The sequence below is a fragment of the Plastoroseomonas hellenica genome (assembly GCF_018129085.1).
Lineage (GTDB): Bacteria > Pseudomonadota > Alphaproteobacteria > Acetobacterales > Acetobacteraceae > Plastoroseomonas > Plastoroseomonas hellenica.
Genome location: NZ_JAAGBB010000001.1, coordinates 1 through 115,343, shown reverse-complemented (window position 1 = coordinate 115,343; position 115,343 = coordinate 1). Strand labels below are relative to the sequence as shown.

The 115,343-nt window shown below is 69.5% G+C and carries 88 protein-coding genes (1 of these 88 running past the window's edge); 49 read left to right on the top strand and 39 right to left on the bottom strand.

Annotated elements, in window-relative coordinates; all coding sequences use genetic code 11:
- The 4 genes in view from GXW71_RS00440 to GXW71_RS00425 are tightly spaced (each overlapping or abutting the next) and all read left to right on the top strand, a layout consistent with a single transcriptional unit that may run on beyond the window.
- Window positions 1-180: the final stretch of an ABC transporter substrate-binding protein gene (locus GXW71_RS00440; protein ID WP_246526164.1), read on the top strand. Its footprint begins 1,380 nt before the window's first position; the window shows 180 of its 1,560 coding nt (coding positions 1,381-1,560); the start codon falls outside the window, past its left edge; its stop codon occupies window positions 178-180.
- On the top strand, window positions 177-1,028 hold the full coding sequence (locus GXW71_RS00435; protein ID WP_211850300.1) for an ABC transporter permease: 852 nt from the start codon (window positions 177-179) through the stop codon (window positions 1,026-1,028). The genes GXW71_RS00440 and GXW71_RS00435 overlap by 4 nt, the downstream gene beginning before the upstream one ends.
- Window positions 1,025-1,936, top strand: coding sequence for an ABC transporter permease (locus GXW71_RS00430; protein WP_211850299.1), 912 nt, complete (start codon window positions 1,025-1,027; stop codon window positions 1,934-1,936). Before GXW71_RS00435 ends, GXW71_RS00430 begins: the two co-directional genes overlap by 4 nt.
- The gene (locus GXW71_RS00425; RefSeq protein WP_211850298.1) at window positions 1,933-3,552 is read left to right on the top strand and encodes a dipeptide ABC transporter ATP-binding protein; all 1,620 of its coding nucleotides are present in this window, start codon (window positions 1,933-1,935) and stop codon (window positions 3,550-3,552) included. Before GXW71_RS00430 ends, GXW71_RS00425 begins: the two co-directional genes overlap by 4 nt.
- A gap of 4 nt (window positions 3,553-3,556) precedes the next feature.
- On the opposite strand, the gene GXW71_RS00420 is transcribed toward GXW71_RS00425, so the two are convergent.
- From GXW71_RS00420 to GXW71_RS00400, 5 genes are all read right to left on the bottom strand, one after another.
- Window positions 3,557-4,777, bottom strand: a complete 1,221-nt coding sequence (locus tag GXW71_RS00420; RefSeq protein WP_211850297.1) for a hydantoinase/carbamoylase family amidase — start codon at window positions 4,775-4,777, stop codon at window positions 3,557-3,559.
- A 2-nt stretch (window positions 4,778-4,779) separates the two neighbouring features.
- On the bottom strand, window positions 4,780-5,661 hold the full coding sequence (locus tag GXW71_RS00415) for an alpha/beta fold hydrolase (RefSeq protein ID WP_211850296.1): 882 nt from the start codon (window positions 5,659-5,661) through the stop codon (window positions 4,780-4,782).
- A 12-nt stretch (window positions 5,662-5,673) separates the two neighbouring features.
- Window positions 5,674-6,792 carry a pyridoxal phosphate-dependent aminotransferase gene (locus GXW71_RS00410; protein WP_211850295.1) on the bottom strand — a complete coding sequence of 373 codons (1,119 nt, stop codon included), beginning with the start codon at window positions 6,790-6,792 and terminating at the stop codon, window positions 5,674-5,676.
- Between the two features lie 74 nt (window positions 6,793-6,866).
- Window positions 6,867-7,646 carry an SDR family oxidoreductase gene (locus GXW71_RS00405; protein ID WP_246526163.1) on the bottom strand — a complete coding sequence of 260 codons (780 nt, stop codon included), beginning with the start codon at window positions 7,644-7,646 and terminating at the stop codon, window positions 6,867-6,869.
- Window positions 7,647-7,705: 59 nt separating this feature from the next.
- Complete coding sequence (locus GXW71_RS00400) at window positions 7,706-8,416, bottom strand: GntR family transcriptional regulator (RefSeq protein ID WP_211850293.1); 711 nt, start codon at window positions 8,414-8,416, stop codon at window positions 7,706-7,708.
- A gap of 272 nt (window positions 8,417-8,688) precedes the next feature.
- On the opposite strand from GXW71_RS00400, the gene GXW71_RS00395 reads away from it, so the two are divergent.
- From GXW71_RS00395 to GXW71_RS00325, 15 genes are all read left to right on the top strand, one after another.
- Window positions 8,689-9,450 carry an ABC transporter ATP-binding protein gene (locus GXW71_RS00395; protein ID WP_456315978.1) on the top strand — a complete coding sequence of 254 codons (762 nt, stop codon included), beginning with the start codon at window positions 8,689-8,691 and terminating at the stop codon, window positions 9,448-9,450.
- Between the two features lie 64 nt (window positions 9,451-9,514).
- A complete protein-coding gene (locus GXW71_RS00390) occupies window positions 9,515-10,522 on the top strand; it encodes an ABC transporter substrate-binding protein (protein WP_211850291.1) in 1,008 nt (335 codons plus the stop codon).
- Window positions 10,519-11,295: an ABC transporter permease gene (locus GXW71_RS34650; protein WP_211850290.1), complete on the top strand. Its 777-nt coding sequence runs from the start codon at window positions 10,519-10,521 to the stop codon at window positions 11,293-11,295. The genes GXW71_RS00390 and GXW71_RS34650 overlap by 4 nt, the downstream gene beginning before the upstream one ends.
- Complete coding sequence (locus GXW71_RS00380) at window positions 11,292-12,029, top strand: ABC transporter permease (RefSeq protein ID WP_211850289.1); 738 nt, start codon at window positions 11,292-11,294, stop codon at window positions 12,027-12,029. Before GXW71_RS34650 ends, GXW71_RS00380 begins: the two co-directional genes overlap by 4 nt.
- An 8-nt stretch (window positions 12,030-12,037) precedes the next feature.
- Window positions 12,038-13,333, top strand: coding sequence for an LLM class flavin-dependent oxidoreductase (locus GXW71_RS00375; protein WP_211850288.1), 1,296 nt, complete (start codon window positions 12,038-12,040; stop codon window positions 13,331-13,333).
- 277 nt (window positions 13,334-13,610) lie between these two features.
- Window positions 13,611-14,627, top strand: a complete 1,017-nt coding sequence (locus GXW71_RS00370; protein ID WP_211850287.1) for a transporter substrate-binding domain-containing protein — start codon at window positions 13,611-13,613, stop codon at window positions 14,625-14,627.
- A gap of 15 nt (window positions 14,628-14,642) precedes the next feature.
- Entirely contained in the window at window positions 14,643-15,308 is a 666-nt protein-coding gene (locus GXW71_RS00365) for an amino acid ABC transporter permease (RefSeq protein ID WP_211850286.1), read from the top strand.
- A gap of 6 nt (window positions 15,309-15,314) precedes the next feature.
- Window positions 15,315-15,977, top strand: coding sequence for an amino acid ABC transporter permease (locus GXW71_RS00360; protein ID WP_211850285.1), 663 nt, complete (start codon window positions 15,315-15,317; stop codon window positions 15,975-15,977).
- A complete protein-coding gene (locus GXW71_RS00355; RefSeq protein WP_211850284.1) occupies window positions 15,970-16,803 on the top strand; it encodes an amino acid ABC transporter ATP-binding protein in 834 nt (277 codons plus the stop codon). The genes GXW71_RS00360 and GXW71_RS00355 overlap by 8 nt, the downstream gene beginning before the upstream one ends.
- Window positions 16,803-17,966: an NAD(P)/FAD-dependent oxidoreductase gene (locus GXW71_RS00350; protein WP_211850283.1), complete on the top strand. Its 1,164-nt coding sequence runs from the start codon at window positions 16,803-16,805 to the stop codon at window positions 17,964-17,966. The genes GXW71_RS00355 and GXW71_RS00350 overlap by 1 nt, the downstream gene beginning before the upstream one ends.
- Window positions 17,963-19,249 (top strand): NAD(P)/FAD-dependent oxidoreductase, encoded by a 1,287-nt coding sequence (locus GXW71_RS00345; RefSeq protein WP_211850282.1) that lies wholly within the window; start codon window positions 17,963-17,965, stop codon window positions 19,247-19,249. The genes GXW71_RS00350 and GXW71_RS00345 overlap by 4 nt, the downstream gene beginning before the upstream one ends.
- Before the next feature lie 103 nt (window positions 19,250-19,352).
- Entirely contained in the window at window positions 19,353-20,336 is a 984-nt protein-coding gene (locus GXW71_RS00340) for a Bug family tripartite tricarboxylate transporter substrate binding protein (protein WP_211850281.1), read from the top strand.
- Window positions 20,337-20,356: 20 nt separating this feature from the next.
- Complete coding sequence (locus tag GXW71_RS00335) at window positions 20,357-21,367, top strand: Ldh family oxidoreductase (RefSeq protein ID WP_211850280.1); 1,011 nt, start codon at window positions 20,357-20,359, stop codon at window positions 21,365-21,367.
- Window positions 21,368-21,370: 3 nt separating this feature from the next.
- Window positions 21,371-23,689, top strand: coding sequence for a xanthine dehydrogenase family protein molybdopterin-binding subunit (locus tag GXW71_RS00330; protein WP_211850279.1), 2,319 nt, complete (start codon window positions 21,371-21,373; stop codon window positions 23,687-23,689).
- A gap of 95 nt (window positions 23,690-23,784) precedes the next feature.
- Window positions 23,785-24,123 carry a hypothetical protein gene (locus GXW71_RS00325; protein WP_211850278.1) on the top strand — a complete coding sequence of 113 codons (339 nt, stop codon included), beginning with the start codon at window positions 23,785-23,787 and terminating at the stop codon, window positions 24,121-24,123.
- 54 nt (window positions 24,124-24,177) lie between these two features.
- Here GXW71_RS00325 and GXW71_RS00320 read toward each other — a convergent pair whose 3' ends face one another.
- From GXW71_RS00320 to GXW71_RS00305, 4 genes are read right to left on the bottom strand one after another with little or no spacing between them, the layout of a single operon-like run.
- The gene (locus GXW71_RS00320) at window positions 24,178-25,482 is read right to left on the bottom strand and encodes an NAD(P)/FAD-dependent oxidoreductase (protein ID WP_211850277.1); all 1,305 of its coding nucleotides are present in this window, start codon (window positions 25,480-25,482) and stop codon (window positions 24,178-24,180) included.
- A 10-nt stretch (window positions 25,483-25,492) separates the two neighbouring features.
- A complete protein-coding gene (locus tag GXW71_RS00315) occupies window positions 25,493-27,595 on the bottom strand; it encodes a hydantoinase/oxoprolinase family protein (protein ID WP_211850276.1) in 2,103 nt (700 codons plus the stop codon).
- 5 nt (window positions 27,596-27,600) lie between these two features.
- Window positions 27,601-29,244: a hydantoinase B/oxoprolinase family protein gene (locus tag GXW71_RS00310; protein ID WP_211850275.1), complete on the bottom strand. Its 1,644-nt coding sequence runs from the start codon at window positions 29,242-29,244 to the stop codon at window positions 27,601-27,603.
- Between the two features lie 11 nt (window positions 29,245-29,255).
- Window positions 29,256-30,458, bottom strand: coding sequence for a pyridoxal phosphate-dependent aminotransferase (locus GXW71_RS00305; RefSeq protein ID WP_211850274.1), 1,203 nt, complete (start codon window positions 30,456-30,458; stop codon window positions 29,256-29,258).
- Window positions 30,459-30,570: 112 nt separating this feature from the next.
- Between GXW71_RS00305 and GXW71_RS00300 the strand changes: the two genes are divergently transcribed.
- The 3 genes from GXW71_RS00300 (at window position 30,571) to GXW71_RS00290 (ending at window position 32,889) form a co-directional block, all read left to right on the top strand.
- Window positions 30,571-31,506, top strand: a complete 936-nt coding sequence (locus GXW71_RS00300) for a LysR substrate-binding domain-containing protein (protein WP_211850273.1) — start codon at window positions 30,571-30,573, stop codon at window positions 31,504-31,506.
- 11 nt (window positions 31,507-31,517) lie between these two features.
- Entirely contained in the window at window positions 31,518-32,438 is a 921-nt protein-coding gene (locus GXW71_RS00295) for a LysR substrate-binding domain-containing protein (protein WP_211850272.1), read from the top strand.
- Window positions 32,439-32,571: 133 nt separating this feature from the next.
- Entirely contained in the window at window positions 32,572-32,889 is a 318-nt protein-coding gene (locus tag GXW71_RS00290) for a hypothetical protein (RefSeq protein WP_211850271.1), read from the top strand.
- Between the two features lie 258 nt (window positions 32,890-33,147).
- On the opposite strand, the gene GXW71_RS00285 is transcribed toward GXW71_RS00290, so the two are convergent.
- Together GXW71_RS00285 and GXW71_RS00280 are read right to left on the bottom strand one after the other, a co-directional pair.
- Window positions 33,148-35,514, bottom strand: coding sequence for a putative bifunctional diguanylate cyclase/phosphodiesterase (locus GXW71_RS00285; protein ID WP_211850270.1), 2,367 nt, complete (start codon window positions 35,512-35,514; stop codon window positions 33,148-33,150).
- Between the two features lie 308 nt (window positions 35,515-35,822).
- Entirely contained in the window at window positions 35,823-37,247 is a 1,425-nt protein-coding gene (locus GXW71_RS00280; RefSeq protein ID WP_211850269.1) for a M20/M25/M40 family metallo-hydrolase, read from the bottom strand.
- Window positions 37,248-37,361: 114 nt separating this feature from the next.
- Between GXW71_RS00280 and GXW71_RS00275 the strand changes: the two genes are divergently transcribed.
- Genes GXW71_RS00275 through GXW71_RS00250 form a run of 6 tightly spaced genes read left to right on the top strand, consistent with a single transcriptional unit; the run spans window position 37,362 to window position 43,885 of the window.
- Window positions 37,362-38,885 (top strand): ABC transporter substrate-binding protein, encoded by a 1,524-nt coding sequence (locus tag GXW71_RS00275; protein ID WP_211850268.1) that lies wholly within the window; start codon window positions 37,362-37,364, stop codon window positions 38,883-38,885.
- 12 nt (window positions 38,886-38,897) lie between these two features.
- On the top strand, window positions 38,898-39,815 hold the full coding sequence (locus tag GXW71_RS00270; protein WP_211850267.1) for an ABC transporter permease: 918 nt from the start codon (window positions 38,898-38,900) through the stop codon (window positions 39,813-39,815).
- 9 nt (window positions 39,816-39,824) lie between these two features.
- Window positions 39,825-40,751 (top strand): ABC transporter permease, encoded by a 927-nt coding sequence (locus tag GXW71_RS00265; protein WP_211850266.1) that lies wholly within the window; start codon window positions 39,825-39,827, stop codon window positions 40,749-40,751.
- Window positions 40,748-41,746, top strand: coding sequence for an ABC transporter ATP-binding protein (locus tag GXW71_RS00260; RefSeq protein ID WP_211850265.1), 999 nt, complete (start codon window positions 40,748-40,750; stop codon window positions 41,744-41,746). Before GXW71_RS00265 ends, GXW71_RS00260 begins: the two co-directional genes overlap by 4 nt.
- Window positions 41,743-42,726, top strand: a complete 984-nt coding sequence (locus GXW71_RS00255; RefSeq protein WP_211850264.1) for an ABC transporter ATP-binding protein — start codon at window positions 41,743-41,745, stop codon at window positions 42,724-42,726. Before GXW71_RS00260 ends, GXW71_RS00255 begins: the two co-directional genes overlap by 4 nt.
- A gap of 10 nt (window positions 42,727-42,736) precedes the next feature.
- A complete protein-coding gene (locus GXW71_RS00250) occupies window positions 42,737-43,885 on the top strand; it encodes a M20 family metallopeptidase (RefSeq protein WP_211850263.1) in 1,149 nt (382 codons plus the stop codon).
- A 117-nt stretch (window positions 43,886-44,002) separates the two neighbouring features.
- Here GXW71_RS00250 and GXW71_RS00245 read toward each other — a convergent pair whose 3' ends face one another.
- From GXW71_RS00245 to GXW71_RS00215, 7 genes are all read right to left on the bottom strand, one after another.
- Window positions 44,003-44,803 carry an ABC transporter permease gene (locus tag GXW71_RS00245; RefSeq protein ID WP_211850262.1) on the bottom strand — a complete coding sequence of 267 codons (801 nt, stop codon included), beginning with the start codon at window positions 44,801-44,803 and terminating at the stop codon, window positions 44,003-44,005.
- A gap of 4 nt (window positions 44,804-44,807) precedes the next feature.
- The gene (locus GXW71_RS00240; RefSeq protein ID WP_246526162.1) at window positions 44,808-45,656 is read right to left on the bottom strand and encodes an ABC transporter permease; all 849 of its coding nucleotides are present in this window, start codon (window positions 45,654-45,656) and stop codon (window positions 44,808-44,810) included.
- The gene (locus GXW71_RS00235) at window positions 45,656-46,942 is read right to left on the bottom strand and encodes an ABC transporter substrate-binding protein (RefSeq protein WP_211850260.1); all 1,287 of its coding nucleotides are present in this window, start codon (window positions 46,940-46,942) and stop codon (window positions 45,656-45,658) included. Before GXW71_RS00235 ends, GXW71_RS00240 begins: the two co-directional genes overlap by 1 nt.
- 60 nt (window positions 46,943-47,002) lie before the next feature.
- Window positions 47,003-47,980, bottom strand: coding sequence for an ABC transporter ATP-binding protein (locus GXW71_RS00230; RefSeq protein WP_211850259.1), 978 nt, complete (start codon window positions 47,978-47,980; stop codon window positions 47,003-47,005).
- A 221-nt stretch (window positions 47,981-48,201) separates the two neighbouring features.
- Window positions 48,202-49,773 carry an MDR family MFS transporter gene (locus tag GXW71_RS00225; RefSeq protein WP_211850258.1) on the bottom strand — a complete coding sequence of 524 codons (1,572 nt, stop codon included), beginning with the start codon at window positions 49,771-49,773 and terminating at the stop codon, window positions 48,202-48,204.
- A 224-nt stretch (window positions 49,774-49,997) separates the two neighbouring features.
- Window positions 49,998-50,237 carry a hypothetical protein gene (locus tag GXW71_RS00220; protein ID WP_211850257.1) on the bottom strand — a complete coding sequence of 80 codons (240 nt, stop codon included), beginning with the start codon at window positions 50,235-50,237 and terminating at the stop codon, window positions 49,998-50,000.
- An 89-nt stretch (window positions 50,238-50,326) separates the two neighbouring features.
- A complete protein-coding gene (locus GXW71_RS00215; protein ID WP_211850256.1) occupies window positions 50,327-51,517 on the bottom strand; it encodes a mandelate racemase/muconate lactonizing enzyme family protein in 1,191 nt (396 codons plus the stop codon).
- Window positions 51,518-51,721: 204 nt separating this feature from the next.
- On the opposite strand from GXW71_RS00215, the gene GXW71_RS00210 reads away from it, so the two are divergent.
- Window positions 51,722-52,699 (top strand): tripartite tricarboxylate transporter substrate binding protein, encoded by a 978-nt coding sequence (locus GXW71_RS00210; RefSeq protein ID WP_211850255.1) that lies wholly within the window; start codon window positions 51,722-51,724, stop codon window positions 52,697-52,699.
- 22 nt (window positions 52,700-52,721) lie between these two features.
- Here the strand turns inward: GXW71_RS00210 and GXW71_RS00205 are convergent, their stop codons facing one another.
- A complete protein-coding gene (locus GXW71_RS00205; protein ID WP_211850254.1) occupies window positions 52,722-53,696 on the bottom strand; it encodes a Bug family tripartite tricarboxylate transporter substrate binding protein in 975 nt (324 codons plus the stop codon).
- A 37-nt stretch (window positions 53,697-53,733) separates the two neighbouring features.
- Window positions 53,734-54,870 (bottom strand): mandelate racemase/muconate lactonizing enzyme family protein, encoded by a 1,137-nt coding sequence (locus GXW71_RS00200; RefSeq protein WP_211850253.1) that lies wholly within the window; start codon window positions 54,868-54,870, stop codon window positions 53,734-53,736.
- Between the two features lie 114 nt (window positions 54,871-54,984).
- Between GXW71_RS00200 and GXW71_RS00195 the strand changes: the two genes are divergently transcribed.
- From GXW71_RS00195 to GXW71_RS00160, 8 genes are all read left to right on the top strand, one after another.
- Window positions 54,985-56,016, top strand: coding sequence for a LacI family DNA-binding transcriptional regulator (locus tag GXW71_RS00195; RefSeq protein ID WP_211850252.1), 1,032 nt, complete (start codon window positions 54,985-54,987; stop codon window positions 56,014-56,016).
- A gap of 60 nt (window positions 56,017-56,076) precedes the next feature.
- Window positions 56,077-57,228: a pyrimidine utilization protein A gene (gene rutA, locus GXW71_RS00190; protein WP_246526161.1), complete on the top strand. Its 1,152-nt coding sequence runs from the start codon at window positions 56,077-56,079 to the stop codon at window positions 57,226-57,228.
- An 11-nt stretch (window positions 57,229-57,239) separates the two neighbouring features.
- Complete coding sequence (locus GXW71_RS00185) at window positions 57,240-58,289, top strand: ABC transporter substrate-binding protein (RefSeq protein WP_211850251.1); 1,050 nt, start codon at window positions 57,240-57,242, stop codon at window positions 58,287-58,289.
- Window positions 58,286-59,335 carry an ABC transporter substrate-binding protein gene (locus GXW71_RS00180; protein ID WP_211850250.1) on the top strand — a complete coding sequence of 350 codons (1,050 nt, stop codon included), beginning with the start codon at window positions 58,286-58,288 and terminating at the stop codon, window positions 59,333-59,335. The genes GXW71_RS00185 and GXW71_RS00180 overlap by 4 nt, the downstream gene beginning before the upstream one ends.
- On the top strand, window positions 59,332-60,132 hold the full coding sequence (locus GXW71_RS00175) for an ABC transporter permease (RefSeq protein ID WP_211850249.1): 801 nt from the start codon (window positions 59,332-59,334) through the stop codon (window positions 60,130-60,132). The genes GXW71_RS00180 and GXW71_RS00175 overlap by 4 nt, the downstream gene beginning before the upstream one ends.
- A 4-nt stretch (window positions 60,133-60,136) precedes the next feature.
- The gene (locus GXW71_RS00170) at window positions 60,137-60,940 is read left to right on the top strand and encodes an ABC transporter ATP-binding protein (protein ID WP_211850248.1); all 804 of its coding nucleotides are present in this window, start codon (window positions 60,137-60,139) and stop codon (window positions 60,938-60,940) included.
- A gap of 115 nt (window positions 60,941-61,055) precedes the next feature.
- Window positions 61,056-61,628 carry a polysaccharide biosynthesis/export family protein gene (locus GXW71_RS00165; protein ID WP_211850247.1) on the top strand — a complete coding sequence of 191 codons (573 nt, stop codon included), beginning with the start codon at window positions 61,056-61,058 and terminating at the stop codon, window positions 61,626-61,628.
- A 179-nt stretch (window positions 61,629-61,807) separates the two neighbouring features.
- Window positions 61,808-62,107: a chorismate mutase gene (locus tag GXW71_RS00160; protein WP_211850246.1), complete on the top strand. Its 300-nt coding sequence runs from the start codon at window positions 61,808-61,810 to the stop codon at window positions 62,105-62,107.
- Window positions 62,108-62,126: 19 nt separating this feature from the next.
- Here GXW71_RS00160 and GXW71_RS35365 read toward each other — a convergent pair whose 3' ends face one another.
- Entirely contained in the window at window positions 62,127-63,236 is a 1,110-nt protein-coding gene (locus GXW71_RS35365; RefSeq protein WP_211850245.1) for a glycosyltransferase family 4 protein, read from the bottom strand.
- Window positions 63,233-64,153: a glycosyltransferase family 2 protein gene (locus tag GXW71_RS00150; protein ID WP_211850244.1), complete on the bottom strand. Its 921-nt coding sequence runs from the start codon at window positions 64,151-64,153 to the stop codon at window positions 63,233-63,235. Before GXW71_RS00150 ends, GXW71_RS35365 begins: the two co-directional genes overlap by 4 nt.
- Window positions 64,154-64,419: 266 nt before the next feature.
- On the opposite strand from GXW71_RS00150, the gene GXW71_RS00145 reads away from it, so the two are divergent.
- The 4 genes from GXW71_RS00145 (at window position 64,420) to GXW71_RS00130 (ending at window position 70,303) form a co-directional block, all read left to right on the top strand.
- Complete coding sequence (locus GXW71_RS00145) at window positions 64,420-66,579, top strand: GumC family protein (RefSeq protein WP_211850243.1); 2,160 nt, start codon at window positions 64,420-64,422, stop codon at window positions 66,577-66,579.
- 67 nt (window positions 66,580-66,646) lie between these two features.
- On the top strand, window positions 66,647-68,071 hold the full coding sequence (locus GXW71_RS00140) for a hypothetical protein (RefSeq protein ID WP_211850242.1): 1,425 nt from the start codon (window positions 66,647-66,649) through the stop codon (window positions 68,069-68,071).
- Entirely contained in the window at window positions 68,068-69,186 is a 1,119-nt protein-coding gene (locus tag GXW71_RS00135; RefSeq protein WP_211850241.1) for a glycosyltransferase family 4 protein, read from the top strand. The genes GXW71_RS00140 and GXW71_RS00135 overlap by 4 nt, the downstream gene beginning before the upstream one ends.
- A complete protein-coding gene (locus tag GXW71_RS00130) occupies window positions 69,164-70,303 on the top strand; it encodes a glycosyltransferase (RefSeq protein WP_211850240.1) in 1,140 nt (379 codons plus the stop codon). The genes GXW71_RS00135 and GXW71_RS00130 overlap by 23 nt, the downstream gene beginning before the upstream one ends.
- On the opposite strand, the gene GXW71_RS00125 is transcribed toward GXW71_RS00130, so the two are convergent.
- Window positions 70,300-71,415, bottom strand: a complete 1,116-nt coding sequence (locus tag GXW71_RS00125) for a hypothetical protein (protein WP_211850239.1) — start codon at window positions 71,413-71,415, stop codon at window positions 70,300-70,302. The two genes, GXW71_RS00130 and GXW71_RS00125, sit on opposite strands and share 4 nt — an antisense overlap.
- Window positions 71,416-71,635: 220 nt before the next feature.
- On the opposite strand from GXW71_RS00125, the gene GXW71_RS00120 reads away from it, so the two are divergent.
- The gene (locus GXW71_RS00120) at window positions 71,636-72,358 is read left to right on the top strand and encodes a 4'-phosphopantetheinyl transferase family protein (protein ID WP_211850238.1); all 723 of its coding nucleotides are present in this window, start codon (window positions 71,636-71,638) and stop codon (window positions 72,356-72,358) included.
- An 11-nt stretch (window positions 72,359-72,369) separates the two neighbouring features.
- On the opposite strand, the gene GXW71_RS00115 is transcribed toward GXW71_RS00120, so the two are convergent.
- From GXW71_RS00115 to GXW71_RS00090, 6 genes are all read right to left on the bottom strand, one after another.
- Window positions 72,370-73,851, bottom strand: a complete 1,482-nt coding sequence (locus GXW71_RS00115; protein WP_211850237.1) for an oligosaccharide flippase family protein — start codon at window positions 73,849-73,851, stop codon at window positions 72,370-72,372.
- Window positions 73,852-74,020: 169 nt separating this feature from the next.
- Window positions 74,021-75,205 (bottom strand): alpha/beta hydrolase family protein, encoded by a 1,185-nt coding sequence (locus GXW71_RS00110; protein WP_211850236.1) that lies wholly within the window; start codon window positions 75,203-75,205, stop codon window positions 74,021-74,023.
- Window positions 75,206-75,210: 5 nt separating this feature from the next.
- Complete coding sequence (locus GXW71_RS00105) at window positions 75,211-77,760, bottom strand: condensation domain-containing protein (RefSeq protein ID WP_211850235.1); 2,550 nt, start codon at window positions 77,758-77,760, stop codon at window positions 75,211-75,213.
- A complete protein-coding gene (locus tag GXW71_RS00100) occupies window positions 77,760-85,640 on the bottom strand; it encodes a non-ribosomal peptide synthetase/type I polyketide synthase (protein WP_211850234.1) in 7,881 nt (2,626 codons plus the stop codon). The genes GXW71_RS00105 and GXW71_RS00100 overlap by 1 nt, the downstream gene beginning before the upstream one ends.
- Window positions 85,637-87,604 carry a non-ribosomal peptide synthetase gene (locus tag GXW71_RS00095; protein ID WP_211850233.1) on the bottom strand — a complete coding sequence of 656 codons (1,968 nt, stop codon included), beginning with the start codon at window positions 87,602-87,604 and terminating at the stop codon, window positions 85,637-85,639. The genes GXW71_RS00100 and GXW71_RS00095 overlap by 4 nt, the downstream gene beginning before the upstream one ends.
- 3 nt (window positions 87,605-87,607) lie before the next feature.
- Entirely contained in the window at window positions 87,608-88,309 is a 702-nt protein-coding gene (locus GXW71_RS00090) for a sugar transferase (protein ID WP_211850232.1), read from the bottom strand.
- Window positions 88,310-88,993: 684 nt separating this feature from the next.
- Here GXW71_RS00090 and GXW71_RS00085 point away from each other — a divergent pair.
- On the top strand, window positions 88,994-89,134 hold the full coding sequence (locus GXW71_RS00085) for a hypothetical protein (protein WP_211850231.1): 141 nt from the start codon (window positions 88,994-88,996) through the stop codon (window positions 89,132-89,134).
- 58 nt (window positions 89,135-89,192) lie between these two features.
- Here GXW71_RS00085 and GXW71_RS00080 read toward each other — a convergent pair whose 3' ends face one another.
- The 5 genes from GXW71_RS00080 to GXW71_RS00060 all read right to left on the bottom strand — a co-directional run bounded on the left by GXW71_RS00080 (window position 89,193) and on the right by GXW71_RS00060 (window position 97,094).
- Entirely contained in the window at window positions 89,193-90,341 is a 1,149-nt protein-coding gene (locus GXW71_RS00080; protein WP_211850230.1) for an outer membrane beta-barrel protein, read from the bottom strand.
- 294 nt (window positions 90,342-90,635) lie between these two features.
- A complete protein-coding gene (locus tag GXW71_RS00075; RefSeq protein WP_211850229.1) occupies window positions 90,636-91,283 on the bottom strand; it encodes a TetR/AcrR family transcriptional regulator in 648 nt (215 codons plus the stop codon).
- Window positions 91,280-92,758 carry an efflux transporter outer membrane subunit gene (locus GXW71_RS00070; RefSeq protein WP_211850228.1) on the bottom strand — a complete coding sequence of 493 codons (1,479 nt, stop codon included), beginning with the start codon at window positions 92,756-92,758 and terminating at the stop codon, window positions 91,280-91,282. The genes GXW71_RS00075 and GXW71_RS00070 overlap by 4 nt, the downstream gene beginning before the upstream one ends.
- Before the next feature lie 5 nt (window positions 92,759-92,763).
- Complete coding sequence (locus GXW71_RS00065) at window positions 92,764-95,919, bottom strand: efflux RND transporter permease subunit (RefSeq protein WP_211850227.1); 3,156 nt, start codon at window positions 95,917-95,919, stop codon at window positions 92,764-92,766.
- 11 nt (window positions 95,920-95,930) lie between these two features.
- On the bottom strand, window positions 95,931-97,094 hold the full coding sequence (locus GXW71_RS00060; protein ID WP_367617229.1) for an efflux RND transporter periplasmic adaptor subunit: 1,164 nt from the start codon (window positions 97,092-97,094) through the stop codon (window positions 95,931-95,933).
- 546 nt (window positions 97,095-97,640) lie between these two features.
- On the opposite strand from GXW71_RS00060, the gene GXW71_RS00055 reads away from it, so the two are divergent.
- Together GXW71_RS00055 and GXW71_RS00050 are read left to right on the top strand one after the other, a co-directional pair.
- A complete protein-coding gene (locus GXW71_RS00055; RefSeq protein WP_211850225.1) occupies window positions 97,641-98,807 on the top strand; it encodes an NAD(P)/FAD-dependent oxidoreductase in 1,167 nt (388 codons plus the stop codon).
- Window positions 98,808-98,834: 27 nt separating this feature from the next.
- Window positions 98,835-99,872, top strand: coding sequence for an aldo/keto reductase (locus tag GXW71_RS00050; protein ID WP_211850224.1), 1,038 nt, complete (start codon window positions 98,835-98,837; stop codon window positions 99,870-99,872).
- Window positions 99,873-99,893: 21 nt separating this feature from the next.
- Here the strand turns inward: GXW71_RS00050 and putA are convergent, their stop codons facing one another.
- Window positions 99,894-103,778 (bottom strand): trifunctional transcriptional regulator/proline dehydrogenase/L-glutamate gamma-semialdehyde dehydrogenase, encoded by a 3,885-nt coding sequence (gene putA, locus GXW71_RS00045; protein WP_211850223.1) that lies wholly within the window; start codon window positions 103,776-103,778, stop codon window positions 99,894-99,896.
- A gap of 131 nt (window positions 103,779-103,909) precedes the next feature.
- Here putA and GXW71_RS00040 point away from each other — a divergent pair, with 131 nt between their 5' ends.
- Entirely contained in the window at window positions 103,910-105,283 is a 1,374-nt protein-coding gene (locus GXW71_RS00040; protein ID WP_211850222.1) for an NAD(P)/FAD-dependent oxidoreductase, read from the top strand.
- 33 nt (window positions 105,284-105,316) lie between these two features.
- Window positions 105,317-106,339 (top strand): amino acid ABC transporter substrate-binding protein, encoded by a 1,023-nt coding sequence (locus tag GXW71_RS00035; RefSeq protein WP_211850221.1) that lies wholly within the window; start codon window positions 105,317-105,319, stop codon window positions 106,337-106,339.
- A gap of 60 nt (window positions 106,340-106,399) precedes the next feature.
- Here the strand turns inward: GXW71_RS00035 and GXW71_RS00030 are convergent, their stop codons facing one another.
- From GXW71_RS00030 to GXW71_RS00015, 4 genes are all read right to left on the bottom strand, one after another.
- Window positions 106,400-106,732, bottom strand: a complete 333-nt coding sequence (locus GXW71_RS00030; RefSeq protein ID WP_211850220.1) for an NIPSNAP family protein — start codon at window positions 106,730-106,732, stop codon at window positions 106,400-106,402.
- A 58-nt stretch (window positions 106,733-106,790) separates the two neighbouring features.
- Window positions 106,791-108,410 (bottom strand): ABC transporter substrate-binding protein, encoded by a 1,620-nt coding sequence (locus tag GXW71_RS00025; RefSeq protein ID WP_211850219.1) that lies wholly within the window; start codon window positions 108,408-108,410, stop codon window positions 106,791-106,793.
- Window positions 108,411-108,512: 102 nt separating this feature from the next.
- Window positions 108,513-110,120 (bottom strand): ABC transporter substrate-binding protein, encoded by a 1,608-nt coding sequence (locus GXW71_RS00020; RefSeq protein WP_211850218.1) that lies wholly within the window; start codon window positions 110,118-110,120, stop codon window positions 108,513-108,515.
- A gap of 325 nt (window positions 110,121-110,445) precedes the next feature.
- Window positions 110,446-111,417 (bottom strand): Bug family tripartite tricarboxylate transporter substrate binding protein, encoded by a 972-nt coding sequence (locus GXW71_RS00015; protein ID WP_211850217.1) that lies wholly within the window; start codon window positions 111,415-111,417, stop codon window positions 110,446-110,448.
- Window positions 111,418-111,600: 183 nt separating this feature from the next.
- Between GXW71_RS00015 and GXW71_RS00010 the strand changes: the two genes are divergently transcribed.
- On the top strand, window positions 111,601-113,217 hold the full coding sequence (locus tag GXW71_RS00010; protein ID WP_211850216.1) for an ABC transporter substrate-binding protein: 1,617 nt from the start codon (window positions 111,601-111,603) through the stop codon (window positions 113,215-113,217).
- Between the two features lie 158 nt (window positions 113,218-113,375).
- Window positions 113,376-115,343: DUF6600 domain-containing protein (locus tag GXW71_RS00005; protein ID WP_211850215.1), on the top strand; the 1,968-nt coding region annotated here is incomplete at its 3' end.

Sequence of the window (115,343 nt, the reverse complement as noted above, 5' to 3'; positions counted from 1 at the left end):
GCGTGGCAGCGGGTGCTGGACCGCTACTACACGGTCGTGCTCGGCCATAGCCAGAACGTCATCGCCAATCGCAGCGAGGTGCAGGGCTGGGATCCCGGCTTCACCTGGGCCTGCCATTGGGCGAGCGGCGGCGTGGCGCAAGCCTGGCTGGCGCCACGCAACCCCGCTCCCCGGGGATGAGCGCGACGCTGCTTCCGGCGGACCGCGTGGTCCGGGGCCGGCGCCTGCCGGAGATGCTGGCGGGCATCGTCGTCGTGCTGACGGTGCTGCTCGCGCTGGTGGGGCCGATGCTGGTGCCGCAGGACCCGCTGGCGCAGGACCTGCTGGCACTGAATGAGGCGCCTGACGCCGCGCATTGGCTCGGCACCGACCATCTCGGGCGCGACGTGCTGGCGCGCCTCGCCTCCGGAGCGCGGCTGACCTTGCTGGTCGGCGCCGGCGGCGCGGCATTGGCCTTCCTGCTCGGCGCCGGGGTCGGGTTGCTGGCGCTGGCCTTCGGGGGCCCGGCACGGGTGCTGGTCTTCGCTGCCTTCGACCTGCTGCGCGCCCTGCCCGGCATCCTGTTGGCGATGCTGCTGGTCGCCGCACTCTCGCCCGGGCCGCTTTCCGTCATGCTCGCCCTCGGCCTGACCTATGCCCCGATGGTGGCCGAAGTCGCGCGCGCCACCCATGCGCGGGAGAGCGCCGCCGACTACATCGCCGCGGCGCGGAGCTTCGGCCTGTCGCGGCTCGCGGTGCTCGGCCGGCACCTGCTGCCCAACCTCACCGGCGTGCTGCTGACCTTCGCGGCGATCATCCTGCCGCGCTGCATCGTGACCGAATCGGTGCTGTCCTTCCTCGGCCTCGGCGGCACGCCGGAGCTGCCGAGCTGGGGCCGCATGATCGCCGATGCCGGCGGCTTCGCGGAAGAAGCGCCGCATGCCGTGCTGGCGCCGGTGCTGGCGCTCTCCGTTTTCACCCTGGCGCTGTCGATCCTGGGCGAACGGCTGCGCGCTGCATCGGACCCGCTGCGCGATGGTGCGCCATGACCCGCGCCATCGGCTGGGCCGCGCCGCCGCTTCGCGCGCTGGCGCTCATCCTCGCGATCTCGATGATCGCCTTCTTCTGCATCCGCGCGGTGCCGGGCGATGTGGTCGACGTGCTGGCTGCGCAGGGCGACCTCACCGCCGCGCAGCAGGCGGAGATGCGGCAGGCAATGGGGCTCAACGCTTCCCCCATCGTGCAGTTCCTCACCTGGGGTGGCCGGGCGCTGCACGGCGAATTCGGGAATTCGCTGCGCTTCGGCAAGCCGGTCGGCGAGCTGTTCCTGAACGCCTTGCCGGCGACGCTGCATCTCGGCCTGCTCGCCTTCGCGATCGGCCTCGGGCTGGCGCTGACCCTCGCATTGGGGGCGCTGGCGGCGCCGCGCTCGCCCTTGCCGCTGCTGGTGCAGGCGGTGAACATCTGGTCCATCGCGGTGCCCACCTTCTGCATCGGCATCGCCGGCATCCTGATCTTCTCGATCTGGCTCGGCTGGCTGCCGGCAATCGGGCATCTCGGCCTGCCGGCGGCGATTCTCGGGATCGATATCGCGGGACAGCTCGTGAAGCCGCTCCATGACGAGCTGCGCCAGGCGCAGGCGGCGCCGCATGTGCGCACCGCCCGCGCCAAGGGGCTGCACCCGCTGCGCATCGGGCTGTTCCATCTGTTGCCCACCGCCATGCCGGTGCTGCTGGCACTCTCCTCCGTGGTGCTTGCGGGTGTGCTGGGCGGCACCCTGACCCTGGAGGTGCTGTTCGGCCTGCCCGGCGTCGGCAGCCTCGCGCTGAACGCGATGCATGGGCGCGACTGGCCGCTCCTGCAGGCGACCATTGTCTTCCTCGCCGCCGGCGTCGTGCTGATCAACGCCGCGGCCGAGCTGCTGCACCGCCTGCTGGACCCGAGGCCACGCCGATGAGGGACGCCGCGTTGCTCGAAATCCGCGACCTCTCTCTCGCCTTCGCCGGACGGGCGGTGGTGCGCGGCGTCTCCTTCGGCATCCGCCCCGGCGAGACGCTGGGGCTGGTGGGCGAATCCGGCAGCGGCAAGTCGCTCACCGCGCTCTCGATCCTGCGCCTGCTGCCGGAGGGTGCGGTGATCGCACCCGGCAGCAGCATCCGCTTCGAAGGGCAGGAGCTGACCGGCCTCGGGGAACCAGCCATCCGCCGGCTGCGCGGCGGGCGCATCGCCATGGTGTTCCAGGATCCCATGGCCTGCCTGAACCCCTTCATGGCCGCCGGTGCCCAGGTGGCGGAGGCGGTGCGGCAGCATCGCGGCCTCTCCGGCGATGCCTTGCGGGGCGCGGTCGCGGCACTCTTCGCCGAGGTCGGACTGGAGGCGCCGCTGGCAGGGCGGCTTCCGCACGCGCTTTCCGGCGGCCAACAGCAGCGGGTGATGATCGCCATGGCGTTGGCGGGCGACCCGGTGCTGCTCCTGGCGGACGAGCCGACCACCGCCCTCGATACCACCGTACAGGCGCAGGTCATGGCGCTGCTGCGGCGACTGGCGGCGGATCGTGGCCTCGCCATGTTGTTCGTCTCGCATGACCTGGCGGTGGTCGCAGCCATGGCGGACCGCGTCGGCGTGATGAGCCAAGGCGCGCTGGTTGAGATCGGGCCGGTCGCCACCGTGCTGGAGACCCCGCGATCGGACGAGGCCCGGGCCCTGCTCGCAGCACGCCGCGGCCAGGCCACGCCGCCGCTGCAAGCCTTCCGGCGCGCACGCGCACCGGTGCTGGAAGTGGACGGGCTGGCGGTGGGTTATCCTGGCCACGGCCTCTTCGCGCGCCCGGTCCAGGTGGTGCGCGATGTGGGCTTCGCCCTGGCACCTGGGCAGGTGCTGGGACTGGTCGGCGGCTCGGGCAGCGGCAAGAGCAGCGTGGCCCGCGCCCTGGTGGGTCTCGCGGACCGTACCGCCGGGCGGGTGATGCTGAACGGCCGGCCGCTGCCGCCGGGACTTGCCGCCCGGCGCGACCCCGCCGCGCAGCGGATCCAGATGGTGTTCCAGAACCCCTATGGCTCGCTGAACCCGCGCCGCCGGATCCTGGCCGCGCTGGAGGAGCCGCTGCGCGCGCTGGGGCTCGCCGATGCCAGGGAGCGTCGCCGGTGCGCCGCCGCCATGCTGGCCGAGGTGGGCCTGCCGGAAGAGCACCTGGAGCGCTTCCCGCATGCGCTCTCCGGCGGCCAGCGCCAGCGTATCGCGATCGCCCGCGCGCTGCTCGCGGAGCCCTCCGTGCTGGTCTGCGACGAGGTGATCTCGGCCCTCGACGTGACGGTGCAGCGGCAGGTGCTGGAACTGCTGCGGGATCTGCAGGCGCGGCGGGACCTGGCGCTGCTCTTCATCAGCCACGACCTCGAGGCGGTGGCGCATATCGCCGACCGGGTGATGGTGATGGAAGGCGGGCGGATCATCGAGGACGGCGCGACCGCGGAGGTGCTCGGCGCACCGCGCGCGGCAGGCACCCGCGCATTGGTCGATGCGATGCCGGGCCTGCGGCCTGTCCTGGCCCAGGACGCCGCGCTCGTGCAGGGCTGAAGCCTCAGGCGAGCTCCGAGATCACCTCGGCCAGCACGGCGGCGCCGGCCGCCACATGGGCAGGCTCCGCCCATTCCTGCGGGGCGTGGCTGATGCCGCCGCGGCAGGGGATGAAGATCATGGCCGCGGGGCAGAGCGGCGCCATGTGCCGCGCGTCATGCCCGGCGGCCGAGAGGACCGGCATCACCGCGTGACCGAGCCGGGCGGCGGCTGCGGCGATCCGCGCGCGCAGCCCGGCGTCGAAGTCGTTGGAGGGTGCTTCGCCCAGCCGCGTGACGCTCACGCCGCATGGCGCCGCATAGGTCTCTGCAAGCGCTTCCAGCCGACGGCCGAATCCCGCGAGCGCGGCATTGTCCGGATGCCGCAGGTCGATGCGGAACAGGACGCGCGACGGCACGACGGACGGTGCGTTGGGCTGCACCTCGACGCGGCCGATGGTGAACTTCACCACCGGATCGGCGAGACCGACCTCCGCCTGCATCGCGGCCGCCATGCGCGCGAAGGCGACCAGCGCGTCGCGACGCAAGGCCATGTCGAGCGTGCCGGCATGGCCCTCCTCGCCCTTGATCACGATCTCCCAGGTCGTTTTGCCCTGGATGCCCGTGACGATCCCGATCGGGATCCCCGCCTGCTCCAGCAGCGGCCCCTGCTCGATATGCGGCTCCAGATAATATCCCACCGGGAAGCCGAGCGGCCGGCGCGGCAGCTCGGGGAAGGCGGCGTGCAGCGTATCGAGTGCATCGCCCGCGCTGATCCCTTCGGCATCCCGCGCGGCGCGGATGGCGGCGAGGTCGCGCACGCCCGCGAAAGCCTCCGAGCCCATCATGCCCGGCGCGAAGCGGCTGCCTTCCTCGTTCATCCAGGCGACGATGGTGATGTCGCGCGCCGGGGCCACGCCACGTTCCGCCAGGAAAGTCGCGGCTTCGAGCGCAGCGAGCACGCCGAAGGCGCCATCGAACTTGCCGCCGGTCGGCTGGCTGTCGATATGGCTGCCGGCGAGCAGCGGCGGCAGGGCGCGGTCGCGGCCCGGCAGGGTCAGGAACAGGTTGCCGGCGGCATCCGTCGCCGCTTCCATCCCGACCTCCGCCGCCCAGCCGATCAGCAGGCGCCACGCCGCGATCTCGCCCTCGGTCAGCGCCTGGCGATCGACGCCGCCATCCGGCCGGCCTCCGATCTCGGCCAGCCGCATCAGCCTTTGCCAGAGGCGGTCGGGATCGATCCGCATCCTCACCTGGTCCGCATGATCTGGCCGGGCAGCGCGCGCGGGTCGCGCGGCGTCCAGGCGCCGGCTTCCACCTGCGCGATGAATTCGGCGAGCAGGCCGTTGAACCAGGCTGGCTCCTCCAGGTTCAACGTATGCCCGGTCTTGGGGAAGACCGAGAGGCCGCAGGCCGGGATGGTCTTCTTGAGGAAGATCCCCGGCAGCAGGCAATGATCATCCTCGTCGCCGACCACGACCAGCGTCGGCACCGGCATCTGCTTCAGCTCCTCCTCGAGGTCCCAGAAGGAGGGGCGGCGCGCCTGCACGCCACGCATGGTGAACGCAGCACCGGTGTCGGAATGGGTGGCGAGGCGATCGGCGAATTCGCGCCAGCCGCGCGGGTCCTTGTTCTGGAACTGTACCCGGCTCGCGCCCTCGGCATAGACCGGCGCGAAGGCGCGCGCGCCTTCGGTCGCGAAGCGCTCCGCCACTTCCAGGGACACGCCGCGGAAATAGTCTTCGTACTGCTTCTCGCAGCCATAGCCGGCGCCGGCGACGGTCAGCGACAGGGCCCGGTCGGGATGGCGCAGGCCGAAATGCACGGTCGCGAAGCCGCCCATCGACAGGCCGACGACATGCGCCCTGGCAATGCCGAGCCCATCCAGCACCGCGACCGCATCGGCGACGGCGATGGCCTGGGAGTATTGCTCCACATCCTCCGGCACGTCGGAGGGCGGGTAGCCGCGCGCGGCATAGGTGATGCAGCGATGACGGCGGCTGAAGAAGCGGAGCTGCGGCTCCCAGCTTTCATGATTGCCGCCGAATTCATGGATGAAGAGGATCGGCGTGCCGGCGCCGGCTTCCTCGTAATGCAGGGCGATGCCGTCCGGGGTTGTGACACGGGGCATAGGTGCGATCCTTCAGAACTGGGGCGGCAGGTCGTTCAGGCTGCGGGCTTCCTCGACCATTCCCGGCAGCAGGGTGCAGAGTTTCTCCGCCCATTCGCCGGGGACGGAGGTGCTGACCTTCACGAAGCGATCACCGAAGCGGGCGGTGTGGTAGGTGCCCTGGCGGATCATGATGCCGCGACGGCGCGCGGCCTCGACCAACGCTTCCGGCCGGATGCCGGCGCCGGTGGTCTCGATGACCAGGAAATTGCCATGGCTCGGCCAGACCGGGATGGCGAAGCCCGGCAGCGCCAGGAAGGCTTCCCGGATCATCGCCTTGTTGGCGCCGTCGATGCGGCGGACGTTGGCCATCCATTCGGGCTTCACCGCGAGCCCGGCCGCCGCCGCCCTTTGCGCGATCACGCTGGCGCCGAGCACGCTAGTCGCCTGCCCCGCGAATTCCTCGAACAGCGCGCGCGGCGTGACCAGCGCGCCGATGCGCATGCCGGCCAGGCCCAACCATTTCGAGAAGCTGAGCGAGACCACGACATTCTCGGGCGCCACCTTCAGCGCCGGATGATGGCCCTCCGCGAAATCGCGATAGGTGCAGTCATGCACCAGCAGCGCACCCGCCTCCTGCGCGATGGCGGCGAAACCGGTGATCTCCTCCGCCGTGTAGCGGATGCCGAGCGGGTTGTTCGGGTCGACCAGGTAGATGATCGCGGTGCGGTCATCGACATGGGCCCGCAGCGCCTTCGGCGTCAGGCGGTAGTCGCAATCGGAATCGTAGATCGGAATCTCGATGACCTCCGCCCCCGCCTGGCGAGCGAAGAGGCAGGGCCATTTCCAGGTCGGGTCGGTGGTGACGAAGGTGGTGCCCGGACGGCAGCGGGCGCGGCAAACCATGGCGAGCGCATTGACGCCGCCTTCGGTCACCAGCGCCTCGGCCTCCGGCACGCCGAGATCGGCGGTGATCGCGGCGCGCAGCGCCTCGAAGCCGAGCGGGGGGGCATAGGCGTTGAACTCGCCCGCCTCGATCGCGCGGATCATGGCCGTGGTGACGGCGGGATGGGCGGGGATGTGGTTGGTGTTCTGCCCCATCCAGGCGAGGCCGGGCGTCGCGCTCAGCGCATCGAAGTAGCGGTTGCGCATGAGCGTCCGGTGATCGGAGGGCCGAATGGCCCGGAGGTCTGAATCGGACGCTTCGCTTATACGAGCGTCGGACATCAGATGACCGAGCCCCGCGCCGCGATGCCGCCATCGATGGTGACGACGGTGCCGGTGATGTAGCCGGCGCGCGGCGAGGCCATGAAGGCGACCAGATCGGCGCATTCCCGCGCCGTCGCGGGGCGCTTGCCGGGATATTTGTCGAACAGCTCCTCCCACCGCGCCTCGTCGCCCAGCATGTCGATCGCCTTGCGCTTCATGATCTTCAGCATGCGGTCGGTCGCGACCGGGCCGGGGTTGATGCCGACAACGCGGATGCCGTCATCGAGGCTGCGGCCGCCGATCGCCTTGGTGAAGGACATCAGCGCGGCATTGCCGGTGGAGCCGGCGAAGTAGCTGGCGTCCCAGTTCTCCCCGGAATTGCCGATGATATTGATGATGACGCCATCCCTGCCCTTCATGCGCGGGTAGTAGAGGCGGGAGAGGGTGATGTAGCCGAAGACCTTCAGGTCGAAGCCGCGCCGGATCGCCTCATCGGTCACGATGGCGAGCGAGCCGGCCGGGATGTCGCCGGCATTGTTGACCAGGATGTCCACGTCACCGGCCGCGGCGGCGAGCTGCTCCATGGCCTCGGTGGTCGAGAGGTCGAGCTCATGGACCGTGACTTTGACCCCATGCTCGGCCCGCAGCCGCGCGGCGGCTGCCTCCATGGCGGCGCCGTTCCGGGCCGCGAGGTGCAGATGGCAGCCCTCCGCGGCCAGAACCTCGGCGCAGGCGAGGCCGATGCCCTTGGAGGCACCGGTGATGAGAGCGGTCTTATGGGTCAGGTCGAGCTGCAAGGGAGCACTCCAGATTCTGGGTATGCAATCTCCAGCAATTTGCATACCAGGAGCCCAGGTCACTCGAAGGCGGCGATGAAATCCAGGAGGTTCTCGCCGAGCAGGGTCAGATGCGCCCGCATGGCGCGGTGTGCCGCCTCGGCATCATGGGCGAAGATGGCGTTCATCACCTCCTCATGCTCGCGCAGCGTGTCCACGATACGGTTCGGCATCCGGGTGACGCGGCGGCGATAGGCGGCCACCCGGTTGCGCAGGCGCCGCGTCTCATCCGCCAGGAAAGCGTTGCAAGCGGCCTCATAGATGGCTTCGTGGAATTCCTGGTTGATGTCGTAGAAGACGTCGACCCCAGCTTCCGCGGCTGCCACCAGGCGGGCATGGATGGCCCTGAGCCCTTCGCATTGGGCAGGGCTGATCCGACGGGCGGCGAGGCGGGCGCAAAGCCCCTCCAGCTCGCCCATCACCTGGAACATCTCGATCAGCGTCTGCACGCCGATGCTGCGCACCACCGCGCCCTGTCGGCCGCGGATCTCCACCAGCCGGTCGGCGGCGAGCAGGCGGAAGGCCTCCCGCACCGGGGTGCGGGAAACGCCATGGCGCTCGGCGATCTCCTGCTCGTCGAGGCGGCTGCCGGGGGCGATATGGCCGGCCGCGATCTCCGCCTCCAGCCGCCGGTGCAGGGTGCTGGCCAGGGTGGCCGAGGCCCTTGCCTCCCCCTCATCTCGCTCGTTTTCCGACCATTCTGCCCGCCGGGCTGCACTCTTCTTGCTCATATGTGGACAATCATATGCCTCTTTGTGTGCACAGACCGACCTCCTGCATCCAGGACGCCGGACCCGCGGGCCGGCCTCGTGCATATCCCGGGCCAACGCGGCGCCATGGCACAGCGATTGCTGAGCCTAAGCACCACCGCCGCCGATTGTATGCGCGGTTGTGGCCTGACCATACATGAAAGGCAGCCCCGTCCTTGTCGATTGAGACCGCTAGCCGCCCGCAGCCACAGGCCGTCCTTCCAGGCACGGCTCCGCTGCTTGAGATGCGCGAGGTGTCCAAGAGCTTCGGGACCGTCCAGGCGCTGCGCGGCTTCGCGCTCTCGGTCCAAGGCGGGGAATTCGTCACCGTGGTCGGCCCCAGCGGCTGCGGCAAGAGCACGCTCTTCAACATCGTCGCCGGCCTCGACGAGCCGGATGACGGGGGCATCCTGCGTTTCAAGGATCGCGGCTGCCACGCGCGGGAGCTGCTTGGCCGGGTCTCCTTCATGCCGCAGCGCGACCTGCTGCTGCCCTGGCGCAACGTGATCGACAACGCCATCCTCGCCAATGAGATCGAAGGCGCGAGCCGGCGGGATGCCCGCGCCCGGGCGCTCGCCATGCTGCCGGAATTCGGCCTGGCCGGTTTCGAGAAGCAGTATCCGCACCAGCTCTCGGGCGGCATGCGCCAGCGCGTGGCGCTGATGCGCACCTTCCTCTTCGAGCGCGAGCTGATGCTGCTGGACGAGCCCTTCGGCGCCCTCGATGCACTGACGCGGACGATGATGCAGCGCTGGCTGCTCGATGTCTGGCAGCGCCACCGACGCACCATCCTCTTCATCACCCACGACGTGGACGAGGCGATCTTCCTCGGCGACCGCGTGCTGGTGATGACCGCCAGGCCCGGTGCCGTGAAGCTCGCGCGACAGGTCGACCTGCCGCGGCCGCGCACGCCGGACCTGGTGACCGCACCCGAATTCGTGGCGCTGAAACGCGAGATCCTGGATGCGATCGAGGAGGAGGCGATGAAGTCCTTCATCGCGAGCACCGGCGCATGAGCGCCCGGCCGCCTCGCCATGGCGACCACCCCTACCGAAGCTGATCAACCCGGAGACACCGACCATGCACAGGCGTCATCTGCTGGCGACACTCGGCACCGCCGCTGCCTTTCCCGCAATCCGCCGCGCCGGCGCGCAGACGCTGACGCGCGCCACGCTGCGCCTGAAGTGGCTGGCGCAGACCCAGTTTGCCGGCTTCTACCTGGCCCTGTCGCGCGGCTACTACCGGGAAGCCGGGATCGACCTGACGATCAATCCCGGCGGCCCGAATCTGCTGACCGAGAATCTGGTCGCCTCCGGCGCAGATACCTTCGGCCTCTCGGGCGGCACCGACAGCGTCTTCGCCGCGCGGGAGAAGAACCTGCCGATCGTCTGCGTCGGCGTCGCGCATCAGCAGACGCCTTTCGTCTTCGTCACACGCGCCAATGGGCCGATCCGGGCGCTGACCGATTTCCGCGGCAGGACCGTCACCACCTGGTTCACCGGTGCGAATTACGTGCTGCTCGGCATGCTCGCCCAGGCGGGGCTGCGGCAGGGCGACTTCACCATGCAGCCGCAACAGGTGAGCGTGACGCCCTTCGTGGACGGCCAGATCGATGTCGTCACCGCCACCCGCTACAATGAGTTCTACACGCTGATGACCCGCATGGGCCGCGAGAACCTCCGCACCTTCGTGCCGGAGGATTTCGGCGTCACCTTCCCGCGCGACACCGTCATCACCAGCGAACAGACGGCGCGCGACAAGCCGGAGCTGGTGCAGGGCTTCCTCCGCGCTTCCATGCGCGGTTGGCGCGAAGCGCTGCGCGATCCGAAGGCGGGCGTCGACGCCGTGATGGCGGTGGCGCCGACGCTGAACCGCCCGCATCAGGAATTCATGCTGGAGGAAGCCGGGAAGTTGATGGTCGCCGGGCAGGCCGCGCAACAGGGCCTGTTCTGGATCGACCGCGACGCCGTGAAGTCCGCGCATGATTTCCTTCTGCGCTACGAGGTCATCAAGCAGCCGGTCGACCTCGCCGCCGCCTATGATCGCCGCTTCCTGGATGCCATCCCGGTCGCGGACCGCGTGGCGTGACGGCGGCGCGCGCCCGCTTCACCGCACCGATCCGGGCCGGCTCGCGCTTTCTCCTCGGCCTGCTGCTCGCGGCCGCAGTGTGGGAGGGTGCAGTCATCCTCCTCGGCATCCGCCCGCATATCCTGCCGCGGCTGAGCGAGGTGCTTTCCGCCATCGCGCTGACGCCCGGCGCCTATCGCGACGGCTTCCTGCGCACCCTGGCGGAGACGCTGATCGGCTTCGTGGCGGGGGCCGGCATCGGCGTGCTGAACGGCGTCGCCTTCTTTCGCGCGCCGGTGCTGCGCGACATGCTGTTCCCGATCTTCGTCGTCTCCCAGACCATCCCGGTCATCGCCTTCGGCGCGCTGGTCGTGCTGTGGTTCGGCAATACCCTGATGGCAAAGGCGGTCATCGCCTTCTATCTCACCTTTTTCCCGGTCACGGTGAACACGCTGCTCGGGCTGAATGCCGTCGATCCACGGCAAGTGGCGCTGCTGCGCAGCTTTGGCGCCTCCGGCCGCCAGGTCCTGCTGCGCCTGCAACTGCCGATGGCGTTGCCGCAGATCTTCGTGGCGCTCCGCCTGGCGGCCTCTCTCAGCCTGGTCGGCGCCATCGTCGGCGAATGGTTCGGCGATACCACCGGCATCGGCGTGCTGCTGCTGCAGGCGATGTACAACGAGAATGTCGTGGCGCTCTGGGCCGCCATCCTCTGCTCGGCGCTGCTCGGCACCGGCTTCTATGCGCTGGTTGCCCTCGCCGAGCGCCGCATCGTGTTCTGGGGGGCGGAGCAATGAGCCGCAGCGCGGCCCGCGGCATTGCCGGCGGCGTGCTGCTGCTCCTGATCTGGGAAGTGCTGGCGCGCGGCCTCTCGCTCCCCGCCTATACGCTGCCGGCGGTGAGCGACATCCTCGGCGCGGTCTGGACCCATCGGGTGCCGCTGTTCTCCGCTGGCTGGCTGACAGCGGCGGAGGCGCTCGCCGGCTACGCGATCGGCTGCGTCGCTGGCATCGGCATCGCGGTGCTGCTGGTGCTGCTGCCACCGCTGCGCGGGGGGCTGCTGCCGGTGATGATGGCCATCAATTCGGTGCCGGTCGCCGCTTACTCGCCCCTGGTGCTACTCTGGTTCGGAATCGGCGTCGCGTCGAAAGTGGTGATGGTCGCCCTCGCGGTCGGCTTCACCATCTTCTTGAGCGCGCTCGCCGGCTTCGACCGGGTCGACCGGCGCTCCGCCGACCTGATGCGGAGTTTTGGGGCCGGGCATCTCGCCATCCTCTGGCGCCTGCGCCTGCCGGCGGCGATGCCGCTGATCGCGGCGGGGATGCGCGTCTCCACGGTGCGCAGCCTGATCGTCGCCATCGTGACCGAGATGCTCGGCGCCTATGGCGGGCTCGGCTGGATCATCTACCAGGCGGTGGTGCAGATCGACTTCGTGCAGGTCTGGTCGGCGATCGTCGTGGCCTCCGCGCTCAGCCTCTCCTTCTTCGGGTTGGTCGGCGCGGTCGAACGCCGGGTGATCTTCTGGAAGTGAATAGTCCCATGCCCCGTCATATGCGTCTCGGGCTCTTCCTGCTCGGCACCGGCAGCCATGTCGCGGGCTGGCGGTATCCCGGCGCCTTCGACAGTTTCCAGGATATCGACGCGGTGCGCGAGATCGCCCGGGTCGCGGAGCGCGGCTGCTTCGACCTGATCTTCATGGGCGACAACCTCTATGCCGACCCGGCCGCCCACCCCTCCTACACGCTGCGGCTGGAGCCGCTGACCATGCTGGCGGCGCTGGCCTCCAGCACCACCCATATCGGGCTCGGCGCCACGGTCGCGACGACCTACAGCGATCCCTTCACCACGGCGCGTGCCTTCGCCTCCCTCGATCACATCAGCAAGGGGCGCGCGGCCTGGAACGCGGTGACCGGCGCCAGCCCGCAGGCGGCGCCGAATTTCGGCCGGCTGCACCCCAACCATGCCGAACGCTACGCCATCGCCGGCGAATATGTGGATGTGGTGAAGGGCCTCTGGGATTGCTGGGCGGCGGACGCGCTGGTCGCCGACCGCGTCACCGGCCGCTATCTCGATCCCGCGAAGATCCGCGCCCTGGATCACGTGGGGCCACATTTCAGCGTCAAAGGCCCGCTCAACATCGGCCGCGCACCGCAGGGCCATCCCATCGTGCTGCAGGCCGGCGGCTCCGGCCCCGGTCAGGTGCTGGCCGCGCGCACCGCGGATGTCGTCTTCTCCGTTGTGCAGGATTTCTCCGAAGCCCAGGCGCAATACGCCGCGCTGAAGGCGCTACTGCCGAAGTTCGGCCGCGCCGCCGGCGCGGTCACGGTATTGCCCGGCGTCATGCCTGTCGTCGGCCGCACCGATCGTGAGGCCTTCGAGAAACTGGCGCTGCTGCAGGGCTACATCGATGGCTCGAATGCACTCCAACTGCTGTCGGACCGGTTCGGAACGGATATGAGTCCCTACGATCTCGACGGCCCCATCCCGGATCTGCCGCTGCCCGACACCTATCACAGCTTCTCCCGTGCCATGCTGAGCAAGGCGCGGCGGGAGGCCATGTCGCTCCGCGACGTCTACAACCTGATCGCCGCCGCACGCGGGCATTGGGTGCTGTGCGGCTCGGCGGAGAGCGTCGCCGATACGCTGGAAGCCTGGTTCACCGGCATGGCCGCGGACGGCTTCAACATCATGCCCTCGCATTTTCCGGGTGGGCTCGTGGATTTCGTCGGCCTGGTGGTGCCAATCCTGCAGGAACGCGGGCTGTTCCGGAGCGGCTATGCCGGGCGCACGCTCCGCGAGCATCTCGGCCTGCCGGTGCCCGACCGGCGGGAATAGAGCACCCGACGCGGCTTCGGCGCCGGTATGAGGCCCGATCATATCATCGCGTCCGGAATCACCGCTTCCCTCGCGGCGCTCCGACCCGGAACCTGACCACAGGACGCAACCTGCTCGCGCTGAACTGCGAGAGCAGATCAGCCTGCCGGTTGCGATCCAGGGAACGCCGTCTACGCCAGGATCGGGTCGAACGAGCCTGCTCCGGATGTCCGTTGTGCCGCGTGCCGTCGTTGCCGCGCCCCATGGGCATGCCACCAGGGTCAGACAGCGAGGTTCCATGACGCAGGCAGGTTTGGGTGTGGTGGCGTTGAAGGTCTTCCGGGAGCCGAACGCTGTCGCCCGCCCCGGCGACCCTGCCGCGCTGCCCCAGGCTCTCACCGATCCGCATCCCGTGCAGGAGCCGACCGCCATGAACCCCGTCATTTCCCGCCGCCTGCTTCCAGGGCTCGCCGCCGGCCTGGCGACGCTCGGCACGCTGGCCGCCCCGCGCCTGGTGCGCGCCCAGGCCGCGGCCTCGACCTGGGACACCATTATGCAGGGCCGCAAGCTGCGCGTCGGCGCGGCGTTGTCGGAGCCCTGGTACTACAAGGACACCGCCAACAGCGACGCCCCCGGCGCCGTGCGGGTCGGCGACGTCACCTGGCGCGGCATCGGCCCGCGCATCGGGGAACTGATCGCGCGCGCGATGAACGTGCAGCTCGAGATGGTGGAGGTGACCTGGGGCACCGCGGTCGCGGCGCTTCAGGCCGGCCAGATCGACACCATGTTCATCCTGGACCCGACGCCGGAACGGGCGCTGGCGGTTGACTTCGTACCCTCCCCCATCCTCTGGTACCCGATCGCCGGCCTGGCGCGGGAGAGCGTGACGGCCACCACCTGGACCGACCTCAACAATCCTTCGGCGCGGGTCGGCGTCGCGCTCGGCAGCTCGACCGACCAGACCCTGACCCGGCTCGCGCCACGCGCCGCCATCCAGCGCTACCCGACCACCGGCGAGCTGATGGCGTCCTGGCAGTCGAACCGCATCGACATCGCCGTCACCACCGGCCCGACCGTCGACCTCACCATCGCGCGCATGCGCCGCGGCAAGAGCCTGGTGCCCCGCCCGATCGTCGCCGTCCCCGCCGGCGCCGGGGTACGCAAGGAGACGGACACGCGCTGGGCCAACTACCTGAACACCTGCGTCGGCTATTTCTACAATGGCGGCATTACCCAGCAGATCTATGACGAGTTCATGGTCTTCCGCGGCCTGGAAGCCGGGAAGGCAACGCCGATCCAGCGGGAGCTCTGGTAGGCGGGGATCGGGCGGATGGCCTATGAATGGGATTTCGCCGCGGTCTTCCGCCATTCCGACCTGTTGCTGGAAGGCGCCGCCAACACCTTTCGGCTGGCTGGCTCGGCATTGCTGATCGCGCTGCCGCTCGGCCTCGCGGTCGCGATGCTGCGGCTGGCGCGGATTCCGGTGCTGTCCTGGCTGCTGGCGATCACCACCGACATCTTCCGCACGGCACCGTCGATCGTGCTGATCTACTGGTTCTTCTTCGCCTTCCCGATCCTGGCTGGCGTCGACTTCGCCGGTCACACGGCAGTCACGCTGGCGCTCGGGCTGCAAACCGGCGCCTATATGGCGGAGGTGTTCCGCGGTGGCATTATCTCGGTCGATCGCGGGCAGTGGCAGGCGGCGACCGCACTCGGCATGGGAAGCGCCACGCGCATGCGCACCATCATCTTGCCGCAGGCGGTGCGGCGAATGATCCCGATCTTCTTCACCCGTATCACGGAACTCTACAAGGCGACCTCGCTCGCCGCAGCGATTTCCTATGCCGAGATCGTGCAGATGGCGAACCGCGCCGCCTCCGAGACCTTTCGCCCGATGGAGACCTTCACCATCGTGGCGCTGTTCTTCTTCACCACCATCTTCTGCGTGAGCCGGCTCGTGCGCGCCATTGAGCGGCGCGTCGCGGTGCCGGAGTGACCGCCGATGCATGAGTGGGATTTCGCCTTCCTGATCGACCAGCGCCACTTCATCCTGCAGGGCCTGCTCGGCACCTTGCGGCTTGCGGTGGTGAGCCTGGTTGCCGGCACGGTGATCGGCCTCGTCGGCGCCACGGCGCGGCTGTCCGGCAGCGCGATCCTGCGCGCCGTCGGCACCGGGTATGTCGAGTTCTTCCGCAACATCCCGGTGCTGGTGCAGATCTTCTGGCTCTATTTCTCGATCCCCATCCTGACCGGTGTGCAACCGAACGCCTATGCCGCGGCCGCCATCGCGACCTCTCTCTATGCCGGCGCCTATCTGACGGAGGTGTTTCGCAGCGGCATTGCCTCGATCGAGAAGGGGCAATGGGATGGCGCGCGCGCGGTCGGCTTCGGCCATGGCATGACGATGCGCTATGTGGTGCTGCCGCAGGCCTTCCGACGGGTGCTGCCGGCCTTCACCAACCAGGTGCTGGAGATCGTGAAGACCACCTCGGTCGCCTCCACCATCGCCTATGCCGAATTGCTCTACTCGGCCAAGCTGCTCAGCGAACAGGAATTCCGCCCGATCGAGGCCTATACCGCAGTCGGCGCCGCCTTCATCCTGGTGCTGCTGCCCACCAGCGCGATCGCGGGCATGATGGAGCGGAGGCTCGCGCGCCATGGCTGATGAGGTCCTGCGCGTCGAAGGCCTGCACAAGCATTACGGTCCGCTGCACGTCCTGCGCGGCATCGACCTGACGGTGCGGCGCGGTGAAGCTGTCGTGATCCTGGGCGCCAGCGGCTCCGGCAAGAGCACGCTGCTGCGCTGCCTCAACTTCCTGGAGATGCCGGGTGCAGGGCGTATCCACCTGGAAGGCCGCCTGGTTGGGCGGGAAGCCCGAGACGGCCGCATCCGCTACCCCAACCGGGAACTCTCGGCGCTCCGGATGCGCGTTGGCATGGTCTTCCAGCAGTTCAACCTGTTTCCGCACATGACCGCCGAGCGCAACGTCATGATCGGGCCGATGAAGCTGCGCGGCCTGTCGGAGGCCGAGGCGCGCCGCGTCGCCGCGGCCAATCTCGAGAAGGTCGGCATCCTCGAGAAGGCGCGGAGCTATCCCGCGCAGCTCTCCGGTGGACAGCAGCAGCGCGTCGCGATCGCGCGCGCGCTCGCCATGGAGCCTTCCATGATGCTGTTCGACGAGGTGACCTCCGCCCTCGATCCGGAACTCGTGGGCGAGGTGCTGCTGGCCATGCGGCAGCTCCGGGAGGATGGCATGACGATGCTGATCGTCACCCATGAGCTCGGCTTCGCCTACAATGTGGCCGACCGCGTGGTGTTCATGGAGCACGGCGTCATCCATGAGGAAGGCACCCCGCAGCAGGTGCTGCTGAACCCGCAGCGCCCGCGCACCCGCGACTTCCTGCGCAGCCATACCCTGTTTCGCCTGCCGGAGCAGATGCACGACGATCCACCAGGGCCATTCGCCCTCACCACCAGGGAGCAAGGCTGATGCAGCGGATCGTCATCGTCGGCGGTGGCATCATGGGGTCGAGCATCGCCTATCACCTGGCGGTGGCCGGCGCCGCGGCGGATGTCGTGGTGGTGGAGCCCGACCCGACCTACGAGTTCGCGGCGACGCCGCGCGCCGTCGGCGGCGTTCGGCTGCAGCACGCACTGCCTGAGAATGTCGCGATGTCGCTCTACGGCGATACTGTCTATTCGGATTTCGCGACCCATGTGAACGGGGGCACGGTGGAATTCGATCCGCAGTTCCGCCGCATTGGCTATCTCTATCAGGTCCGCGGCGCCGCCGACGTCGCGGCGCTGGAAGCGAATGCGGCGATGCAGCGACGGCTCGGCGTCGAGGTCCATCTGCTCGACCGGGAGGCACTGCGCCGGCGCTACCCGTCCTTCAATTTCAACGATGTCGATGCCGCTGCGCTGTCGCCGGCCGATGGTCAGATCGACCCCTATGGCGCGCTGATGGGCTTCCGCAGGGCTGCCGAGGGGCGCGGCATCACCTATCTGCAGGACCGTGTCGTCGGGCTCGACGTCGCGGACGGCAAAGTCACGGCGGCGCGGCTTGAAAGCGGCAGCTCGCTCGCCGTGGATACCCTGGTCAATGTGGCGAATTGCTGGGCCGCCGGGATCTGCGCCATGGTCGGCATGCAGGTGCCGATCGCGCCGATGCGCCGGCAGCAATTCTTCTTCGACACCCGCGACCCGATCGAGACCATTCCGGCGATGCGCCATGCCTCCGGCCTCGCGATCCGGCCGCACCAGAAGGGCTACCTCACCGGCTATACCCGCTTCGATGAGCCGCGCGGCTTTAACTGGACGCTGGACCCCGATCTCTTCAACGACTTCCTCTGGCCGCAGATCGCGGAGAAGAGCGCGGCCTTCGAAGCGGTGAAGGAGAAGGGCGGCTGGGTCGGGCACTACGACATGAACAGCCTGGACGGCAATGCGGTGATCGACCGCTTCCCGGCGGTGCCGAACTTCATTGTGGCCGCCGGCTTCTCCGGCCATGGCCTGCAGCATGGGCCGGCGGTGGGACGGGCGGTGAAGGAGATGATCCTCGAAGGCGGCTCCCGGTCCATCGACCTGTCGCGCCTCTCCTATCGCCGCATCGTCGAGAATACACCGCTGCCGGATGACGGCCCCAAGGCATGATGGCCTCCTCGGCGCCGGTCGTCGTCATCGGCAGCGGCTTCGTCGGATTGGGTAGCGCGCTGCATCTGCAGCGCGATGGGCATGATGTGGTGCTGCTCGATCCCGGCGACCCCACGCGCGCGGCGTCCTATGGCAATGCCGGCCATCTTGCGGTGGGCGAGGTCGTGCCACTCTCCGGCCCGCATGTGCTCCGCGCGCTCCCGCGCTGGCTGGCCGATCCACTCGGCCCGCTCGCGCTGCGGCTGCGCTACCTGCCGCGCCTGACACCTTGGCTGCTGCGCTTCCTGCGTGCCGGCCGCATGTCGGAGGTCGAGCGCATCTCCGCGGCCATGGCGGCGCTCTGCGACCGGATCGCGCTCGACTATCAGCCGCTGATCGAGGAGGCCGGCATACAGGACGTGCTGCGACCTGGCCCGCATCTGCGCCTCTACGCCTCCCGCGCCGCCTGGGAAGCCGAAGGCTGGCGCTGGTCGCTGCGGGTCAAGTCGGGCTTCCGCCACGAATTGCTGGAGGGGGAAGCGCTCCGGGCCAAGGAACCGGCGCTGGCGTCCTCGATCGGCTTCGCCGTCGCCTCCCTCGACCGGCTGACCGTGGGCGACCCGCTGCGGCTGCTGACCGCCTTTCGCACCCTGTTCCGTGCCCGCGGCGGCCGGGAAGTGACCGGCACCGCCACTGGCTTCACCCACCATGGCGCGCTGGTGAGTGGCGTCGCCTGCGCCGACGGCCATGTCGAGCCCGCATCCGCGGTGGTGGTGGCGGCCGGCGCCTGGTCGCATCGGCTGGCACGCGCCCTCGGCGACCGGGTGCCGCTGGAGACCGAGCGCGGCTACCACGTCATGCTGCCCGATCCGGGCATCATGCCGCGCCACAGCATGTCGCATGTGGAGCGCGGCTTCGCGCTCTCGCCCATGGAGCAGGGGCTGCGGCTCGCGGGGACCGTGGAGTTCGCGGGGCTGACGGCGCCGCCGAACTGGGACCGGGCGCGCAATCTGATGACCATCGCGCAATCGCTGATCCCTGGGCTGAAGACCGAAGGCCATCGCTTCTGGATGGGTCATCGGCCAAGCCTGCCTGACAGCCTGCCGGTGATCGACCGCGCCTCCTCGGCCCGCAACGTCATCTATGCCTTCGGTCACGGCCATATGGGATTGAGCTGGGGTGCCACGACCGGGCGGCTGGCCGCTGGGCTGGTGAGCGGGCGGCCCACCAATCTCGACCTGTCGCCATTCCGCCTGTCGCGCTTCAGCGGCGGCCGATCAGAGACGGCCAGCGCCTCACCATGAAACGGCGTCCGTGATGGCACGAGCTGTGCTTGCTCCAGGCCGCCGCGGCTCCACGTCGCGGCCACCGACTGTGACATCCACGCCCCGCGACGGAATTCCCGACATGCCCTCCCCTATCCGACGCCGGCTGCTCACCGCGCTTCTTGCGGCGCCGTCGCTCTCTCGCGCGCGCCTTGCCAGCGCGCAGGACGCCTGGCCGCAGCGGCCAGTAACCATCGTGCTGCCGCTGGCGCCGGGCGGTTCCACCGACACTCTAATGCGTCCTTTGGCACAGCATCTGACCGGCGTCTTCGGGCAGTCCTTCGTGATCGACAACCGCCCCGGCGCCGGCGGCAGCATCGGCCACGGCCAGGTCGCGCGGGCACGGCCGGATGGCTATACGTTGCTGGCCTCCACCAACAGCAGCTACGCGATCGCGCCGCATCTCTACCCACTCACCTATGATCCGGAGGCCGCCTTCGCGCCGATCACACTGATCGCCAGCTCGCCGCAGGTGCTCTGCGTGCATCGCAGCGTGCCGGTGACCGATCTCGCCGGCTTCATGGATCACGTGCGGCGCAATCCGGAGCGGCTTTCCTTCAGCTCCGCCGGCATCGGCTTCACCAGTCATCTGGCGGCGGAGTTGTTCATGTCGATGACCGGATTGTCGATGCTGCATGTCCCTTATCGCGGCGGTGGACCCGCCGCGCAGGCGCTGATGAGCGGGGAGGTGCAGGTCAATTTCGCGGACACGACGACCGCACTCACGCTTGTGCAGTCGGGCAATGTGCGCGCGATCGCGGTGACCTCGAAGCAGCCCTCGCCGCAATTCCCCGGCCTGCCGACCCTCGATGGCGCCGGGCTGCCCGGCTTCCAGTCGAGCACCGCCTATGGGCTGCTGGCACCGGCTGGGACGCCGCGGCCGATCCTGGACCGCATGCAGGCCGCCGTCGTCACCTGGCTGCGGGCGCCGGAGCGGCGTGGTTGGCTGGACAGCTCCGGCTTCATCCCGATCGGATCGACCGCAGAGGAGTTCCAGCGGCTGCGCACCGAGGAATCGGCCATGTGGGGCGAGATCATCCGCGCCCGCGGCATCCGCATGCCATGATATGACGAAGGGGACTGGCCATGATCCTGACCGAAGCGGCACTGGCTGGCCTCATCGCGGAGGCGCTGGCCCGCCACGGCATGAGTGCCCGGAACGCTGTCCTGGTTGCCGCCGTGGTCGCCGCCGCCGAGCGTGACGGCGCGGCGAGCCACGGGTTGCTGCGCATGCCCGGCTATATCGCGACCTTGAAGAGCGGCTGGGTCGATGGCACCGCGGAGCCCGTGGTGGAGCGGCCCGCCCCGGCCATCGTGATGGTGGATGCGCGGAACGGCTTCGCGCAGGTGGCGCATGCGGCGGCGCGGGAGGCTGGCCTGGCCGCGGTGCGCGAAGCCGGGATGGCGGCGATCTGCATCCGCGATTCGCATCACTTCGCCGCCCTCTGGCCGGACGTGGAGCCCTTCGCAGAACAGGGGCTGGTCGCGCTGACCGTGGTGAACACGCGCAGCCGGATCGTGGTCTGGGGTGGCAAGCGCAAGGTGCTCGGCACCAATCCCATGGCCTTCGCCTGCCCCCGCGCCGATGCTCCGCCCTTCGTCTGGGACCAAGCCTCCAGCCTGCGCGCTCAGGGCGAGGTGCTGCTGGCCAGGACCGAGGGGCACAGGGTCCCCGAAGGCGTCGGCCTTGATGCCGCGGGCAAGCCGACGACCGATCCGGCGGCGATCCTGGATGGTGGTGCGCTGCTGCCCTTCGGTGGGCACAAGGGCGCCGGCATCGCCTTCATGATCGAAGTGCTGGCCGCCGCCCTCACTGGCGGGCGCTTCGGCTTCCAGGATGAATCGGCTAAGTTCCCCGGCGCACAGACGAGCAATGCCGGGCAGTTCCTGTTGCTGATCGATCCGGCCCGCAGCGCCGGGGATGCATTTGCCGGCCGTGTTTCGGCCCTGGTCGCGGCGCTCCGCGAGGCTGGGTCGGAGCGGTTGCCGGGCGAGGCGCGCCAGCGGCGCCGGGAACAGGCGCTCCGGGATGGCATCGTGGTGCCGGACGCTGCCTATCAGCGTCTGCTCGCGATGACGCAGGAGGCGACCGGCTAACCCATGCAGAAATCCCTGGAGCAAGGCCAGTCCCGCCGACGGGTGGAGGATGGGCGCTTCCTGAACGGCGCCGGCCGCTACGTCGACGACATGCAAGCCGATGGCGCATTGCATGGCGTGGTGCTGCGGTCCCCGCACGCGCATGCGCGCATCATCGGCTTCGACCTGTCGGAGGCCGCGGCGATGCCGGGCGTGCGGCTGGTGCTGAGCGCCGCCGACCTGCGCGCCGAAGGCATCGGCGATCTGCCCTGCGTGGCGGCGGTCGCGACTGTGGCGCCGATCATCATCCCGTCGCGCCCCGCGCTGGCCGACGGCATCGTGCGCCATGTCGGCGACCCCGTCGCCTTCGTCGTCGCGGACACCGCGGCGCAGGCGCGCGACGCCGCCGAAGCCATCGCAGTCGACTACGAGGCGCTGCCGGCAGTCGCCGATGCCGCGGCCGCGCTGGCGCCAGATGCGCCGCAGCTCTGGCCCGAGGCGCCGGGCAATCTCTCCTACCTCTTCCGCAAGGGCGACCGGGCCGCGGTAGAGGCTGGCTTCGCGGCGGCGCACGCCACCGTCTCCCTCGCGCTGGTAAACAACCGCGTCGCCGCCGCACCGATCGAAGCACGCGCCGCCATCGCCTACCATGATGCGGCCAGCGGCGATTTCCTGCTGGAGCTGACCGGCCAGGGCGTCCATGGCATCCGCGACCAGCTCGCGCAGCACATCCTGCGCATCCCGCCGCAGCGCCTCACCGTCATGGCCCCCGATGTCGGTGGCGGCTTCGGCGCCAAGAACTTCGTCTATCCCGAATATGTCCTGCTCCTGGTCGCGGCGCGGCGGCTGGCGCGCCCGGTGCGCTGGAGCTCGAGCCGGACGGAGGATTTCCTCTCCTCCGCCCATGGCCGCGACAACCGCACCGAGGCTCGGATGGCGCTGGACGCCGAAGGGCGCATCCTGGCGCTCGACGTCCGCACCATCGCCAATCTCGGCGCCTACCTCTCGCCGAGCGGGCCCGGCAGCTCGACCAATGCGCCCGGCACCGCGATGGGCGGCTTCTATGCGATCCCGGCGGTGTGCATGGAAGTGCGCGGCGTCTTCACCAACACCGTGCCGATCGATGCCTATCGCGGCGCCGGCAAGCCGGAGGCGAATTACGTCACCGAACGGCTGATCGACCTCGCCGCGCGGCAGACGAGGCGCGATCCGGCGGCGCTGCGGCGGCTGAACCTGATCGCGGATTTCCCCTATCGCAGCGCGATGGGCATGGCGATCGACTGCGGCAACGCGAAGGGCAATCTCGCCGCGGTGCTGGACGCCGCCGATCAGGCCGGCTTCGCCGCCAGGCGCGCGGCGGCGGAGGCGCAGGGCAAGCTGCGCGGCTTCGGCCTCGCCTGCTTCCTGGAGACGGCGCGCGGCGCGCCCGGCGAATGGGCCGCGGTGCGCTTCGAGGCGGATGGGCAGGTGGCACTCGCGACCGGGACGCAATCGAACGGCCAGGGGCACGAGACGAGCTTCCCGCAGATCGCGGCCGACTACCTCGGCCTGCCGCACGCGGCGTTCCGGCTGGTGCAGGCCGACACGCGCTCCGTGGCGCGCGGCAAGGGCCATGGTGGCGCGCGGTCGCTGCACATGGCCGGCGCGGCGCTGGTCCAGGCGATGGATGCCGCGATCGCCAAGGCGAAGCGCCTCGCCGCGCAGCTCCTGCAGACCGAGGAAGCGTCACTCGAATTCCGTGACGGGCGTTTCGGTGTGCCGGGGGAGACGCGCGACATCGGGCTGCTCGACGTCGCGCGCGCCGCGGCGGAAGCGGGCGAGAGCATCGATGCCGAAATCGACAGCCCGCTCGACCTCATCACCTTCCCGAATGGCTGCCATGTGGCGGAGGTGGAGATCGATCCGGAAACCGGCCTGGTGCGGCTGCTGCGCTACACTGCCGTCGATGACTACGGCACACTCGTGAATCCGATGCTGACCCGCGGCCAGGTCCAGGGCGGGCTCGCGCAGGGGATCGGCCAGGCGCTGCTGGAGGAAGTCACCTATGACGCGGACAGCGCGCAGCCCCTGGCCGCGTCCTTCCAGGATTATTGCCTGCCGCGCGCGGAGGATCTGCCGGACCTCGCGGTCACCTTCGCCGGCGTGCCGACCGCGTCGAACCCGCTCGGGGTGAAGGGTTCCGGGCAGGCCGGCTGCATCGGCGCACCACAGACGGTAATGCATGCGGTGCTGGACGCGCTGGCGCCGCTCGGCGTGCGGACCCTCGACATGCCGGCGACGCCAGCCAAGGTTTGGGCGGCGATCCAGGCGGCACGGGCGGGCGAGCACCGATCATCGCGGTGAACGTCGCGATCCGCGGACGCTTAACCATTCCGGCATGAACTCCGCCTAGGGTCCGTCGCCCGCACGGTGTCGCGCGGTCCACCATGGAGAATTCGATGTTTCGTCGTGCAGTGCTCTCGGCCGCCATTCTGTGCGGCGTCGCCTCCGCTCCGGCATTCGCGCAATGCGACACCAGCTTCACTATCGCGAACCGTTCGAACGCGGTGGTGAACGAGCTTTATTTCAACCCGACGCGCCTGACGAACTGGGGCCCCGACCGTCTCGGCCAGAACGTCCTGGCGCCGGGCAACTCGGTCGACTTCCGCCCGAGCCCGGGCGGCAACTATGACTTCAAGGTGGTCTTTGCCAATGGCCGTGAACTCGAGCGCCGTGGCGTCGATCTCTGCGCTGTCAGCACGGTGACTGTCAGCGGCAACGGCATCGCGGTGCAGTAACGCCCGCAACGTCGGCGGAGGCGCGTCCTCCGCCGACGCCATTTCCAAAGGTCTCTAAGCCTTGCCGCCAAGCTCGGCGCGGTCACGTAGCCGGTACCAGGCCATCAAAGCGGCAACCAGCGGCTCGGCAACCGGGCGCAAGGCCATGGGCTTCAGCGGTGTCACCGGCATGAACAGCGCCGGGTGCTCCGGCTGCGCGATGCGGCGCGCGATCTCCCGTCCCAGCAGCGTGCCGAAGGCAATGCCGCGCCCCGAGAGCCCGATCGCCGCCCAGGCGGTGTCATACAGGCGGTGCAGATGCGGGTATTGATCGGCGGACATGTCCACCCAGCCGGTCCAGCTTTCTTCCCACACAGGGTCGCCGATCTCAGGGAAGAGGGCGCGCAAGCGTTCGGCGGCCTTCTCGCGATAGGTCACCGAGGGTCCGAAGCCGGAACCATCCACGCTCAGATGCATCCGGCCGCCCGGCAGCATCCGGAGGCCGGAATAGAGCCGCCGCGTGTCGGTAACAGATTGGCCCTGCGGCAGGATGCCGGCGCGGAGATTGTCCGATAGCGGCGCGGTGACGAGCTGATGCGCGCGGATCGGCAGGATACTGCGGCGGAGCCCCGGCCAGAGATCGTCCGAATACGCCCCGCCGCAGATCACCAGGTGCCGCGTGCGAAGTGACCCGCGTGCCGTTTGCAGCCGCCAGCCCTCGCCTTCCCGCACCAGCGACGTGGCGAGGCTGTCGCCATGCAGACGGGCGCCAGCCTTCGCCGCGGCCTGCGCGAGACCGATCGCATAGGCCAGCGGGTTGATGTGCCCACCGCGCCGGTCGAGCAGCGCCCGGCTGTAGCGCAGGCTGCCGATGTGTTCGGCGGTGCGTGCGGCGTCCAGCATCTCCACCGGCGCGCCGCGCGCCTGCCAGAAGGCGGCGCGGGCTTCGAGGCCGGCCTCGGCGGCGGGCACATGCGCGGCAAACAGCAGGCCGTTGCGCACCGCGTCGCAGGCGATGCCGTGGCGATCGATCAGATCCCAGACCAGGTCCGGACCCTGGGCGAGTGCCACGATCAGGCGCAGTCCCGCCGCTTCCCCGAAATGCGCGAGGAGATGCGGCTCGCCATGCTTGGCGTAGGGCACGACCTGGCCGAAGGCGCGGCCGCTGCCGCCGGAGGCTATGCCGCGTGCTTCCAGCAGCGCCACGGCAAGCCCGGCTTCCGCGAGGTGCAGCGCGGCGCTCAGGCCACAGAAGCCACCGCCGATGATCGCGACATCCGCCGTGGCGTCGCCTTCGAGCGGCGGTGCCGGCGGCTCCGCGGGCGAGCGGCTGCGATAGACGGCGGGCAGCGGCGCCGGATCATCGAGCGGCCCGGCCATGGCGGCGCGCCTACTCCAGGTCCATGACGAGGTTCAGGAAGCGATCGATATGGACCTTGCTGCCGGGACCGACGACGCAGGTGGATTCGCGCTCCTCCACCAGGGCGGGGCCAGCGAAGGCGGCGCCGGGCGCCAGCGCGTAGCGGTCATAGACCGGGCAGTCCTGCCAGCCCACGCCTTCGAACAGCACGCGCCGCGTGGCGCGGGGCACGGCCCCGCCGGTGCCCGGCTTGGTCTTCACCGCGCCACCCAGGTCGATGTGCTGGCCCGGCGCCGCGCAGGCCAGGCGCCAGCTCAGCGCTTCGATCGGGCTGTCCTCCATGCTGCGCTCGAAGCGGTCGCGATAGGCAGCGAAGAAAGCCTCGCGGATCACCGGCAGGTCGGCGGCGGAGAGCGACATCGACGGCAGCGGCACCGGTATCTCGAAGCCCTGGCCGACATGGCGCATCTCGGCGACCGGGCGGAAGCTGATCGCGCCTTCCGCCGCCCCCGCCTCGGTCAGCAGCGCGCGGCCTTCCGCGGCCATTTCCGCGAAGAGGGCGCTGACCGCATCCCAATCGAGGCGCTCCAGCCGCGCGACATGGCTGCGCACCATGTCCGTCGCGGGCGGCGCCACCAGGAAGCCGAGCGCGGAGGCAACGCCGGCACCGAGCGGCACCACCACGCGCCGCATCTTCAGGAGCCGCGCCAGGTTCCAGGCATGCACCGGGCCGGCGCCGCCGAAGGCGATCATGGTGAAGCGGCGCGGATCCTTGCCCTTCTCGGCGAGGTGCATGCGCGTCGCGGCCGCCATCGTCTCATCGACGATGCGCTGCACGCCGAGTGCCGCCTGCTCCGCATCGACGCCGATCTTGGCCGAAATACGTTCGGCAAAGGCGCGGGTCACTCGGTCCGGGTCGAGCTTCATCTCACCGCCGAGGAAATAGGCCGGATCGAGCCGGCCAAGCACCAGGTCGGCGTCGGTCACCGCCGGCTCCGTGCCGCCGCGGCCATAGCAGACCGGGCCCGGCATGGCGCCGGCGCTGCGCGGCCCGACCTTCATCAGGCCGGAGGCCGGATCGACGCGTGCCAGGCTGCCGCCGCCGGCGCCGATCTCGATCATGTCGACGACCGAGACCTTCAGCGGCAGGCCGGAGCCCTTCTGGAAACGGCGGACACGCCCGGCCTCGAAATCGAACTTGTGGTTTGGTTCGTAGCCTTCGACCAGGCACATCTTGGCCGTGGTGCCACCCATGTCGAAGGAGACCACCCGCTCCAGCCCCGCCATCCTGGCGATGAAGGAGGAGGCCATGGCGCCCGCCGCGGGCCCGCTTTCGATCAGGCGGATCGGATAGGCCTTGGCCTCCCGCACCGTGGTGATGCCGCCGCCCGAGAGCATGATGTAGAGACGACCGTGGAAGCCGCGCTCGATCAACGCCGCCTCGACCCGATCGAGGTAGCGGGCCATCAGCGGCTGCACATAAGCATTCGCGCAGGCGGTGCTGGCGCGTTCGTATTCGCGGATCTCCGGCGCCACCTCGGCCGAGAGCGAAAGCGGCAGCGCCGGGTAGAGCGCGTTGATGACGGCGCCGGCGCGCTTCTCGTGCCGGGCGTCGCGGTAGGAATGCAGGAAGGCGACGGCGATCGCCTCCACCTTCTCCTCCTCCACCAGCCGGCGGGCGGCGGTAGCGACCGCGGCTTCGTCGAGCGGCAGCAACACATCGCCATCGGCGCCGATGCGTTCCGGGACCTCCAGCCGGCGACGGCGCGGCACCAGGGTGGTCGGCGTCTCCAGGAACAGGTCATAGAGGTCGTAGCGCGTCTCGCGCCCGATCTCGATGCTGTCGCGGAAGCCCTCAGTGGTGAGCAAGCCGACGGTGGCGCCGGTGCGTTCGATGATCGTGTTGGTCACCAGCGTGGTGCCGTGGATCACGCTGTGCAGGTCGGCCGGCGTCAGCCCGGTCTCCTCCAGCAGGCGCACGGTGCCGTCGATGATCGCGCGGCTCGGGTCGTCCGGCGTGGTCAGCAGCTTGCCGGTATGGGTGATGTCGCGGGCCGCGTCGTGCAGCACGAGATCGGTGAAGGTGCCGCCGACATCGATGCCGATGCGGGCGGTCGCAGTCCCGGATGCCATGCCGATCACTCCAGCCCGTAGGTATCGCGGGCGGCGCCCGGGGAGATGTAGCCATCGGCGAGATCGGCGCGCACCGCGTCACGGTCGCGCTCCCGCGGCGGCCCATAGCCGCCGCCGCCGGCATAGAGCAGCGTCAGCCGCGCGCCCGGCGGCACCGTGGTGCGGGATTTCGGATGTGGCTTGCTGCCGTCGGCGAAGCGCACGACAGAAGGCCCGCCCGCCTCCCCGCCGAGGATGCCGCTCGCCGGATGCTCATGCCGATCAGACAGCAGGGAAAGGCGGGCGGGCGTGGTGGTTCGGATCTCCAGTTCCACCTCCTGGCCGAGGCCGCCGCGGAAACGGCCGGCGCCGCCGGAATCCTGGCGCAGCCGCTTCTTCCAGACGGTGATCGGCGCCACGCTCTCATAGGCTTCGATGCTGCCGGCGCCGACATTGGTCGGGAAAGCGGTCGCCGCCATGCCATCCTTGTGCGGCGCCGCACCCATGCCGCCGCTGGCGAAGAGCACCTGGGAGAAGCTGTCGCCATCGGCCCGTGCGCCGCTGAACAGAGCGCGCATGGTCGGCGCGCCGCCGCATTCGGCGATGATCTTCTCCGGCATGACAGGCGCCAGCGCCTTGTAGATCGCACCCGCCAGCAGATGGCCGGTAAGCTGCCGTGCGCTGACTGGCGCGGGGTAGAGCGGGTTCAGGATCGACCGCTCCGGCGCCGTCACCGTGATGGCGCGGTAGGAGCCTTCGTTGCGCGGCGTGAAGGGATCCAGCGCGCATTTCACTGGGTAGACCGAATAGGCGTGGGTGTAGTTCATCGGGCAATTGATGCCGCGGTCGATCTGCGGCGAGGTGCCGGTGTAGTCGATCTGCATGGTGTCGCCGCGCACGGTGACGGTGCAGGCGATCAGGGTCTTCTGCGCATCAAAGCCGTCGGCGCCGATCTCCGCGGCATAGGTGCCATCGGGCAGTTCGGCGATGGCGCGGCGCATGGCGCGGTCAGTGCGTTCCTGCAAGGCGGCCGAAAGGCCTTCGAGGTCGTCGAGGCCGGTATCATCGAGGAATTCCGCGATACGGCGGGCACCGACCTCGTTCGCCACCACCTGGGCCTGCAGGTCCCCCAGCACCTGGCGCGGCACCCGCACATTGCCGAGCAGGATTTCCAGCATCGCCTCGTTCCACTGGCCTTCGCGCAGCAGATGGGTGATCGGGATGCGGATGCCTTCCTCGAAGATCTCGCGGCAATCCGCGGCCCAGAGCGAGCCGCCGATGTCGGGCGAGTGGGAGATCGATCCGGCGAAGCCGACCAGCCGGCCGCGATGGAAGATGCCGGTCACCACGGTGAAATCAGGCAGATGTCCGGTCGCGATCCAGGGATCGTTGGTGATGACGGTGTCACCGGGCTTCCAGGTCTCCAGCGGGAACTTCTCCAGAAAGGCCTTCGTGGTGCGCGGCAGGATGCAGGAGAAGGAGGCGAGGCCGCCGGTGTTCTCGGCGACGGATTCGCCGCGCCGGTCCATCAGCACGGTCGCGAAGTCGTTCGACTCGCGCACGATGGTGGAGAAGGCGGTGCGCAGCAGCCCGGTCGCGGCCTCGTCGGCGGCGGAGATCAGGCGGTTCCAGTAGATCTCTAGCGTGATCGGATCGAAGGCTTCGGTCATGGCGACGCCCCTCAGACCAGGGAGGCGCAGAAGCGCCGGATGCGGATGCAGGCCTCGCGCAGCACGTCATCCGCGGCGGCGTAGCTCAGCCGGATATGTCCGGGCAGCAGGAAGGCGCTGCCCTGCACCGCGGCGACGCCCTCCTCCTCCAGCAGGGCGGCGACGAAATCCTCGTCGGTCGCGAGCTTGCGTCCACCCGCCGTGGTCTTGCCCAGGCAGGCATGGATCGAGGGGAAGACGTAGAAGGCACCCTGCGGCGTCAGGCAGGCGACATCAGGCGCCTCGTTCAGCAACGCCACCACCATGTCGCGGCGGCGGAGATAGGCCTGGCGCATCACCTCCACGCTCTCCTGCGGGCCGTTCAGCGCCTCGACGGCAGCAGCCTGGCTGATCGAGGAGGTGTTGCTGGTGCTCTGGCTCTGCAGCTTGTCCATCGCCTTGATCAGTTGCAGCGGCGCGCCGGCGAAGCCGATGCGCCAGCCGGTCATCGACCAGGTTTTCGAGCAGCCGTTCATGGTGACGGTGCGGCCCTTGAGACGCGGCTCCACCGCCGCCATCGTCGCCGACTTCACCCCGTCATAGACCAGCTTCTCGTAGATATCGTCGGTGAAGACATGGATCTGCGGGTGGCGCAGCAGCACCTCGGCCAGTGGCCGCAACGCATCAGCGTCATAGACCGCGCCGGTCGGGTTGCACGGATTGTTCAGGATCAGCCACTTGGTGCGCGGCGTGATCGCGGCCTCGAGCTGGGCCGCGGTGATCCGGAAGCCCTGGTCCTGGCCAGCCGGGACGATGACCGGCTTGCCCTCGGCGAGCGAGACGATCTCCGGATAGCTGACCCAGCAGGGCGCGGGGATGATCGCCTCGTCGCCGGGATTGATAGTGGCGAGCAGGGCGTTGAAGATCACCTGCTTGCCGCCGGTCGAGACCACGATCTCCTCCGGTTTGTAGTCCAGGGCATGTTCGCGGCGGAAATACCCGACCACTGCTTCCCTGAGCGCCCTGGTGCCGGCGACGTCGGTGTATTTCGTCTCGCCCGCCTCGATGGCGCGGATGGCGGCATCCCGGATATTGCGTGGCGTGTCGAAATCCGGCTCGCCGGAGGAGATGCGCAGGATGTCCCGCCCCTCCGCCGCCAGGCGCGCCGCGGCCATGCGCACGGCCGTGGTCGCGGATCCGGCGATGCGGTCGAGGCGTTGGGAGGTCAGATGCATGGCTCGGTCCCCGTGGCGGCGCGGAAGGCGCGCATCCCGGAAGTCTGGGGCCGGCAGACGATAGTCTCCAATATGATTTCCAATTAAAATGATATCTGCCAGATATCATTCCATGGAGCTGCGCCACCTCCGCTACTTCACCGTCCTCGCCGAGGAGCTGCATTTCGGCCGCGCCGCCGACCGGCTCGGCATCTCGCAACCGCCGCTCAGCCAGCAGATCCGCGCGCTGGAGACCGAGCTCTCCGTGCGGCTCTTCGAACGCACCAACCGCCGCGTCGCGCTGACCGAGGCCGGGCGGCTCTTTCTCGCGGAGGCGCGGGCGACCCTCGCCCAGGCGGACCGGGCGCGGATGGTCGCATCCCGCGCCCATCTCGGCGAGATCGGGGAGCTGGCGATCGGCCTCTTCCCCTCCGCCCTGCTGGCGCCGCCGATCGCCGATGCCATCCTCGCTTTTCGGAAGGCGCATCCCGCGGTGCGCCTGGTGCTGCGGGAGACCGCGGCGCACCCGACGATCGAAGCATTGGCCGAGGGCAGCCTCGGCCTCGCCTTCCTGCGTTACGGCACGCCGCCGCAGCTTCCGAAGGGGCACCGGCTGGTGGAGATGATGCGGGAGCCGATGATGCTTGTGCTGCACCGGACGCACCGCCTGGCACGCAGCCGGGTGCCGGTGCCGCTGACGGCCCTGGCCGAGGAGCCCTTCATCCATTTCTCACCGCGCGCCGGCAATGCCCTGCACGATCATGTCGCGGCAATCTGCGAGGCTGCCGGCTTCACGCCGCGCATCGCGCAGGAGGCGAACCAGAACGGCTCCATCCTGGCGCTGGTCGGCAATGCCCTCGGCATCTCCATCCTGCCGCGCTCGCTCTGCCGGTTGCGCCTGCCGGAGCTGCGCATCCTGCCGCTGGCGGAGCCACGGGCGGTGTCGCGGATCTGGATGGCCTACCGGACGCGGGGCGGCGGATCGCTGCTCGCCGACATGGCCGCGCATGCGCTGGCGGCGCATGAGCGGCATGCGCGCGCGATTGCTGCCCCCGGCGGCGCACTATAGCCTCGGCCGCCATGAACGCGGATCACCCGCGGGCGCTGGATCGCCTGCCGCTGCGCGCCCTTCTGGTCTTCGAGGCGGCCGCCCGCCATCTCAACATGGTCCGCGCGGCCGTGGAGCTCGGCATGACCCAGGGTGCCGTCAGCCGCCAGATCCGGGCGCTGGAGGACCGCCTGCATGAGCAGCTCTTCCGCCGCGGCCCGCGCGGGCTGGTGCTGACGGAGGCGGGCGACCTCCTCAGCGACTATGTCGTGCGCGGTTTCTCCGAGCTCTCGACCGGCCTCTATCGCATCGGCCAGCCGCGGCGGCCGACCACGCTCGCGGTCTCCTGCTCGCGCACCTTCGCGCTCCGCGTCCTGGCACCGCGCATCGGCAGCTTCATCCGCGCGCATTCCTGGATCGACCTGCGCATCGACAGCCATCGCTACTACACGCCGCTGGACCGCTCCGACGCCGACCTCGCGATCCGCCTGGGCGACGGCAAGTCGTGGAGCGAGCCGGTCATCCTGCCCCTGACCCGGGAGACCATGTTCCCAGTCTGCGCGCCTGCCCTGCTGCGCGACCCGATGCCCGATCCGACCGCCTTCCTGCGCGGCGAGGTGCTGCTGCACTATGCCGAGCGCCCCTATTGGGCGACCTGGCTGCACGCCGCCGGGCTCGACCCGGCGCTGGGCCGGGTCGGTCCGCGCTTCGACGAAACCGCCCTCGCGCTGGCGGCGGCGGAAGCGGGACAGGGCGTCGCCATGGCGCGCAGCAGCCATGTTGCACAGGCGATCGCTGAAGGCCGCCTCGTGCGGCCCTTCGACGTCGTCCATGACGACGGCGCGGGCTACTTCATCGCGACCACCGCGCTGGCACAGCGGCGCTCCACCACCCAGGCCTTCATCGGCTGGTGCCGGCGCGCGTTATGCGACGGAACCGTCGCCGAACCCTGAGATCCCTGGGCCGCCCTGCGGGCGGACAGGGCTGGGCAACCGGAACACCTTCGCAGCGTTTCCGCCGCAGCCCGCCCGCGTCTTGGGATTCAGCGGCGGCACGCCATATGTCCGGTCCAGGGAGTACGCCTGCATGTCCGCCCATTTCGCTTCGGTGCTCGTGCCCGCAAGCAAGACCTCAGACATATCGACCATCGCCGATCTGGCCGCCCTCACCCTGCAGGATCTCATCGCCACGCTCGGCGATGACGCCATGGAAGTCGCCAATCTGCAGGCCGCGGTCGAAGGCATCCGCCATGCGTTGAAGACCCATGCGACACGGCCTGGCACCGCGATGCCGGATGTCGCGATCGATCGCGCGCAGCTCTCGCTGATCATCTCCGCCGCCGCGGGGAAGGCGGTGAGCTTCGACGCGCGGGCGGCGGTGATGGTGGCCGAGAGCTGCCTCTGATCGGCCCCCGAGCCGGTCGACCGTGATCGGCAGCTCCCAGGCTCGATCCGCGCCGATGTCGAGACAGAGGACATCATGCAGGCGATGGCGGGCATCTACTCAGCGCCCGATTGGCGCCTGCGATCCGGGCGGGTTCCGGAGTTGCTGATGGACGGGCTGCGCCGCGGCGCCCCAGGGCCGCGCGGATAGAACGCGATAGAGGTCAGCTCGGCATCCGTCGCCTCCGCCCGATGGTCGCCGGCCTGCTCGGCCGCCCCCTCAGGCCGAAGCTCGGGGCGGCGCCGGCAATGGCGCGATCTGGACACGCAGCAGGTCCCGGATCTCCGGCACGGTCATCGGCCGGCCGAAGAGATGGCCCTGCGCCTCGTCGCAGCCCTGCGCGGTCAGGATACGGCGCTGTTCCTCGGTCTCCACACCCTCCGCGATGGTGACCATGTCCAGCGCGTCGCAGAGATCGATCACCGAACGCACGATGGCGTCGCTCTCCCGGGACTTGCCGAGGCTCCGGATGAAAGTCCGGTCGATCTTGACCTTGTCGAAGGGGAAGCGCTGCAGATAGCCGAGGGAGGAATAGCCCGTGCCGAAATCATCGAGTGCGATGGCAACACCGAGTCCCCGCAGGCGGTGCAGGGTGACGAGCGTCGCCTCCGTCTCGCGCAGCAGCACCGTCTCGGTGACTTCGAGCTCCAGCCGGGCGGCATCGAGGCCGGCCGCATGCAGGGCGGTGGTCACGGTCTCGACCAAGCTGCCGGTGAACTGAACGGGGGAGAGGTTGACCGCGAGCTTCTTGTCGGCCGGCCATGCGGCAGCTTCGGCACAGGCCTGGGTGAGCACCCATTCGCCCAGCGGCAGGATCAGGCCCATATCCTCGGCCAGCGGGACGAAGCGGTCGGGGGTGAGCAGCCCGCGTTCGGGATGGCGCCAGCGCAGCAGTGCCTCGAACCCGGTCAGGCGCCGCGCCGGGAGGCTGACCTGCGGCTGGTAGAAGAGTTCGAACTCTCCGGCCTGGAGGCCGCGCCGGATATCGACCTGCAAGGTTCGCCGCAGCAGCGCCTGTGCGTTCATCTCCGCTTCGAAGAAGCGGTAGCAGCCGCGGCCGGCGGATTTCGCGCGGTACAGCGCCATGTCGGCGTCCTGCAGGAGCTGGTTCGAGTCCAGCCCATCATCGGGGGCGACCGCGATGCCGATGCTGACACCGGCCATGACGTGATTGCCATCGAGGTCGAAGGGGACGCCGAGGGCCGCGATGAGCCGCTGCGCGAGCACGCCGGCATCGTCCGGATGATCGACCCCGGTCTGCACGACGGCGAATTCGTCGCCGCCGAGCCGCGCGATGGTGTCCGTCTCCCTGACCACCGTCCGGATGCGCTCGGTGACGGCACGCAGCAGCATGTCGCCGAAGGCGTGGCCCAAGGTGTCGTTGACGTCCTTGAAATGGTCGAGATCGAGGCAGAGCACCGCGCAGGCCTGCCCCCGCCGGGCACGCGCCACCGCCTCGTCGAGCCGGGTCCGCAGCAGCAACCGGTTCGCCAGGCCGGTCAGCGGGTCGTGATGCGCCAGATGCGCGATCTGCGCCTGGCTGCGGCGCTGCTCCTCCAGCACCCGGACTTCGGTTCGGGCCTGTTCGAGCAGGTCGCGGCTGCGGAGCGCCCGGATGCCGAGCAGGACGACCCCGGGGATGGCGATGGCCAGCGCCAGCAGCGCGGCGGCGGTATAGCCGGCCTCCCGCCGCCAGAGCGCCAGCACGTCATCCCCGCGTCGGGATACCGTCACGGCGACCGGATAATCCGTAAGGGCACGGGCAGCGACGATACGATCCTCGCCGTCCACCGCGCTTCTGGCGCGGTAGATGCCGCTCTCCCCTCGCTGCAGGATGTTCTGGAAGCCCAAATTGCCAGGTGGCGGGCCCCCGATGATGGCATCGGCGGGCGGGTGACGGGCCATGAGGACGCCGTCGCGCCGCCAGACGCAGATGGCGCTGCCCGCACCAAGGGCGATGCGGCTGAGGAAGGCCTCGAGCTCCGAGAGGCTGAGCGCGGCGCCGACGACGCCCAGGAAGCGTCCGTCGGCGGTATCGATCCGGCGGGTCAGATAGATGTTCCGGATGCCGCTCCGAACACCCGGCGTCGGCGGCGCCAGGTAGCGCCGCCGCCCCGGATTGTCCCTGAGCACTTCGAAATAGGGGCGGTCGGCGATCGAGGCGGCGGCGGTCTGGGGCCAGCTCCGCGAGGAGGCGACGACTATACCCTGCGCATTGGCGAAGAACGCCGCATCGACATGAACCAGTGCCGCGATCCGCGCCTGGAGGTCCAGGTGCACCCCGAGGGTGGAGAGCTGCTCGTCGAACTCCTGCCCGCTGCGGATGTTGAGGCTGCCCACCATTTCCAGGAGGCCATCCTCTAGGAGCTCGACCGACCGGAAGCTGTTCTCGGTGTAACGCGCCAGCACCAGCGCGAGGTTGCCGAGCTCGCGCCGGGCATCCGCATTGAATTGCCGGTGCAGATGCGACAGCAGCAGCCCCGCGGCGATGCAGGCGGCAACGAAAAGCGCGGCGCCGGAGATCACCAGCCATCGCGCGCCACGCGGCAGCCAGTCGGCATCCGGATGGGCGGGCGATGCCAGCATCGGTATCTCGTTGCTCAAGTCCGGTACTCTTTCCAATCCGCGCATCGCGGACAAGACGCGCACTCGGGCTCAGCCATCCGATGCGGTGCGCTGCCCAAGGGCAACGCACCGTCTGCATCGCGCCGACCGTCGGCCTGTCGGCGGACGATACCCCGGAAGTCGGGATGATCGACAACAATCACCGATGCCGCCGCTCATTCCGGGATCGGCAAGGTGAACCGCGTGGTGCTGCCACGGATCCGGCGCTGAAGCCGATGCTTGATCGCGTGATTCAGACCTTCAGCGATTCCGCTTCAGGTCACCACGCCTTAGCGGGGCGGGCGCTTGGGCGCGTGGCCGCCGCCGATGTCCCACCAGATACCGGCCATCAGCCCCAGGCCTTCGCGCAGCAATGGGGCCAGGGCGTGCTCGTCCGGTCCATGCTGGTTGCAGCCGGCATAGCTGTTCGGAATCCACATCACCGGCACGCCGAGCTCCTCCATGAAGATGTCGGACGGGTTGGAGCCCGAGGAGTTCGGCACGATGTTCGGCGCCCGGCCGCAGGTCCGCTGCATGGACGCGGCGACCATCCGCACCCAGGGATCGTCAGGATCGGTGCGGGAGGCACTGAACATGTCGCGCTCCATCACCGGGACGATCTGCACCTCCGGGAAGCCCTGGGCGTCGAGGTGGCGGCGCAGCGCCGGCATGATCTCACCGCCCTTCACATCGACCGTGTGCCGCACCTGCAGCCGCGCCCGTGCCTCCGGCTGCACAGCATTGGTCGGTGCGTCCGGGTGTCCCGTGATGAAAGCCAGCACGATGACGCTGGTCCAGGCGAAGATGCGCTCCGTCACGCTCATGTCTGGCTCGCCCCAGCCGGGATCGGGCACCGGCGTGCCGGGCACCGCTTCCAGGACCAGGTCATTGCAGGCGCGGCGCACCGATTCCGGCACCGAGGCCGGCAGCCAGCCAGCGACCAGGATGCGGCCCTGGCGGGTGACGATGGAGGACAGCGCATGCGCCAGGATGAAGCCAGGGTCGGCCAGCACACCGCCCCAGTGGCCGGAATGCGCCGCGTGCTCGCGCAGCTTCACGACCAGGTCGAAAGCGACGCCGCCGCGCGCGCCGAGCTTCAGGTCCGGCAGGAAGGTCGCCTGGCGCGGACCGTCGAGGCCGATGAACGCATCGGCGGTGAGCCGCGCCGCGTCCCGCTGCATCAGGTCGCGGAGGCCAGGCGACCCCGCCTCCTCCCCGGTCTCGACAAAGACCTTGGCGTTGAAGCCGAGATAGCCGCGTTCCTCGATCACGGCGCGCAGCGCCTGGATCGCGATCAGGTGCTGGCCCTTGTTGTCGACCGTGCCGCGGCCATACCAGCGGTCGCCCTCCACCGCGATGCTCCAGGGGTCGAGGCCGGCGCGCCATTTCTCCGGCAGGCCACGGACCACGTCGCCATGGCCATAGATCAGCACGGTCGGGAGCGCCGGATCCTCAATGCGGGTGGCCAGCATGACCGGGCCGCGGCCGGCACGCGGGTTTTCCAGCACCGCGACCTCGAAGCCGAGCCCATCGAATTCGGGCGGCAGCGCGTCGCTGCAGTAGCGGCGCAGCGCATCGGCGCTGCCCGCCATCTGGCTCTCGGTCGGCACCGCAACCAGGCGGCGGAGCGACGCGAGGTAGCGGCCGTCGTCGAAGTAGCCATGCGCGCGCGCGATCGCGCCGTCGCGGTCGCCCCTGTCATTGCTGCCCGACATCGCTGGCCTCCCCGATCCGCTGCGTGGTCCGATGATTGCATTGCCATGCGGGGCGCGAAAGCGTTGACAGCGAGGAACGACGGACTACCGTTCCCCGTCCAGGGAGATGTGAACATGAGCGTCATCGCGCGTATCGCCGCTGCCGCCGCATTGCTGTGCAGCATCGGCATCGCCGCCGTGCAGGCAGGTCCCGCCGACAATACCCTGCGCTGGGCTTCCGACAGCGAGCCCGCCAACATCATCCCCTATCAGAACACCGTCCGCGAAGGCGTGGTGATGGGCTACCTGATCTGGGATGCTCCCACCTATCGCGATCCGGCGACCGGCGAGTACCGCATGCATTTGGCGGAATCGGTGCGGCTGGTGGACGACACCACGATCGAGCTGCGCATGCGCGACGGCATCACCGCCCATAACGGCGAAGTGGTGGATGCGCAGGACGTGGCCGACACGGTCAATATCATGCTCGATCCCGCCAATAGGATCGTGAACTTCCAGCGCGTCGCCTGGCTGTCGCGCGCGGAGGTTGTGGATGCGCGCACCGTCCGCCTCATCATGAAGGAGCCTTACGGCCCTTGGCAGGAATACCTGACCAATGTGGTGGTGATGCCGAGCGACTATCTGAAGCGGGTCGGGCTGGAGGGCATGGCGCGCGAGCCGGTGGGCACCGGCCCCTATCGTGTGGCGGAGCTGGCGCCCGGACGGCAGACCGTGTTGCAGCGCTTCGACCGCTATTTCGGCGGCGCCAAGGGCCAGCCGGCGATCGAGCGCCTGATCTTCCGCCGCATCCCCGAAGGCAATACCCGGATTGCCGAGCTCCTGACCGGCGGCCTCGACTGGATCTGGCGCGTGCTGCCGGACCAGGCGCGCAACCTCAGCACCCGGCGCAACCTGACCATCGTCAGCGGTGAGACGGTGCGCATCGTCTACATGGGCATGGATGCCGGCGGCCGCACGGGACGTGAGAACAATCCGATGACCGATCTCCGCGTGCGCCAGGCGGTCGCGCACGCGATCGATCGCGTCGGCATCGTGCGCAACCTGGTCGGCGAGGGCGCGCAGGTGCTGCACACGCCCTGCCATCCGGAGCAGTTCGGCTGCACCCAGGAAGGGATCACCCGCTACGACTACAGCCCCGCCCGCGCCCGCGCGCTGCTGGCCGAGGCCGGCTATCCGGACGGGTTCGAGGTATCGCTGATGGCCTATCGCGAGCGGCCCTGGGTGGAAGCCGTGATCGGCCAGCTCCGCGCCGTCGGCATTCGTGCCCGCCTCAATTGGGTGCAGGCCGACACCTCCTCCTCGGAGGTCCGGGCCGGCAATGTGCGCCTCAACATGGCTGCCTGGGGATCGACGTCGCTCTACGATGTCGCGGCCATCACCTCCTATTTCTTCGGCGGCACGCCGAACGACATGGCGCGCGACCCCGATGTCGCGGCGCTGCTGCGCCGCGGCGACAGCTCGACCGACCCGCAGGTGCGGCTGGCCGCCTATGCCCCGGCGATCCGGCGCATCACCGAACAGGCCTACTGGCTGCCGATGTGGACCTTCCCGCTGACTTACGCCTTCAACAGCCAACTGGAGTTCCGCCCCTCCGCCGACGAAGTGCCCCGCTTCTTCGAAGCGCGCTGGCGCCGCTGAGGTCCCAGCCCCGTGCTGCGTTTCGCCGCCAGGCGGCTGCTGCTGGCGCTGGCCGTCGCCCTCGCGGTCTCGGCCATCGCCTTCCTGCTGCTGCGGGTCTCCGGCGATCTCGCCACCACGCTGGCCGGGGAGGAGGCAGCGCCGGCCGAGATCGAACGCATCCGCTCGCTCTACGGGCTCGACCGTCCCCTGGTCGTCCAATATGGCGAATGGCTGCTGCGCTCGCTCTCCGGCGATCTCGGGCGTTCGCTGTTCTATCCGGAAAGCGTCGCGAATCTGATCCTGGACCGGCTACCGAACACCGCGATCCTGGCGGGCCTCGGGCTGGTCATCGCGCTGCTACTCTCGCTCCCGCTCGGCGTCGTGGCAGCGATGTGGCGCAATACCTGGATCGATCGCACAGCCCTTGGGATTGCGGTGCTGGGGCAGGCGATGCCGTCCTTCTGGTTCGCGCTGCTGCTGATCTTCTTCTTCGGGCTGACGCTCGGCTGGCTGCCGGTCTCCGGCACCGAAAGCCTCGCCAATTTCGTAATGCCGGCGGTGGCGCTCGGCTGGTTCTCGACCCCGGTGCTGATGCGGCTGACCCGCGCCGGCATGGTGGAGGTGCTGGGGGCGGATTACATCCGCACCGCCCATGCCAAGGGGCTGCCGGTGCATGTGGTGCTGGTGAAGCACGCGCTGCGCAATGCGGTGGCGCCGGTGGTGGCGCTCGCCTCCGTCCAGTTCGGCAACATGCTCTCCGGCTCGGTGGTGATCGAGACGGTTTTCGCGTTGCAGGGCATCGGCTACCTCGCCTGGGAAGCGATCTCGCGCAAGGACTTCCCGGTGGTGCAGGGCATCCTGCTGGTGGTTGCGCTGTTCTATGTGCTGCTGACCCTGGTGTCGGATCTGCTGAACGCGTGGCTCGACCCGCGCATCCGGGAAGGATGAGAGCCTGAGATGGACCCGATCCCCGCTGCCTCCGCCATCGCCGATGCCGCCCTGCCCGCCCACGCGGCAGCGCCGATGCCGCAGCGCCGGCTCTGGCGGCGCATGCTGGGCAATCCCGGCCTGGTCGTGGCGGCGCTGGTGCTCGGCCTCATCGCGATCATGGCGGTCGCGGCACCGCTGGTCGCACCGCATGATCCCTATGAGCAGTCGCTCGACACCCGCATGACGCCGCCCGCCTTCGTGGATGCGGAACGGTCGGATCCTGCCCATCTGCTGGGCACCGACAATCTCGGGCGCGACTACCTCTCGCGGCTGATCTACGGGGCGCGCATCTCGCTACTGATCGGTTTCTTCACCATGCTGGTCTCCGGCGTGATCGGCACCGTGCTTGGCATCGCGGCCGGCTATTTCGGCGGCCGCACCGACATGGTGGTGTCCTTCCTGGTGACCACGCGCCTCTCTCTGCCCGTCGTTATGGTGGCGCTCGCGGTCGTCGCGGTGCTGGGCGGGTCGCTGCAGGTGGTGGTGCTGGTGCTCGGGCTGCTCCTGTGGGACCGCTTTGCCGTGGTGATGCGCAGCGCCACCATGCAGGTGCGTGGGCGCGAATACATCACCGCCGCGCGCGCCATTGGCTGTTCGGTGCCGCGCATCCTCTGGGGCGAGGTGCTGCCCAATGTCCTCTCCGGCCTCGTCGTCATCGCCAGCTACGAGATGGCGCAGGCGATCCTTCTGGAGGCGGCGCTCTCCTTCCTCGGCCTCGGGGTGCAGCCACCGCTGCCCTCCTGGGGGCTGATGGTCAGCGAGGCGAAGGAGTTCATGCTCTTCGAGCCCTGGATGATCATGCTGCCGGGGGCTGCGATCTGCCTGCTGGTGCTGGCGATCAACCTGCTGGGCGACGGCATTCGCGACATTACGGCGCCCGAGGGCCGGTCATGAGCGGCGCCGGCGACATCGTGCTGGATGTCCAGAACCTCGAGGTGGACATCCCGACGCCAGGCGGCATGCTGCATGCGGTGCGCGGCGTGTCGCTGACCGCGCGCCGCGGCGAAACGCTCTGCATCGTGGGCGAAAGCGGCTGCGGCAAATCGCTCACATCGCTGGCGCTCATGGGGCTGCTGCCGGCGATCGCCGCGCGCCGGGCGGAGCGGCTGAGTTTCGCGGGCGAGGATTTGCTGCGCGCGCCGGCCAGCCGGCTGCGCGCGCTGCGCGGCGACCGCATGGCGATGATCTTCCAGGATCCGATGACCTGCCTGAACCCCTCGCTCACCATCGGAGACCAGCTCACCGAGACCTTCCTTCGCCATGGCAAGGGCAATCGGCGCAGCGCGCGCGACCGCGCCGTGGCGCTGCTGGAGCGGGTTGGCATCGCGGGCGCTGCCGGGCGGCTGGGGCAATACCCGCACCAGCTCTCCGGCGGGCTCCGGCAGCGCGTGGTGATCGCCATGGCGCTGATGTGCGGCCCCGACCTGCTGCTGGCGGATGAGCCGACCACGGCGCTCGATGCCACCATCCAGCTCGGCATCCTGCAGCTTCTGGCGGAGTTGCAGCGGGAGATGCGGATGGCGCTGGTGCTGGTCACCCATGACCTCGGCATCGTGGCGCGCATCGCCGACCGCGTGGCGGTGATGTATGCCGGCGAGGTGGTGGAGGAAGGCTCGGCCGCGGTGGTCTTCGATGCGCCCCGCCACCCCTATACGCGCGGGCTGATGGACTGCATCCCGCAGCCGGGCCGCACCCCGCCCGGCACGCGGCTCGGCACCATTCCCGGGCTGGTGCCATCGCTGGTGGGCGACATGCAGGGCTGCGCCTTTCGTGGCCGCTGCCCCCATGCCATGCCGGCCTGCACCGAGCCGGTGGCGGTGCGCGGCGATGCCGAAGGTCATGCCTGGCGCTGCGTGCTGCCCGAGAATGCGCTGGAGCGCGCCGCATGAACGCCGCCTCGCCCATCCTGGAGCTGCGCGGCGTGCACAAGCGCTACGGCGTCGGCGGCGGGCTGATGGCGCGCCGGCGGACGCTGACCGCGGTCGCCGGCGTGTCGCTGCGAGTGGAGCGTGGCGAGGTGCTGGGGCTGGTCGGCGAATCCGGCTGCGGCAAATCCACGCTGGCGCGTATGATCCTCGGGCTGGAAGCGCCGAGTGAGGGCGAGGTGCTGCTCGATGGCCGGCCGATCGCCAGCCTCGGTCGGCTGGAGCGCGGACGCCTCGTGCAGCCGGTGTTCCAGGATCCCTATTCCTCGCTGAACCCACGGCGGGACGTCGCATCCATCATCGGCCTGCCGCTGATCGTGCACGGTGTCGGCACCGTGGCCGAGCGGCGCGACGCGGTCGCGGAGATGCTGGGGCTCGTCGGCCTGGCGCCACGCCATGCGGAGGCCTTTCCGTCGCAGCTCTCGGGTGGGCAGCGGCAGCGCGTGGCGATCGCCCGCGCCCTCGTGCTGCGCCCCACCCTCGTGGTCTGCGACGAGCCGACCTCGGCGCTCGATGTCTCGGTGCAGGCGCAGATCCTGAACCTGCTGCTCGATCTCAAGGAACGGCTCGGCCTCTCCTACCTCTTCATCAGCCACAACCTCGCGGTGGTGCACATGCTCGCGGGACGGGTGGCCGCGATGTATCTCGGCCGGGTGGTGGAGGAGGGTGAGGCCGGCCGCGTCCTCGGCGCGCCGCAGCACCCCTATACGGCGGCGCTGCTCGCTTCCGCGCTCACACCGGATCCGTCGCTCGGTCTGCCGGCAATGCGGCTCGGCACCGTCTTTCCCAATCCGCTGGCGCTGCCCTCCGGCTGCGCCTTCCACCCGCGCTGCCCGGCGGTGTTCGAACGCTGCGCGCGCGAGGCGCCGGCGTTGCTCCCTTGCCCGGGCGGCGGCCGCGCCGCCTGCCACCTGACCGGCCAAGATCAGCATCAAGCCGCCTGAAGGAGACGTCGTGACTCTGCTCGCATTCGACACCCCGGAACGCTTCCTGGAAGGGCTGAACGCCTGGGTGGCGCTGGAAAGCCCGACCTCCGATGCCATTGCGGTGAACCGGCTGATGGATCGCGTGCAGACCGATTGCGAGGGCATCGGCGCGACCGTGGAGCGGGTGCCCGGCACCCTCGGCCGCGGCGACCATCTGGTGGTGCGGGCGCCTTGGAATGCCGGGTCGAACGAGCGCGGCATCGTCATGCTCGGCCATCTCGACACCGTGCATCCAATTGGCAGTCTGGCGCGCAACCCGATCCGCACGGAAGCCGGCCGCGCCCACGGCCCCGGCATCAACGACATGAAGGCCGGCGCGCATGCCTGCTTCGCCGCGCTGCGCCGCCTGCTGGAGACCGGAACCAGGACACCCTTGCCGCTCACCATCGTCTATGTCGCCGACGAGGAGGTCGGCAGCCAGAGCTCCCGCCCACTGATCGAGGCGGAAGCGAAGCGCGCGAAGTATGCGCTGGTACTGGAAGCCGCGCGTGGCGGCGGCCGCGTCGTCACCTCGCGCAAGGGGCTGGCGCGCTTCGACCTGACTGTGCAGGGCAGGCCCGCGCATTCCGGCAGCGCGCACAAGCAGGGCCGCAGCGCGGTGAAGGAGCTGGCGCACCAGATCATTGCACTCGAGAGCATGACGGACTACGACCGCGGCATCACCGTCAGCGTCGGGATGATAGAGGGCGGCACCGCAGCCAATGTCGTGCCGGAGCATGCGGCCGCCAGCATCGACCTGCGGGTGCCGACCATGGCCGATGCGGTGGAGATGGTGGCCCGCATCGAGGGCCTGCAGCCTGTGACCCCGGACGTGACCCTGACCGTCACCGGCGGGATGAACCGCTTCCCCTATACCAAGCAGGAACGGCCGGACGTGGCGGCGCTGTTCGAACAGGCACGCGGACTTGCGGCGGATATCGGCTTCGAGCTGCAGGATTTGCCGACCGGGGAAGGCTCGGGCGGCTCCGACGGCCAGTTCTGCATCCCCTTTGCCGCCGTGCTGGATGGGCTCGGGCCTTTCGGCGGCGGGTCGCACACCAATGACGAGTTCCTGGACATCGCGACCATCGTGCCGCGTGGCACCTTGCTGCTGCACCTGCTGCAGACGCTGCGTTGAGGGTGGACGGCCTCAGCCGCCACGCCTGGGCATGATCGCCTCAAGCTGAAGCGATCATGCCCAGGCACTTTGTTGGATCGCATGATCCACGCTTTTCGGTGATTCGACCTCAAGCGATCATGCTCTGGCCCGGTAGCGCAGCAGCCCGAGCAGCGCCAAGCCGATCACCAGGAAGGAGAGCAGCGTGCTCATGCTGCCGAGCGCGTAGAGCACCGGTGTCGTCACCGTCGTCGTCATGCCGAGGATCTCGAGCGGCAAGGTGTTGTCAGTGCCGGCGGTCAGCAACGTGCGCGCAAATTCGTCGAAGGAGAGGGTGAAGCCGAACAGCGCGATGCCGATCACGCTCGGCGCCACGATCGGCAGCACCACATGGGCGAAGCTCTGCCAGGATGTCGCGCCGAGGTCGCGCGCCGCTTCTTCCCAGGCGTGGTCGAAGCGGTTGAAGACGGCGAGCATGATGAGCAGGCCGAAGGGCAGCGTCCAGGTGAGCTGCGCCCCCAGGGCCGAGCCCCACCAGCTGGGCTCCAGCTCCGCCTGATTGAAGGACAGGCCGATGCCGAGGCCGACCAGGATCGAAGGCAGGATGAGGCTGCTGATGGTGAGATAGAACAGCAGCGCCGATCCCGTAAAGCGGCGCCGGAAAGCCATGCCGGCGGAAAGCGAGATCACCACCGTCGCTGCCGTGACCAGCGCCGCGAGAATGAGCGAGCGGGTGACCGAGGCACCGAAGTCACCGACCGCCTGCTGCTCGAACAGCCGCCCGAACCAGTGCAGCGACACCCCGTTCATCGGGAAGGTGAGCCCGCCATCCGGCCCCTGGAAGGACAGCACCATGATGGTGAGCGTCGGCCCATAAAGGAACAGCACGAAGGCACCGAACAGCGTCGTGAGCAGGCCGCGGCCGAAGCGCCCGGGCATGGGACTACAGCTCCTTGCGGATATCGATGGCGCGCAGGATCGCGGCCACCATCAGCAGCACGACCGCGAGCAGCACCACGGCATTGGCGGCGGCTGCCGGGTATTGCAGAAGCGAGATCTGGTTGCTGATCATCAGCCCAACCGAGGCGCTCTGCCCGCCGCTCATCAGCCGCACGGTCACGAAATCGCCCATCACCAGTACGATGACGAAGATGCTGCCGATCGCGATGCCGGGCTTGCAGAGCGGGATGATCACATGGCGCAGCACGCGCCAGAAATCCGCGCCGGCATCGACCGCGGCCTCGATCAGCTGGCGATCGATGCGCATCATGGTGTTGAAGATCGGCACCACCATGAACAGCGTGTAGAGATGCACGAAGGCGAGCACCACGGCGAAGTCCGAGAACAGCAGGAACTCCAGCGGCTGGTCGATCACGCCCGCGCCCAGAAGCGCCTGGTTCAGCAGCCCGTTGCGCCCAAGGAAGGGCACCCAGGCGATCATGCGGATCAGGTTCGAGGTCCAGAAGGGAATGGTGCAGAGCAGGAACAGCAGCGTGCGCCTGCCGGTGCCCTCCACCACGAAGGCGAGGTAGTAGGCGATCCAGAAGCCGAGCATCAGCGTGATCGCCCAGGTGATGCCGGCGAACCAGAAGGTCTTCGCATAGGTGCGCCAGGTGACCGGGGAGCCGAAGACCTCGATATAGTTGGTGAACACGAAATCCGGGATCAGCCGGAAGCTGTCATAGTCGTAGAAGCTGACCGCGACGAGCACGACCAGCGGAACGACCAGGAAGACGGCCAGCACGAGCGCGAGCGGCGCCGCCAGCAGCCAGGAAACGACGGTACCGCGCATCAGGCCGCGATGAACTCGTTCCATTTCTGGACCATGTAGCGCTCCTCGTTCATCACCGAGTTCCAGCACGCCACCTTGCCCATGCGCTCGGTGAAGGAACCGCCATCGCGCACGGCACCGGCACGCTCCATCACGCGACCGTCGGGCGCCAGGATGTCGGTGGCGGCGGGCTTGCCTTCCATCCAGAAATCCCATTCGGCTGGGCTCATTTGCGCCTTCGCGGTCTCGAGCACCGCGGAGTAGTAGCCCTGCCGGTTCAGGTAGGCGCCGGTCCAACCCGAAAGATACCAGTTGAGGTACTCATAGGCCGCGTCGAGCTGCAGGCCCGAGACGTGTCGCGCGATGCCGAGCCCGCCGCCCCAGGCGCGATAGCCCTCGGCGAGCGGCTGGTAGGTGCAGGCGATGCCGCGCGAACGCACGGCCGCCACCGCCGGGGACCACATGGATTGGATGATCACCTCCCCCGAGGCCATCAGGTTCACGCTCTCGTCGAAGGTCTTCCAGAACGCCCGGAAATGGCCTTGGCGTTTGAGGTCGATGAGGAAGGCGGTGGTGCGGTCGATCTCGGCCCGCGTCATGTTGCCCTTGTCGGCATAGGGCGCCTGGCCTGCACTCTCCATCACCATCGCCGCGTCCATGATGCCGATATTCGGGACGTTGACGATGGAGGCCTTGCCGCGGAAGGCCGGGTCCACGAGGTCCTTCCAGTTGGTGATCGGGCGGTTGATCAGGTCCGGCCGGATGCCGAGCGTGTCAGCATTGTAGATGGTCGGGATCAGCGTCATCCACTCGGTCTGCGACGGCTCGAAGGCGGTGGCGAGGCGGTTCGCGACGAAGCCCACGGTGTGCGGCGCGGTACCCTGCGCGATGGCGCTGGCAGGCGTCAGACGGCCGGTGGTGAAGATCGGCACGATCTTGTCGGCATGGGTGATGCGGCGGCGCTCGATCGCCTGCATGGTGCCGACCGGATAGACCTTCTTGGTCGTCATGTACTCGATATCGGCGATGTCGAAGCTGCGCGGCTGGGTGGCCGCGCGCTGGGCCAGCGCATCGGTGTCCATCACCGTGAGCTGCAGGGTGATGCCGGTGTCCTTCTTGCACTGTTCGGCGATGGCGTTGAGGCCGGAGACGCCGGTGCCCGCCTGGCGCAGGGTGATGTTGCGGATGTTCTGCGCCCAGATGGTCGGGAAGCCGGTGACAGCACCCGATCCGACGGCGGCGCCGGCGAGGGCAAGGGCGCCGCGGCGGGTGAGCGAGGTGCGGCCTGGCAGGCTCTGATCCTTCATCGTCTCTCTCCTGAGGCAGATGCGTCGCAAGTGTTGCAAGATCCGCGCCGGACACAGTGGTCAGGCGGCCAGCGCGTGCTCATCCGCTGCGTTCCAGGCGAGCGTCGCGGCATCGCCCAGCGTTACCGTGCTGGAGGCGAAGGCGCTGTCCGGCAGCAGCGCCTCCGCCTCGGTCCCATCAGGGGTGGCGACGACGACGCGCACGGTGCTGCCGAGATATTCCAGGGCGCGCACCCGGCCTTCCAGCCGTGGCCCTTCCGTACCGGCGTCCAGTCGGCAGCGGTCGGTGCGCACCGCGACGGCCCGTTCGCCGCGCGGCAGCACGTTGTGGCCGCCGATGAAGCGGGCGACGAAGGCCGAGGTGGGACGCTCGAACACCTCGCGCGGCGGTGCCGCCTGCACGATTCGGCCATGATCCATCACCACCGCAAGGTCGGCGAGCGCCATCGCCTCCTCCTGGCTGTGGGTCACGTGGATGAAGCTGATGCCGAGCTCACGCTGCAGGCGCTTCAGCTCCTCCCGCATCTTCGCGCGCAGGAAGGGGTCGAGGGCCGAGAGCGGTTCGTCGAGCAGCAGCACGCGCGGGCCGGTGATCAGCGCGCGGGCCAGCGCCACGCGCTGCTGCTGCCCACCGGAGAGCTGTGCCGGCAATCGGTCGGCCAGCGCGCCGAGCTGCACCAGGTCGAGAAACTGGTCCGCCTTGGCCAGACGCTCCGCCTTAGGGGTGCCGCGCATGCGCAGGCCGAAAGCGACGTTGTCCCGCGCCGAGAGATGCGGGAACAGCGCGTAGCTCTGAAACATCATCGCGGTGCCGCGGCTCGCCGGCGGCAGCAGGGTCACGTTGCGGCCGGCCAGCAGGATATCGCCGTCACTCACGCTTTCGTGGCCGGCAATCATGCGCAGAGTGCTGGTCTTGCCGCAGCCCGAGGGTCCCAGGAGACAGGTGTAGGACGCGGTCGGAATCGCGAGGTCGATAGCATCGACGGCGACAGCGCCGCCATAGCGCTTGGTGACCGCCACGAGCTCGACATCGTTCACGCGCCGCTCCTCCAGCCGTCCGGACAGCGAAGAGGCTATCGACGGCCCAGGACCGGGGACAATGGCGAGGGCAGGCGGAAAATTGCCAACTGGTGCAGTGGCAGGCGGCTCATCGCCGCGCGAACGCGCAATATGCCGAAAACCAAGGCACGGGCTGCCGGACAACGCCTCCGCGCAGAGGCGGCGCCATCAGCGGACGAGCGTCCGGGCCATTCCTGGCCTCAATGCGCCACCGTCGCGGGCTCCGGCGGCGGCTCGTTCGCCGAAGCGGTGCGCAGCGGCAGGTCGCGCATGCCGAAAGCCACGACCAGCGCGGCGACCATCGCGACCGCGCAGGCCAGGAAAGCGAGGTGGAAGGCGCCGGCCAACGCCGCCTGCACCTGCGGCAGCATCGCGGGCGCGACGCCCGTCAACGCACCGCCATGCTGGCGCACCTCGCCGAGGTCGATGCGCGCGGTGATGCCGATCTCGGCGAGGCGCGCCGCAAAGCCGCTGGCCAGCAGGGCGCCGACCAGCGTGCTGCCGAAGGCCCCGCCCATCGAACGCAGGAACAGCACCGATCCGGTGGCGGCGCCGACATCGCGCCGGTCGGCGGCGTTCTGCACGCTGACCAGGCAGCTCGGCATCACCATGCCGATGCCGAAGCCGAGCACGAGCTGGAAGACCACCAGGACGAAGCCCGGCGTCGCGGCATCGATGAGCGAGAGCAGCGCGAAACCGACCAGGCAGCCCGACAGCCCGGCCACCATGATCCCCTTCATCTTGCCGCGCCGGCGCGACAGCGCCCCGGCGGCCCAGGCGCCCGCGCAGTTCGCGGCCAGGAAGGGCACCACCAGCGCGCCGGAAGCAGCCGCATCCACGCCCCGCACGAGCTGGAAGAACAGCGGCAGCAGGAAACTGCCGCCGAACAACGCCAGTGCCGCGAAGAAGGCGATGATCACGCCGCGCACGAAGACCGCATTGGTGAACAGCCGTGGCGGCAACAGCGGCTCCGGGAAGCGCCGCTCCTGCCGAGCCAGCAGCAGGATCAGCACCAGCCCACCGGCCCCGAGCGTCAGGATCGATGGCGCGGTCCAGGGCATCTCGACCCCGCCCCAGCTCAGCATCAGCAGCCAGCAGGTGATCGCCGCGGTCAGCAACCCCGCACCCATCCAATCGATCCGCGCCCGCCGTGCGGGCGGCTGCAGCACCCGTAGCGCACGGTCGCACAGCACCATCGCGATCAGCGCAATCGGCAGATTGATCCAGAAGATCCACCGCCAGGACAGCGCCTCCGTCGCCCAGCCGCCAATGATTGGCCCCGCGACCGAGGCGATGCCCCAGGTGGAGGCCATGTAACCCTGGTAGCGGCCGCGCTCGCGCGGGCTCACCACATCGGCGATCGCCGCCTGGGCCATGGCCATCAGCCCGGCGCCGCCGATCCCCTGCAGGGCGCGGGCGGCAATGAGCTGGCCGAGGCTCTGCGCCATGGCGCAGAACACGGAGGCGACGGCGAAGATCGCCAGCGCGATCAGCAGCAGCTTCCGCCGGCCATAGATGTCGGAGAGCTTGCCGTAGATCGGCGTCATCGCCGTGGAGGTCAGGAGATAGGCGGAGACGATCCAGGCCAGGTGACTGAAGCCGTTGAGATCAGCGGCGATCGCCGGTACCGCCGGAATCACCACCGTCTGGTCGATCGCCGCGAGGAAGATGCAGAGCAGTATGCCGCTCAGCACCTGGAGGATCTGCTGGTGGGAGAAGCGCGGCGGCACCTCGGTCTGCGTGTTGGCGGTTGGCGTGTCTGCGGCCTGCATCCGTCTCTCGGTCCCCGTTCGCCCATCGGCACCGGCGGTCGATGAGGGTCGCCATCTCACCGCAGTGCAGCATCCACCGCCATGGCGCCGGGCTCAACCCTGCCCAGCGTCCGCAGCCGGTGGCGAAAGCAGCGCCTTGGAGGGATATCGGCCATTGGTGAGCATGGAGCAGACCGGCCGTCGAAGCCGTTGACGCCCGACCGCCTAGCCCCCGCAAGATTGGATCAGCGCGGCGTCACGCGGGGATCGCCACCAGGCGCGCCGGGGGGCGGGATCACCGGCATTGGATGCCCGGCGGTGGGCGGCATCGGTGCATGGATGCCTGGATCGATGCCGGATGGCGGCGGGATGACGTTGCCGCTGGCCTGCCTGGGCGGCCGGTCCGGACGGCGCGATTGCTGGGGTGGCCCGTCGCAGGCGGCCAAGGCCACCGCGATGCCGGCGACGACGCCGGCGATTGCCATGCGGTTGCCGAACTTCATGCGGAGATAACGCGCACCAGGCCCGATGGTTGCGGAAGCGTGGCCTGGACAACTGGGCCAGGCCTCCCTGATCAGACGGTGGTGCGCAGCGTCTTCGGCGGGCGGGCGCGGATCGCCGCTTCGTTCACCTCGACGCCCCAGCCTGGCCCCTTCGGCAGCAGGAAGTCGCCATTCTCGATCACCGGTGGCGCCATCACGTATTCATCGCGCCAGGGCACGCTGTCGATATCGGTTTCCATGATGCGGAAATTGGGGACCGCAGCGGAGAAATGCGCGCTGATCGCGCTGGCCAGATGGCCGTAGAAATTATGCGGGGCGACGTTGATGTCATAAGCATCCGCCATCGCCGCGATCTTCAGCGACTCGTTGAAGCCGTTCCAGATCACGTCGACGATCGCGACGTCCATCGCATCCTTCTCGAAATACGGCTTGAAGTCGCGCCGTTCCAGCAAGGTCTCGCCGGAGGCCAAGGGGCAGCGCAGGTCGCGGCGCAGCAGCGCCAGCGCATTCGCGTCATGGATGTCGAGCTCGAGCCAGGTGAGATCGAGGTCGCCCAGCGCGTCGCCGACCCAGCGGAAGCCTTCGGTGCGGAAGTGGAAGTTGAGATCGAGCATGATGCCCATCTCCTCGCCGGCGCCGGCGCGGAAGGCCTCGATCGTCTTCGCGGCGGAACGCGCGATGTGACGGTCCCAGTTGCGCTCCGGGAAGCCGCGGCCGACCAGGAAGCCCGGTCGGTACTGCTCGACATGATCACCGACCTCAAGCGCGGTGTTGGTCTTCAACGCCCGGAAACCTTTCGCCCGCACCTCTGCGCCGACCTCGGCGAGGTCGTCGTAGGTACGCACCGGCTTCACCCCCAGGATGTCCGGGTTGCGCAGGCGGTAGGACCCGCAATGCGACCAGTAGACCGGCAGGCGGTCGCGCAGCGCGCCGCCAAAAAGCTGATAGACGGGAACGCCGAGATCCTTGCCCTTGATATCGAGCAGCGCGTTCTCGATGGCGCCGATCGCCTGGCGGGCGATGCCGCCGCGGGACTGCACCGAGCGGGAGCCGAGCACGGCATTGACCAGCTCAATCTGGTGCGGGTCCATGCCGATGACCGGCTGCATCAAGGTCTCGATGGCGCCGCGCAGGCCGGGGCTGCCGAAGCTTTCGTTGAATTCGGACCAGCCGGTGATGCCGACATCGGTCTCGATCTTCAGGAAGGAGAAGATGCGCCAGCCGGCATCGCATTGCAGCGTCTCGAACGCCTTGACCTTCATCGCTTCCTCCACACCGGCAGACTTCTTGCCCTGCCGCAGCGCTTCGCATCGAGAAACTATCGACAATCAGATCAGGGTCAAGAAACCGGTCCACCGCGCAGGCGCGTCCCATCCGCGGCAGCTTCGGCGCTATGCAGGGAATTCATTATCGATAATGCTGCGGTCAGCGTCGGCCAAAGAGCGCGGACCATCGGAGGAAACATCATGCCCCATCGCCGCAGCCTTCTCGCCCTCGGCGCGCTGGCGCCGCTTGCCGGCCTCCGGCGCGCTGCCCTCGCCCAGGCGACGGCCGGCTGGCAGCCGGACCGGCCGATCTCGATGATCGTCGCCTTCTCGGCCGGCGGCGGCACCGATATCGCCGCGCGGCTGATCGGCCGCTTCATGGAACGCGACCTCGGCCAGTCGATCGTGGTGCTGAACCGGCCAGGTGCCAGCGGCGAGATCGGCTTTGCCGAGCTCGCTCGCGCTCGGCCGGATGGCTACACCATAGGCTTCATCAACACGCCGCACATCACGACCATCCCGATCGAGCGCCGTGCCCGCTTCGCGCTGCGCGACTTCGCGCCGATCGCAAACATCGTGGACGACCCGGATGGGCTCTGGGTGCTCGCGAACAGCCCGTACCAGACGCTGGCCGACCTGATCGATGACGCGAGGCGCCGGCCGGAGACGATCGGCTATGGCACCACCGGCGTCGGCTCCGACGATCACCTCGCCATGCTGGCGCTGGAACGCGCCGCGGGCATCAAGATGATCCACATCCCCTATGCGGGGTCGGCGCAGATCAAGCAGAACCTTGCCTCCGGCACGATCCCGGTCGCCTGCACCAATCTCGGCGACTGCATCACCGACTGGCGGCAGGGCACCATGCGCCCGCTGGTTCAGATGGGCGCGACGCGCTGGGCGCTGGCGCCCGAGCTGCCGACATTGCGGGAGCTCGGCTATGACGTGGTGGAAGGCTCGATGCGCGGCATGGCGGCGCCGGCCGGCGTGCCAGCGCCGGTGCTGGCCCGGCTGGCGCTCGCCGTGCAGCGCACCGTGGAGAACCCGGAATTCCAGGCACAGGCCGTGCAGCAGAACCTGCCGCTCCGCTTCCTTGGCCCGGACGCCTTCGCCGATGAGCTGAACGCGCTCGATGTCCGCTATCGCGAGCTCTGGTCGCGCCATCCCTGGCGCGACTGAACCCGCCCGGCACCGCTGGGCGTCACTCCGGGTTGAAGACGCCGAGGGTGTTGCCGACGGCCAGCATCGCCGTCTGCACATCGCTGCACAGCTTGCTGAATTCCGCGCCGGACAGCCCATCGGCCGGGAACCCGTTCTCGGCCGCAAAGGCCTGGAACTCGGCGGACAGCACTGCCTGACGAAAGCCGCCATTGATGCGCGCGGCGATCGCCGACGGCATGCCCGCCGGCCCCGCGAGATAGGTCATCTGGGTGATCGGCCCATAGGGGAAGACGTCGATGCCGGCGTCCTGGAAGGTGGGCAGGTCGGGCAGCAGCGGCAGGCGCTGCGGCGCGAAGGTGGCGAGCGGGCGCAGCTGGCCTTCGCGGATCTGCGGCATGGTCTCGTTCGGCTTCAGGATCACCGAGTCGATATGGCCGCCCAGCAAATCGGCGATGGCGCGCGAGCCACCGGGATAGCCGGAGAAGATGTATTCCTGACCCAGCGCCTTTGCGAGGACGACGGAGAAGATGTGGCTGACGGTGCCGCGCGTGCCGGAGACGCCGATGCTCATGCCACCCCGTTTCTCGCGGAAGGCGGAGAGATAGGCGGGAAGGTCGCGCCAGGGCGAATGCGCGGAGACCAGCAGCAACATCGGATCTTCGGAGATGCGCACCATGTTGTCGAACTGCTCGTTGCGCAGCGCTATGGTGCCCGAGGCCATCAGCGCGAGAATGCTGGTGGAAGCGAGGCCGATCGTATAGCCGTCCGGGCGTGCCGCGGCGACGCGCTGCATGCCGACGACGCTGCTGCCGCCCGGCGCATTGTCGACGACGACCTGCAGTCCTTGTGCCGCCAGCAGCGGCTGCAGGCGGCGGCCGATGATGTCGGTGCCGCCGCCGGCCGCCCAGGGGATGATCATCCGGATCTCGCGGCCGGGAAAACCCTGCGCTGTGGCGCCGGAGGCGGCAAGCAGGGCAGGTGCCGCCAGGACATGACGGCGAGTGATCTCGAACATGCGCGTTTCCTCCCGCTTCTGTTGTGACGGTCCCCCGTCAGACGTAACCGGGGCCGGAGACGCCGGGGTAGCGGCGCAGCAGCTCCTCATTGACCTCGATGCCGAGGCCGGGACCGTCATTCGGCCGCACAGTGCCGTCAGCGGCCATGCGGTAGACCGGTGCCACGAGGTCTTCGCGCAACGGGTTGTCGGGCGCGCAATCGGCCTCGAAATAGCCGGGATTCTCGATCGCGCTCATGACATGCAGCGTCGCCGCCATGCAGATGCCGGCGCTGGAATGGCAGTGGATCGGTAGCTTCCAGGCCGAGGCCATGGCGGCGATGCGCATCGTCTCGGTGACGCCGCCGGTCTTCGAAACGTCGGGCTGCAGGATGGTGACGTTGCCATCCTCGATCAGGCGATGGAATTCGAAGCGGGTGTAGTGGTTCTCGCCCGCCGCCAGCGGCACGGACGGCGCCAGCAGCCGCGCCTCGCGGTAGCTGCGATGGTCATGTGCGGGGAAAGGCTCTTCCAGCCAGCCGACGCGCGCGGCGGCGAAGGCGGGCAGGATCTGGCGCGCGTCGCGGACGGAGTAGCCGGTATTGGCATCGGTGAGGATGACGAGGTCCGGGAAGGCGGCGCGCACCGCTTCGATCCGCGCGACGTCCCGCTCCGGGCTGTCGCCCATGCGTAGCTTCACCGCGGTGAAGCCCTGCGCGATGAACTGCCGCACCTCCTCGACCAGCGAGGCCGGCTCCTGGTAGCCAAGCGAGATGCCGCCGGCATAGGCTGGGATGGCACGGGAGGCGCCGCCGAGCAGCTTGTAGAGCGGCCAGCCCACCGCCTTGCCGCGAATATCCCAGAGCGCGGTGTCGAGGCCGCTCATCGCCATGGCGCAGGCCGCGCCCATACCGTGGCTGCCGAGCTGGAACTTGTAGATTTTCGCCCAGATGCCGACGACGTCGGTCGCATCCATGCCGAGGGCGAGGTCGCGGAGCGTGGTGTTGATGAGCTGGGCGATCGCCAGATGCGCGCGGCCATGATGGCTTTCGCCCCAGCCGATGATGCCGTCCGCGGTCGCGACCTTCACCACGACTGCGTCGCGCTTCACCTGCCGGCCGATGCCGAGCGTGACCTGCCGGTCCGGCGGCACGGGCACGCTGATCGGAAAGGCTTCGATGGCGGCGATCTTCATGGCGTTTCTCCCCCTGGCCGCCTGCGTCCGGCCATCTGTACGGACATGAATACGTATTCTTTGGTGCAAGCGTCGATTGCTTGCAGTTTGTGCGCCGGATGAATACGTATCGCCATGGCCACCAGTCGCGACGTCGCCCACCGGGCCGGGGTTTCCCAGTCCACCGTCTCCCGCGCACTCTCCGGCCATCCAGGGGTGACCGAGGAAATCCGCCGCCGCGTGCAGGCGGCGGCGCGGGACCTGGCCTATGTGCCGAACGCCGCTGCCCGCGCCATGCGCACCAGCCGCAGCGGCAATATCGGCGTGGTGACGGCGCGGCTGCACAACCCGATCTATCCGGAAATGCTGCAGCTCCTGGGGCGCGAACTGCGCCAGGCGGGGCTGCGCATGATCGTCTGGAACTCGGACGAGACCGATGAGGGGGCGGCGGCCGATGCCGCCCGCCAGGGCATGGTCGATGGCATCATCTTCACCTCGGCGACCCAGGCCTCGACCGCGCTCTATGAGGAGATCGCGCAGCGCCTGCCGGTGGTGCTGGTGAACCGCACGGTGGAAGGCTGGCCCTGCGACCAGGTGGAGAGCGACAACCACGCCGGCGGCCGTATCGTCGCGGCCTATTTTCGCGATGCCGGCCGACGCCGCATCGGCCTGCTGAGCGGCCCCCTGCTGCCCAGCACCATCCGGAATCGCGAGACCGGCTTCCTGGAAGGCTGCGGCGGCGGGCCCGCGCCGGCGACGGTGCGCGTGGACGCCTTCACCTATGCGGCGGGTGCCACGGGGATGCAGCGGCTGCTGGCGCTCGCCGATCGGCCGGATGCGGTGTTCTGCGCCAATGACGTGCTGGCCCTCGGTGCGCGCGATGCCGCCCGCGCCGCCGGGATCGCGGTGCCGGGCGCCGTCTGGATCGTCGGCTACGACGACATCGCCATGGCGTCCTGGACCGCCTTCGACCTGACCACGGTGCGACAGCCGATCGAGGCGATGGTGCAGCATGCGGTGCGTCTGCTGCGCGCGCGGATGGCCGGCATCGCGGCCGCACCGCAGCGCCTTTCCCTGCCCGCCGCGCTGGTGGTCCGCGCATCGACCGGACGCCTGCCCCCTTCAGCGGCGGCTGACGCAGACCGCCAGCTCATCGCCAGCAAATGATGCGGCTGCCCGCGCCTTAGGCTGCCGCGTCCGATGGTGCCGCCTGGTCGGCGGCCGCCGATGCTGCATCGCGGCATTTGGCATAGGGATTGCTTGTGTACAAGGCGAACCGCCATTTCAGGGTGCTTCGCGATGGACGTCGGCGTCTTCATCCCCATCAACAACAATGGCTGGATCACCTCGACCACCTCGCCCCAGTACAAGCCGAGCTTCGAGCTGAACCGCACCATCGTGCAGAAGGCCGAAGGCTACGGGCTCGACTTCGCGCTCTCGATGATCAAGCTGCACGGCTTCGGCGGACCCAGCGAATTCTGGGACTACGGGCTGGAAAGCTTCACGCTGATGGCCGGCCTCGCCTCGGTCACCACGCGCATCAAGCTCTTCGCTTCGATCGCCGTGCTGACTATGCCGCCGCCGATCGCGGCGCGCATGGCGGTGACGATCGACAGCATCGCCCCCGGCCGCTTCGGCGTGAACATCGTCTCCGGTTGGCAGAAGGCCGAATACGCCCAGATGGGCATCTGGCCTGGCGCCGAGCACTTCGCCCATCGCTACCAGTTCTGCGCCGAATACGTCGCCATCATGCGCGAGCTCTGGGAGAGCGGGCAGTCCGACTTCAAGGGCCGATTCTTCCAGATGGATGATTGCCGCCTGCTGCCGCAGCCGACCGCGCGCATTCCGATCATCTGCGCGGCGCAGAGCGAGAAGGGCACGGGCTTCGCGGCCGAATACGGCGACTACAATTTCTGCGTGGGCTTCGGCGTGAACCAGCCGCAGCGCGTGGCGGCCAGCATCGCGCGCCTGGTGGAGGCCGCCCAGGCGACCGGCCGTGATGTCGGCGCGCTGGTCATGCAGATGATCGTCGCCGATGAGACCGACGACGCCGCGATGGCCAAGTGGCAACATTATTGCGACGGCGTCGACCTGGAGGCGCTGGCCTTCCGCAACGCTCAGGCCGGCGCCGATGTCAGCAGCGATCCCTACGCCACCGCGAACCGCATGAAGCAGAACAGCGACAACTTCCCCACCAACCAGGGGGTCTTCGTCGGCTCCTACGCCACGGTCGCGCGGATGCTCGACGAGATGGCCGAGATCCCCGGCCTGCGCGGCGTGATGCTCACATTCGACGACTTCGTCATCGGCATGGAGCAGTTCGGCACCCGCATCCAGCCCCTGATGAAGAGCCGTGCCCGCATGCGCGCAGCCGCCTGAAGGACCCGGAGATGAGCAAGCCCATGATCACCCGCCGCGCCGCCATCGGCACCCTTGCTGCTGCCGGCCTCGCCACGCCGATGTTGGCGCGCACGGCTTCCGCCGCACTCGAGACGACGAACCTCGAAGTCATCGGCGTGCGCGACCCGCAACTCGGCGCCCAACTCGCCATCGCCTCGGAATTCAATCTGTTCCGTGAGCAGGGGATCACGGTGAATCTGCGCTGGACACAGTCAGCCGCCGATACGCTGACCATCATGGGCGGTGGCTCGGCCCATATCGGCGTCGGCGGCAGCTTCACCCAGGTGGTCTTCGGCGGCCAGCGCCTGCCGATCCGCACCATCTCGGCGCTCGCCGACATCGCGGAGACGCAGGGCTTCGTGCTGAGCCCCGGCGTACGCCTGTCGCATCCGCGGGAGCTGGAAGGCAAGCGCATCGCCTTCACCCAGGGCAACTCGCAGGTCGTGCTGCTGGCCAAGCTCGCCAGCATGTTCGGCTTCGATGCGACCAAGGTGCAGCTCGTTAACATGAACCAGAGCGAGGGCATCGTCGCAGCCTCCCGCGGCGACGTGCAGGGGCTGATGGGCTGGCAGCCCAACCTCTATCGCCTGGTCGCCATGGGCGGCACGCTCTACTGCACGGGTGCGACATTGTATGTGAATGGCCAGGCGGAGCCGCGCCCGGCCGATGACCTGCTGCTGTTCAACCACTCCACCCTGATGGCGTCGCAGGAGTGGATCGACACCAGGCCGAATGCCCTGGCGGCGCTGCTGAAGGCGCTGGTCGCGGCCAACACCATCCTGGCCCAGGACCGGCCGCGCGCCATGACGGCGCTGCAGCGCGTGCTGCGTGTGGACGGGCCGGCGCTGGAGGTGATGGTGAATGCGAACAAATACGCGCTCGGCATCAGCCCGGCGCTGATCGCCAGCCACCGCTTCCAGAGCGAATGGGCGATGAGCATCGGCCGCGTGCCGGCACCGCCGCCGGCGGAGAACTGCTTCACCACCAGGATCGCCGAGTTGGTCGATCCCGGCCTTGCCACCTGGCATCCGGCGGCGTGACGGTGGTGGCGCGGCACGACCTCTCCCGGCGCCTTCTGCTCGGCGCGCTCGCGGCTCCCGCGTTGCTGCCGTCGCTCGGTCGTGCGGCCGAGGCGCCGGAGGTTCGGGAGTTCGAGTTCCTTGGCGTGCGCGATCCGCAGCTCGGCATGCAGCTCGCGGTCGCGCAGCATTATGGGCTGTTCCGCGAGGAAGGGATCGACGTCACCTTCCGCTGGCAATCCTCGGGCGGCGAGGTGCTGACCGTCATGGGCAGCGGCTTCCCGATCGGCGTCGGCTCGCCCTTCGGCCAGATCGCGCTGGCCGCGCAGAACATGCCGGTGAAGATCCTGGCCGGGCTCGCGGACATTTCCGACACGCAGGGCCTGGTGCTGGCGCCGGGCGTCACCATCGCCCATCCGCGGGAGCTGGAGGGCAAGCGCTGCGCCTTCACCCAGGGCAACAACAGCCCCCTGATGCTGGTGAAGCTCGCCCAGCGCTTTGGCTTCGACCACACCAAGATCCGCATGATCAACATGAACCCGAGCGAGGGCGTGGTCGCCGCCGCGCGGCGGGATGTCGACATGCTGCTCGCCTGGCAGCCCTTCCTGCACCGGCTGACGACCATGGGTGGCTCGCTCTACATCACTGGCGGCCGGCTGCATTTCGCCAACCCGCCCGAGGTGCTGCCGGAGCGGGACAAGCTGCTCTACGCCCATTCCACCATCCTGGTGACCCAGGAATGGATCGAGACGCGGCCGAACACGCTGAAGGCGCTGCTGCGCGCGCTGATCAAGGCGGATGCCGTGTTCAGGGCCGACCGTCCGCGCGCCATGGCCGCCATGCAGCAGGTGCTGCGCATTCCGCCCGAGCCGCTCGAAGTGATGGCCGAGGCGAACCGCTATGAGGTCGCCATCTCCCCCGAACTGGTGAACACCTACACCTTTACCAGTGACTGGGCGGTCGGCATCCGCCGGATCCCGGCGCCGGCGAACCCGGACACCGGTATCTCCACCACCCTGCTGGAGCAGGTCGATCCCAGCCATGTGACCTGGAGGCCGCGCGCATGAGCACGCAAACCGGCCTGAAGGCGCGGCTGGTGGCCATGGGGGCGCCCACCCTCTCCATCCTGATCTTCCTCGGCCTCTGGCTGGCGGTGAGCCTCGGCAACCGCACGGTGCTGCCGGTCTTCAATCCGGTGCTGCTGCCGACACCGATGGAGGTGGTGCAGAGCGGCATCGACGCGGTGCGCAGCGGCGACCTGCAGCGCGACATCCTGGCCAGCCTCTCCCGCGTCTTCCAGGGCTTCATCCTGGCCGCGATCGCTGGCGTCTTCATGGGCGTCGCGGTCGGCACCTGGCGTCCGCTGGAGCGGCTGGTGGAGCCGATGATCGAGATCCTGCGCCCGATCCCGCCGCTCGCCTTCCTGCCGATGATGGTGCTGTGGTTCGGCATCGGCGAGATGTCGAAGATCGCCTTCATCACCTATGCCGCCTTCTTCCCGATCTTCACGACGACCCTGGAAGGCATCAAGTACGTCGACCCGCTGCTGATCCGCGCGGCGTCGAGCCTCGGCGCCAGCCGCGCCGACATGTTCCGCCATGTGGTGCTGCCGGCGGCGCTGCCGGCGATCATCACCGGGCTCAGGCTCGGCTTCGGCCTGTCCTTCTTCGTCATCGTGGCGGCCGAGTTCATCGCGGCCGATTCCGGTCTCGGCTACCTCATCAACGACGCGCGGACCTTCTTCATGGTCTCGCAGATGCTGATGGGCGCCGCGGTGATCGGCATCATCGGCTTCACCTTCAATGTCGCGCTGCGCGCGCTGGAAGCGCGTCTGCTGCGCTGGCGCAGCGTCGCGAGGGCCTGACGGCATGGACATCGCATCGACCGCCGATCCCGTGGCCGCCACCGGCGACCGGCTGACCAAGATCAGCATCCAGGGCGTGGGTAAGGTCTTCGGCGACAATATCGCGCTGGCCAAGGTCGATCTCGACCTCGCTGAGAACAGTTTTACCTGTTTGCTTGGCCCTTCGGGTTGCGGCAAGTCGACTTTGCTCAACATGATCGCGGGCTTTGCGAAGCCGAGCTCCGGGCAGATCCTGGTGGATGGCAAGCCGGTCACCGGGCCGGGCGCCGATCGTGGCGTGGTGTTCCAGGAATACGCGCTCTTCCCCTGGCGAACCGCGCTCGAAAACGTCGCCTTCGGCCCCATGCTGAAGCGCCGCGGCAGGGCGGAGCAGCGCGAGATCGCGATGCATCACCTGGCCAAGGTCGGCCTCGCGGGGCACGAGCACAAATATCCCGGCAATCTCTCGGGCGGCATGAAGCAGCGCGTGGCGATCGCCCGCGCGCTGGCGAACGATCCCACCGTCCTGCTGATGGACGAACCCTTCGGCGCGCTCGACGCGCAGACCCGCGAGGTGCTCCAGGAAGAGATGCTGCGGATCTGGGAGCAGGACCGCAAGACCGTGGTCTTCGTCACCCACAGCATCTCGGAGGCGATCTTCCTCGCCGACCGCATCGTGGTGATGGGCACCCGCCCCGGCAGCGTGAAGGAGATTGTCGATCCCGACCTGCCGCATCCGCGGGAGCGCACCGAGCGCGAGTTCATCGCGCTGGAGCGGCACCTCAAGCATCTGGTCCGCGCCGAGGTGCAGAAGCTCGGCGTCATCTGAAGCTTTTGTGATAGGGGCGTCTGCGATAGAGCGCACTGTCTCATTTTCGGAGACGTGGGCCAGAATCGTAAGGAAGTCGTTGCCCTTTTGCCCGGCTTGGGTTTCCCTATGAGCCATGCTGAAGCACCGGCTCCTCCTCCCCCTCGTCGCCGCCGCGACACTCCTCACCGCCTGTGCAGGCCCGGGGGCCAACCTACCGCCGCTGCCCGACCCGACGCGCAGCGCCTACCGGCTGGGGGCCGAAGATCAAGTGCGCGTGACCGTCTTTGACGACACCCGCCTGAGCGGAAGCTACCGCATCGGCGACAATGGTGAGATCTCGGTGCCCTTGGTCGGGCGCCTTCCCGCGGCAGGCATCACGCCGCAGGAGCTTGAGCAGCGCCTGGTGCGGGAGTTCCGCCGGCGTGAACTCATCACCACCCCCGCCGTCGCCGTCGAGGTGCAGACCTACCGCCCAATCTTCGTGCTCGGGATGGTGGATCGCGGCGGGCAGTTTCCCTATCAGCCGGGCATGACCGTGCTGTCCGCCGTCGCGCTGGCCGGCGGCTTCAATTTCCGCGCGGTGCAGGATCGCGTTTCCGTCACCCGCGCCAATCCGGACGGGACGGGAGCCCGCGAGTACCGCGCGCCGCGCGACGCCATCCTGCAGCCGGGCGATGTCGTGAACGTCCTCGAGCGGCGCTTCTAGAGCAGATCGCCGGAGGGTGGAGTCGCCCGGAGGCATGAATCCGCTTGCCAAAACAATGAGCTAGAACATTTGAAGTGAGCCAGGGCGAACGGAAAATGCTCTGGGACGCTCCAGGGCTGGACGCCGGAGATGGCGGTGCCATGTCCACCCGGGGCAGCCCAGCACAACGGGATTGAGACGTGTCAGGAAGCACCACCGAAGCCCTTTCAGAGCTTCTGGAGTTGCGTGGCAGCATCGACAACATCGATGCCGCCATCATCCATATGCTGGCGGAGCGATTCCGCTGCACACAGAAGGTCGGCGCACTGAAGGCTCGCCACGACCTGCCGCCGGCCGATCCCGAGCGGGAGGCGACGCAGATTGCGCGTCTTCGCGAACTCGCCGTCTCGGCGAAGCTCGACCCCGAATTCGCCGAGAAGTTCCTGGCCTTCGTGATCCGGGAAGTCATCCGCCATCATGAGGCGGTTCGGCGGCCCTGAAGCCGGCCGCCCCATCGCGTCAGGCAGCCTCGGGCAACACGAAGCGCGACGCCGACACCGTCGCATGCGCCGCACCGGCCAGCCGGGCGTGCAGCGCCGCATCCCCCGCCAGTTGTCGCAGCATCTCGGCGGCGGCGGCCACATCCGGCTCCGCCCAGACGCTGCCGGCATAGATGCCTGCCGCATCCTCGACGGGCACCAGCCTGAATGGCACCAGCAGGCTGTTCGCTGCGGTCATGAAGTCGGTGTTGCCCGACCATCCGGTCCCGATCACCGGCACGCCATGCGCCATCGCCTCCAGCATCGGCAGCCCGAAGCCTTCGGCGCGATGCAGCGACAGCAGCACATCCGCCGAGCGATAGAGCGCAGCCATCGCCGCCTCATCCAGGAAATCCGTGACGATGCGAAGGTTCGGCAGGTCGCGCAGCGTGGCGCTCAGCGCCTCCACCGCGGCGCGGCCGCCATTGAGCTTCACGACCAGTCGCGCCGAGGGTGCATTCCCGAAAGCCTGTCGGAAGGCCTCGATCGCCGCCGCCGGGTTCTTCCGTGTAAAGCTCGAACGGCTGTCCGCCATCACCAGCACGGTGAAGGGCTGCGCCGGATCACGATGCCGTGCCAGCTGGGCTTGCATGATATGCGGCATGACGCGGATCGGGGTGCGGAACAGCTTGCCGAGGCTCTCCGCGGCGAAGCGGCTGGGCGTCCAGATCTCGGACACCAGCCCCTCGAAGCGCCGCCAGTCCTGTGGCGGGTCCGGCAATTCCCAGGCCCAGTAGCCGATCCGCCAGGCATGGGCGGCCCCCGGCATGGCCCCGAGGAGGAGGTTCGCCGTCTGCGGGCCGCCGCAATGGAAGACATAGGCGGAGGCGGCGCCGTGCGGCACGCGCGCGAAGGGGTTGCGCAGCGCGGCGGTGGCGTCCACCAACTGCGTCGGATGGCCGCTGCGGGCCAGGGCGGCATGCTGCAGCAGTGCGCCCTGGGCGATGCCGTTGTGCCGCCGGAGCGCGCCCACGATCGCGAGGTGCGACAGATCGCGCCGCGGCAGGCGCCGGCCGAGCCGCAACCGCGCCCATTGCCGCGACGCTTCGAGCCAGGCGGCCGCGGCGACCGGCCGGAGACGGCCGCTCACAGCTCCAGCACCCGCTCGGGCGCCATGCGCCCGCGCAGGAGATCGAGCAACGCCAGCAGGTTGCCGCGCAGGCGGCCACGGCGATCCACATGCGGCTCCGGCCAGGTTGCCCGCAGCAGATTGGCGCTCAGGTTCCGCAGGATCCGCGTCCGGGCATAGGAGAAGGGATAGGCGCCGCCCGCCGTCTTACGCGCCAGATAGAGCGGGTTGGCCACCTGCGAATAGCCCAGCCGCAACCCCGACCCTCGCCCCAGCTTGGTGCCGAGATGCACGCCGCGCGCCCCGGCCAGGCGCAGCACCGCCCCATGCGCGGCCAGGCGCCGGGTGAAATCCACATCCTCCTGCCAAGCATAGAGCGGCAGGCGCTCATCCACCCGGATGCCGTGGCGGCGGGCAACGGCGGCCTGGACCGCCATGTTGCAGCCATAGCCGCAGAAGGTCGGCTCGTTTGCGCCGACGGGGGACGGGTTCCGCTGGTCCGCCGCGAGGATCGCCCGCCCCTCGGCGGGAGAGAGCCCTGGCCCGCCGATCCCGTCCGCCAGCACCGTGCCGGTCGAGACGACGAGCCCTGGTAGCGTGGCGAACATGCGTTCGGTTTCCGCCAGATAGTCCGGTCGCATCAGGAAATCATCGTCGAGGAACAGGACGACGTCACAATCGGCGGTGGCGTCGAGGATGCGGTTGCGCTGCCGGGGTAGGCCCGCCGCCGCCATCACGACCATCTCGTTCGGGCCTTCCAGCACGATGCCGGCGACATCCTCCGGGCGCGTGCCGCAGAGCACCAATCGGTCCGGGCGGCGCGTCTGGCGGCGCACCTCCGCGATGGTCTCGGCCAAAATCGCGGCGCGCCCTATAGTGGCGATGCCGATCGCGAGCCGCAACGGCGGCACCGCGCCTTCCCCTGTCCCGCTGCTCACCCGGATGCTCCGCTCACTTGTCCGATCCAGCCTGTCGCCGCGTGGTGCCGAAGGGCGTTGCCATTGATTGCCATACCAAACTGTGTGTTGACAACCTGAGCGAGAGAGAACATTTTAGACGGTAATAAATGATTTTTGAGACTTCCTCCCATCTGCCCACGCCCTGTGAGCCGGAGGTTCCCGCTTTGAGCCGATCCTCGTTCCCCCCCATCGAATTTGGCAGCCCCGGCCCGGCTGATGGCCCGGCGCGACCGGAATCGCTCGGCGTGCCCTTTTCGCTGGCGATGGGGTTGCTTCGCCGGCGGGCCGCCCTGATCCTGATCATCCTGGCGGTCGGACTTGGCACCGGTTACGCCGTGCTATCGCAGATGACGCCTCAATATTCGGCCGAAGCCATCATTCTGATACAGCAGCGGCGAACCCCCGTCAGCGATCTGCAGACGATCAGCGCGGAGCCGGGCAGCGCGACGAACGAGATCCGCACCCAGATGGACATCCTGCGGTCGCCGGCGCTGGCGCGGCAGGTCATCCTGCGGACCGGCCTCCTGGACGTGCCGGAATTCCAGCCGACCCCTGGCCTGACGGCTTCGGTGATGGCGACGCTCCGCCAGGCCTTCGGCATCACCGCCGCGCCCTCGCGCGAGCTCACTCAGGATGAGCGGGTCGAGTTGCTGACCTATAGCCTGCTCGGCCGCATGACCATCGCCAACGAGGTGCGGTCCAATGTGATGCGGATCGGCATCACGACCGCCGATCCGGCGCTCAGCGCGCGGGTTGCCAATGCCTATGCGGACGAGTTCCTGGAAGCGAGCCGGCGGCAGAAATACGCCGCGGCGCGGCGCGCCCAGGAATGGCTGGAGGGGCGGCTGCGCGACCTTGCCACCAAGGTCCGCGAATCCGAACGTGCGGTCGCCGAATTCCGAGCGGCGCATGGGCTGCGCGACAACGCCGGCGACCGGCGCGGCCAGCGCACGCAGAGCGTCGCTGAGCAGCAGCTCGCCGCGGTCAGTGCCCAGGTCACCGCGGCCGCAGCCGACCGTGCCCGCAAGGAAGCCCAGGCGGCGCAGGTCGCCCAGATGCTGCGGACGCCCGATGGTCGCGACACCCTGCCCGAAGTCCTGGGATCCAGCCTGATCCAGCGGCTGCGCGAGGCGGAGGCATCGGCCGCCGCCCGCGAATCCGAGATCGCGAGCCGCGCCGGCGCCCGTAGCCCGGACCTGATCGCGGCACGCGCGCAGCGCGCCGGGTTGCAGGCGCGCATCCGGCAGGAGACGCAGAACGCGCTGGCCGGCCTGCAGAACGAGCTCGCGACCGCGCGCGCCCAGGAGGCGAGCCTGCGCGAGACGCTGAACGGGCTGCGCAATACGGTTGCGGCCGAGCAGACAGCGGAGATCCAGCTCCAGCAACTGCTCGCCGAAGCGGACGCCAACCGCAGCATCTTCGAGAGCTTCCTCGGCCGCTCGACCCAGCTCGCCAATGTCTCCGGCATCCAGGAAGCGGATGCCGAGATCGTCTCGCCCGCCGCCGCCCCGCTCGGCCCCTCGGCCCCGAGGAAGGGTCGGGCGCTGGCCGTCATCGGCATGATCGCGCTGGTGATCGGCGTCGGCATCGCGGTGCTGATGGAGCGGCTGCGGACCGGCTTCCGCACGCCGGAGGAGCTCGAGGCCAAGACCGGCCTGCCGGTCGTGGGCGTGGTGCCGAAGCTGCCGCGCCGGATGCGCAAGCTGGTCGCGTCCGAAGCGCGGCACGTCGACTTCGACGCCGCTCTCTCGCGGATGCGCGGCACCCTGCAGGTGATGCATGACGGGCGGTCGCCGCAGATGCTCATCGTGACCTCCGCCCTGCCTGCGGAGGGCAAGAGCCTGCTGGCCACGGGCCTCGCGCGGAACGCCGCGGAGGCGGGGCTGAAGGTGCTGCTCGTGGATTGCGACATGCGCAACCCGACGCTCGCCTCCCTGCTCGAGCTGCCGCCCGGGCCGGGGCTGAGCGACCTGCTGCAGGGCACCATGATCGCCGGCAAGGAGCCGGTGGTCCGGCGCGCGCCCGGCGGCTTCGACGTCATCACCACCGGTGCCACGGCGCGCAGCGCCCAGGACCTGCTCGCTTCCTCCAGCATGGATGGGCTGCTCCGGGCCGTGCGGGCACGCTACGACGTCGTGGTGCTCGACACCCCGCCGGTGCTCGCGGTCACCGACACCATGCTGCTGGTCCGCAAGGCGGATGCGGTGCTGATGACCACCCGCTGGGACCAGACCCCGCAATCCGTGGTGCAGAGCGCGGTCCGGCTGCTGCGCAATTCCGGTGCGCTGAACATGTTTGCCGCCCTCACCCAGGTGGATCTCCGGCGCTATTCGACGGATGGCGATAGCCCGCTGGCCTTCATGCACCGCAAGTATCGCGGCTACAACGCGATGATCGCCCGCTAACAGGTGCCGCGCGCGCGCCGGTCCGGCACTGTGCCCGGACCCGGCCGGAGGCTATGATAGGCACCGCATGCAGCCGACGATCCTCGGCATGGTCATCCTGCCGCTCGCCCTTTTCTGCATCGGCAGCCCGGTGCGGCTGCTGCAGCTCGCGCTGATCGTCGGCGTCTTCGAGGCTGGCGCGGCGCTGGATATCGGCGGCTTCGGCCTGCCGACCGCGATGGTCCCGGGCTTCCTGTTCCTCGGCTACGTCACGGCCCAATACGCCCTCGGCATGCGCTATCCGGGCGAAGCCGTGCTGCTGCGCACCGCGCTGCCGCTGCTGTTCTTCCTGGCCTATGCGCTGGTGACCGCGCGGCTGCTGCCGGAGACCTTCGCGGGGCAGATGATGATCTGGCCGCAGCGACCGGACCCGCTGGCACCCGCGACCGTGCCGCTGGCGCCCACATCCGGCAATACGACGCAGAGCCTTTACCTCGCGATGAATATCGTCTTCGCGGTGCTGGGCGGCCTGTTTCTGACCCGCCGCGCCATCCCCTGGCGCGGCCTGCTCGCCGCCTATCTGGCCAGCGGCTACCTCGTCGTCTTCCTCTGCTTCTGGAATCTCGCCTCCCGCCTCGGCGGCCTCTGGTTCCCGACGGAGCTCCTCTATTCCAACCCGGGCTGGGCGATCGTCGATCAATGGTTCGGCCCGGTGCCGCGCATCCAGGGCCCCTTCTCGGAGCCGGCGGGCCTCGCGGTCTTCCTCTCCGGCCTTGCCTTCTGCTGCCTCAGGCTCTGCATGCGTGGCCACACCGTGATGCGCCCGATGCTGCTGCTGCCCCTGACCATGGCGTCGATGCTGCTCTCCACCTCGACGACCGGCATCGCGATGCTGGTGGTGGGACTTCCCCTGGTGCTGCTGACCGCGGGCGGCGACCGGGTCGCCATGGCGCGGACCCGGCGCATGCTCGGGACCATGACCGTCGGCATTGTCATCGTCGTCCTGCCGCTCGCGGTCGCCGTGCCGGCCATCGTCGACGCCGCGTCGCTGGTGGTTGACGTGACGGTGGAGAAGGGCGACAGCGCCTCCTTCGAGGAGCGTGGCGCTATGGACCAGACGGCGATCGATGCCATGATCGGCACCTGGGGCCTCGGCATCGGCTGGGGCAGCACCCGCTCCTCCAGCCTGATCCCGGGCATCCTCGGCAATTCCGGCCTGGTCGGGCTGCTGCTTCTGCTGTGGTTCGGCTACAAGTTGATGCGCCTGATCTCGATGGCCAATCGGACGGCGCCACCCCATCACCCCGCGCGTCCGGCGCTTGACGGCTTCGCGGCCGCCCTCTGCGGGCAATTCGGTGCCGCGCTGATCTCCGCGCCCACCATCACCTCGCTCTGCTTCTATCTGCAGCTCGCCCTGGTGCTCGGCGCCGCCAGCCGCATGGCGACCGATGCTGCCTCCGCCAGGCCGCAGCCCGTGCCGACCCGACCCGTGCCCTGGCGCCCGGCGGCATGACCCTGCCCCCCCCGTCCATGGTGGTGCTGAACGGCCGCTTCCTGGCCCAGCCCGTCACCGGCGTGCAGCGCTTCGCGACCGAGATCCTGCACGGGCTCGACCAGTTGGCCGCAGCGGGCGCCTGGCGCGGCGCCGAGATCCTGACGCCGCGCACCGAGACGCCGGTGCCGGCGCTGGCCGGCCTGACCGCGCGCGCCATGGGGCGCCTGCACGGGCACCCTTGGGAACAGGCCGAGCTCGCCGGCGCGGCCCGGGGGCGGCTGCTGGTCAGCCTCGGCAACACCGCCCCCCTCCTCGCCGGTCGCCGGCAGATCGTGGTCGTCCACGACGCCGGCGCCTTCGACACGCCGGAGAGCTATTCGCTGGCTTTCCGGAGCTGGTACCGGCTGCTGCACCATGGCCTCGCCGCCGCCGGGGCACGCATCGTCACGGTGTCCCGCTTCTCCCGGGACCGGCTCGTCGCGCGCCTCGGCATCGCACCGGAACGCATCGCGGTCATGCGCGAAGGCGCCGACCATATCCTGCGCGAACCCACCGATTCCGGCATGCTCGAACGCCATGGCCTCAAGCCAGGACGCTTCGCACTGGTCGTCGGCAGCCGCGCGGCACACAAGAACCTGGGCGTCCTCTCCGGCGCCGCGGCGCTGCTGGCGGAGCGCGACATGGAGCTGGTGGTCGCTGGCGCCATCGACCCCGCGGTGTTCCGCACCGGCGCCGACGGCATCGCCTTTCCGGCCAGGCTGCTCGGCCGCATCGAGGATGATGGGCTGCGCGCCCTCTACGAGAACGCCGCCTGCCTCCTCTTCCCCTCGCGCTATGAAGGCTTCGGCCTGCCGCCGGTCGAGGCCCTGGCCTGCGGCTGCCCGGTGCTCGCCGCCCGCGGCCATGCCGTCGAGGAGATCTGCGGGGAGGCGGCGCTCTGCTTCGACGGGCAGTCGCCGGAGGCCGTCGCCGCGGCGCTGAGGCGCCTGCTGGATGAGCCCGGCCTCGCCGCCACGCTCCGCTGCCGGGGGCTGGCCCGCGCCAGGGACTTGACCTGGGACGCCGCCTCGCGCGACCTCGCTGCCATCATTGAAGATGCGGCGGCAAATCATGCGAGTGGCGATCATCCATGAATGGCTGGAGAGCTACGCCGGGTCCGAGCGGGTTCTGGAGCAGTTGATCGCCTGTTGGCCGGAGGCCGACCTCTTCGCCGTCTGCGACTTCCTGCCCGAAGATGGCCGCGGCTTCCTCGGCGGGCGCCCGGTCCGCACCAGCTTCATCCAGCGCCTGCCCTTCGCACGGAAGCGCTTCCGCTGGTATCTCGGCCTGATGCCGCTCGCGGTCGAGCAATTCGACCTCCAGGGCTACGACCTCGTGGTCTCCAGCCACCATGCGGTCGCCAAGGGCGTCATCACCGGCCCCGGCCAGGCGCATGTGAGCTACGTCCATTCCCCTATGCGCTACGCCTGGGACCTGCAGGCGCAGTATCTGCGCCAGGCCGGGCTCGAGCGCGGCCTGCGCGGCGCCTATACGCGCTGGCTGTTCCACCGCCTCCGCCTCTGGGACCGCAGCTCGGCGCAAAGCGTCGATGAGATCGTGGCGAATTCCACCTATATCGCCGAACGCATCCGCAAGACCTGGCGGCGCGAGGCGCGCGTGGTGCATCCGCCGGTCGATGTCGAGGGCTTCCCGTTTCGCGCGGACAAGCCGGGCGCCTTCCTCGTCGTGTCGCGCTTCGTCCCCTACAAGCGGATCGACCTCGTCGTGCAGGCCTTCCGTCGGCTGCCGCAGCACCGGCTGGTCGTGGTCGGCGACGGGCCCGATGCCGCAGCGGTGCGCGCCGCCGCCGCCGGTGCGCCGAATATCGAGCTCCGCGGTGCGGCACCGCAGGCGGAGCTGGTCGGGCTGATGCAGGAGGCGCGCGCCTTCGTCTTCGCCGCCGAGGAGGATTTCGGCATCGCCATGGTCGAGGCGCAGGCCTGCGGCACCCCGGTCATCGCCTTCGGCCGTGGCGGCGCGCGCGACATCGTCCGCCCGGCCGGCAGTCCGAAGCCGACCGGCCTGCTTTTCCCGCAGCAGAGCGCCGAGGCCATCGCCGCCGCGGTCGAGACCTTCGCCGCGCTGTCGCCGGCGATCGCGCCGGAGGATTGCCGGGAGAATGCACTGCGCTTCAGCCGGGAGCGCTTCCGGGAGGCGATGCTGAGCGCAGCGGCGGAGGCACTGGCGCGTCCGGGACTCCCAAAGATCTAGGTATGCCCCATCCCCGGCGGCGCCGTCTCGATCGGGGTGCCGCCGTACCAGATGATCTTTCCCGGCCCGGAGATCAGGCGTCCCGTGGTCGTCCGCCAGTTCCAGCCGCGGAGGCCGACCATATGGACCTCGGTCTCTCCGTTGAAGGCGAAGAGCCCGGGGACGCGCGGCGGCTGCGGGCCGTTGATCAGGAAGAAGCCGCCCTGGAAATCCATCCGGCCTGTCCCGTTGTGGAAAGGCGGCTCCGCCGGTGGCGAGATCTCGATATGGCAGCCCATGAAATCAATCTGGCCGTTGTTGTCCCAGACCACGCGCTGCGCGTAGTCCAGCGAGCAGGCGATGAAGCGCAGCCCGAAGCCCGCCATGTTCGCGATCAGGCAGTAGGAATTGAACAGGGCGCACTGGTTGAAGCTGACATTCTCCCCCGCGTCCTGGAGGTTGTAGGGCGCGTTCAGGACGAAATAGCAGTGATAGAAGGAGCAATGCGAGAAGGTGCAGAAATAGGCGCGGTTGCCGAACAGCAGGGCATTGTAGAAATCCCGCACCACGCAGTCGCGCATCTGCACGCGGGATGAGAGCGCCTCGGTGTCGGTCGCGAAGTAGACGCCGTGGCGATCCCCCTCCCCGCTGCCCGGGCCGAACAGCTCGAAGCCTTCGAAGACGTGCTTCTCATGGCCATACTGGGGGGCGCCGTCGGCCTTGAACCAGATCCCCTGCCCGCCGCGCGGCAGGCGCCGGAAATCCAGCAGGCTGCCGTCGCCGCGCATCGTCACCTTGTTCGGATTGACCACGAGGCCGCGGTTCAGGACATAGGCGCGCCCGCCATTCGGCACATGCACGGCGCCACCGCCCTGGGCATCGGCGCGGTTGACCGCGCCCTGCAGGGCGCACCAGTCGATCTCATCCGTAAGCGCCGTCGCATGCGGGAAGACCGCCCGTGCCGCCGCCAAGGTCCGGAAGCGTTCCGAGAGCGGGTGGCTGGCCCCATCCGCGACCGCGCCCTCCGGTAGGATCGCACCGTGCTGGCGCGAGGCTGGGGCAGGCGATTGGGCGAAGCTGGCGCCGGGGGCCGCGGCGAGCGGCAGGCCGGCGATGATGCCGCGCCGGTTCATGGCTCCAGCACCCTGTTGCGACGCTCGCCAAGCCCGCCGTTGTCATTCCTGCACATCATGGCACGCTCCATTCTGCAGCTGGCTAGAGCACTTCCCGTTCGCTTCGGCTTACGTCAAATGCTCTAGCCCCTTTTTTTGGCGAGCAGATTCGCGCCTCCGGGCGATTCCGCCCTTCAGCGATCTGCTCTGGGAAACCGCCTCAGGAGGGCCCGGCATCGCCGTGACGACCATCGAAGCGGAGGCGATACGCCTTTGGATCTGGCGCATCGACGAAGACGCGCCCTATCCGCAGGGCATCCTGTCGCCGGCCGAGCTGGCGCGCGCGGCACGCTTCATCCGTGCCGTCGATCACGCGGCCCATGCCGCCGCGCATGCCGGGCTCCGCGCCATTCTGGGCGATTGCCTCGGCATTCCGCCGCTGCGGCTGGCCTTCGGCAGTGAGCCGATGGGCAAGCCCTTCCTGGCCGCGCCGGACGGCGCCGGGCTGCACTTCAACCTCAGCCATTCGAAAGGCCTGGCGGCGCTCGGCGTGGCGCGCTTCCCGATCGGGGTCGACCTGGAGGCGCTGCGCCCGGTCGAGGAGGGTCTGGCCGCCACCGTCTTCTCGGCGCTCGAGCTGCAAGAGCTCGCCGCGCTGCCGCCCAGCCTGCAACAGGCAGGTTTCTTCCGTGGCTGGACCCGGAAGGAGGCCTTCGTGAAGGCCCTGGGATCCGGGCTGCTGGCACCGCTCGACCGCTTCTCGGTGTCGCTGTCGCCGGACGCGCCGGCGCGTCTCCGCGACATCGACTGGGCACCCGGCGAGGCTGAAGCCTGGCAGATCGCGCATGTCACGCCTGCCCATGGCTATGTCGGCGCGGTTGCCGCGCACCGCCGCGGATGGCGCCTCGCCCAAGCCGCACCGGAGGAGTTGCACCGGCTCGGCCTGGCGGCGCCGGCGGGCTGAGCCGATACCCGTCATGGCGACAGGGTGCCGAACCGCCAGCCGCGCCCGAGGATGCGCGGCAGGGGCCGGCGCCGCCCCCACTTCTTCAGCAGCAGCACCCGCCAGAGCGTCGCGGTCCGGCGCAGCGCGAGCAGCGTCACCGCCACATAGGCGGCAAGCCCGAGGACGCCGGCGAGCGTGATCCGCAGCAGACTCACGACGGTCTCCGTCGGTGCCGGCCAGAGCAGGAGCACGATCCCCATGGCCAGTGCCATGGCGACGCCGGGCGCGGCGGTGGCGCCGAGGATGCGCATCGTCTGCTGCAGCCCCGTGGGCCGCAGCTCCTCGATCACGGCAGCGGTCACACCGAAGAAGACGGTCACCACGAGCAGCTTGGCGATGGCCGTCGCGGCCAGCCCGAACTGCGCGCCGAGCAGCATCGCGGCGACGGTCGCGATCGCCGTCGCGGTGTGGATCATGAAGACGCGATGCGACCGGCCGCGGGATATCAGCAGGGTCGCGCCGACGCCGGAGCCGATCGTCGCCAGCGAGCCGATGCAGAGGATCGAGAAGACCAGGGCGCTCGGCTGCCAGGTCGGGCCGAGCAGCACCTCGATCAGTGTCGGCGCTGCCATCGCGGCGCCGATCAGGATCGGCATCACCAGGCTCAGATGCAGGCGGAGCGCGTGCAGATAGGCCTTGTGCGGTGCCGCCGTCGAACGCCCGAAATAGGCGAGCTGCGCCGGGTTCGGACCCTGGGTGACAATGCTGAACAAGGCGCCGGCCAGGCGCGACGCCATGCGGAAATACCCGACCGCCGTGGTCGAGAGGACGACGCCGATGATGAGCTCCGTGCCGAACTGGTTCGCCCAGCCGGCGAGCCGGCTGCCGACCACGCCAAGGCTGAACCAGCCGATCCGCTTGGCCGCCGCGAGGTCGAAATGCCAGAGCCTCGGCGGGAGCCGGGCCGCCCCGAGATAGCCGGCGAGCAGCACGGCGCTGCTCACCAGCCGGTTCACGACCAACGCCATCACGCCGCCATCGAGCAGAAGCACGACGACAAGCGCCAGCAGGCCCAAGGTATCGGCAGTGAAGGGCACGGCCGCCAGCGCGCTGCCGCGTCCATCGCGGATCAGCACCGCTTCCGGAACCACGGTCACGGCCCAGAGCAGGGACAGCGGCGCCATCAGGGCGATAATCCGCGCGATCTCCGGCTGGTCGAGCAGCACATCGGTCACAATGGCCGCGACGAGGCCGAGTAGCGTGCCGATGACGCCGGTGGCGACCACCGACCAGAAGGCGGTCGCCGTATCGTGGCGCTCCGGATCGCGGCTTATGACGTGTTCCGAGTAGCCGGCACCGACCAGCGATGTCGGCAGCAGGATGACGCTTGAGGCCAGCGCGTAGATGCCGATCTCCGCGGGCGTCACGAAACGGGCGACGACCAGGAAGGACAGCAGGCCGCAAACATTCATCCAGCTTCGCGCCAGGATCAGGCCGATGGCGGTGTTCATAGAACCATGTCCAAGGTCACCAACGGTGCCGTTCGCTGCAAGGGAAGCCAGGATTGACGTTCCGCCGTACCCGGGGGCTTTCGCCGCTCCTGCCCGAGCATAGGGCGAGGGATCGGAACGATCGATGTCCCGCAGGCGGCGCACGCCAATGTCACCATTCCTGCCACGGTCACCCCGCCACCGCGGCCATGCTTGTGGCGAGCGCGCGCGCTTCCAGCACCGTCCTTACTCCGGACAGCGGCGCGCTGCGGAGCAGCGGCGGCTCATCTTCTCGCAGGGTGTGATCGAAGAAGGCGACGACATAGGCGTTGATCGCCCCCCACAGGCGCCGGCGGTCAAGGGCACGCGGTTCGCGCAGCGTGGAGAAGGGCGGCATCACCAGGCGGTCGCAGAAATCGAGATGCGTGGCGTCCTCGAACACGAAGCACCATTGGTCCGGACGGTCCGCCCGGGCGACCTGCCGATCCGATTCCAGCAGGGTCAGGCCCGCATCCAGGCGGATCACCGGATCAGGGCTCGATAATTCTCCTGCCGAGGGGAAGGCGCCGCCGCTGAACAGCGCGAGGTAAGGGCGCTCCACGCCGCGCTGCCCGGTCTCGCCGAAGGTTGAGCCATCGAGGTTGATGGCGGCGCCGACGCGCGCATCCCGGCGCGCCATGTCCGCCGCCACCGCGCCGCCGAAGGAGAAGCCGAGAATGCCGACGCGCGATAGATCGGCCCGTGCGCCCCAGGCCGCATCCGCCCCGACCGCGTCCAGGATCGAAGAACCCAACCCCGCCGCGGCCCGCGACCGCGCTGCCGCAGCATCCACTGACAGCCGGAACGCCGCATCCGAGGCATAGTCCAGGCCCACGGCCCGCACCGCCGCATCCGGCCCCCGGGCACCGGGGTAGTGCACGAGGTCATCCGCCGCGACGACGATGAAGCCGTGGCTCGCGAGATTGGCGAGCATGTAGCTGCTCTCGCGCCGCTGCGAGAACCAGGATGGCTGAAAGAGGATCACCGGCGCCCGCCCTTCTCCGACCAGCGGCGTCGCGTCGCGCTGCGCCCGGGCGAGGGTCGGCCGGGCAATGGCCGCTTCAGCGCGGTCGAGCCGCCCCGCCCAGCCAGGCACCGCCGGTTCGGCCGGGTACCAGAGATCCACTGCGATCCGCCCGTCCGCTCCGCCGACGTCGAGCGTCAGCGTCGTGAAGCCCACACTGTGCCGCCCGGTCGGCTCCGGCCGCCAGGCGGCGTGGAACAGCAGCGCGCGCAGATGCTCCTTGGCGATGTCGCGCGCACCCGGCGAGAGCGCCGCCAGCCCGGTGGTGGCCACCGCGGCGAGCGGGCCCGCGAGCCAGAGGCGGCGCGACACCGCCATCATCGCGTCGCGGTCGCGACGCGTCCTGCTGGTGCGAGCACGGCGGCGATCACGTCCTCCGTCGCCGGGCGGTCCTCCGCAGGCAGGCGCACGCCGTCATGGCGCACCTTGTGCACGCTGAGCGGGCCAGTGATGACCCCTTCCCAGCCGAGACTCGGCTGGAAGCCATGGCCACTCGGGGCATCGGGGGTCGTGAGCTGCACCACCCGGCCGTCATATTGTGCCGGCACATAGCGGTTGCGCGCACCCATCAAGGTCATCAGGAAATCCTCCTGCGCCGCGGCACCGGTGCGGGGCGGGATGGCGCGGATCAGACCGAGCCGCTTGGCCGCGCGGAACAGCCCGAGCCGGTGCGGCAGGGAGTAGGTGCCGAAGAAGCCCAGCCAGGTCTTCTGGCCGCCGCGGACCTCGGCGAGATTGGCGGCGATGTTCGAGAACCGCATCCGCCAGCGCTGCGTGAAGGTCAGGCGCTGGTCATAGGTCGGGTGCCACATATTGGCGACCGCCAGCAATTCCACCGTCTCCCCGGCATGACGGAGCTGCTGTGCGATCTCATAGGCCAGCACGCCGTGCACGCAGGCGCCGAACAGGATGTAGGGGCCCTGCGGCTGCACGCGCCGGAGTATGGCGAGATAGCGCGAGGCGATCTCCTCCAGGGTCAGCCCGGCGATGCCGTGCGGCCGCCCCGGCTCGAACATGCGGATGCAGGTGATGCGGCGGTCCATGCCCGGCATCTGCGACAGCGCGTGCAGCACGCCGATATTGTTGATGCCGATGATCGGAGTGCCGGCGCCTTCCTCGCGCAGGGGCACGACCTGCCAGTCATCCTCCGCATCCGTCGGTGGGGCGGGCGATGGCTCTGCTCCGGTGACAAGGTCGATGCCGAACAGCGCCGCCATGCCCCGGGGCGTCGGCGCGCGGAAGAGCTGCGCCAGCCCGACGCGCTTGCCGAAACCTGCCTCGGCGCGCGCCAGGAGCTGCGCGGCACGCAGGGAATCGCCCCCCAGCGCGAAGAAATTCGCGTCCGGCGCCACCACATCGCGGCGCAACACGTCCCGCCAGATGGCGAGCAGCCGCTCCGCGCCATCGGGATCCGCGACCAGCGCGGCAGCGGTCACGGGCGCGGCAACCGGGACCGGCGGCGCAGCCGGCGCCACCAGAGCCGGAGCCTGGGGCACCTCACGCGGTGCGAAGGGCAGCTCGGACAGCCGAACTCCGGGACGCGACGCAGCGGCATCCATGATCCGGACATAGGTGTGCAGCAGCCATTCGACGCTCTCGCGGTCGAAGAGGTCGGGATCGTACTCGCATTGCACGCGCCAGCCGACGGTCCGCTCCACGAGATAGACGTCGAGATCGCGCTTGGCGCCCGGCGACAGGCTGGGGAAGCCCTTCAACGCGAAGCTGCCGGCCTCCGAATCCTTCAGGAAGGCACTGTTCAGCACCTGGAAGTTCACGCCGTTCAAGGCGCCGCGCCGGCCATTGTCCTGTGGCGGATGCCGCTCCTGCAGCAATTCGAAGGGCAGCGCGCCGTGCTCCAATGCTTCGCCCACCGTGCCGAGCACGCCGTCCAGCAGGTCCGCGAAGGCCGGGTCACCGGCGCAATCGGTACGCAGCGCGATGGTATTGATGAAGGGGCCGGCGATCGCCTCAAGATCCAACTCCTCGCGCCCGGCGATCTGGGTGGTGACCAGGATGTCCGGATGCCGCGTCCAGCGGTTCAGCGTCGCCGTCAGAGCGGCGAGGCCGAAGGCGAAGAAAGTGGCGCCGCGGTCGCGCGCGGCGGCCAGCGCGCGGGTCATGGTCTCCGCCGGGACCATCATGCCCACGATGTCGCCGCGCTTCGTCGGCACCGCGGGCGGCACCCGGTCGACCGGCACCGCGAAATCCGCGAGGCCGTCCAGCCGGTGCGCCCAATAAGCCTCCGACGCGGCGGCACCGCCCTCGGCAAGCCAAGCCTCCTGCCAGGCGGCATAGTCGCCGAACTGCATCGGCAGCTCCGCGAGAGCCGGCTCGCGCCCGGCCGTGATCGCCTCGCAGATCTCGCAGAGCTCCTTCACCAGGAGCAGGTTCGACCAGCAGTCGCCGACCAGGTGATGGGTGGTCAGCAGCATGTCGCCATAGCGGTCGTCATGCTGCAGCACGGTGATCCGCAGCAATGGCGGCGCCATGCTCAGGAAGGGCGTCGCCGCCTCTTCCCGCCCCAGCCGCTCCGCCTCCTCTGCGCGCCGATCGGGCGGCAGGTGCCGAAGGTCGACATGGCGGACCGAGAAGGGCGCGCTCGACAGAACCAACTGGAGCAGATTGGCGCCGCGCTCCGCGAAGCGGGTGCGGAGCGTCTCGTGCCGGTCGATCAGCAGCCGCCAGGCACGCTCCAGCAGCGGCAGATCGATGCTGCCCTCGATATGCCAGCGTGCCGCCACGTTCAGCGTCGGGTCCGCGCCACGCGTCCGGGTCTTCAGCCAGACGTGGCGCTGCGCGGGGGTCGCCGGGAACTCCATGACGATATCGTCTTCGAGGATCGTCGCCTCGTGCCTGGTCACGCTCATCAGTTGCGCCCCTTGCGCCGGAAGTCGGAAAGCTGCGGCAGCCGGCGCCCGGCTGTCGGCTCCGCCGGTGCCGCGACGCCCTCCAGCGCCTGCGACAGCGTCCCGATGGTGCGGTGACGCAGGATGTCCTGCGCCGACAGGGTGATGCCGGCGCGGCGCGCCCGCGCCACGATCTGGAAGAGCTGGATCGAATCCGCGCCGAGCGCCAGCACGTCATCCGCCGCACCGATCGCGTCCAGGCCCAGCACCTCCTGCCAGATGCCGCCGAGCTGGCGCTGCCAGTCGGTGGCGAGCGGCACCGCCGGCGCACGGCCGCCCAGCACCTCGCTGCCCGCATCCGGCACCGGCAAGGCGCGGCGGTCGAGCTTGCCGTTCGGCGTCAGCGGCAGCGCTGCTATCGTCACATAGGCCGAGGGCACCATGTAGTCCGGCAGCACCTCCGCCAGCGCTTCGCGCAGTGCATCGGGCGCCTGCCCGGCCGTGCCGCTGACATAGGCGACCAGCCGCGGCGCGCGGCCGGCATCGTGGCGGAGCAGCACGGCAGCGCCGGTGACCTCCGGCAGCCGGCGCAGCGCCGTCTCGATCTCACCGAGCTCGATGCGGAAGCCGCGCAGCTTCACCTGCCCATCACTGCGGCCCAGCAACTCGATGCCGCCCCCGGGCAGCAGCCGCGCGCGGTCGCCGGTGCGGTACATCCGGCCGCCATCCGCCGCGAAGGGATCCACGACGAACTTCTGGGCGGTCTGCGCGGGGTCGCCGAAGTAGCAGCGCGCGACGCCGGTGCCGCCGATCAGCAATTCGCCCACCACCCCCGGCGGCGCCAGCTCATCATGGCGGTCGAGCACGTAGAGGCGGGTATTGTCCACCGGCGCGCCGATGACGATCGGCCCTTGCTCCGGCACCCGGAAGGCCGAGGACCAGATGGTCGTCTCGGTCGGGCCATAGAGGTTCCAAAGCGGTGACCCGCCCTCCAGCAGCCGGTCCGCCAGATCGCGCGGCAGCGCCTCCCCGCCGCAGAATAGCGTCAGGCCCGGGCGGCCGCGGAACCCAGCCTCGAGCAGCATCCGCCAGCCCGAAGGCGTCGCCTGCATCACGGTGGCGCCGGAGCCTTCCAGCAGCCGCAGCAGCGCGAACCCGTCGAGCGTCGTCTCGCGGTCGGCAATCACCACCGAACCGCCCGTGATCAGCGGCAGGAACAGCTCCAGCGCCGCGATGTCGAAGGCGATCGTGGTGACCGCGAGCATGGTGTCCTGGGCGGTGAAGCCAGGTTCCCGCGCCATGGAGCGGAGCAGGTTGAGCAGCGCCTCATGGCCGACCTCGACCCCCTTGGGCGCGCCGGTCGAACCCGAGGTGAAGATCACATAGGCCGCCCGGTCGCCGGATTGCGGCACCGAGGACAGGCCGAGCGGCTGCCCGGGCGGCAGCATCGCCGGCCCGACCAGGATGGTCGGCACCTCCGGCGCCAGGTGGCGCGACGCCTTGTCGGTGAACAGCGCGGCAAGGTCGGATTGCTGGATGATGCGCGTCAGGCGCGCCGGCGGATGGTGCGGATCGAGCGGCACATAGGTGAAGCCGGCCTTCGCCACCGCCAGCAGCGCCGCCAGCATGTCGAGCGAGCGATCCATCAGCACGCCGATCCGTGCCTCGGTGCCCGGGATGCGGGCGGCGAGATGGGCAGCCAGGAAATCGGCGCGCTCATCCAGTTCCCGATAGGTCCAGCTATTCTTGCCGCAGACCGCCGCCACGGCATCGGGGCGCGCGGCGGCCTTGCCCTCGAACAGCGTGTGGAAGCCCTGCACGGCGGGAAGCGGCGTCTCCGGCCGGTCGATGTCGGCGAGCAGGGCGCGACGTTCGGCGGTGGACAGCAGGGGCGCACGCACCGCCGGAACCGAGGCATCTTCCGCGATGGCCGCAAGCAGCGTCGCGTAATGCCCGACCCAGCGCCCGATCGTCGCCGTATCGAAGAGGTCGGTCGCGTAGTCGATATCGAGGCGCAGGCCATTCGCGCCTTCCGACAGGTTGAAGAACAGGTCGAAATTCACGAAGGCTTTGGCGTTCGGCGTCAGCGTGGCGCGGAGCCCGCCGAAGGCCTCGGGCTCGGCCAGCCGCTCCAGGTTGAACTGCACATCGGTCAGCGGCAGCCGGTTCGGGTCGCGCGGCAGGGCGAGGCGCCGCACGATGGTGCCGAAGGTGCAGCGCTGATGGTCCTGCGCATCGAGCACCGCGGTGCGGGTCGCCGCGAGATGCTGGGCGAGCGTCGTTGTCGCGTCCCACTTGCCGCGGATCGGCAGGAAGTTCACGCAGTGGCCGACGAGGCCGCTGTCCTCCAGCAGGGACTGGCCGGCCATCGGTACGCCGACCACCACTTCGTCCTGCCCTGCGAGGCGGCCCATCAGGAGCTGAAAGGCGGCGAAGAGCGTGGCGAAGGCGGTGCAGCCATGCCGCGCGCCGGCGCGCTTGACGGCCTGATAGAGGCCGGCGTCGATGCTGGTCGAGAAGGTCGCGCCGCGGAAGCTCTTCACCGCCGGGCGCGGCCGGTCGGTCGGCAGTTCCAGCGGCTCCGGCACCTCGGCGAATTGCGCCAGCCAATAGGCCTCGGCCGCCGCGGTCGCTTCCGGCGCGTCGGCGCGCACCGCGAGGGCCGCGAAGGACGGCGCAGGCAGTAGGGCCGCCGGCTTGCCGTCGCGACCAGCGGCATAGAAGGCGCTGAGGTCCTGGATCACCGTATTCGCCGACCAGCCATCGCAGACGATGTGATGGGCGGTGAAGACCAGCACATGCGTCCCGACATTGCGGCGCAGCAGGCGCGCGCGGAAGACCGGACCGTTCTCCAGGTCAAAGGGCGTATGCGCCTCCTCGTCCAGAACCTGCGCCAGATCGACCTCCTCCACCGGCAGGTCGAGGGGGGTGGGTGCCGCGATTCGCATCGTGATGCCGTCGGGCGTGAAGCGGGCGCGGAGCGCGTCATGCCGCGCCACCACCGCCTCCAGCGCCGCCCGGAGCGCCGTCTGATCGAGCGCTCCTTCGAGGGTCAGCGACACCGATTCGTTGAACGCACAGGAGGCTTCGTCGCCAAGCTGGGCGGCGAGCCAGACCTCCATCTGCGGCTCGGTCAGCGGCCGCTCGGCCGGTGCTGCGGCCACGATTTCCTGCGCCGGGGCCGCTGCCGCCGCCGAGGCCGCTTCGCCGCTGCCGCCGAGGATCCCGATGCCCTGCAGCGCGCCGATCGCGTCGTCGAAGGCCCGCAGCACGGCATCGCATTCAGCGGCGCCATGCGCGGTCGTCAGGAAGCAGGGGAAGCCTTCCTGGTAGTGGACGCCACGCTCACGCATGAGATAGGGCAGCAGCCCGGCGCGCCGGTCCTCGCCAGAGAGCGAGAGGTGGAACATGCTGCCGAAGCGCTCGGCCCGCGTCGCGATGCCGCGGCGCGCCAGCATGGCGTTCAGCCCTTCGGCCAGCGCGGCGCAGCGGGCGCTCAGCGCTTCCTGCAACGCAGGCCCTTCCTGCTTCAGATGCAGCAGCACCGCCTTCGCGGCAGCGAGCGCCAGCGGGTGCCGGACGAAGGTGCCGGCGAAGACCGTGACATCGACCTCCGGCACGCTGGCGTCGCCATACTGCCACTGCCCGCCATCCAGCGCGTCCATGAAGCGGGCCTTGCCGGCGATGATGCCGATCGGCAGCCCGCCGCCCAGCACCTTGCCGTAGGTGGCGAGGTCGGCGCGGATCCCGAACAGGGCCTGGGCACCGCCCGGATGCACGCGGAAGCCGGTCACCACCTCGTCGAAGATCAGCGCCGCGCCGGCCTGTTCCGTGATGGTGCGGACGCGCTGGAGGAATTCGCGCGGCTGCAGATCCGGATGGCGGCTCTGCACCGGCTCGACCAGCACGGCCGCGAGCTCATGCGCATGCGCTGCGATCCATTCCAGCGCCTGGTCGTCGCCATATTCCAGCACGGTGAAATTGGTGACCGCCTCCTCCGTGATGCCGGCGGCGGCCGGCAGCGCGCGCGGCTCGCCGCCCACGCGCACGCCCCGCAGGATCACTTCGTCGAAGCCGCCGTGATAGGCGCCCGCGAAGCTCACCACGCGCTTGCGGCCGGTGACGGCGCGCGCCAGTCGCAGCGCCGCCATCACCGCCTCGGAGCCGGTGCAGGTGAAGCTCACGCGCTCATTGCCGGTCATCTCGGCGATCATGGCCGCGACCTCGCCCGCCAGATCCGCCTGCGGCCCGATCGGGAAGCCGTCGCGGAGCTGCTGGGCGACGGCGTCGACGACATAGGCCGGGCTGTGGCCGAGCGCCGTCACGCCATAGCCGTTGACGAGGTCGATATAGCTGTTCCCGTCCACATCGCGGATGCGGGCGCCCTCGGCGGCGGCGGCGACCACCGGGTAGACCAGCTCCTTCCATTCCTTGCGGAAGCCGGAAGCGGCGCGCGGATCGGCCAGGACACCGCGATGGGTTTCCGTCAGCCGGCGGGAGCCGGGCATCCGGGCATTCTGACGGGCGGCGAGCGCATCCACGAAGGCGCGCTGCGCCGGCGAGAGCTCGCCGCTCGTCACCGACTGCTGGCCGGGCCGGAAGCGCGCGAAGCGGTTGATCATCTCCGCCGCCTTCGCCGGCGCCGCGGCGGGCGTGGGTGCCGGTGCGGGTACGGCTGCGGCCGGCACCGCCGTCGGGGCCGCGGGCTGCGCCACCGCTTGCGTGCCGATCCCGCGCAACGCATCGAGCTGCGCCTGCATGAGCTGCGACATGGCGCGCAGCTGGTCCTGCATCAGCGCCTCGACCGTCCCGGGCACCCCCGGCGCGGCCGCTGGCAGCGCCGGCGGAGCAGTCGGCAGCGGCGCCGCGGCGGCAGCGGCCGGCGCAGGGACCGCAACCGGCGCGGGGGCGGCCGCCTGCTGCGGCAGCGCTTCGGCGACGAAGGCCCCGAGCGTCGCCAGGTTGCAGAGCTCGCCAGTCAATTGGCGGAAGCTCAGCGGCACCGAGAACCTGGTCCGGAGCTGCTGCGCGAGCTGGCTCAGGAAGAGGGAATCATAGCCGAGTTCGAGGAAGCTGGTCTCCGTCTCCCCGGCCGGCATCGCCTCACCCGACAGCGCCTCGATGGCGGCGACGATTCCGGCCTGGGCCGTGGCGAGACGCGTATCGGACATCGGGGGGATCTCCAGGGCCGGCAGAGGCGCGACGGTGGTGGATTCGGTCGCGGGCCGGCGGGAGCTCGGCGCGTCGATCCAATGGCGGGTGCGTTCGAAGGGCGTGGACGGCAGCGGCACCCGGCGGCAGTCGGGCCGCGCCGGCCAGGCGATCTCGGCGCCGGACACCCAGAGCCGGCCAAGTGCCGCCGCCATCGTGTCGAGGTCGGAGGTCTCGGCACCGGGATCGGGCAGCGAGGCCGCGACGACCAGGCCCGCCTCGCGGCCGGCGCCCTGCCGCGCCAGCGTGCCGAGCACCTGCCCCGGCCCGACCTCCAGCAATGCCGCTTCCGGCATGCGGGCGCGGAGCGTCTGCAGTGCCGCCGCGAAGCGCACCGTGGCACGGGCGTGGCGGGCCCAATAGTCGGGGGCCAGCGCCTCGGCCTCGGTGATCCATTCGCCGGTGACGGTCGAGACATAGGGCAGCGTCGGCGCCGCGAAGGGGATGGCGGCCGCGGCCGCGGCGAGGGGCCCCACCGCCGGTTCCATCATCGCGGAATGGAAAGCGTGCGAGGTGTGCAGGCGGCGATAGCCGGCGCCGCGCTGCTCCAGCACCTGCTCCAGCGCCGCGATCGCCTCATGCGGGCCGGCCGCCACGCAAAGCGCCGGCGCGTTGACGCCGGCGAGATCGACGCCGTCGGCGAGCAGCGGCAGCAGCTCCGCTTCCGGCAGCCGCACCGCGAGCATGGCACCGCCCGGCAGCGCCTCCATCAGCCGGCCACGCGTCGCGACCAGGCCGATCGCTGCCTCCAGCGTCATCACGCCGGCCAAGGTCGCGGCGACGAATTCGCCGATGCTATGGCCGATCATCGCCGCCGGCGTGACGCCGCGGGCGAGCCAGAGCTGGGCCAGCGCATATTCGACGGCGAAGATCGCCGGCTGCGCCAGCAGCGTGTGGCGGATCGCGTCGGCATCCTCCGGCGTCTCGCCATAGAGCGCTTCCAGCAGGTCGCGGCCGCCATGGGCCCTGAGAGCCGCGGCGCAGCGCTCCATGGCGGCGCGGAACACCGGCTCATCCCGGAACAGGGCACGGCCCATGCCGGGGTACTGGGCGCCCTGGCCGGGAAACAGGAATACCACCGGGCGCGGCACCGCGGGGGCCGAGGCCCGGAGGCCGCCTTCGGCGGTCAGCGCAGCAACCGCCTCGGCATGGCTGCCGGCAGCGGCCGCAAAGCGGTGGCGGAAGGCGCGGCGGCCGATCCGCAGCGTATGCGCGACATCGGCCAGCGCCGGCGCATCCGGCCCCGCCAGCCGCGCTGCCAGCGCCGCGCGCGCTTCGGCGAGCCCGGCCTCGCTGCGGGCAGAGAGCAGCAGCACCTCCCGCGGGGCGGCCATGGCCACGGCGTCACGCGCCGGCGCCTGTTCCAGGCAGAGATGCGCATTGGTGCCGCCGACGCCGAGCGCGCTGACGCCCGCGCGGCGGGGGCCTGGGATGAGTGGCCAGCCCACCGTGGTACCGGCCACGAAGAAGGGGCTGCCGTCGATCTCCAGTCGCGGATTGGGGGCGCGGAAATGCAGGGTGCCGGGGATCGTCCCGCTCTCGACGGCCAGCGCCGCCTTGATCAGGCCCGCGACACCCGCCGCGGCGTCCATATGCCCGACATTGCCCTTGAGCGACCCGATGGCACAGAAGCCCGATTCCTGCGTGCCCTCCCGGAAGGCCTGGGTCAGGCCCGCGACCTCGATCGGGTCGCCGAGCGGCGTCGCGGTGCCGTGGCATTCGATGAAGCCGACGCTGCGCGGGTCGAAGCCGGCGATCGCCTGGGCCGTCGCCACCAACTCCGCCTGCGGGCCGACGCTCGGCGCGGTGAAGCCGACCTTGCCGGCGCCGTCATTATTGACCGCGCTGCCCTTGATGACGGCATAGATGTGGTCGCCATCGGCGATCGCGTCCGCCAGACGCTTCATCAGCACGACGCCGGCGCCGGAGCTGAAGACGGTGCCATTGGCATCGGCGTCGAAAGGGCGGCAGACGCCATTGGTCGCGCACATGGCGCCGTCCTCGGCGAAGTAGCCGCGACGCTGCGGGAGGGTGATGGAGACGCCGCCCGCCAGCGCCATGTCGCATTGTTGCAGCAGCAGGCTCTGGCAGGCCTGCGCCGCCGCCACCAGGCTGGTCGAGCAGGCGGTCAGCACGCCCATGCTCGGGCCGCGCAGGTCGAGCTTGTACGAGACGCGGGTCGCCAGCGTGTCGCCGAGCGCGCCCACCAGCGTCGTATACTCGCCCACCTGGAAGTTGCTGGTGAAGCGCTCCAGCGCCGCGCGGTCGGTCGCGACGTGATGCAGGAAATAGGTGTTCATGCTGGCGCCGGCGAAGACGCCGACGGCGCCCGGATAGCGCGCCGGATCGTAGCCGGCATCCTCGAAGGCCTGCCAGCAGATCTCGAGGAAGACGCGATGCTGCGGGTCGGTCAGCGCCGCTTCGCGCGCGCGCATGCCGAAGAACGCGGCATCGAAGCGCTCGATATCCTCCACGATGCCGCGGGCGCGCACGAAGTTCGGTGCCGCGCGCTCGGCGGCGGAGAAGCTGTCCTCCAGCTCCGCTTCGGTGAAGCGAGCGATGCTGTCGCGGCCCTCGCACAGGTTGCGCCAGAAGCTGCGGATGTCCGGGGCGCCGGGGAAGCGCCCGGCCATGCCGATGATGGCAATGCCATCGAGGGCCTCATCCCCAAGCCCGTCTTCCCCGCTCATGGCGTTGCTTTTCTCCCGGTCCCGGCCAGCCGCCGGAGGGCTTCGACCTGGCGCGCCGCGCGGCCGCGCGCCGGCTCCGCCGATCCCGCATCACCGTCCAGCGCACGGGCCAGGCGGCGGATCGTCGGATGGGCGAAGAGCGCGACGACGGGAATGAGACGCCCGAGGCGCCGCCCGAGCGCGGCCTGCACTTCGACCATGCTGAGCGAGGTGCCGCCGACATCGAAGAAATTCTCGTCCAGGCCAATGGCGTCGCGCTTCAGCACCGTCTGCCAGATCCCCATCAGCGCCTGTTCGGTGGCGTTCATGCCGGCGATCGGCGGCGCGGTCGGGACCCCGGTGTCCGGCGCCCCCGAGGCTCGCGCCGCTTCCGGCGGCGGCAACATACGGCGATCAACCTTACCGTTCGGTGTCAGCGCGAAACTGTCGCGCCAGACGAAGGCGGCAGGCACCATGTAGTCAGGCATCCGCTCGGCCAGGTGGCGCCGCAGCGCCGCCTCGCCGCCCGGCACCCCATCCGGCGCCGCGGCGACATAGGCGACCAGCCGCTGATCGCCCGGCGTGTCTTCGCGCAGCAGCACCACGGCTTCCCGGATCGCGGGCACGGCCTTCAGCGCCGCCTCGATCTCGCCGAGCTCGACCCGGAAGCCGCGCAGCTTTACCTGATGGTCGATGCGGCCGAGGAATTCCAGCACGCCATCGGCCCGCCAGCGCACCCGGTCGCCGGTACGGTAGAGCCGCTCCACCTGGCCGAACACCGGCAGTTCCACGAAATGCCGGGCGTTCAGCGCATCGCGGTTGAGGTAGCCCGCGCCGACGCCGGCGCCGCCGATCCAGAGCTCGCCCGCCTCATCCGCCCCGGCCAACCCGCCATGCTCGTCCAGGACCGCGATGCGGACATTGTCGATCGGCCGCCCCAGCGGGATCGGCGGCTCCGCATCGCCGGCGCCGAAGGCCCAGGCGGCGCAGATGTCGGTGCACTCGGTCGGGCCATAGGTATTGAGGATGCGGGCACCGCAGTCGGGGTCGCGCAGCCAGCCCAGCAGGCGCTGCGGGGTGATGGGCTCGCCGCCCAGCACCACCCAGCGGAGCGAGCGCAGCAGCGCCGGCCGGCGCGCGCCAGGGCCCTCCACGATCGGATAGAAGTTGCTCGGCGTGCCGTTGACCCAGGTGATGCCGCCGGCGGCGATGGCGGCAGCCAGCGCTTCCGGGTCGAAGGCATCGCCCACTGGCAGGTGCAGCTCCCCGCCGGCGACGAGCGGCGCGAAGAGGTTCTTCTGCGAGGCATCAAAGGTGAAGGCGCCGATGATGAGCACGCGGTCGGCCGCGGTCACCGCCATGGCCTCGAGATACCATTGCACCAGATTGGCGAAGCCGCGGTGATAGGCGGCGGCGCCCTTGGGCTCCCCGGTGGAGCCCGAGGTGTAGATCACATAGATCGGTGCGTCCGGATCGCGCGCGACCGGCAGCGGCGCGGCATCGCAGGCGGCGATCGCGGGAGCTTCGGCATCGACCAGGCAGACTGGCCGCCCCGCCGGCATCAGATGCCGGAACGGCGTGGCCGTGACGGTGAGGGCGACCTTGGCATCATCCAGGATGAAGGCGATGCGGGCGGCCGGATGGCGCGTATCGAGCGGCAGATAGACGCCGCCGGCCTTCAGCACCGCGAGCAGCGCCACCACCAGATCCAGCCCGCGCGGCAGGCAGAGCGCCACCCGGTCGCCCGGCCGGACGCCGCGTGCCTGAAGATGGCGCGCCAGGCGGTTGCAACGTGCATCCAGCGTCGCGTAGTCGAGCGCGGTGTCGCCGCAGACCGCGGCCCGGCGATCCGGCGTGCGCGCGGCCTGGGCCTCGATGGCCTCGACGACATGGGTCCAGGCGAGGGCGCGATGCGGCCCCTCCCCCCAGGCGAGCAGACGTGCTCGTTCAGGAACCTCCGCGGCGATCGGCGCCATATGGGTCATGGCTCAGCATGCCCCGTCACGGCACAGCACGGCACCCACGGTCCGCCAGAGGATCTTCAGATCGAGCAGCAGCGAGCGGTCGCGGACATAGGTCATGTCGAGCGCCACGCGTTCGGCATAGCCGGTGTCGCTGCGGCCGCTGACCTGCCAGAGGCCGGTGATCCCGGGCCGCACCGCCTCATAGGCGGCGGCGCCATCCGGACCGTAATACTGTGCCAGCTCCGCCGCCACGACCGGGCGCGGCCCGACCAGGCTCATGTCCCCACGCAGCACGTTGAAGAGCTGCGGCAGCTCATCGAGGCTGGTGGTCCGCAGGAAGCGGCCCAGCCGGGTGATGCGCGGGTCGTTGCGGAGCTTGCGGGTCGCGAGCCATTCCTGCCGGGCCACCGGATCGCTCTGCAGCAGGGCCTCCAGCATCCTGTCGCCGTCGGGACGCATGGTGCGCAGCTTGAGGCAGCCGAACGGCTTGCCGTGCCGGCCGACGCGCTGGTGGCTGTAGAAGACCGGCGAGCCGCTGCAGCGTACGGCGATGATCAGGAACAGAAGCACCGGCAGCAGCAGCAGGCACAGCACCAGCGCTGCGGTCATGTCGAAGGCCCGCTTTCCGGCGTCGGTGAGATCGTGCCGGGTACGTGGCGATTCCACGGCAGCCGGGCCGGGATCGGCCGGCCCATGGAAGAAGGTGTTGGAGATGGGGGGCGTCATCGCAAACCTTGCTCCCGTCGCCGGATGGCGACGCCGTTGGCAGCCTGAGGAAAAAATGTATCGATCACTGGAGATCGTCTCGTTCGTCTCTCATTACTCACGTCATGGGATGACAATCAAGGCGAGGTCGGAACGAGGGGCCATTATCACGGATAATTGATCGAATTCAGGGGGTATATCAATCGCATTTACTCTTGATAGTTGTATCAAGCACGACATGACACTCGTATTAAGGGCTGAAAATCTCCCAAAAACTCAGATTGAAAATTACCAAACCGTAATTGCTCGCATACGGTGGTGCCGATACGCGTGTTGCCCTCCAATTCTCGATGATCAGCGCAGCACGTTCGTGAAAATCGGTTCGATTCTCAAATTTTATCCAAAGCGATTCCGAGACAAATTATGTCTCGATTGTCGCCTTGATCAGTGCTTTCAATGGGTTGTGGGCGGGTCCGAGCACCTCGCCAGCCGTGTCGTGCGTATACTGACGACCACCGTCCCTCGAACCCTGTCAGGTGGCTCTGCACAGTTCAGCGAGGCGTGATACAACCTAAGGGAGTCTTACCGACGGCTGGCCGCATCGTTGAAGGGTAGTGATGGGCGCCATATCATCCTGGCTCAATCTGGATGGCATTCAGAAGCATGCGCCAAGACGCCGTGTTCCCGGGCCTGCCGGAGTCTCTCATGGCCTATGACGAGGATCAGGGCCGAGGGGCCGAGTCCCGTGGCCTTTCCGCCGCGCGTGGCATCCTGATCGGGCTCGGAATCGCCGGCCTCATGTGGATGCTGCTCGTCGCCGGCATCATCCAAATCTTCTTCCGCTGACCGGGCGCACCGCCTGCGCCGGAAATCGGCGCAGGCGGCCTGCCTCAGGTCATCGCGCCTACAGGCTCACCCGAAGCCGGACCTGTACGACGTTCTGATCGTATTCCTGGATGCCCGCCGTGGCGCCGAAGCGCATCACGTGCTGGTAGCTGGCGATCACCGCCAGATTGCGATTGAGCAGCCACTGCACCGACAGAACCCCGATCAGGTCGGTGGCCCGTTGCGAGGGCTCACGATACTCGCGCCGGTCGTAGGAGATCTCCAGCCCGGCGATGATATTGCGCTGGACTTCATAATCCATCCGCGCCGACGCGAAGGTGCGCAGGAAGCTCTGCCCCCCGGCCCGAACCGAATCATCGATACCGCGCCGCACGGTGAAGGACAAGGTCGTCAACTGGCTGGGCGCGTAGGTCAGCCGCGCATCGATGCCGATCCCGGACAGCGCCCTGCGGCTGTTGTTGTCGAAGTCGCGCCGGGCGTAGCCGACCCCAACCGCGGCCTGATAGACGCCATCGAAATCATACGAGAAGCCGCCCAGCACCTCATAGGTCAACGAATTGATATCGTTGGCGAATCCGCCGCGGGCCCGAATATCCTCAGCGCGCACCGCCAGGGTCGCACTGCGGCCGGGGGACAGCAGATAGGCGGCGGTGATCCCGCCCCCATAGGCATCGTAGTCTGCCGTCAGCGACCCTTCGTCCGATCCGTCGAACCGCACCCAACGCCCCTGGCCATAGCCCGACAGCGTGAGACGGTTGAATTGGGTGGTGGCGCCGAGCCTGACGATATCCTCGTCGAACTCCACGGGGGTCGTGATCCCCGCCTGCTGCACGTCGAGGGATTGCACGGACAGATGCCCGCGCCGATGAGTGACGCGCATATCCAGTGCCGTTACGGAGTCGATGTCGTAACGGCCGGAGGCCTCGATCGACCAGTCCCGCCAGTTCAGCGCGCTCCGTTGCAGGTAACGCGTATCATCCACCCGGGCCGTGAGGCCGAGCGCATGGGTCGTCCACTGGCTGCGTAGGCCCGCGGTCAGAGTGGTGCCGATGAAGGTGTCGCCGCGCCGGTTCTGCTCCGTGCCGAACAGGTTGTCGTCATAACCGATGCCCGTCTCGGCCGCGGCGTCCAGGCGGAAGGCGCCAAGCCTCACCCCCAGGGGGTCGAATTCGGGCCGCGGCCTGGTCGCGACCGTGACCCCGCGCATCGCGTCAACCTCCCGCTGGGCCCATGCGGCCTCCAGCGGTGCTGCCGTCAGAAGCCCCGCGAGGCAGGCCAGGCGGATGGAAGCTGGTCTCGGCGGCATGATTCCCTGGGACCCCCTCGGCATGGCGCGGTCGCCTGTCGCAACAATGAGCCAAGCATAAGCTGGCCTTGTCGAGTCCCCAACAATCCTGATGCCCTATCGATCAGCTAAGCTGTCACCCCGCCGGCGCCCTCTCGGCATCCTCCAGGCAGCCAGCCGCCGCCCGCAGCCGGAGGGCGGCCTTGGACATGCGGGCTATCCCCCAGATGGCCCTCCGGCGGCCGCGCCACGGAGGAAGATCTCGACTGCCTCCCGGACCCGGCCGGTGATCTCGGCGTCGTCGGGCGTATCGCGCAGTCCCAGCATCACTTCGATGGCAAGGGAGGTGACCACCATCGAGAACAGCATGTCCGCCGCCACTTTCGGATCCGTTCCGCGGAGACGCCCTTTCGTCATCTCGGCCTCGATCCGGCGCTCCAGCGAGCTGGCACCCCGGCCCAGTTTCGCGCGGTGGAAGGCACCGGCAAGGTCCGGGGAGCGCGGCATCTCCGCCAGGATCAGGCGGAAGATGCCGTTCGCGCGGGGCGTCAACAACTGCCGCGCCACCGCCAGTAGGAGCGCCGTCAGCGCCTTCCCGACATCCGGCTCTGCCTCGATCGCGACGTCGATATGCATGGGCGCCGCGTAGTCCTCCAGCACCGCCACGAACAGCGCGGCCTTGGAGGGGAAGACCTGGTAGAGCGTCCGCTTCGACATGCCGGCGCGGCGTGCCACCTCGTCCATGGTTGCGGCGGCATAGCCGTCGCGCAGGAACACCGCTTCGGCAGCGTCACGCAGCAGGCGGTGACGATCGCCATCGGAGACCGGCGCGCGCGGCGGCGCGACCTTCTCCGCGGCGGTCACGAGGGCGACCTTTGCGCGGTCACGGTGCGCTCGTTCCAGCCGCCGCCGAGCGCCTTGTAGAGCGAGACCAGGTTCTGCAGCCGCTGCAGGCGCAGCGTGACCAGATCCTGCTGCGCGGTGAAGAGCTGGCGCTGGGAGTCGAGCGGTGTCTGGTAGGTGTCGAGGCCGCTGCGGAAGCGCAGCAGCGACAGCCGGTAGGCATCCGCATAGGCCGCGACCAACGCCTGTTGCGCCGCGATCTGGCGATCGTAGGTGCCACGGGCGGCCAAGGCATCCGCCACCTCCTGGAAGGCCGTCTGGAGGGTACGCTCATAAGTCGCGACTTGGATATCGCTCCGTACGCGCGCGAGGTCGAGGCTGCCTTGCAACGAGCCCCCGGAGAAGATCGGGATGTTCAGCGAAGGCGCGAAGCTCCAGGTGCCGCTGCCGGCGGCGAAGAGCTGCGACAGGCCGCGGCTGGCGGCGCCAGCACTCGCCGTCAGCGTCAGGCTCGGGAAGAATGCGGCCCGCGCGGCGCCGATCTCGGCATTGGCCGCGATCAGGTTCTGCTCGGCCGCCAGCACGTCCGGGCGCCGCAGCAGAATCTCCGAGCCGAGGCCCCCCGGGACTTCGGCGATCGGCGCGGCGCGAGCAAGCGGCTCCGCGGGCAGCAGCTCCGGCGGCACGGCACGGCCGACGAGCAGCACGAGCGCGTTCTCGTGCTGCGCCCGCTGGCGCGTGTACTGCGCCAGGCTGGCGCGTGCCGTTTCCACCGAGGTCTGCGCCTGGCGGAGTGCGAGTTCCGTCGCCGTGCCGCCGTCGAAGCCAGCGCGGGTCAGACGCAGCGACTCTTCCTGGTTGGCCAGGGTCTGCTGGGTCAGCGCCAGCAGTTCCTGATCGGCGGCCAGCGCCAGCCAGGCATTGGCGACCTGCGCGACCAGGCTGATCTGGCTGCTGCGCCGCGTCTCCTGGTAACCGAGATAGGTCGCGAAGGCGGATGCGCTGAGCGACCGGACCCGACCGAACAGATCGATCTCATAGGAGCTGAAGCCGATGCCGGCACCGTAGCTGCGGCTGGTGATGCCGGCGGTGCTGTCGATCGGCACCGTCGTGGCGGCGGTGGCGGCAGGCACGCGGCTCACCTGGTAGCTGCCGGTGGCGCCGAGCTGCGGGAAGAGGTCGGCGCGCTGGACGCGGTACTGCGCCTCCGCCGCCGCGACATTGAGCACCGCGATGCGCAGGTCGCGGTTGTCGGCCAGCGCCATTTCGACCACGCGCTGCAGGCGCGCATCCTGGAACACGTCGCGCCAGCCGATGGCGTCCGCCGCGCGCACCGGGTCGGTGGGCGCGGCCGCTTCCGTCGGCGGGCGGCGATAGGCCGGGCCGTCCGGCCAGGCCGCCGGCACCGGCGCATCCGGGCGCAGATAGTCGGGGATCAGGCTGCAGCCGGCGAGCAGCGACAGGCCCAGCGGCAGGGCCAGGAGACGGGTCCGCATCAGAATCACTCTCCCGGGGCCGGTGTGGCGTGCGGCGCGGCGGCCGCCTTCTCCACCTCGCCCTTCCGCTTGGTGCGGAACAGCTTGAGTACGATGACGAAGAAGATCGGCACGAAGAGGATAGCGAAGAGCGTGCCGCTGACGACGCCGCCGAGCACGCCGGTGCCGATCGCATGCTGCCCGCCCGACCCCGCGCCGGTGGAGATCGCCAGCGGCAGCACGCCGAGGCTGAAGGCGAGCGAGGTCATGACGATCGGCCTGAGGCGCTGACGCGCAGCGTCCAGCGCCGCTTCGGCCAGGCTCTGGCCGCGGTCGAAGCCTTCCTTGGCGAATTCGACGATGAGGATGGCGTTCTTCGCCGCGAGGCCGACAGTGGTGAGCAGGCCGACCTGGAAATAGACGTCGTTCGACAACCCGCGGCCCAGCATCGCCGCCACCGCGCCGAAGATGCCGAGCGGCACGATCAGCATCACCGCCGCCGGGATCGACCAGCTCTCGTAGAGTGCCGCGAGGCAGAGGAAGACGATCAACAGCGACAGCGCGTAGAGCGCCGGTGCCTGGGAACCCGACAGCCGCTCCTCATAGGAAATGCCGCTCCAGTCAAAGCCGAAGCCGGGCGGGAGCTGCGCCACCAGGCGCTCCATCTCGGCCATGGCCTGGCCGCTGGTGTAGCCGGGCGCGGGGGCGCCGGCGATCTCGATCGAGGCGACGCCGTTGTAGCGCTCCAGCCGCGGTGACCCGTAACCCCATTCGGCGCGGCCGAAGGCGGAGAAAGGCACCATCTGGCCGCTCGCGTTGCGGACGAACCAGCGGTCCAGATCGCCCGGCAGCATGCGGGCAGAGGCCTCGCCCTGCATGTAGACGCGCTTCACCCGCCCACGATCCATGAAGTCGTTGACATAGGTGGCACCCCAGGCCGCGGAGAGCGTGGTGTTGATGTCGCTGATCGAAAGACCAAGGGCGCTCGCGTGCTCCCAGTCGATCACCAGGCGGAACTGGGCCTCGTCGCTCTGCCCATTCGGGCGCACGCCGGCGAGGACCGGGCTCTGCGCCGCCATGCCGAGAAGCTGGTTGCGCGCATTCATCAACGCCGCATGCCCAAGGCCGCCGCGATCCAGCAACTCGAAGGTGAAGCCGGTGGCGTTGCCGAGCTCGGTGATGGCGGGCGGCGCGAAGGCGAAGACCATCGCATCCTGGTAGTTGGCGAAACGCGCCATGATGCGCTGGGTCAGCGCCTGCACCCCGTTCTGCGCGCCCGGGCGCTGCTTCCAGTCGCGCAGGCTGAGGAAGGCCATGCCGGCATTCTGGCCACGACCGCTGAAGCTGAAGCCGTTGATCGAGAAGATGGAGGCGACGACGCCGCTCTCCTGCTCGCGGACGTAGCGGGTGATCTCGTCCAAGGTGCGCTGCGTGCGCTCGGTCGTCGCGCCGGGGGGCGAGATGACCTGCACGAAGGCGGTGCCCTGATCCTCATCCGGCAGGAAGGCGCTCGGCAGGCGCAGGAACATCACCGCGAGCCCGGCCAGCAGGGCGGCGTAAATCGCCATCATGCGGACCGGACGCCGGACCGCGTGCTGCACGCCCCGCGCATAGCCGCGGTTGGTGCGCTCGAAGCCTCGGTTGAACCAGCCGAAGAAGCCGCGCTTTCCCTGACCGGGCTTGTGGGGTTTCAGAATGGTGGCGCAGAGCGCGGGCGTGAAGACGATCGCGACGATCACCGACAGCGCCATGGCGGTCGCGACAGTGATCGAGAACTGGCGGTAGATGACGCCGGTGGAGCCTCCGAAGAAGGCCATCGGCAGGAACACCGCGGACAGCACCAGGCCGATGCCGACCAGCGCGCCGGTGATCTGGTCCATGGATTTGCGCGTGGCCTCGAGGGGCGAGAGATGCTCCTCGGCCATCAATCGCTCGACGTTCTCGACCACCACGATGGCGTCGTCGACCAGGAGCCCGATCGCCAGCACCATGCCGAACATGGTGAGCGTATTGATGCTGAACCCCGCCGCCTGCAGCACCGCGAAAGTGCCGAGCAGCACCACCGGCACCGCGATGGTCGGGATCAGCGTCGCCCGGATGTTCTGCAGGAAGAGGAACATCACGAGGAAGACGAGGACCACCGCCTCGACCAGCGTATGGACCACGCTCTCGATCGACAGCCGCACGAAAGGGGTCGTGTTGTAGGGATAGACGACCTCGAGCCCTTGCGGGAAGGAGGGCCGCAGACGCTCGATCGTCGCCCGCACCGCCGCTTCGGTATCGAGGGCATTGGCGCCGCTCGCGAGCTTGATGCCGATGCCGGCGGCCGGCTGCCCGTTGAAGAGGCTGCTGAAGGCGTAGTTCTCGCTGCCGATCTCGACCCGCGCCACGTCGCGCAACCGCACCTGGGAGCCATCGGGCTGCACACGCAGCAGGATGGCGCCGAACTGCTCGGGCGTCCGCAGATAGGACGGGCCGACGATGGTCGCGTTCAGCCGCTGGCCAGGAACCGATGGCAGGGCCCCCATCTCGCCGCTGGCGATCTGGACGTTCTGCGCGCTGACGGCGGCCGAGACATCGCCCGGCGTCATGCCGAAATTCACCAGCTTCGCCGGGTCCAGCCAGATGCGCATGGCGTACTGGGACCCGAACACCTGGTAGTCGCCGACGCCGGAGGTCCGGCTCAGCGGATCCTGCAGCGACGAGGTGATGAAGTCCGCGATATCGGTCCTGTCCAGCCGCCCATCGGTCGACACCAGACCGACGACCAGCAGGAAGTTACTGGTGGCCTTGGCGACGCGGATGCCTTGCTGCTGCACCGTCTGCGGCAGGCGCGGCACGGCGAGCTGCACCTTGTTCTGCACCTGCACCTGCGCCGTGTCGGGGTTGGTGCCCTGGGCGAAGGTGAGCGTGATGACGGCGCTGCCGTCCTTGCTGCTCTGCGAGGTGAAGTAGAGCAGGTTGTCGATGCCGTTGAGCTGCTGCTCGATGATCTGCACCACCGTGTCCTGCACCGTCTCGGCGGAGGCGCCGGGATAGCTCACGGTGATCGAGATCGCCGGCGGCGCGATCGCGGGATACTGGGCGACCGGTAACGTGCGCAGCGAGAGCAGGCCGAACAGCATGATCGCGATGGCGATCACCCAGGCGAAGACCGGGCGGTCGATGAAGAAACGGGCCATGGAGATACGCCTCAGCCGCCGGCGCGCGGGGTCGCCGCCTGCGCTGCGTTGTTCCGTTCGCCCAGCGCCTGCATCGTCGTCTCGGTCGCGTTGACGCGGCCGCCGGGCTGCACGCGCAGCACGCCTTCGACGATGACACGGTCACCTTCCTGGATCCCGTCGGTGACCAGCCAGTTGGTGCCGATGGCGCGATCCGTCCGCAGGATCCGCGGCTCGACGACGCCTTGCGCGTTCACGACGTAAGTCGAGGCCTCGCCGCGGGGCGTGCGCATGACCGCCTGCTGCGGCACGAGCAGGGCGCGGTCCGTGACCCCTTCCTCGACCCGCGCGCGGACGAACATGCCGGGCATCAATGTGCCGTCCGGGTTCGGAAAGAGCGCGCGCAGCGTGACCGAGCCGGTGCCCTGGTCGACGATGACCTCGGAGAACTGCATCCGGCCGGCGTGCGGGTATTCGGACCCGTCTTCCAGGATCAGCCGGGCCGGCGCCTGGTCGGCGGCGTCCCGCCGCAGCGCCCCGCTCGCGACCGCCCGCTGCTGCTGCAGCAGGCGGGAGCTCGGCTGCGTCACGTCGACATAGATCGGATCCAGCCGGGTGATGGTGAGCAGGGCGGTGGTCTGGCTGGCGGTGACGAGTGCCCCGGGCGTCACCGAGGAACGGCCGGTGCGCCCATCGATCGGCGACAGGACGCGGGTGTAGGTCAGGTTGATCCGCGCCGTATCGACCGCGGCTTCGGCCGAAGCCACATCCGCCTGCGCCTGGCGCAGCGTCGCCTCGGCCGTGTCCAGATCCTGCTGGCTTACGGCGCGGGCGCGGACCAGGGGGCGGTAGCGGTTGACCGTGATCTCGGCCGAGCTGGCCGCCGCCCGTGCCTTCGCGAGCGCCGCTTCCGCGCTGTCCAGGCTCGCCTGATAGGACGCCGGATCGATCTGATAGAGTTGCTGCCCCGCCTTGACCTCCTGGCCTTCGGTGAACATCCGCTCGCGGATCACGCCGCCGACCTGCGGACGGACCTCCGCGGTCTGGTAGGCGGAGGTGCGGCCAGGCATCTCGGTGGTGATCGGCACCGCCTCGCGCCGAATGGCGACGACGGTGACCTGGGGCGGCGGCGGGGCCGCCTGTTGGGCAGCAGCGCTATGCGGTTCGTCGCAGGCCGCGAGCATGAGCAGGCCCACGAGCGCAACGGCGCCTCGGACGCGGGCACGCACCGGCATGGAAGCCCCCGGAAGGGCCTGAGGGCTGAATCGGAAGTGCATTGAAAACTGCCTCGCCGGAGAAAACTGGCCAGTATCCTGGGCGCGGGAAACTGATCAGTTTTCGTTGGCGCGTCAACGATCATATTGCAACGCAATATCACAGAATCCGGCGGCGCGCCGTTGGCAAGGGCCGGGTTGCGGCCGATCCCTCGCCGATGTCTACCGGAGCAGCTTCGCGGATTATCTCGGCCGCGGCGGTCAGATCAGCCTGCTGGACCCGATGACGGTGCTGCCGCTGATGGCGTGGGTAACGACGCATCTCAGCCTGGCACCGACCCTGTCCACCGCCTTCAACGGGCCCCTATCAGCTCGCCCGCAACCTGGGCTCGCCCGACCTGCTGAGCGGCGGCCGCGCCGCCTGGAACGTCGTCACGTCAGCGGCCGAGTGCTGCTGCGGCGGCTCGTCGCATCGGAACTCGAGAAGTGGACAGCCGCGATCCGTCGCGCGAACCTGGCAGCCGACCCATGACCGACCCTGACATCCTCATCATCGGCGGCGGCGTCATCGGCTCCGCCGCCGCCTTCTTCCTGACCGGCAGCGGCATCGCCGGCCGCGTCGCGGTGGTCGAGCCCGATCCGCTCTATGAACGGGCGGCGACGCCGCGGGCCTCGGGCGGCGCAAGGCGGCTGTTCTCGCGGCCCGAGAACATCCTGATGTCGAACTACAGCATCCCCTTCTACGAAAGCTTCGCCGAGCATTGCTCGGTCGATGGCGAGGCGCCGGAGATCGGCTGGCGACGCGACGGCTACCTCTTCATCATGCCTCCCGGCGGCGTCGGCATCCTGGAGCGCAACCACGTGCTGCAGACCTCGCTCGGCGTCCGGGTGGACCTTCTCGACCGCGACGCCCTGCAGCGGCGCTTTCCCTCGATGCAGGTCGCGGATATCGGCGCGGCGGCGCATGCGCCGGAGGATGGCTGCCTGGAGCCGAACGGCGCGCTCCAGGGCTTTCGCCGCAAGGCGCGTTCGCAAGGTGCGGACTACATCGCGGAGCGGGTGACAGGGCTTATGGTCGAAGGAACGGCCATACGCGCGGTCACCCTGTCCTCAGGCCGCGTGCTGCGGCCGAAGGCGGTGATCTCAGCGGCGGGCACCTGGTCGGCCGAGATCGCGGCCATGGCCGGCATGGCGCTGCCGGTCGAGCCGATGCAGCGGCACGACCATTTCTGGGAATGCCGCACCGCGATCGAGCCCCTGCCCTTCGTGAAGGACCTCAACGGCCTCGGCTTTCATCCCTGGGATCGCGGCTATGCCGGCAGCGTCGTCGATTTCGGTATCGCCGCCGGGCACAATTGGAATGTCGACCACGACTATTTCCAGCGCGTGGTCTGGCCGGCCATCGCCCATCGCTTCCCGGCGATGGAGGAGTTGCGGCTCCGTGAAAGCTGGGTCGGCCACTACGACCGCAATGCGCTGGACGGCAACATGATCCTCGGCAACTGGCCGGGACGGCTGGAGAATTTCTACATCGCCTGCGGCTTCTCCGGCCATGGCCTGATGCACGCGCCGGCGGTCGGTCGCGCGCTCGCGGAACTGGTGTTGCACGGCGGCTACCGGACTATCGATCTCTCACGCATGGGCTATGGTCGTGTCCTCGCTGGCGAACCCTACGCGGAAGCCGGCATCCGCTGATCGCGAACCGTCCCAAGGAAAATGACCATGGAATACCGCGTGCTCGGCCGCAGCGGCGTGAAGGTCAGCCGCCTCTGTCTCGGCACCATGCTGTTCGGCGGCCCGACCGACGTGCCGACCAGCGAACGCATGATCGCCCGCGCCCGCGACGCCGGCTTCAACTTCATCGACACCGCCGATCAATACCTGAACGGCCGGTCGGAGGAGGTGGTGGGCAAGGCCATCGCGAAGGAGCGGAACCGCTGGTTCCTGGCCAGCAAGATCGCCAACCCGAACGGCGCCGGCGCGCCGATCTTCGAGCGCGGCCTGTCGCGCCACTGGGTGATGCGCGGGGTCGAGGCCAGCCTGCGCCGGCTCGGCACCGATTGCATCGACCTGCTCTACCTGCATAAGGAAGACCACGATACGCCGCTCGAGGTCACCGTCTCCGCGATCGGCGACCTGATCCGGGCCGGCAAGATCCGCACCTTCGGCCTGTCCAACTACCGCGCCTGGCGCATCGCCGCGGTCGCCGCCGCCTGCGATCGCCTCGGCATCGACCGCCCTATTGCCTGCCAGCCCTATTACAACGCCATGAACCGTATGCCCGAGGTCGAGGTGCTGCCCGCCTGCGCCCATTTCGGCCTGGGGGTCGTACCCTACAGCCCGCTGGCGCGCGGCGTGCTGACCGGGAAATACGCGTCGCAGGGCGAGCCCTCGGCGGATAGCCGCGCCGGCCGCGGCGACAAGCGCATGATGGAAACCGAATGGCGGCCGGAATCGCTCGCGATCGCGCAGCGCATCAAGGCGCATGCCGAGGCGAAGGGCGGCAGCGCGACGGATTTCGCGCTCAACTGGGTGCTGAACAACAAGCTGGTGACCGGCGCCGTCGTCGGCCCGCGCACCGAACAGCATCTGGAGGATTATATCGGCGCGCTGAACTACCGCTTCACGGCGGAGGACGAGTTGCTAATCGACGCGCTGGTGCCGACCGGGCATCCGTCCACGCCAGGCTTCAACGACCCGAGCTACCCGATCCAGGGTCGCATGCCGGCGACCGGTGCCGAAGATCACCCGAAGGCGTAAATCTGCGCGCCAAAAAATGCTCTAGCCGATCGCCATCAGGGTCGCGTTGCCACCGGCGGCGGCGGTGTTGGTGCTGACGCTACGCTCCCGGCAGAGCAGCGCGACCGGATAATCCTCCCGTCCTTCGCGCAGCGTCATCGCATCCAGCGCGAAGACCGGCGCGACCGGGCCCGGCGCCGCCGCGACCTCGGCCAGCAGGGCAGAGAGCGCGTCGCCATCGCCTTCGAACAGCACGGCGTCGCAGGGTGGCGGCGCGCCGCCTTCAGCGACCGCAATACGCTTCGCCAGGGCGGCGGGAAGCGCATCGACAAGATCGGCGAAGCCCGCGCGCGCCACTGCAGGCGGCCGCAGGTGCACTGTATTGCCCGCGGCGAGCGCCGCCGCCACCTGCGCCATCAGCCCGAAACGGGTCGCCGGCACGCAGAACACCATGCCACGCGGATGCAGGCTGTAGCGGTTCGCCTCGCCCACCGGCCCCGGCAGATCGAGCGCTTCACCTGGCGGCACGCCCATGGCCAGCCTGTCGCAGCACGCGACACCCTCGCTCTCGCCCCGCTGCGCCAGCCAGTCGCGCCATGCAGCGAGCCCCGGCTCCCGCCGCTGTCCGCTGCCGGCCAGCAGGACCGGCGGCGATGCTGCCAGCAGCCGGTGGAGATAGAGCGGCCCGCCGGCCTTCGGGCCGGTGCCCGACAGCCCATGCCCCCCGAAAGGCTGCACGCCGACCACCGCGCCGATGACGTTGCGATTGACATAGATATTGCCGGCCGACACCCGCTCCGTCAGGCGCTGGATGGTCTCGTCGATGCGCGAATGCACCCCGAAGGTCAGGCCATAGCCGCTGGCGTTGATATCGGCGATCAGCGCGTCCATCGCGTCGCGCCGGAAGCGGAGCACGTGCAGCACCGGGCCGAAGACCTCCCGCTCCAGCTCCGCCACGCGGTCGATCTCGATCAGGGTCGGCGCCAGGAAGGTTCCGTGGCGGCAGGCTTCCGGCAGCGGCAGCGAATGGACCGTCCGGCCCTTGCCGCGCATCGCCTCGACATGGCGCAGCAGCCCGTCGCGGGCCTCGGCGCTGATCACCGGCCCGATATCGGTCACGAGACGGTCGGGGTTGCCGATCGCCAGCTCCTGCATCGCGCCCTGCAGCATCGCGAGCATGCGATCGGCCGCTTCCTCCTGCAGGCAGAGGATGCGGAGCGCCGAGCAGCGCTGCCCGGCGCTGTCGAAGGCGGAAGCGAGCACATCCGCCACCACCTGTTCGGTCAGCGCCGAGCTGTCCACCACCATGGCATTCTGCCCGCCCGTCTCCGCGATCAGCGGGATCGGGCGTCCATCCGGGCTGAGGCGCTGCGCGAGGCTCGCCTGGATATGCTTCGCGACCTCGGTGGAGCCGGTGAACATCACGCCCCGCACCCGGCTGTCAGCGACCAGTGCTGCGCCGATCGCGCCATCGCCCGGCAGGAGTTGCAGAGCGTCGGCGGGCACGCCCGCCTCGCGCAGGATGCGGACTGCGATGGCGGCGATCAGCGGTGTCTCCTCGGCGGGCTTGGCGATCACCGCATTGCCGGCGGCGAGTGCTGCCGCCACCTGCCCAGTGAAGATCGCGAGCGGGAAATTCCAGGGGCTGATGCAGGCGATGACGCCGAGCGGCCGGTGCGTGGCGTTGTCGAAGCCGTCGCGCGCCTGGCTGGCGTAGTAGCGGAGGAAGTCCACCGCCTCCCGCACCTCGGCCACCGCGTTGGGCAGGGACTTGCCGGCTTCGCGCACGATGGGGCCGAGCAGTGACGGCATCCGGTCTTCCAGGATATCGGCGGCGCGCAGCAGGCAGGCGGCGCGATCCCGCGGCGGCGTCGCCTGCCAGATCGGAGCGCCGGCCGCGGCCTGGGCGAGTGCAGCGGTCACCACCTCCGGCGTCGCCTCGACGACGTAGCCGACCAGGTCGCGGCGGTCGGCTGGGTTGTGCAGCGGCCGCCCTTCGCCTTCCACTTCGCCGCCGCCAAGCATCGGCGCCGCGGCGAGCGGCGCATCGCTGCCGGCCAGCAGCGCCGCCGCCAGCGAGCCCAGACGATGCTCGTTGGTGAGGTCGAGCCCGGCGCTGTTCGCGCGCGGCGGACCGAACAGCGCCCGCGGCAGCGCGATGCGTGGATGCGGCGCGCCGAGCGGCAGAATCGCGCGTGCTTCCTCCACGGGATCGGCGATCAGCGCCTCCACCGGCACCGCCGGATCGGCGATCCGATGCACGAAGGAGGAATTGGCGCCATTCTCGAGCAGTCGCCGCACCAGATAGGCGAGCAGCGTCTCATGCGTGCCGACCGGCGCGTAGATACGGCAGGGGCGGTTGAGCTTGCCGCGCCCCACCACCTCCTCATAGAGCGGCTCCCCCATCCCGTGCAGGCACTGGAACTCATATTGCCCGGCGTAGAAGTTCTGCCCGGCCATGGCATGGATGGCGGCCAGCGTCTGCGCGTTGTGGGTCGCGAATTGCGGGAAGACCGCGTCCGCCGCTGCCAGCAGCTTGCGCGCGCAGGCGAGGTAGGAGACGTCGGTGTGGACCTTGCGGGTGAATACCGGGAAGCCCTCCAGCCCATCGACCTGCGCGCGCTTGATCTCGCTGTCCCAATAGGCGCCCTTCACCAGCCGCAGCATCAGGCGATGGCCGCTGCGCCGCGCCAGGTCGATCAGCCAGTCCAGCACGGAGAAGGCGCGCTTCTGATAGGCCTGGACCACGAAGCCGATGCCGTTCCACCCCGCGAGCTCCGGCGCGAAGCAGAGCGCTTCCAGGATATCGAGCGACAGCTCCAGCCGGTCGGCCTCCTCGGCGTCGATATTGAGGCCGATGTCATAGCGCCGCGCCAGCACCGCGAGGCCGAGGACGCGCGGCAGCAGCTCCGTCATCACACGGTCCCGCTGCGCCCGTGCGTAGCGCGGATGCAGTGCCGAGAGCTTGATCGAGATGCCGGGCCCTTCATGGATGCCACGCCCGCCGCTGGCCTTGCCGATGGCGTGGATCGCCTGCTCGTAGTCGCGGAGGTAGCGTGCGGCATCGGCCGCGGTCGTCGCCGCCTCGCCCAGCATGTCGTAGGAGAAGCGGAAGCCCTTGGCTTCCATGCGGCGGCTGTTCGCCAGCGCTTCCGCGATGGTCTGGCCGGTGACGAACTGCTCGCCCATCATCCGCATCGCGAGGTCGACGCCCTTGCGGATCACCGGCTCCCCACCGCGGCCGATCAGGCGGGTCAGCGCGCCGGAGAGCCCTGCCTCGCTCGTGGTCGCGGTGAGCCTGCCGGTCACCACCAGCCCCCAGGTCGCCGCGTTCACGAACAGCGAGGGGGAATGGCCGAGATGCGCGGCCCAGTCGCCGCCGCTGATCTTGTCGCGGATCAGCGCGTCGCGCGTGGCCCGGTCGGGGATGCGGAGCAGCGCCTCGGCCAGGCACATCAGGGCGACGCCCTCATGCGAGGAGAGGGAGAATTCCTGCAGCAGCCCCTCGACACCGCCATGGCGATGCCTGGCGCGCAGCGCTTCCACCAACACCCGTGCCGTCTCGCGCACCTGGCCCGCGGCTGCGGCCGGCAGGGCGGCATTGGCGATCAGCAGGGGGAGGCACTCCTCCTCCGGCCGGCGATAGGCTTCGGTGATCCGCGCCCGGAGCACGGTCTGCGGCTGCACGCCCTGGGCGAATTCCAGGAAAGGTTGCACCTGGCCCGACGCAACCTCCTCATCGAGGATGGCGACGGCGGCGCCGGCCGCCTCCCCCGGGAAGGGATCGCCACGTTCGATGCCGTCGAGCGCCGTGATGATCGCCTGCTTGACCAGCCAATGCGGCGTCCGCCCCTGGGCCTCGGCGGCGGTCTTCAGCCGCGCCCGCAGGTCGTCGGCAATCTTCACCCCGATGGTCGTGGTGGCCATTCTCCGCCCTTCCTCAGCCGAGCCTATTGTGCCGACCCGACACGGGTGATACCCATTCCAGCCAAGAAAGCGCAACCCTTCTCAAGCAAGGTTGCACCGACGGTACCGGCACCGTTCAGGAGGACCAAGAGATGGCGGCATCCCCAGCCAGCACCGACATCGCCATCATCGGCGCGGGCAGCATCGGGATCGCGGTCGCCTACCATCTCGTCCGTTGCGGCCTGAAGGATGTGGTCCTGGTGGAGGCCGGGGGCCCCATGGCCCTCACCTCCGCCCAGTCGGGGGAGAATTACCGCAACTGGTGGCCGCATCCGGTGATGACCGCCTTCACCGACGACAGTATCGGGCAGTTGGAAGCGATCGCGCGCGAGACCGGCAACCGCATTCACATGACCCGGCGGGGCTATGCCCTGGCAACGCGGCGCGCCAATCCCGCCGACCTCATCGATGATCTGCACCATGGCTATGGCGCGGAGGGCGGGCAGCGGATCCGGGTTCATGACGGGACGTCCCCCGGGCTCTACCAGCCCGCCATGTCCGCGGACTGGGAAGCCGCGCCGGACGGCGTGGACGTGCTGCTGGATCCGGCACTGATCCGGGCGCATTTCCCGAGCTTCGCGCCCGATATCGCCGCCATCCTCCATATCCGCCGCGCCGGCGACATCAGCGGCCAGCAGCTCGGGCAATACATGCTCGAGGCGATCCGCGCCGCCGGCGGCCGCCTGTGCCGCGCCCGCGTCACCGCCATCGAGGGCGGCACCCCCTTCGCCCTGCATCTCGACACCGCCGAAGGCCCCGCCACCCTGCGCGCCGACCGCGTGGTGAATGCAGCCGGGCCCTTCCTCGGCGCCATCGCCGCGATGCTCGGCGAGAACCTGCCGGTCGCCTGCGTCTATCAGCAGAAGATCGCCTTCGAGGACCGGGAGGCCGCCATCCCGCGCGGCATGCCCTTCGCGATCGATCTCGACGGCCAGCAGATCCCCTGGACGGAGGAGGAGCGCGCCATCCTCGCCGCCGAACCGGAGACCGCGGCGCTGCTCGCGCCGATGCCCGGCGGCATCCACTGCCGGCCGGATGGCGGCGACCTCGGCAAATGGATCAAGCTCGGCTGGGCCTATAACCGCACCGCCAGCGACCCGGCCGGCGAACCCCTGGTCAATCCGCAATTCCCGGACACGGTGCTGCGCGCGGCGAGCCGTCTGAACCCCATGCTCGCCGCCTATATCGGCCGCCTGCCGCGCAATGCGCGGCACTATGGCGGCTTCTACGCCATGACGCCGGAGAACTGGCCGCTGATCGGCCCGATGCGCGGGCAGGGTGCCTACCTGGCGGGCGCGCTGTCCGGCTTCGGGACCATGGGCGCATGTGCGACCGGCGCGCTCTGCGCGGCCTGGGTCGCGGGCACGCCGCTGCCAGCCTATGCGCCGGCGCTGAGCCTGGCACGCTACGACGACCAACCCTTGATGGCCGAACTCGCGGCGCTCAACAGCAAGGGCGTCCTCTGACACCACCAACGAAGAACGCAGGGAGTTCATGGGATGAAACGGGTGATTGCGGGCTGCCTCGGCGCCCTCGGCGCACTGTTCCTCGCGACGCAGGCCTCGGCCGGGCCGGCGGTCGATGCCATCCGCGCCCGCGGCACGCTGCGTTGCGGCGTGCAGGGGCCTTCCAATCCGGGCTTCGGCGCCCCGGATTCGCAGGGTGTCTGGCGGGGCTTCAACATCGACCTCTGCCGCGCCGTGGCACTCATGGTGCTGGGCGATGCGTCCAAGATCACGGTCGTCCCGCTCTCGACCCAGGCGCGCTTCCCGGCGATGCAGTCGGGCGAGATCGACATCATGACCAACAGCACGACCTGGACGATGCAGCGCGACACCCAGCTCGGCTTCAACTTCCCGGCGATCCTCTACTACGACTACCAGGGGATCATGGTCCGGCGCTCCGCCGGCATCACCAGTGCCGCGCAGCTTGCCGGCGCCACCATCTGCGTGCCCCCGGGAACGACGACGGAGCTGAACCTGACCGACTGGTTCCGCGCCCGCCGCATCAGCTTCACGCCGCTGGTGATCGAATCCCGCGTCGACCTCACCCGGGCCTATGACGCCGGGCGCTGCGATGCCATCACCTATGACGCGACCATCCTTTATGCGCAGCGCACCACGCTGCAGAACCCGGCCGACCACATCGTGCTGCCGGACCGCCTGTCGAAGGAGCCGCTCAGCATCACCGTGCGCCACGGCGACGACCAGTTCCACGACATCACCGGCTGGGCGGTGTTCACGCTGATCAATGCGGAGGAGCTCGGCATCACCCAGGCCAATGCGCGCGAGCAGCTCAGCAATCCGGACCCGCAGATCCGCCGGCTGCTGGGGGCGGACCGCGGCCTCGGCGAAGGTCTCGGCATCAGCGACGATTTCGGGCTGCGCCTGATCGAGACGCTCGGCAATTACGGCGAGATCTTCGAGCGCAACCTCGGCAGTGGCTCGGCGCTCGGCATCGAACGCGGGCTGAACCGCTTGTACACCAATGGCGGCATTCTCTACGCGCCGCCGAATCGGTGACACCCGACGGCCGCGATCCCTCCGGCATGGAAGGCTCGCGGCCGGAGCGGCGGAGCGCCCTTACTTCGCCTTCTGGAAAGCCTCGAAGAAGGCGGTCGGCTTGGTGATGCGGTTCTCCATCTTCTGGAGCACGCCCAGCTCCGCCGCCTTCTTCAGATAGGCGCCCCAGGCCGGATCGGCGGCCATCGCATTGCGCCGCCGCTCGCGGTCGCCCTGGTCAGCATAGCCCCAGAGATGCACCACGGTGTTCAGCGAGCCTTCCACCGTCGTGTACCAGCCGAGGCAGTTCTCCAGATACTTCTTCTGCAGCGGCCAGGCCTCTTCCTCATAGAGCTTGACGAAATCGGCCAGGCGGTTCGGCACGCAGGTGTAGATGCGGACGTCGACGATCATCGGGATGCGGTTCCTCCAGTGGCAAGGACCGCATCCTGCCCTGGCTTGGGCCGCGCGCCTACTGGACCTCGACCGTGGTCAGGTCCTGGAACCAGCTCTGCGCGGAGACGAAGCCGCGCACCCGCCGGCTCATGGCGCGCGGGTTGAGGTCATGGACGATCCAGAGCCAGGGCGCGTCGTCGACCAGCCGCTCATGCGCGGCGCGCAGCAGCGCCTGGATACGCGCCGGGTCGGTCGCGGTCTCCAACTCCGCGAAAGCCTCGTCGAAGCGCTGATCGCGCCAATGCCCGGAATTGGAGCCGCGCGGCGCGAAATTCGAGGACAGGAACCAGCGTGCCATCTGTGACGGGTCGGAGGAGACGAGGCTGATATTCGTCGCATCCGCGCCCAGCCATTGCGGCTGGTCGGGCGCCACCCGCTGCGAGCCCAGCAGGGTGTTCCACTCGACGACCTCGAAGCCGATCTCGACGCCGCAATTCTCCCGCATGGACTGCTGCAGGAACTCGTTCATCGGCAGCGGCAGCATCTGGCCGGAGCCGGAAGGCGAGATCGCGATCTTCAGCCTGAGCGGCCGCTGCGCGGTGTAGCCGGCCTCGGCCAGCAGCGCCCGGCCGCGGGTGGCGTCCAGGGTGTAGCGGTTCTGCGGGCTGCCGAAACGCGGGTCGTCCGGCTTGAAGAAGCCGGTGGAAGGCTCCGCCGTGCCGTTCAGCAGCGCGACCATGCCACCGCGGTCGAAGCAGTAGTTCAGCGCCTGGCGCACCCGGACATCGGCCACCGGGCTGTTGGCGCGCCCGGCGGCGAAGACCCAGGGCCAGACATGCGGGTAGGAATTGGTCACCACCTGGAAGCCGGCCTGCCGCAATGAGGGAATGGCATCGGGCGGCGGCACCTCGATCCAGTCCACCTGGCCCGAACGCAGCGCGGCGAGGCGGGTGTTCGCCTCCGGCATCGGCAGCAGCACCACGCGATCGAGCCGGGGGCGCCGCGCTTCGTCCCAATAGGTGGCGTTGCGGCCGAGCTCGGCCGACTGGCGCGGCACGAAGCGAGTCAGGCGGAAGGGCCCGGTGCCGGCCGGGGGCAGCGCCGCGACGCGCGACCAGTCGCGCCCGCCCTGCTCGAAGGAGGCCGGCGAGGTGAAGAGGATCAGCGTTGCCAGATAAGGCCAGTAGGAGACCGGGCGCGTGGTCTCCATCTCGACGGTGAAGTCGTCGGTCTTGCGATAGGCGCCGAGCACCGGGATGCGGCCGCGGGCGATGGCGCTGCCGGTCTGGTCGAATTGCGGGCTGTCGGTGCGGAAGAAGCGGTCGAGGTTCCAGATCACCGCATCGGCGTTGAACGGCGTGCCGTCATGGAAGGTGACACCCCGGCGCAGGTGGAAGCGCCAGACATTGGGGTTGCCGGCGTCCTGTTCCCAGCGTTCGGCGAGGCCGGGACGGATATCGGCCGGGTGGTCGGCGCGGGAGAGGTCCCACTGCACCAGCGGCTCGAAGATCGGGTAGCCGAGGAAGCGCATGCCCTCATAGCCGTTGTTGGGCATGCCGCTCGTGGTCGGCACGTCGGCCGCCGTCATCGCGATCCTGAGGGTGCGCGGCTGCTGCGCCTCGGCCGGAGCGCCAGCCAGCACACCCGACACGGCTAGGACCGTAGCGCCCAGAAGGCGCACGGGCGAAAACACCATCCCCAGATCTCCTCGTCCGACCGGCGGCGAAACACCGCCGGCGACGAGACATGCAAGGCGTGGGCCGGAGCCGCTCCGGCCGCAGGCCGGGCGCGTCCCGGTCTATTGCACCTCGATCCGGGTCAGGTCCTGGAACCAGCTCTGGGCCGGGGTGAAATTGCGCACGCGCCGGGACATGGCCCGGGGATTGAGGTCGTGCACGATCCAGAGCCAGGGCGGATTGTCGACCAGGCGCTCATGCGCCCGCGCCAGAAGCTCGGTGATGCGGGCGGGGTCGCGCTCCTGCTCCAGCGCGGTGAAGGCAGCATCGAAGGCCTCGTCGCGCCAATGGCCGGCATTGGAGCCGCGCGGGGAGGCGTTCACGCCCAGGAACCAGCGGGCCATCTGCGACGGGTCCGACGACACCAGGCTGATGTTCACCGCATCGGTACCGAGCCAGGCCGGCTGGTCCGGCGCGGCGCGCAGCGCGCCGAGCAGGGTGTTCCACTCCACCACCTCGAAGGCGATGTCGACGCCGCAATTCTCCTTCAGGGAGGCCTGCAGGAACTCGTTCATCGGCAGCGGCAGCATCTGGCCGGAGCCGGAGTTGGAGATCCCGACGCGCAGCCGCAGCGGGCGCTGGGCATTGTAGCCGGCCTCGGCCAGCAGGGCGCGGCCGCGCGCCGCATCCAGCCGGTAGCGGTTCTGCGGGTTGCCGAAGGCCGGGTCGTTCGGCTTGAAGAAGGCGACCGAGGGCTCGGCCAGGCCGTTCAGCAGCGCCACCATCCCTTCGCGGTCGATGCAGTAATTCAGCGCCTGCCGCACCCGCACATCGGCGACCGCGCTGCCGGCGCGGCCGGCTGCGAAGACCCAGGGCCAGACATGCGGGTAGCTGCCGGTCGAGATGGTGAAGCCGGCGCCGCGCAGCGACTGCACCGCATCGGGGGGCGGCACCTCGATCCAGTCCACCTGACCGGAGCGCAGCGCGGCGAGCCGCGTGTTCGCCTCCGGCATCGGCAGCAGGGTGATGCGCTCCAGCCGAGCCCGGTTGTTGGCGTCCCAGTAATTGTCGTGGCGGGTGAGCTCCGCCTGCTGGCGCGGCACGAAGCGGGTCAGGCGAAAAGGCCCGGTGCCGGCGGCGGGAAGCGATGCGACACGTCCCCAGTCGCGCCCCGCCTGCTCGAAGCTCTGCGGCGAGGTGTAGAGGATATAGACCACGAGGTAGGGCCAGTAGGAGATCGGCCGCACCGTCGTCATCTCGACGGTGAATTCGTCGATCTTCCGATAGCTCTCAAGGCCTGCGACGCGGCCGCGCACGATCGCGCCGCCGGCCGCATCGGCCTGCGGGCTGTCGGTGCGGAAGAAGCGATCGAGGTTCCAGATCACCGCATCGGCGTTGAAGGGTGCGCCATCATGGAAGGTGACGCCGCGGCGGAGCTGAAAGCGCCAGACTTTGGGGTCGTTGGCGTCCTGCTCGTACCGCTCCGCGAGTCCCGGCCGCACGCCGGCCGCCTGGGCCGGGTTCGAGAGATCCCAGAGGATCAGGGATTCGAACACCGGATAGCCCAGGAAGCGCATCCCTTCGTAGCCGTTGTTCGGCATGCCGGTGGTGGTCGGCACGTCGCTCGCGGTCATCGCGATGCGCAATGTCCGCGGCTGTTGCGCCGCCGCCGGCACGGCCATGGCGAGCACGGTGGCAGCGGCGAGCGCCGCGGCCTTGATGGGTCTCATGGATCGTTGCTCCGTCATGGGTCGGCCGGGGCCGGCGGCGCGGGAGCGCGCTTGCTCTCCACGCAGAAGGGATTGAAGGCGCGCTCCCAGCCGCCGTTGAGGCCGCAGGAGGTACAGCCGCCGAGCAGCAGCAGGGCGGCGATGGCGAGGAGCCGCAGAGATCGCTTGGAAACGGCGGCGGCGGAGGCGTGACGAGGGATTTTTCGTCCCTGGCGTGTCGGCTGACGCAGCCGATGCTGATGGCATCGGCGAGGAAGACGGCGCGGCAGGGGCGGAAAAGACCCGACAGGCCGACCCGCAGCTGTTTCCAAGCGATCTCTCAGCATCATTCGGGGCGGATGCCGGCGTCGCGGATCAGGCGGCCCCAGCTCTCCGTCTCCGTCGCAAGGAGCCGCGCCAGGAAGGCGGCATCGCCGGTCTGCAGCGCGACGCCCTGCTCGGCCAGCCTGGCGCGCAGGCCGGCATCCTCGGTCGCGACGCGCAGCACGGCACCGAGTCGGTCGAGCACCGGCTGCGGCGTGCCGACCGGTGCGAAGAGGCCCTGCCAGAAGACGCCGTCGAAGCCCGCCAGCGTCTCCGCCACCGGGGGCACATCCGGCAGCAGCGGCAGGCGGTCCTTCGAGGAGATGGCGATCGCACGCGTGGCGCCTTCCCGCACCACCGGCAGCGCTTCGAGCACGGCGGCGAACATGCCCTGGATGCGCCCTGCCCGCAGATCGATCAGCGCCGGCGCGCCGCCGCGATAGGGGATGTGCACGACATCGATCCCGGCCTCGCGGCGGAACATCTCGAGGCAGAGGTGGTTCACCGCGCCGGTGCCGGAGCTGCCGAAATTCAGCCGGCCGGGATTGGCCTTGGCATAGGCGATCAGCTCCGCCGTGCTGCGCGCCGGCACATCCGGATGCAGGTGCAGCACGAAAGGCGTGCGATAGGCCATGCCGACCGGCGCCAGTTCCTGCCGCGGATCGCGCGGCGTCAGGCCCGGCTGCAGCGCCGGATTGATGGCGAGCGAGGTCGTGCCCATCAGCAGCGTGTGGCCATCCGGCCGGCTCTGCGCGACCTGGGTCGCGGAGACGGAGGTGGCGCCGCCCGGCTTCGGATCGACCACGATCGGCTGGCCGAGCTCGCGCTGGATGCGTTCCGCGATGGCCCGGGTGGCAAGGTCGGTCACGCCCCCCGGTGCATAGCCAGTCACCATGGTGACCGGCCGGGCCGGCCATTCCCCCTGAGCGCTGGCCGCGCGCGGCAGGATGCCGGCAGCAAGGCCCGCAAGCAGCAGGCTGCGACGGTCGGTCATGCGTTTCCCCCGAATCTGGCACGGAGAGTGACACGCCGCCGGTGACAGACAAGCGTCGAGATCAGCTCATGAATTAGCCATATTGCTTTATAATTGATCCAAAACTGCCTCTCGATACCGGATTGCCTTTCTTTGTGGCAACACGGCAGACTTGCTGCACCGCAACACCCCGGAGCTTATCCGATGACCCTCCGCACCAGCCGCCGCGGCCTGCTTGCCGTCGCTGCGGCAAGCGCCCTGCCCTGGGATCTGGCCCATGCCCAGGGCACGCCGAACACGAACCTCCGCGTCGGCATGACGGCGTCGGCGGTGCCGCTTCCCAACGGCATGCCCGACCAGGGCGCCGAAGGTCATCGCTTCATGGGCATCACCCTCTACGACCACCTGGTCATGTGGGACCTGTCGAAGGCTGATGGGCCGGCGCCGCTGCGCCCGGGCCTGGCGACCGCGTGGCGGATCGATCCCAACGATCCCAAGCGCTGGATCTTCACCATCCGCGAGGGCGTGAAGTTCCATGACGGCAAGATCCTGACCGCCGAGGACGTCGCCTTCTCCTACGATCGCTGCTTCAAGAACGACGCGCCGCATTACGATGCGCGCGGCTCCGCCCAGGTGCGCAGCCGCATGCCGACCATCGCGAAGTGGTACGCCGAAGGGCCGAACACCTTCATCATCGAGACCCGCGTCGTCGACAGCCTGGTGCCCTATGGTGCCACCTGGGTCGGCATCACCAATCAGCAGGCGTGGGAAGCGGCGGGGCGCGACAATGACCGCTTCCTCAACCAGCCGGTCGGCACCGGTCCCTTCAAGCTGGAGAGCTTCAACATCCGCGAACGCGCGGTGCTGGTGCGCAATCCGGATTACTGGGAAGCGGCGCGCATCCCGAAGGTCGGCCGCGTGACGCTGATGCCCTTGCCGGAACCCAATACCCGCGTCGCTGCGCTGCGTTCCAACCAGGTGGACTTCATCGAGGCGCCGCCGCCCGACGCCATCCCGGCGCTGCGGCAAGCGGGCCTCAACATCACCTCCAACCAATACGGCCACAACTGGACCTGGCACTTCTCGCTGCTCGAGGGTTCGCCCTGGCGCGATCTGCGCGTGCGCCGCGCCGCCAACCTGGCAATCGACCGCAGCGGCATGAAGGACATGCTGGGCGGCATGATGCTGGAAGGCGGCGGGCTGGTGCCAGTCGGCGGCCCCTGGAATCCGGTGCGCAGCCCGCGCCTCGCCTACAACCCGAACGCCGCCCGCGCATTGCTGGCCGAAGCCGGGATCACGCCGCGCAACCCGATGCGCACCAAGGTCGCGATCTCCTCCTCCGGCTCCGGCCAGATGCAGCCGCTGGCGATGAACGAAGCCCTGCAGCAGCAGCTCAAGGAAGTCGGCATCGAGATCACCTTCGAGGTGTTCGAATGGAACACCCTGCTCTCGACCTGGCGGGAGGGGGCGCGGTCGCCATCGGTGCGCGGCTGCACCGCGATCAACGTGAGCTACACCGCGCTCGATCCCTACACGGCGCTGATCCGCCTGCTGAAGTCGGACCTGGTGCCGCCGGCGGCGAACAACTGGGGCTACCTGAACGACCCTGATTATGACGGGCTGATCAACCGCATCTACCAGACCTTCGAACCCGCGGCGCAGGACGCGTTGCTGAAGGAGTTGCACGACAAGGTGTTGGACGACGCGCTGATGCTCTTCGTGGCCCACGACATGAATCCGCGCGCCATGAACACCCGCGTGCGCGGCTTTGTGCAGGCACAGAGCTGGTTCCAGGACCTGACGCCGATCAGCATGGGCTGAGCCAAGCACGAGCTGGGCCCAATCCGGCGGCATCACAAGGGCGCGCATCGCCGCACTGTGGTGCCGCCTGCCAAATGGCTGCCATGGTTTCTCCACGATGGCGGTTCCAAGTGATTCTCATGACGCGCCGGCTTGCCCGGCGCCAAGAGGATGGAACCGTGAGCCAGTCGCATCGCCGACCCCGCCGCACCCTGCGGCGGGCTGCCATCGCTGCCCTGCCGATCGCGCTGCTGACGGGTGTTCCCGGCCTGGCAGCGCAAGGCAAGGGCCAGCCGTCGGCCACCACCACGGAGCGGCCGCCGAAGCCGGGCGGCATCGCGCCCGCGCCGCAGGAGGAGCCGCCGGAAGCGGCTCCCCCGCCGGCAGCCGAAGCCGGACCGCCGCCGGTCGAGGCGGAGCCGCCGGCAGCGGAAGCCGGGCCGCCGCCCGGCCAACCCGTGCCCGGCAGCCCCACCCCGCCCCAGGGCCAGGCAGCGCAGCCTGCACCGGACGAGGATGGCGAGACCGCGGAGGAGCCGCCGGCCCGCGTCGGCCGGCTCGCGCGCATCCAGGGCAATGTCGGCTTCCGCCCCTCCGGCGAGGAGGACTGGACACCGGCCCAGGCGAATATCCCGCTTGTCGCCGGCAACGCGATCTACACCGCCCCCGGCGCGCGCGCCGCGCTGCAGGTGAACCAGACCCGCATCGCCCTCGATGGCGGCAGCGACTTCCAATTCGCGCGGCTCGATGACGGCGGCACGGTCGTGACCTTGCCGCGCGGCAGCGTTTACTTCGAGGCGCAGGGCCTGCTGGAGCAGGAGACGATCGAGATCGTCACCCCGAGCGGCAGCCTCGTGATCACCGGCGATGGCCGCTACCTGGTGGAGGCCGGGCAGCCGCCGGAAGCACCGGGCGGCTTCCGTCCGGCCCGCTTCAGCGTCCTCGACGGCGAAGCCCGGTTCGTGGCGCAGACGCTGGAGCAGCCGCTCGGCCCCGGGCAGGCGCTGGTTTTCGAGAGGGAGGCCCCGACGCTCGCGCGCGCCGCGGTCGCGATGCCGCTGATCGCCTGGGCGACGGCCCTCTCCGCCAAGGCACCGACGCCGGCCGTGGCTCGCCAAATGACCGGCGCCGAGGATCTCGGCCTCTATGGTCGCTGGGACCGCAACCCGGACTATGGCGACGTCTGGTATCCCGAAGTTGAGGCGAGCTGGGTTCCCTATCGCCAGGGCCGCTGGGTCTGGCGCGATCCCTGGGGCTGGACCTGGCTCGACGACCGCCCCTGGGGCTTCGCGCCCTTCCACTACGGCCGCTGGGTGCAGATCGGGCCGCGCTGGGCCTGGGCGCCGCAGCCGGAGCGGGTCGTGGTCGTCGAGGAGGCTTGGCGCCCGCGGCGCCCGATCTGGGCGCCGGCGCTGGTCGCCTTCGTGGGCGGCGTGGCGCTCGGGCCGCGGGGCCCTGGCGTCGCCTGGGTGCCGCTGGGCCCGCGCGAGCCTTACTACCCTTGGTTCCGCGCCTCGCCGCGCTATGTGCGGGGGGTGAACTTCTTCGCGGTGCGCGATCCCCGCGATCCGGAGCGGCGCTGGCGCGAGTATCGCCGCGAATGGGCGGGGCCGCGTCCGGGCTTCGGCGGGCCGCCCGGTCCGCGTCCGGGCTTCGGCCCGCCGCCGCGCGCCTTCGAAGGACCCTTCGCGAACCGCGTCGCGCTGACCGCGGTGTCGGCGCCCGACATGACCGGCAGCCGCCCATTGCGCGGCGTGCCGCAGGCCGGGGTGGTCATGCCGCCCGGCTTCGGTCCGCGCCCCGGCGGTCCCGGCGGGGCGCCGACGCTTGCCGCGCCGCCGCCGCCTTCCGGCCAGACCCTGGGCGTGACACGCGCAGTGGCCGGGCGCATCGGGGTGCCACCAGGCAGCGTGATGGCGACGCCGCGCCGCGACGGTCCGCCGCCACAGACCCATGTGCCGTTGACCGCCGGCCGGCCCGGCTTCGGCCCGCAAGGACAGGCGGGACGGCCTGACCTGGCCCAGGGCGGCGTTCCGCAGGCGGCGTCGGGTCCGCAGGGCGGGCCGCCGCAGGCCGGCCCTGGTGGAGCCCCACAGGGTGGGCCGCCGCAGGCAGGCGCGCCGGGTGGTCCCGGGCTTGGCGCCGCG

Excerpts from the sequence above, each read along its gene's own strand:
- GXW71_RS00435 (WP_211850300.1), top strand. The coding sequence starts at position 177 with ATGAGCGCGACGCTGCTTCCGGCGGACCGCGTGGTCCGGGGCCGGCGC.
- GXW71_RS00430 (WP_211850299.1), top strand. The coding sequence starts at position 1,025 with ATGACCCGCGCCATCGGCTGGGCCGCGCCGCCGCTTCGCGCGCTGGCG.
- GXW71_RS00425 (WP_211850298.1), top strand. The coding sequence starts at position 1,933 with ATGAGGGACGCCGCGTTGCTCGAAATCCGCGACCTCTCTCTCGCCTTC.
- GXW71_RS00420 (WP_211850297.1), bottom strand. The coding sequence starts at position 4,777 with ATGCGGATCGATCCCGACCGCCTCTGGCAAAGGCTGATGCGGCTGGCC.
- GXW71_RS00415 (WP_211850296.1), bottom strand. The coding sequence starts at position 5,661 with ATGCCCCGTGTCACAACCCCGGACGGCATCGCCCTGCATTACGAGGAA.
- GXW71_RS00410 (WP_211850295.1), bottom strand. The coding sequence starts at position 6,792 with ATGCGCAACCGCTACTTCGATGCGCTGAGCGCGACGCCCGGCCTCGCC.
- GXW71_RS00400 (WP_211850293.1), bottom strand. The coding sequence starts at position 8,416 with ATGAGCAAGAAGAGTGCAGCCCGGCGGGCAGAATGGTCGGAAAACGAG.
- GXW71_RS00390 (WP_211850291.1), top strand. The coding sequence starts at position 9,515 with ATGCACAGGCGTCATCTGCTGGCGACACTCGGCACCGCCGCTGCCTTT.
- GXW71_RS00380 (WP_211850289.1), top strand. The coding sequence starts at position 11,292 with ATGAGCCGCAGCGCGGCCCGCGGCATTGCCGGCGGCGTGCTGCTGCTC.
- GXW71_RS00375 (WP_211850288.1), top strand. The coding sequence starts at position 12,038 with ATGCCCCGTCATATGCGTCTCGGGCTCTTCCTGCTCGGCACCGGCAGC.
- GXW71_RS00370 (WP_211850287.1), top strand. The coding sequence starts at position 13,611 with ATGACGCAGGCAGGTTTGGGTGTGGTGGCGTTGAAGGTCTTCCGGGAG.
- GXW71_RS00365 (WP_211850286.1), top strand. The coding sequence starts at position 14,643 with ATGGCCTATGAATGGGATTTCGCCGCGGTCTTCCGCCATTCCGACCTG.
- GXW71_RS00360 (WP_211850285.1), top strand. The coding sequence starts at position 15,315 with ATGCATGAGTGGGATTTCGCCTTCCTGATCGACCAGCGCCACTTCATC.
- GXW71_RS00355 (WP_211850284.1), top strand. The coding sequence starts at position 15,970 with ATGGCTGATGAGGTCCTGCGCGTCGAAGGCCTGCACAAGCATTACGGT.
- GXW71_RS00350 (WP_211850283.1), top strand. The coding sequence starts at position 16,803 with ATGCAGCGGATCGTCATCGTCGGCGGTGGCATCATGGGGTCGAGCATC.
- GXW71_RS00345 (WP_211850282.1), top strand. The coding sequence starts at position 17,963 with ATGATGGCCTCCTCGGCGCCGGTCGTCGTCATCGGCAGCGGCTTCGTC.
- GXW71_RS00340 (WP_211850281.1), top strand. The coding sequence starts at position 19,353 with ATGCCCTCCCCTATCCGACGCCGGCTGCTCACCGCGCTTCTTGCGGCG.
- GXW71_RS00335 (WP_211850280.1), top strand. The coding sequence starts at position 20,357 with ATGATCCTGACCGAAGCGGCACTGGCTGGCCTCATCGCGGAGGCGCTG.
- GXW71_RS00330 (WP_211850279.1), top strand. The coding sequence starts at position 21,371 with ATGCAGAAATCCCTGGAGCAAGGCCAGTCCCGCCGACGGGTGGAGGAT.
- GXW71_RS00325 (WP_211850278.1), top strand. The coding sequence starts at position 23,785 with ATGTTTCGTCGTGCAGTGCTCTCGGCCGCCATTCTGTGCGGCGTCGCC.
- GXW71_RS00320 (WP_211850277.1), bottom strand. The coding sequence starts at position 25,482 with ATGGCCGGGCCGCTCGATGATCCGGCGCCGCTGCCCGCCGTCTATCGC.
- GXW71_RS00315 (WP_211850276.1), bottom strand. The coding sequence starts at position 27,595 with ATGGCATCCGGGACTGCGACCGCCCGCATCGGCATCGATGTCGGCGGC.
- GXW71_RS00310 (WP_211850275.1), bottom strand. The coding sequence starts at position 29,244 with ATGACCGAAGCCTTCGATCCGATCACGCTAGAGATCTACTGGAACCGC.
- GXW71_RS00305 (WP_211850274.1), bottom strand. The coding sequence starts at position 30,458 with ATGCATCTGACCTCCCAACGCCTCGACCGCATCGCCGGATCCGCGACC.
- GXW71_RS00300 (WP_211850273.1), top strand. The coding sequence starts at position 30,571 with ATGGAGCTGCGCCACCTCCGCTACTTCACCGTCCTCGCCGAGGAGCTG.
- GXW71_RS00295 (WP_211850272.1), top strand. The coding sequence starts at position 31,518 with ATGAACGCGGATCACCCGCGGGCGCTGGATCGCCTGCCGCTGCGCGCC.
- GXW71_RS00290 (WP_211850271.1), top strand. The coding sequence starts at position 32,572 with ATGTCCGCCCATTTCGCTTCGGTGCTCGTGCCCGCAAGCAAGACCTCA.
- GXW71_RS00285 (WP_211850270.1), bottom strand. The coding sequence starts at position 35,514 with ATGCTGGCATCGCCCGCCCATCCGGATGCCGACTGGCTGCCGCGTGGC.
- GXW71_RS00280 (WP_211850269.1), bottom strand. The coding sequence starts at position 37,247 with ATGTCGGGCAGCAATGACAGGGGCGACCGCGACGGCGCGATCGCGCGC.
- GXW71_RS00275 (WP_211850268.1), top strand. The coding sequence starts at position 37,362 with ATGAGCGTCATCGCGCGTATCGCCGCTGCCGCCGCATTGCTGTGCAGC.
- GXW71_RS00265 (WP_211850266.1), top strand. The coding sequence starts at position 39,825 with ATGGACCCGATCCCCGCTGCCTCCGCCATCGCCGATGCCGCCCTGCCC.
- GXW71_RS00260 (WP_211850265.1), top strand. The coding sequence starts at position 40,748 with ATGAGCGGCGCCGGCGACATCGTGCTGGATGTCCAGAACCTCGAGGTG.
- GXW71_RS00255 (WP_211850264.1), top strand. The coding sequence starts at position 41,743 with ATGAACGCCGCCTCGCCCATCCTGGAGCTGCGCGGCGTGCACAAGCGC.
- GXW71_RS00245 (WP_211850262.1), bottom strand. The coding sequence starts at position 44,803 with ATGCCCGGGCGCTTCGGCCGCGGCCTGCTCACGACGCTGTTCGGTGCC.
- GXW71_RS00240 (WP_246526162.1), bottom strand. The coding sequence starts at position 45,656 with ATGCGCGGTACCGTCGTTTCCTGGCTGCTGGCGGCGCCGCTCGCGCTC.
- GXW71_RS00235 (WP_211850260.1), bottom strand. The coding sequence starts at position 46,942 with ATGAAGGATCAGAGCCTGCCAGGCCGCACCTCGCTCACCCGCCGCGGC.
- GXW71_RS00225 (WP_211850258.1), bottom strand. The coding sequence starts at position 49,773 with ATGCAGGCCGCAGACACGCCAACCGCCAACACGCAGACCGAGGTGCCG.
- GXW71_RS00220 (WP_211850257.1), bottom strand. The coding sequence starts at position 50,237 with ATGGCAATCGCCGGCGTCGTCGCCGGCATCGCGGTGGCCTTGGCCGCC.
- GXW71_RS00215 (WP_211850256.1), bottom strand. The coding sequence starts at position 51,517 with ATGAAGGTCAAGGCGTTCGAGACGCTGCAATGCGATGCCGGCTGGCGC.
- GXW71_RS00210 (WP_211850255.1), top strand. The coding sequence starts at position 51,722 with ATGCCCCATCGCCGCAGCCTTCTCGCCCTCGGCGCGCTGGCGCCGCTT.
- GXW71_RS00205 (WP_211850254.1), bottom strand. The coding sequence starts at position 53,696 with ATGTTCGAGATCACTCGCCGTCATGTCCTGGCGGCACCTGCCCTGCTT.
- GXW71_RS00200 (WP_211850253.1), bottom strand. The coding sequence starts at position 54,870 with ATGAAGATCGCCGCCATCGAAGCCTTTCCGATCAGCGTGCCCGTGCCG.
- GXW71_RS00195 (WP_211850252.1), top strand. The coding sequence starts at position 54,985 with ATGGCCACCAGTCGCGACGTCGCCCACCGGGCCGGGGTTTCCCAGTCC.
- rutA (WP_246526161.1), top strand. The coding sequence starts at position 56,077 with ATGCTGCATCGCGGCATTTGGCATAGGGATTGCTTGTGTACAAGGCGA.
- GXW71_RS00185 (WP_211850251.1), top strand. The coding sequence starts at position 57,240 with ATGAGCAAGCCCATGATCACCCGCCGCGCCGCCATCGGCACCCTTGCT.
- GXW71_RS00175 (WP_211850249.1), top strand. The coding sequence starts at position 59,332 with ATGAGCACGCAAACCGGCCTGAAGGCGCGGCTGGTGGCCATGGGGGCG.
- GXW71_RS00170 (WP_211850248.1), top strand. The coding sequence starts at position 60,137 with ATGGACATCGCATCGACCGCCGATCCCGTGGCCGCCACCGGCGACCGG.
- GXW71_RS00165 (WP_211850247.1), top strand. The coding sequence starts at position 61,056 with ATGCTGAAGCACCGGCTCCTCCTCCCCCTCGTCGCCGCCGCGACACTC.
- GXW71_RS00140 (WP_211850242.1), top strand. The coding sequence starts at position 66,647 with ATGCAGCCGACGATCCTCGGCATGGTCATCCTGCCGCTCGCCCTTTTC.
- GXW71_RS00135 (WP_211850241.1), top strand. The coding sequence starts at position 68,068 with ATGACCCTGCCCCCCCCGTCCATGGTGGTGCTGAACGGCCGCTTCCTG.
- GXW71_RS00130 (WP_211850240.1), top strand. The coding sequence starts at position 69,164 with ATGCGAGTGGCGATCATCCATGAATGGCTGGAGAGCTACGCCGGGTCC.
- GXW71_RS00125 (WP_211850239.1), bottom strand. The coding sequence starts at position 71,415 with ATGAACCGGCGCGGCATCATCGCCGGCCTGCCGCTCGCCGCGGCCCCC.
- GXW71_RS00115 (WP_211850237.1), bottom strand. The coding sequence starts at position 73,851 with ATGAACACCGCCATCGGCCTGATCCTGGCGCGAAGCTGGATGAATGTT.
- GXW71_RS00105 (WP_211850235.1), bottom strand. The coding sequence starts at position 77,760 with ATGAGCGTGACCAGGCACGAGGCGACGATCCTCGAAGACGATATCGTC.
- GXW71_RS00100 (WP_211850234.1), bottom strand. The coding sequence starts at position 85,640 with ATGAGCGGGGAAGACGGGCTTGGGGATGAGGCCCTCGATGGCATTGCC.
- GXW71_RS00095 (WP_211850233.1), bottom strand. The coding sequence starts at position 87,604 with ATGACCCATATGGCGCCGATCGCCGCGGAGGTTCCTGAACGAGCACGT.
- GXW71_RS00090 (WP_211850232.1), bottom strand. The coding sequence starts at position 88,309 with ATGACGCCCCCCATCTCCAACACCTTCTTCCATGGGCCGGCCGATCCC.
- GXW71_RS00085 (WP_211850231.1), top strand. The coding sequence starts at position 88,994 with ATGGCCTATGACGAGGATCAGGGCCGAGGGGCCGAGTCCCGTGGCCTT.
- GXW71_RS00080 (WP_211850230.1), bottom strand. The coding sequence starts at position 90,341 with ATGCGCGGGGTCACGGTCGCGACCAGGCCGCGGCCCGAATTCGACCCC.
- GXW71_RS00070 (WP_211850228.1), bottom strand. The coding sequence starts at position 92,758 with ATGCGGACCCGTCTCCTGGCCCTGCCGCTGGGCCTGTCGCTGCTCGCC.
- GXW71_RS00065 (WP_211850227.1), bottom strand. The coding sequence starts at position 95,919 with ATGGCCCGTTTCTTCATCGACCGCCCGGTCTTCGCCTGGGTGATCGCC.
- GXW71_RS00055 (WP_211850225.1), top strand. The coding sequence starts at position 97,641 with ATGACCGACCCTGACATCCTCATCATCGGCGGCGGCGTCATCGGCTCC.
- GXW71_RS00050 (WP_211850224.1), top strand. The coding sequence starts at position 98,835 with ATGGAATACCGCGTGCTCGGCCGCAGCGGCGTGAAGGTCAGCCGCCTC.
- putA (WP_211850223.1), bottom strand. The coding sequence starts at position 103,778 with ATGGCCACCACGACCATCGGGGTGAAGATTGCCGACGACCTGCGGGCG.
- GXW71_RS00040 (WP_211850222.1), top strand. The coding sequence starts at position 103,910 with ATGGCGGCATCCCCAGCCAGCACCGACATCGCCATCATCGGCGCGGGC.
- GXW71_RS00035 (WP_211850221.1), top strand. The coding sequence starts at position 105,317 with ATGAAACGGGTGATTGCGGGCTGCCTCGGCGCCCTCGGCGCACTGTTC.
- GXW71_RS00030 (WP_211850220.1), bottom strand. The coding sequence starts at position 106,732 with ATGATCGTCGACGTCCGCATCTACACCTGCGTGCCGAACCGCCTGGCC.
- GXW71_RS00025 (WP_211850219.1), bottom strand. The coding sequence starts at position 108,410 with ATGGTGTTTTCGCCCGTGCGCCTTCTGGGCGCTACGGTCCTAGCCGTG.
- GXW71_RS00020 (WP_211850218.1), bottom strand. The coding sequence starts at position 110,120 with ATGAGACCCATCAAGGCCGCGGCGCTCGCCGCTGCCACCGTGCTCGCC.
- GXW71_RS00015 (WP_211850217.1), bottom strand. The coding sequence starts at position 111,417 with ATGACCGACCGTCGCAGCCTGCTGCTTGCGGGCCTTGCTGCCGGCATC.
- GXW71_RS00010 (WP_211850216.1), top strand. The coding sequence starts at position 111,601 with ATGACCCTCCGCACCAGCCGCCGCGGCCTGCTTGCCGTCGCTGCGGCA.